At 67.4% G+C, this 114,122-nt stretch carries 96 protein-coding genes and 6 pseudogenes (2 of these 102 cut by a window edge); 51 read left to right on the top strand and 51 right to left on the bottom strand.

Features of this window, described 5'->3' with window-relative positions:
• A protein-coding gene (locus ACX5I6_RS02340) for an SLC13 family permease (RefSeq protein ID WP_461839328.1) crosses the window boundary here: on the bottom strand, positions 1-1,066 show its 5' portion. The gene continues 188 nt to the left of window position 1, outside the view; only the first 1,066 of its 1,254 coding nucleotides appear in the window; its start codon is at positions 1,064-1,066; its stop codon lies beyond the left edge, outside the window.
• Between the two features lie 195 nt (positions 1,067-1,261).
• On the opposite strand from ACX5I6_RS02340, the gene ACX5I6_RS02335 reads away from it, so the two are divergent.
• A complete protein-coding gene (locus ACX5I6_RS02335; RefSeq protein WP_461841655.1) occupies positions 1,262-2,194 on the top strand; it encodes a threonine/serine dehydratase in 933 nt (310 codons plus the stop codon).
• Positions 2,195-2,242: 48 nt separating this feature from the next.
• On the opposite strand, the gene ACX5I6_RS02330 is transcribed toward ACX5I6_RS02335, so the two are convergent.
• Positions 2,243-2,593, bottom strand: coding sequence for a hypothetical protein (locus ACX5I6_RS02330; protein ID WP_018760895.1), 351 nt, complete (start codon positions 2,591-2,593; stop codon positions 2,243-2,245).
• Between ACX5I6_RS02330 and ACX5I6_RS02325 the strand changes: the two genes are divergently transcribed.
• A complete protein-coding gene (locus ACX5I6_RS02325; protein ID WP_461839327.1) occupies positions 2,592-2,780 on the top strand; it encodes a hypothetical protein in 189 nt (62 codons plus the stop codon). The genes ACX5I6_RS02330 and ACX5I6_RS02325 overlap by 2 nt on opposite strands.
• 16 nt (positions 2,781-2,796) lie before the next feature.
• Here the strand turns inward: ACX5I6_RS02325 and ACX5I6_RS02320 are convergent, their stop codons facing one another.
• The 4 genes from ACX5I6_RS02320 to hisC all read right to left on the bottom strand — a co-directional run bounded on the left by ACX5I6_RS02320 (position 2,797) and on the right by hisC (position 6,013).
• Positions 2,797-3,465, bottom strand: coding sequence for an NADPH-dependent F420 reductase (locus tag ACX5I6_RS02320; RefSeq protein ID WP_461841654.1), 669 nt, complete (start codon positions 3,463-3,465; stop codon positions 2,797-2,799).
• Between the two features lie 25 nt (positions 3,466-3,490).
• Positions 3,491-4,108, bottom strand: coding sequence for an ANTAR domain-containing protein (locus ACX5I6_RS02315; RefSeq protein ID WP_461839326.1), 618 nt, complete (start codon positions 4,106-4,108; stop codon positions 3,491-3,493).
• Positions 4,109-4,208: 100 nt separating this feature from the next.
• Positions 4,209-4,859, bottom strand: a complete 651-nt coding sequence (locus tag ACX5I6_RS02310) for a YitT family protein (protein ID WP_461841653.1) — start codon at positions 4,857-4,859, stop codon at positions 4,209-4,211.
• A 35-nt stretch (positions 4,860-4,894) separates the two neighbouring features.
• Positions 4,895-6,013 carry a histidinol-phosphate transaminase gene (gene hisC / locus ACX5I6_RS02305; protein WP_461841652.1) on the bottom strand — a complete coding sequence of 373 codons (1,119 nt, stop codon included), beginning with the start codon at positions 6,011-6,013 and terminating at the stop codon, positions 4,895-4,897.
• A gap of 83 nt (positions 6,014-6,096) precedes the next feature.
• On the opposite strand from hisC, the gene ACX5I6_RS02300 reads away from it, so the two are divergent.
• Positions 6,097-6,576 carry an Lrp/AsnC family transcriptional regulator gene (locus tag ACX5I6_RS02300; protein ID WP_461839325.1) on the top strand — a complete coding sequence of 160 codons (480 nt, stop codon included), beginning with the start codon at positions 6,097-6,099 and terminating at the stop codon, positions 6,574-6,576.
• A gap of 11 nt (positions 6,577-6,587) precedes the next feature.
• Here ACX5I6_RS02300 and ACX5I6_RS02295 read toward each other — a convergent pair whose 3' ends face one another.
• Positions 6,588-7,484, bottom strand: coding sequence for a LysR family transcriptional regulator (locus ACX5I6_RS02295; protein ID WP_461841651.1), 897 nt, complete (start codon positions 7,482-7,484; stop codon positions 6,588-6,590).
• Between the two features lie 131 nt (positions 7,485-7,615).
• Between ACX5I6_RS02295 and ACX5I6_RS02290 the strand changes: the two genes are divergently transcribed.
• The 3 genes from ACX5I6_RS02290 (at position 7,616) to ACX5I6_RS02280 (ending at position 12,726) form a co-directional block, all read left to right on the top strand.
• Entirely contained in the window at positions 7,616-9,046 is a 1,431-nt protein-coding gene (locus ACX5I6_RS02290) for a M20 family metallopeptidase (RefSeq protein WP_461839324.1), read from the top strand.
• A gap of 16 nt (positions 9,047-9,062) precedes the next feature.
• Positions 9,063-10,364 (top strand): MFS transporter, encoded by a 1,302-nt coding sequence (locus ACX5I6_RS02285; protein WP_461839323.1) that lies wholly within the window; start codon positions 9,063-9,065, stop codon positions 10,362-10,364.
• Between the two features lie 331 nt (positions 10,365-10,695).
• Entirely contained in the window at positions 10,696-12,726 is a 2,031-nt protein-coding gene (locus tag ACX5I6_RS02280; protein WP_461841650.1) for a rhamnogalacturonan lyase, read from the top strand.
• Between the two features lie 54 nt (positions 12,727-12,780).
• Here the strand turns inward: ACX5I6_RS02280 and ACX5I6_RS02275 are convergent, their stop codons facing one another.
• A complete protein-coding gene (locus ACX5I6_RS02275) occupies positions 12,781-13,659 on the bottom strand; it encodes a MurR/RpiR family transcriptional regulator (protein WP_461839322.1) in 879 nt (292 codons plus the stop codon).
• 102 nt (positions 13,660-13,761) lie between these two features.
• Here ACX5I6_RS02275 and ACX5I6_RS02270 point away from each other — a divergent pair, with 102 nt between their 5' ends.
• From ACX5I6_RS02270 to ACX5I6_RS02260, 3 genes are read left to right on the top strand one after another with little or no spacing between them, the layout of a single operon-like run.
• The gene (locus ACX5I6_RS02270; RefSeq protein WP_461839321.1) at positions 13,762-15,156 is read left to right on the top strand and encodes an MFS transporter; all 1,395 of its coding nucleotides are present in this window, start codon (positions 13,762-13,764) and stop codon (positions 15,154-15,156) included.
• Entirely contained in the window at positions 15,153-15,641 is a 489-nt protein-coding gene (locus ACX5I6_RS02265; RefSeq protein ID WP_461839320.1) for a GAF domain-containing protein, read from the top strand. Before ACX5I6_RS02270 ends, ACX5I6_RS02265 begins: the two co-directional genes overlap by 4 nt.
• Positions 15,638-16,873, top strand: coding sequence for a metal-dependent hydrolase family protein (locus ACX5I6_RS02260; protein WP_461839319.1), 1,236 nt, complete (start codon positions 15,638-15,640; stop codon positions 16,871-16,873). The genes ACX5I6_RS02265 and ACX5I6_RS02260 overlap by 4 nt, the downstream gene beginning before the upstream one ends.
• A gap of 80 nt (positions 16,874-16,953) precedes the next feature.
• Here ACX5I6_RS02260 and ACX5I6_RS02255 read toward each other — a convergent pair whose 3' ends face one another.
• Both ACX5I6_RS02255 and ACX5I6_RS02250 read right to left on the bottom strand, forming a co-directional pair.
• The gene (locus ACX5I6_RS02255; protein ID WP_461839318.1) at positions 16,954-19,596 is read right to left on the bottom strand and encodes an exo-rhamnogalacturonan lyase family protein; all 2,643 of its coding nucleotides are present in this window, start codon (positions 19,594-19,596) and stop codon (positions 16,954-16,956) included.
• A gap of 316 nt (positions 19,597-19,912) precedes the next feature.
• On the bottom strand, positions 19,913-20,389 hold the full coding sequence (locus ACX5I6_RS02250) for a sensor histidine kinase (RefSeq protein WP_461839317.1): 477 nt from the start codon (positions 20,387-20,389) through the stop codon (positions 19,913-19,915).
• Positions 20,390-20,625: 236 nt separating this feature from the next.
• On the opposite strand from ACX5I6_RS02250, the gene ACX5I6_RS02245 reads away from it, so the two are divergent.
• From ACX5I6_RS02245 to ACX5I6_RS02235, 3 genes are all read left to right on the top strand, one after another.
• Entirely contained in the window at positions 20,626-21,357 is a 732-nt protein-coding gene (locus tag ACX5I6_RS02245; protein ID WP_018760909.1) for a FadR/GntR family transcriptional regulator, read from the top strand.
• Between the two features lie 106 nt (positions 21,358-21,463).
• Positions 21,464-22,231: a glucosamine-6-phosphate deaminase gene (locus tag ACX5I6_RS02240; RefSeq protein ID WP_461839316.1), complete on the top strand. Its 768-nt coding sequence runs from the start codon at positions 21,464-21,466 to the stop codon at positions 22,229-22,231.
• Between the two features lie 206 nt (positions 22,232-22,437).
• Positions 22,438-22,998: a hypothetical protein gene (locus ACX5I6_RS02235; protein WP_461839315.1), complete on the top strand. Its 561-nt coding sequence runs from the start codon at positions 22,438-22,440 to the stop codon at positions 22,996-22,998.
• Positions 22,999-23,004: 6 nt separating this feature from the next.
• On the opposite strand, the gene ACX5I6_RS02230 is transcribed toward ACX5I6_RS02235, so the two are convergent.
• From ACX5I6_RS02230 to ACX5I6_RS02200, 7 genes and pseudogenes are all read right to left on the bottom strand, one after another.
• A complete protein-coding gene (locus ACX5I6_RS02230; RefSeq protein WP_461839314.1) occupies positions 23,005-23,688 on the bottom strand; it encodes an N-acetylmannosamine-6-phosphate 2-epimerase in 684 nt (227 codons plus the stop codon).
• On the bottom strand, positions 23,685-24,650 hold the full coding sequence (locus ACX5I6_RS02225; RefSeq protein ID WP_461839313.1) for an ROK family protein: 966 nt from the start codon (positions 24,648-24,650) through the stop codon (positions 23,685-23,687). Before ACX5I6_RS02225 ends, ACX5I6_RS02230 begins: the two co-directional genes overlap by 4 nt.
• Before the next feature lie 10 nt (positions 24,651-24,660).
• Positions 24,661-25,590 carry a dihydrodipicolinate synthase family protein gene (locus ACX5I6_RS02220; RefSeq protein WP_461839312.1) on the bottom strand — a complete coding sequence of 310 codons (930 nt, stop codon included), beginning with the start codon at positions 25,588-25,590 and terminating at the stop codon, positions 24,661-24,663.
• 43 nt (positions 25,591-25,633) lie between these two features.
• A complete protein-coding gene (locus ACX5I6_RS02215; protein WP_285319683.1) occupies positions 25,634-26,440 on the bottom strand; it encodes an ATP-binding cassette domain-containing protein in 807 nt (268 codons plus the stop codon).
• Positions 26,437-28,555, bottom strand: a pseudogene (locus ACX5I6_RS02210) (dipeptide/oligopeptide/nickel ABC transporter permease/ATP-binding protein). The gene ACX5I6_RS02215 and the pseudogene ACX5I6_RS02210 overlap by 4 nt, the downstream one beginning before the upstream one ends.
• A gap of 3 nt (positions 28,556-28,558) precedes the next feature.
• A complete protein-coding gene (locus tag ACX5I6_RS02205; protein WP_043423759.1) occupies positions 28,559-29,515 on the bottom strand; it encodes an ABC transporter permease in 957 nt (318 codons plus the stop codon).
• Positions 29,516-29,536: 21 nt separating this feature from the next.
• Positions 29,537-31,177 (bottom strand): ABC transporter substrate-binding protein, encoded by a 1,641-nt coding sequence (locus ACX5I6_RS02200; protein ID WP_109045648.1) that lies wholly within the window; start codon positions 31,175-31,177, stop codon positions 29,537-29,539.
• 151 nt (positions 31,178-31,328) lie between these two features.
• On the opposite strand from ACX5I6_RS02200, the gene ACX5I6_RS02195 reads away from it, so the two are divergent.
• Positions 31,329-32,222 carry a DUF4862 family protein gene (locus tag ACX5I6_RS02195; protein WP_018760919.1) on the top strand — a complete coding sequence of 298 codons (894 nt, stop codon included), beginning with the start codon at positions 31,329-31,331 and terminating at the stop codon, positions 32,220-32,222.
• A 4-nt stretch (positions 32,223-32,226) separates the two neighbouring features.
• Here the strand turns inward: ACX5I6_RS02195 and ACX5I6_RS02190 are convergent, their stop codons facing one another.
• On the bottom strand, positions 32,227-33,924 hold the full coding sequence (locus ACX5I6_RS02190; protein WP_461839311.1) for a sialidase family protein: 1,698 nt from the start codon (positions 33,922-33,924) through the stop codon (positions 32,227-32,229).
• 84 nt (positions 33,925-34,008) lie between these two features.
• Here ACX5I6_RS02190 and ACX5I6_RS02185 point away from each other — a divergent pair, with 84 nt between their 5' ends.
• On the top strand, positions 34,009-37,029 hold the full coding sequence (locus tag ACX5I6_RS02185) for an exo-alpha-sialidase (RefSeq protein ID WP_461839310.1): 3,021 nt from the start codon (positions 34,009-34,011) through the stop codon (positions 37,027-37,029).
• An 80-nt stretch (positions 37,030-37,109) separates the two neighbouring features.
• Here ACX5I6_RS02185 and ACX5I6_RS02180 read toward each other — a convergent pair whose 3' ends face one another.
• Positions 37,110-37,814 (bottom strand): ABC transporter ATP-binding protein, encoded by a 705-nt coding sequence (locus ACX5I6_RS02180; RefSeq protein WP_285247780.1) that lies wholly within the window; start codon positions 37,812-37,814, stop codon positions 37,110-37,112.
• 27 nt (positions 37,815-37,841) lie between these two features.
• A complete protein-coding gene (locus ACX5I6_RS02175) occupies positions 37,842-38,945 on the bottom strand; it encodes an ABC transporter permease (protein ID WP_461839309.1) in 1,104 nt (367 codons plus the stop codon).
• A gap of 166 nt (positions 38,946-39,111) precedes the next feature.
• Between ACX5I6_RS02175 and ACX5I6_RS02170 the strand changes: the two genes are divergently transcribed.
• The 3 genes from ACX5I6_RS02170 (at position 39,112) to ACX5I6_RS02160 (ending at position 42,818) form a co-directional block, all read left to right on the top strand.
• Positions 39,112-40,464, top strand: a complete 1,353-nt coding sequence (locus ACX5I6_RS02170) for a sensor histidine kinase (protein ID WP_461839308.1) — start codon at positions 39,112-39,114, stop codon at positions 40,462-40,464.
• A complete protein-coding gene (locus ACX5I6_RS02165) occupies positions 40,457-41,116 on the top strand; it encodes a response regulator transcription factor (protein ID WP_461839307.1) in 660 nt (219 codons plus the stop codon). The genes ACX5I6_RS02170 and ACX5I6_RS02165 overlap by 8 nt, the downstream gene beginning before the upstream one ends.
• A gap of 88 nt (positions 41,117-41,204) precedes the next feature.
• Complete coding sequence (locus ACX5I6_RS02160) at positions 41,205-42,818, top strand: AMP-binding protein (protein ID WP_461839306.1); 1,614 nt, start codon at positions 41,205-41,207, stop codon at positions 42,816-42,818.
• Between the two features lie 317 nt (positions 42,819-43,135).
• On the opposite strand, the gene ACX5I6_RS02155 is transcribed toward ACX5I6_RS02160, so the two are convergent.
• Complete coding sequence (locus ACX5I6_RS02155; RefSeq protein WP_461839305.1) at positions 43,136-43,438, bottom strand: antibiotic biosynthesis monooxygenase family protein; 303 nt, start codon at positions 43,436-43,438, stop codon at positions 43,136-43,138.
• The gene (locus ACX5I6_RS02150) at positions 43,435-43,974 is read right to left on the bottom strand and encodes a GNAT family N-acetyltransferase (RefSeq protein WP_461839304.1); all 540 of its coding nucleotides are present in this window, start codon (positions 43,972-43,974) and stop codon (positions 43,435-43,437) included. The genes ACX5I6_RS02155 and ACX5I6_RS02150 overlap by 4 nt, the downstream gene beginning before the upstream one ends.
• 149 nt (positions 43,975-44,123) lie before the next feature.
• On the opposite strand from ACX5I6_RS02150, the gene ACX5I6_RS02145 reads away from it, so the two are divergent.
• The gene (locus ACX5I6_RS02145; protein ID WP_461839303.1) at positions 44,124-44,516 is read left to right on the top strand and encodes a nuclear transport factor 2 family protein; all 393 of its coding nucleotides are present in this window, start codon (positions 44,124-44,126) and stop codon (positions 44,514-44,516) included.
• Positions 44,517-44,589: 73 nt separating this feature from the next.
• On the opposite strand, the gene katG is transcribed toward ACX5I6_RS02145, so the two are convergent.
• Complete coding sequence (katG, locus tag ACX5I6_RS02140) at positions 44,590-46,884, bottom strand: catalase/peroxidase HPI (RefSeq protein WP_461839302.1); 2,295 nt, start codon at positions 46,882-46,884, stop codon at positions 44,590-44,592.
• A 344-nt stretch (positions 46,885-47,228) separates the two neighbouring features.
• On the opposite strand from katG, the gene ACX5I6_RS02135 reads away from it, so the two are divergent.
• The 4 genes and pseudogenes from ACX5I6_RS02135 (at position 47,229) to ACX5I6_RS02120 (ending at position 52,737) form a co-directional block, all read left to right on the top strand.
• The gene (locus ACX5I6_RS02135; protein WP_018760931.1) at positions 47,229-47,426 is read left to right on the top strand and encodes a hypothetical protein; all 198 of its coding nucleotides are present in this window, start codon (positions 47,229-47,231) and stop codon (positions 47,424-47,426) included.
• A gap of 267 nt (positions 47,427-47,693) precedes the next feature.
• The gene (locus ACX5I6_RS02130) at positions 47,694-48,785 is read left to right on the top strand and encodes an SDR family oxidoreductase (protein WP_461839301.1); all 1,092 of its coding nucleotides are present in this window, start codon (positions 47,694-47,696) and stop codon (positions 48,783-48,785) included.
• A gap of 150 nt (positions 48,786-48,935) precedes the next feature.
• Positions 48,936-50,683 (top strand): annotated as a pseudogene (locus tag ACX5I6_RS02125) (ABC transporter ATP-binding protein).
• Positions 50,680-52,737 carry an ABC transporter ATP-binding protein gene (locus tag ACX5I6_RS02120; RefSeq protein WP_461839300.1) on the top strand — a complete coding sequence of 686 codons (2,058 nt, stop codon included), beginning with the start codon at positions 50,680-50,682 and terminating at the stop codon, positions 52,735-52,737. Before ACX5I6_RS02125 ends, ACX5I6_RS02120 begins: the two are co-directional and overlap by 4 nt.
• Positions 52,738-52,897: 160 nt before the next feature.
• Here ACX5I6_RS02120 and ACX5I6_RS02115 read toward each other — a convergent pair whose 3' ends face one another.
• From ACX5I6_RS02115 to ACX5I6_RS02090, 6 genes are all read right to left on the bottom strand, one after another.
• Complete coding sequence (locus ACX5I6_RS02115) at positions 52,898-54,280, bottom strand: DUF3100 domain-containing protein (protein WP_461839299.1); 1,383 nt, start codon at positions 54,278-54,280, stop codon at positions 52,898-52,900.
• Positions 54,277-55,506, bottom strand: coding sequence for an amidohydrolase (locus ACX5I6_RS02110; RefSeq protein WP_461839298.1), 1,230 nt, complete (start codon positions 55,504-55,506; stop codon positions 54,277-54,279). The genes ACX5I6_RS02115 and ACX5I6_RS02110 overlap by 4 nt, the downstream gene beginning before the upstream one ends.
• A gap of 7 nt (positions 55,507-55,513) precedes the next feature.
• Positions 55,514-57,061, bottom strand: a complete 1,548-nt coding sequence (locus ACX5I6_RS02105) for an aldehyde dehydrogenase family protein (RefSeq protein WP_461839297.1) — start codon at positions 57,059-57,061, stop codon at positions 55,514-55,516.
• Positions 57,062-57,097: 36 nt separating this feature from the next.
• Entirely contained in the window at positions 57,098-58,009 is a 912-nt protein-coding gene (locus tag ACX5I6_RS02100) for an NAD(P)-dependent oxidoreductase (protein ID WP_461839296.1), read from the bottom strand.
• A 61-nt stretch (positions 58,010-58,070) separates the two neighbouring features.
• The gene (locus tag ACX5I6_RS02095) at positions 58,071-58,973 is read right to left on the bottom strand and encodes a MurR/RpiR family transcriptional regulator (protein WP_461841649.1); all 903 of its coding nucleotides are present in this window, start codon (positions 58,971-58,973) and stop codon (positions 58,071-58,073) included.
• A gap of 174 nt (positions 58,974-59,147) precedes the next feature.
• A complete protein-coding gene (locus ACX5I6_RS02090; protein WP_461839295.1) occupies positions 59,148-59,606 on the bottom strand; it encodes a hypothetical protein in 459 nt (152 codons plus the stop codon).
• A 228-nt stretch (positions 59,607-59,834) separates the two neighbouring features.
• Here ACX5I6_RS02090 and ACX5I6_RS02085 point away from each other — a divergent pair, with 228 nt between their 5' ends.
• Positions 59,835-61,496: an HNH endonuclease signature motif containing protein gene (locus ACX5I6_RS02085; RefSeq protein ID WP_461839294.1), complete on the top strand. Its 1,662-nt coding sequence runs from the start codon at positions 59,835-59,837 to the stop codon at positions 61,494-61,496.
• A gap of 273 nt (positions 61,497-61,769) precedes the next feature.
• Complete coding sequence (locus ACX5I6_RS02080) at positions 61,770-62,810, top strand: hypothetical protein (RefSeq protein ID WP_461839293.1); 1,041 nt, start codon at positions 61,770-61,772, stop codon at positions 62,808-62,810.
• Positions 62,811-62,895: 85 nt separating this feature from the next.
• On the opposite strand, the pseudogene ACX5I6_RS02075 reads toward ACX5I6_RS02080, so the two are convergent.
• Positions 62,896-63,360, bottom strand: a pseudogene (locus ACX5I6_RS02075) (GNAT family N-acetyltransferase); the annotation flags it as partial.
• 189 nt (positions 63,361-63,549) lie between these two features.
• Between ACX5I6_RS02075 and ACX5I6_RS02070 the strand changes: the two are divergent.
• Positions 63,550-64,572, top strand: a complete 1,023-nt coding sequence (locus ACX5I6_RS02070) for a patatin-like phospholipase family protein (RefSeq protein WP_461839292.1) — start codon at positions 63,550-63,552, stop codon at positions 64,570-64,572.
• A gap of 72 nt (positions 64,573-64,644) precedes the next feature.
• Here ACX5I6_RS02070 and ACX5I6_RS02065 read toward each other — a convergent pair whose 3' ends face one another.
• Together ACX5I6_RS02065 and ACX5I6_RS02060 are read right to left on the bottom strand one after the other, a co-directional pair.
• A complete protein-coding gene (locus ACX5I6_RS02065) occupies positions 64,645-65,169 on the bottom strand; it encodes a flavodoxin domain-containing protein (RefSeq protein WP_461839291.1) in 525 nt (174 codons plus the stop codon).
• A gap of 494 nt (positions 65,170-65,663) precedes the next feature.
• Positions 65,664-66,023 (bottom strand): VOC family protein, encoded by a 360-nt coding sequence (locus tag ACX5I6_RS02060; RefSeq protein WP_461839290.1) that lies wholly within the window; start codon positions 66,021-66,023, stop codon positions 65,664-65,666.
• A gap of 47 nt (positions 66,024-66,070) precedes the next feature.
• Between ACX5I6_RS02060 and ACX5I6_RS02055 the strand changes: the two genes are divergently transcribed.
• The gene (locus tag ACX5I6_RS02055; RefSeq protein WP_461839289.1) at positions 66,071-66,376 is read left to right on the top strand and encodes a hypothetical protein; all 306 of its coding nucleotides are present in this window, start codon (positions 66,071-66,073) and stop codon (positions 66,374-66,376) included.
• Here the strand turns inward: ACX5I6_RS02055 and ACX5I6_RS02050 are convergent.
• Positions 66,373-67,107, bottom strand: coding sequence for an EAL domain-containing protein (locus ACX5I6_RS02050; protein WP_461839288.1), 735 nt, complete (start codon positions 67,105-67,107; stop codon positions 66,373-66,375). The two genes, ACX5I6_RS02055 and ACX5I6_RS02050, sit on opposite strands and share 4 nt — an antisense overlap.
• A gap of 274 nt (positions 67,108-67,381) precedes the next feature.
• Between ACX5I6_RS02050 and ACX5I6_RS02045 the strand changes: the two genes are divergently transcribed.
• The 3 genes from ACX5I6_RS02045 to ACX5I6_RS02035 all read left to right on the top strand — a co-directional run bounded on the left by ACX5I6_RS02045 (position 67,382) and on the right by ACX5I6_RS02035 (position 70,055).
• Entirely contained in the window at positions 67,382-67,597 is a 216-nt protein-coding gene (locus tag ACX5I6_RS02045) for an ArsR/SmtB family transcription factor (RefSeq protein WP_461841648.1), read from the top strand.
• Complete coding sequence (locus ACX5I6_RS02040; RefSeq protein ID WP_461839287.1) at positions 67,594-68,001, top strand: SRPBCC family protein; 408 nt, start codon at positions 67,594-67,596, stop codon at positions 67,999-68,001. The genes ACX5I6_RS02045 and ACX5I6_RS02040 overlap by 4 nt, the downstream gene beginning before the upstream one ends.
• Before the next feature lie 101 nt (positions 68,002-68,102).
• Complete coding sequence (locus ACX5I6_RS02035) at positions 68,103-70,055, top strand: ATP-binding protein (RefSeq protein WP_461839286.1); 1,953 nt, start codon at positions 68,103-68,105, stop codon at positions 70,053-70,055.
• A 54-nt stretch (positions 70,056-70,109) separates the two neighbouring features.
• Here ACX5I6_RS02035 and ACX5I6_RS02030 read toward each other — a convergent pair whose 3' ends face one another.
• The 10 genes and pseudogenes from ACX5I6_RS02030 to ACX5I6_RS01985 form a co-directional block, all read right to left on the bottom strand.
• Positions 70,110-70,787, bottom strand: a complete 678-nt coding sequence (locus ACX5I6_RS02030; RefSeq protein ID WP_461839285.1) for a response regulator — start codon at positions 70,785-70,787, stop codon at positions 70,110-70,112.
• Complete coding sequence (locus ACX5I6_RS02025; RefSeq protein ID WP_461839284.1) at positions 70,784-73,477, bottom strand: DUF4118 domain-containing protein; 2,694 nt, start codon at positions 73,475-73,477, stop codon at positions 70,784-70,786. Before ACX5I6_RS02025 ends, ACX5I6_RS02030 begins: the two co-directional genes overlap by 4 nt.
• Positions 73,478-73,507: 30 nt before the next feature.
• On the bottom strand, positions 73,508-74,119 hold the full coding sequence (locus tag ACX5I6_RS02020; RefSeq protein ID WP_461839283.1) for a potassium-transporting ATPase subunit C: 612 nt from the start codon (positions 74,117-74,119) through the stop codon (positions 73,508-73,510).
• A gap of 8 nt (positions 74,120-74,127) precedes the next feature.
• Positions 74,128-76,262 (bottom strand): annotated as a pseudogene (gene kdpB / locus ACX5I6_RS02015) (potassium-transporting ATPase subunit KdpB).
• Entirely contained in the window at positions 76,259-77,926 is a 1,668-nt protein-coding gene (gene kdpA / locus ACX5I6_RS02010) for a potassium-transporting ATPase subunit KdpA (protein ID WP_461839282.1), read from the bottom strand. Before kdpA ends, kdpB begins: the two are co-directional and overlap by 4 nt.
• A 7-nt stretch (positions 77,927-77,933) precedes the next feature.
• Complete coding sequence (locus tag ACX5I6_RS02005) at positions 77,934-78,032, bottom strand: potassium-transporting ATPase subunit F (protein ID WP_018760959.1); 99 nt, start codon at positions 78,030-78,032, stop codon at positions 77,934-77,936.
• Positions 78,033-78,309: 277 nt separating this feature from the next.
• On the bottom strand, positions 78,310-78,471 hold the full coding sequence (locus tag ACX5I6_RS02000; protein WP_461839281.1) for a hypothetical protein: 162 nt from the start codon (positions 78,469-78,471) through the stop codon (positions 78,310-78,312).
• Between the two features lie 137 nt (positions 78,472-78,608).
• Entirely contained in the window at positions 78,609-80,039 is a 1,431-nt protein-coding gene (locus tag ACX5I6_RS01995) for a hypothetical protein (protein ID WP_461839280.1), read from the bottom strand.
• Between the two features lie 83 nt (positions 80,040-80,122).
• Complete coding sequence (locus ACX5I6_RS01990; RefSeq protein ID WP_461841647.1) at positions 80,123-81,874, bottom strand: DUF5671 domain-containing protein; 1,752 nt, start codon at positions 81,872-81,874, stop codon at positions 80,123-80,125.
• Positions 81,871-82,350 carry a hypothetical protein gene (locus ACX5I6_RS01985; RefSeq protein WP_285248372.1) on the bottom strand — a complete coding sequence of 160 codons (480 nt, stop codon included), beginning with the start codon at positions 82,348-82,350 and terminating at the stop codon, positions 81,871-81,873. Before ACX5I6_RS01985 ends, ACX5I6_RS01990 begins: the two co-directional genes overlap by 4 nt.
• Before the next feature lie 160 nt (positions 82,351-82,510).
• On the opposite strand from ACX5I6_RS01985, the gene ACX5I6_RS01980 reads away from it, so the two are divergent.
• The 12 genes and pseudogenes from ACX5I6_RS01980 to ACX5I6_RS01925 all read left to right on the top strand — a co-directional run bounded on the left by ACX5I6_RS01980 (position 82,511) and on the right by ACX5I6_RS01925 (position 95,572).
• Positions 82,511-83,116, top strand: coding sequence for a helix-turn-helix domain-containing protein (locus tag ACX5I6_RS01980; protein WP_018760963.1), 606 nt, complete (start codon positions 82,511-82,513; stop codon positions 83,114-83,116).
• A gap of 163 nt (positions 83,117-83,279) precedes the next feature.
• On the top strand, positions 83,280-84,611 hold the full coding sequence (locus ACX5I6_RS01975; RefSeq protein ID WP_285248373.1) for an MFS transporter: 1,332 nt from the start codon (positions 83,280-83,282) through the stop codon (positions 84,609-84,611).
• Between the two features lie 10 nt (positions 84,612-84,621).
• On the top strand, positions 84,622-86,019 hold the full coding sequence (locus tag ACX5I6_RS01970; protein WP_461839279.1) for an FAD-dependent oxidoreductase: 1,398 nt from the start codon (positions 84,622-84,624) through the stop codon (positions 86,017-86,019).
• Complete coding sequence (locus tag ACX5I6_RS01965) at positions 86,016-87,275, top strand: CaiB/BaiF CoA transferase family protein (RefSeq protein ID WP_461839278.1); 1,260 nt, start codon at positions 86,016-86,018, stop codon at positions 87,273-87,275. The genes ACX5I6_RS01970 and ACX5I6_RS01965 overlap by 4 nt, the downstream gene beginning before the upstream one ends.
• Positions 87,272-88,105 carry an enoyl-CoA hydratase-related protein gene (locus ACX5I6_RS01960; protein WP_461839277.1) on the top strand — a complete coding sequence of 278 codons (834 nt, stop codon included), beginning with the start codon at positions 87,272-87,274 and terminating at the stop codon, positions 88,103-88,105. Before ACX5I6_RS01965 ends, ACX5I6_RS01960 begins: the two co-directional genes overlap by 4 nt.
• 13 nt (positions 88,106-88,118) lie before the next feature.
• On the top strand, positions 88,119-89,072 hold the full coding sequence (locus ACX5I6_RS01955) for a dihydrodipicolinate synthase family protein (RefSeq protein WP_285248377.1): 954 nt from the start codon (positions 88,119-88,121) through the stop codon (positions 89,070-89,072).
• Positions 89,072-89,872, top strand: a complete 801-nt coding sequence (locus tag ACX5I6_RS01950) for an SDR family oxidoreductase (protein ID WP_461839276.1) — start codon at positions 89,072-89,074, stop codon at positions 89,870-89,872. The genes ACX5I6_RS01955 and ACX5I6_RS01950 overlap by 1 nt, the downstream gene beginning before the upstream one ends.
• Positions 89,873-89,894: 22 nt before the next feature.
• Positions 89,895-91,366, top strand: a pseudogene (locus ACX5I6_RS01945) (aldehyde dehydrogenase family protein).
• 4 nt (positions 91,367-91,370) lie between these two features.
• The gene (gene fdxA / locus ACX5I6_RS01940) at positions 91,371-91,691 is read left to right on the top strand and encodes a ferredoxin (protein ID WP_285248380.1); all 321 of its coding nucleotides are present in this window, start codon (positions 91,371-91,373) and stop codon (positions 91,689-91,691) included.
• A gap of 270 nt (positions 91,692-91,961) precedes the next feature.
• The gene (locus tag ACX5I6_RS01935; protein WP_461839275.1) at positions 91,962-93,332 is read left to right on the top strand and encodes an MFS transporter; all 1,371 of its coding nucleotides are present in this window, start codon (positions 91,962-91,964) and stop codon (positions 93,330-93,332) included.
• Between the two features lie 79 nt (positions 93,333-93,411).
• Positions 93,412-94,668, top strand: a complete 1,257-nt coding sequence (locus ACX5I6_RS01930; protein WP_461839274.1) for a M24 family metallopeptidase — start codon at positions 93,412-93,414, stop codon at positions 94,666-94,668.
• 61 nt (positions 94,669-94,729) lie between these two features.
• Complete coding sequence (locus tag ACX5I6_RS01925) at positions 94,730-95,572, top strand: IclR family transcriptional regulator (RefSeq protein WP_461839273.1); 843 nt, start codon at positions 94,730-94,732, stop codon at positions 95,570-95,572.
• 52 nt (positions 95,573-95,624) lie between these two features.
• Here ACX5I6_RS01925 and ACX5I6_RS01920 read toward each other — a convergent pair whose 3' ends face one another.
• Entirely contained in the window at positions 95,625-96,374 is a 750-nt protein-coding gene (locus tag ACX5I6_RS01920) for a VOC family protein (protein WP_461839272.1), read from the bottom strand.
• Between the two features lie 136 nt (positions 96,375-96,510).
• Positions 96,511-97,350, bottom strand: coding sequence for a sulfurtransferase (locus tag ACX5I6_RS01915; RefSeq protein WP_461839271.1), 840 nt, complete (start codon positions 97,348-97,350; stop codon positions 96,511-96,513).
• A gap of 160 nt (positions 97,351-97,510) precedes the next feature.
• Here ACX5I6_RS01915 and ACX5I6_RS01910 point away from each other — a divergent pair, with 160 nt between their 5' ends.
• Positions 97,511-98,074: a dihydrofolate reductase family protein gene (locus ACX5I6_RS01910; RefSeq protein ID WP_461839270.1), complete on the top strand. Its 564-nt coding sequence runs from the start codon at positions 97,511-97,513 to the stop codon at positions 98,072-98,074.
• A 71-nt stretch (positions 98,075-98,145) separates the two neighbouring features.
• Here the strand turns inward: ACX5I6_RS01910 and ACX5I6_RS01905 are convergent, their stop codons facing one another.
• Entirely contained in the window at positions 98,146-99,756 is a 1,611-nt protein-coding gene (locus ACX5I6_RS01905) for a PucR family transcriptional regulator (RefSeq protein WP_461839269.1), read from the bottom strand.
• 106 nt (positions 99,757-99,862) lie between these two features.
• Here ACX5I6_RS01905 and ACX5I6_RS01900 point away from each other — a divergent pair, with 106 nt between their 5' ends.
• The 3 genes from ACX5I6_RS01900 to ACX5I6_RS01890 all read left to right on the top strand — a co-directional run bounded on the left by ACX5I6_RS01900 (position 99,863) and on the right by ACX5I6_RS01890 (position 103,704).
• Positions 99,863-101,413: a purine-cytosine permease family protein gene (locus ACX5I6_RS01900; protein WP_461839268.1), complete on the top strand. Its 1,551-nt coding sequence runs from the start codon at positions 99,863-99,865 to the stop codon at positions 101,411-101,413.
• 63 nt (positions 101,414-101,476) lie between these two features.
• Positions 101,477-102,424: a polysaccharide deacetylase family protein gene (locus ACX5I6_RS01895; protein WP_461839267.1), complete on the top strand. Its 948-nt coding sequence runs from the start codon at positions 101,477-101,479 to the stop codon at positions 102,422-102,424.
• Positions 102,425-102,468: 44 nt separating this feature from the next.
• Positions 102,469-103,704, top strand: coding sequence for an amidohydrolase (locus ACX5I6_RS01890; RefSeq protein ID WP_461839266.1), 1,236 nt, complete (start codon positions 102,469-102,471; stop codon positions 103,702-103,704).
• Here the strand turns inward: ACX5I6_RS01890 and ACX5I6_RS01885 are convergent.
• Complete coding sequence (locus tag ACX5I6_RS01885) at positions 103,701-104,537, bottom strand: helix-turn-helix transcriptional regulator (protein WP_461839265.1); 837 nt, start codon at positions 104,535-104,537, stop codon at positions 103,701-103,703. The genes ACX5I6_RS01890 and ACX5I6_RS01885 overlap by 4 nt on opposite strands.
• Positions 104,538-104,622: 85 nt before the next feature.
• Here ACX5I6_RS01885 and ilvD point away from each other — a divergent pair, with 85 nt between their 5' ends.
• The 6 genes and pseudogenes from ilvD (at position 104,623) to ACX5I6_RS01855 (ending at position 110,792) form a co-directional block, all read left to right on the top strand.
• Positions 104,623-106,482: a dihydroxy-acid dehydratase gene (ilvD, locus tag ACX5I6_RS01880; protein ID WP_461839264.1), complete on the top strand. Its 1,860-nt coding sequence runs from the start codon at positions 104,623-104,625 to the stop codon at positions 106,480-106,482.
• Positions 106,483-106,582: 100 nt separating this feature from the next.
• On the top strand, positions 106,583-107,269 hold the full coding sequence (locus ACX5I6_RS01875; protein ID WP_461839263.1) for a hypothetical protein: 687 nt from the start codon (positions 106,583-106,585) through the stop codon (positions 107,267-107,269).
• A gap of 82 nt (positions 107,270-107,351) precedes the next feature.
• Entirely contained in the window at positions 107,352-108,170 is an 819-nt protein-coding gene (locus ACX5I6_RS01870) for an oxygenase MpaB family protein (RefSeq protein WP_461839262.1), read from the top strand.
• Positions 108,163-109,058 (top strand): annotated as a pseudogene (locus ACX5I6_RS01865) (DUF817 domain-containing protein). The gene ACX5I6_RS01870 and the pseudogene ACX5I6_RS01865 overlap by 8 nt, the downstream one beginning before the upstream one ends.
• 164 nt (positions 109,059-109,222) lie before the next feature.
• Entirely contained in the window at positions 109,223-110,356 is a 1,134-nt protein-coding gene (locus tag ACX5I6_RS01860) for an MFS transporter (protein WP_461839261.1), read from the top strand.
• A 40-nt stretch (positions 110,357-110,396) separates the two neighbouring features.
• Positions 110,397-110,792, top strand: a complete 396-nt coding sequence (locus tag ACX5I6_RS01855) for a (R)-mandelonitrile lyase (RefSeq protein WP_285248395.1) — start codon at positions 110,397-110,399, stop codon at positions 110,790-110,792.
• Positions 110,793-110,870: 78 nt separating this feature from the next.
• Here ACX5I6_RS01855 and ACX5I6_RS01850 read toward each other — a convergent pair whose 3' ends face one another.
• The 4 genes from ACX5I6_RS01850 to ACX5I6_RS01835 form a co-directional block, all read right to left on the bottom strand.
• Positions 110,871-111,293 carry a universal stress protein gene (locus tag ACX5I6_RS01850; RefSeq protein WP_285248396.1) on the bottom strand — a complete coding sequence of 141 codons (423 nt, stop codon included), beginning with the start codon at positions 111,291-111,293 and terminating at the stop codon, positions 110,871-110,873.
• Positions 111,294-111,406: 113 nt separating this feature from the next.
• Positions 111,407-112,786: an LLM class flavin-dependent oxidoreductase gene (locus ACX5I6_RS01845; RefSeq protein WP_461839260.1), complete on the bottom strand. Its 1,380-nt coding sequence runs from the start codon at positions 112,784-112,786 to the stop codon at positions 111,407-111,409.
• Positions 112,787-112,810: 24 nt separating this feature from the next.
• Positions 112,811-113,611: an ABC transporter ATP-binding protein gene (locus tag ACX5I6_RS01840; protein ID WP_461839259.1), complete on the bottom strand. Its 801-nt coding sequence runs from the start codon at positions 113,609-113,611 to the stop codon at positions 112,811-112,813.
• Positions 113,587-114,122, bottom strand: the 3' portion of a protein-coding gene (locus tag ACX5I6_RS01835; RefSeq protein WP_461839258.1) for an ABC transporter permease. The gene runs 319 nt beyond the window's last position; only the last 536 of its 855 coding nucleotides appear in the window; the start codon falls outside the window, past its right edge; the stop codon is at positions 113,587-113,589. Before ACX5I6_RS01835 ends, ACX5I6_RS01840 begins: the two co-directional genes overlap by 25 nt.

Genomic DNA, 114,122 nt, shown 5'->3' with positions numbered 1-114,122 from the left:
CGGCGATGGTCCCGGAAGCGCTGAGCGAGCTCGTGGCCAGCAGCGGGCCGGCCAGCGGGATGAAGGCGGTCAACAGGGCGGTGGAGGAGGCGAACGCGGAGCCGACGCCGATCACGTAGCACAGGACGAGGGCGATCAGCAGCGGGGCACCGAGCGCCAGGGCCGCCCCGGCGAGGGTGTCGATCACGCCCACGTGCTGCAGCAGGGACACATAGGTGATCATGCCGGCCACCATCAGGACGGTGGACCAGGAGATTCCGCCGATGAACGTCCGGTGTTCCCTGACATTGATGAAGGCCAGCAGGAGGCCCGCGGAGAGTGCCACGAAGCCGATGGGCATCTGGAAGCCGAGGGTACACACCAGCATGCCGGCAATCAGTGCCAGCGTCAGCACCTGCTGGCCGTGCGGGCGGCCCGAGGCGGTGTCAATCTCCGGACCCCGGCCGCCCGCGCCGTCGCGCAGCCTGCCCAGCAGGGCGAACAGGATGATGGTCAGCACCGAGAGGAGCAGGTTCAGCGCGAAGCTGGCCAGGAACAGGCCCGCCTGGGAGATCGGGAAGCCGTTCCGGAGGGCAATGTCATGGACCAGGACCCCGGCCACGGACAGCGGTGAGAACCCGCCTGCATGGGCGCCGTTAACGATGAATGCGCCCATGACCACCGGGTGGATGCGGGATTCATAGGCGAATCCGATGGCAGCCGGTGCCAGCAGCGCAATCGCGGCGGGGGAGAACGTGCCCAGGGAGGTAAGGGCGGCCGCGATCAGGAAGAACACCCATGGGAGCAGCAGCATCCTGCCGCGGACCAAGCGCACGCAGCCCTTGACGATGAGGTCGATCGTGCCGTTCCGCTGGGCCATGCTGAAGAAATACGTGACGCCAATGATGGTCAGGACGATCGTGGCCGGGAAAGCGTCAAGGATCTGCCTGTCCGACATTCCCAGCATGAAGTACCCGACGCCGAAGGACGCCACGAGTCCCATCACGCCGATGTTCAGCGGCCACTTGGTGGCGGCAACGAACATCACCACGAGGATCACCAGCGGGATGATCTGGACTGCAGTCATGGTCGGCTCCGGGTTCGGGGTTGCCGGCTGGCCATGCCGGCCATCGTCCACAGCAGGATACGACGCCGGGCGGACCCATGCCGGGATGACGTCAAGGATTCAGCGAATACGAAATCCCAGGCCGTAGGCTGGAAGCCGGTCCGGGTGACGCCCCTGGCCGCACTCAGCAGTTCCCAGGTGAAAGGCAGGACCATGATGATCACCAAGGACGATGTCGACCAGGCGGCACGCCGGACGGCGGGGCTGATTCGAAAGACCCCGGTGTTGGCGGCGGACAGGGACGACGCCCCGGGCCAGGTTTGGTTCAAATGCGAATTCATGCAGCACACGGGCACGTTCAAGGCCCGTGGCGCGCTGAACCGGATCCTGGCCAGCAAGGAGCGCGGTGAACTGCGCGCGGACGTCGGGGTGGTGGTGGCCTCCGGCGGGAACGCCGGCCTGGCCAACGCCTACGCCGCCGCCCGGCTCGGGGTGCCTGCCACCGTTTTTGTTCCCGAAGCCGCTCCCGCGGTCAAAGTCCACAAGCTCAAGGCCATCGGAGCCACCGTGGTCCAAGGCGGTTCGGAGTACGCCGCGGCCTACCAGGCAGCGGTGGCGCACGCGGAACAAACCGGTGCGGTCTACTGCCACGCCTACGACCAGCCCGAAATTGCCGCCGGAGCCGGGACCGTGGGCTCCGAACTGCTGGAGCAGTTGCCGGACGTGGACACCATCCTGGTGGCCGTGGGCGGCGGCGGGCTGATGGCCGGCGTGGCCGCCGCCGTCGAAGGCTTCGCCAAAGTAGTGTCCGTGGAACCGGAAAGCGCACCCACGCTGCACGCCGCCCTGGCGGCAGGAAAACCGGTGGACGTCGCGGTGTCGGGTGTCGCCGCGGACTCCTTGGGTGCCCGCCGCATTGGCGAGATCGGCTTCTCCGTCGCGGTCCGCTGCGGCGTCGAAAGCGTCCTGGTCGCCGATGAACAGATCGTCGCCGCCCGCTCCGCGCTGTGGAACGACTACCGGATTGTGGTGGAGCATGGTGCCGCAGCCGCCTACGCCGCGCTGGCCTCCGGGGCTTACGTGCCCGGGAAGGACGAACGTGTTGCCGTGATCCTGTGCGGCGCGAATACAGACCCGGCGACGCTCTGAAAGGTCACCGGCCGCCCTGAGGGGCGGCCGGTTCCTTCGCCCGGCAGCCTAGCCGGCGGCCTGGCCGCAGAACTTGCTGTAGGTGCTGCCGGCTTCCTGGTAGCCGGACTGGAGATCGGCGAGCTTGTCCTTGTCCGGGTTCTCCTTGGCCTGTTCATCCGTGTACGCAAGGATCGAGGCGAGGGCGGGCTTGAGATCGTCCGACGCAACGGCGTGGATGGGCCGGATCTGGTTGGCAAGGTTGTTCATGCCCGTCTTGCCGGCGTTGTTGGCGGGGTTCGACACCACAGCCTGGATCCGCTCACAGGTTTCAGCGGTGGTCAGTTGGTGCGAGGCGGAGCAGGCCGTGGCGGAGGCAACGAGGCCGGCGGCAAACAGGGCTGTGGCGAGTTTCTTCATGGGTCCCTCAGTAGTGGTCAGAGGTTTCGATTGTAAGCAGATCGGGTACCCCCTCGCCTTCGCGGAGGCTTTCATTGCTTCTTCCCTGGGTCCCTTCCGGCCCGGCAGCCGCACCATCGAGGACCCGCCACACGCCACCGAACGCACCACTGGCCGGCAGGAGAACCTGCCGGCCAGTGGTGCTTGACCCCGCTGCTGCAGGATCAGACGGTCCGGGGGGCCTTGGCCAGGTTGGCGGTCAGCTCAGGGGCCGTCTGCCGCTTCACGTAGGCCGGGCGGTCACGCTCCACGCGCCAGCTTTCCGAGAGCGGGCCGACGTTGACCGTGTCGAAACCAAACTCGTCGTACAGGCGCGTGACCAGTTCGGCGGCCTCCGGGTAGTCGCTGGCGGTGGCCAGCGCACGCCGGTTTTCGGTTCCCGCCGGCGTTCCGTCGGAGGTGATGTCCTTGGCCATGATGTGGTTGAATCCCTTGGCCACCTTGGACCCGGGCAGGTGCTGCTGGAGCAGGCCGGAGGTGGTGGCCTCGCCGTTGTCCAGGGCGGGAATCCTGCCGTCCCGCTCCCAGTAGTAGTTGTTCGTGTCGATGACGATCTTGCCGGCCAGCGGCTCGGCCGGAATGTCCTTGTAGTTCTTCAGCGGCACCGTGACCACGGCAAAGTCGCCGGCGGCTGCAGCCTCGGCTGCCGTGGCGGCGCGGGCCTTGGGTCCAAGCTCAGCCACCAGTTCCTGGAGGGTTTCCGGGCCTCGGGAGTTGCTGATGACCACGTCGTAGCCCAGCGCCACGGCCTTCCGTGCAACCTGGCTGCCAATATGTCCTGCACCGATGATTCCGATTGTTGTCATACGGGCGGCAACACCGGGCCGCGCCAGGATATTTCAGGGCCCTGCCGGCGCGTCAGTTCTGTGGGCTGCGGGAATGCTGCGCGGCCCGGTCCACGATTTCGTGCGCAATCGCATGGACCTTCTTGTTCAACGCCTGGCTTCGTTGGCTGATCAGCTCATAGGCTTCGTCCGCGGTGACGCCGGTGCGGCCCATCAGGATGCCTTTTGCCTGCTCGATGACCGCGCGGTTGCGGGCCGACGCGGCGACCGCCTCTGTTGCCAGCTGGTGCCGGTCCGAATGGATCGATTGGGTCAGATCCACCACCACACCCCAGACTCCCACCGGCGCACTGTTTTCGATGATGAAGTCCGCCGAGAAGAGCAGCTTGTGCTGCCGGTCCTTTCGGTCCCGGATGGACACGTAGATCGATGACGGCCCGCCCGACGCCGCCACGCGGTCCCAGAACGCCTGCACGGTGGGCCTGTCGTCCGGTTCGATGTGGGCGAGGGCCATGTCCATTGAGGGTATGACGTCGCCACGCTCGTAGCCGTAGATGCGGTAAAGGTCGTCAGACCAGCGGAAGATGCCGTCGGAGAAGAAGTATTCCACCAGCCCGGTGGGGCAGTTGAGGTACGCGGGACTGAGATCCTCCGCTGATTCCGGAAGTGAAGAGATGCTGTTGGAAGTCACAGTGGGGCCGTTCGACGTGCTGTATCCGTGCTCCCCTGGCCCGGAAATTCAAGTGAACAGAATATAGCAGTTCCCGTCGCCGGGATGGGCCCTTGTCCGCTTACATTCCCAGGTAGCGGCCGGGCCGGTGGTTCAGGGCCAGGACCAGGTTCAACAGGGTGGCGCCCACCGCGGACAGGACCACCATCAGCGGCGCAACGAGGACCAGGGATGCCAGGACGATGGCCACATCCAGCACCATCTGCACGTAGCCTGCGCGCCACGCGAACTTCTCCTGCAGGAGCAGGGCCAGGATGTTGAAGCCGCCCAGGCTGGATTTGTGCCGGAACAGGATGAGCAACCCGACGCCGGCGAGCAGGTTTCCGCCCAGCACGCCGTACAGCGGGTCCAAGTGCACGGAGCCGAATGCGGCAGGGTGCACGCCGGCCAGGACCGAGACCAGTGCGATGGCCGCCCCCGTGCGAAGGGCGAAATCCCAGCCTTTCTTCCAGACTGCAAGGGCGAAGAACGGCAGGTTGACCGCAAAGAAGATGATGCCGAACGGCAAGGGCACGGTGTAGCTGACCAGCAGCGCCAGGCCGGCGGTTCCGCCCGTCACCGCCCCGCTCGACTTGAGCAGGAACAAGCCCAAGGACGCTGCGAAGGTGCCGGTAAGGATGCCCAGGACGTCCTCGACTGCCGAATGGCGGACGGCCGACGACGGCCCTGGACGCGCCGCCGTCGGCCCTTCCTGGTGCCCCGGGCCGTCCATGCTGGGTGCGGCGGCGGTGGTTTCCGCGGGGGCGCTCACTGGGCCGCACCCGCCTGGGGCAGGAACCGTCCGCGATTGGCAAGGACGGCAAGCACCCTGTCGTTCGTGTCCGGGTCCGCAAGCGTAATCCGGACGCCGTCCTTGGCGTAGCCGCGGGCCAGGATGTCGGCCTCACCCAGGGCGGCGAGGACCTGTTCGCGAAGCTCGTCGGACGCGCGGAGCCAATAGAAGTTCGCCTGGCTGTCCGGTACCTCCCAGCCATACCCGCGGAGGGCGTCGATGACCCGGCTGCGTTCCGCCGCCACGCCCTCCGTCCGCTGGAGGATTTCGTCCCCGGCCGCGAGGGAGGCAACCGCGGCGGCCTGCGCCATCCTGTTCACGCCGAACGGCACGGCGGTGCGCCGGAGGCCCTCCGCGATCTGCGGCCGGGCGATAGCGTAGCCGATCCGCAGGCCGGCGAGTCCGTAGGCCTTGGAGAAAGTGCGCAGGATGCAAAGGTTGGGGTACCGGCGGTAGAAATCCAGGGCATCAACGCCGGGTCCGCGCTGGAACTCGATGTAGGCCTCGTCCAGCACCACCAGCACCCTCGGCGGGACGGACTGGAGGAACTCCTCCAGCTGGCCGGCGCTGATGGAGACTCCCGTGGGGTTGTTGGGCGAACACAGGATCACCAGCCGGGTGCGGTCCGTGATGGCGGCCGCCATGGCGGGAAGGTCGTGCTGCTCATTGGCCAGGAGCGGCACGGGCACCGAAACGGCGCCGGCCACCGCCACCAGGATGGGGTAGGCCTCGAAGGAGCGCCACGCGAAGACCACTTCGTCGCCGTGGCCGCACACGGCCGAAATGATCTGCTGGAGCACCCCGGAGCTGCCCGGGCCGGCAGCGATTTCCTCGGCTGCGACCCCGAAATGCCGGGCAATGGCTTCCCGTGCCTCCGGCGCTCCCATGCCGGGGTACCGGTGGATCCGGCCCGCTTCCGCCGAAATCGCCGCCACTACCGACGGCAGGGGAGCGAAGTGGCTCTCGTTGGCGGCCAAGGCGGCCGTCAGGTCAGTCTGCGCGCCCCTGCCTGCCACGTAGGCGGGCAGCTGGGCGACGGCGGCACGGAGTTCCGGCATGGCGGCATCGGGAAGGGTGGTGGTCATGGACAGCATGGTGGGGCAGCGCAGGACGTCTGCGCAACACAGCCGTCCCACACAGGACAGATCAGGCACTCACTTGTCGGGAAAGTGGCAAAATGCTCACTATGCACCACATTGATGCCCTGGACGCCGAGATCCTCCTCACACTCGACCAAGACCCCCAGGCCACAGTCCTCTCACTGTCCCGGACGTTGGGCGTGGCCCGTAACACCGTGCACGCCAGGCTGAGGCGGCTGGTGAACGACGGCAGCCTGGCCCCCTTCAGCCAGCGGGTGCGTACAGCGGCGCTGGGGCTGCCGCTGGTTGCCTTCATCTCGATTTCCATCAGCCAGTCCTCCAGCGACGAGGCCGTGGCGGCACTGCAGACCATCCCGGAAATTATCGAAATGCACGCCACGACCGGGGACGCGGACCTGCTCGCCAAAGTGGCCGCGAAGGACCCGGCCGATCTCCACCGGATCACCAACGCGATGCTGGCCATTGACGGCGTCGTCCGCACCAGCACCGCGATGTCTCTCGTGGAAGTGATGCCCACCCGGACCCTGCCCCTGCTGCGGGCAGCCGCGCGGAAGTAGCGGGACTGCCGTCAGGCGAGCTGGTCCAGGGCGTCGATGAGCGCGTCCACGAATGCGGTCAGGATGGCCGGCTGGGTGCGGCCGGTCATGGTCTGGATCTGGCCCTGGCGTTGCCGCAGCACCGGGTGCTCCAGGGTGACGGTCACCAGGTCCTCCTTGTCCCGCCGGTCCAGCGACAGGCCACCCACCAGCGAAACGCCCACCCCGGCCCGGGCAAACTGGATCACCGGATTGATGTGGTCGCTTTGCAGCGTAATAGTCGGCGTGAGGCTCTCGATCTGCATGGCGAGATCGAACAGTTCCCGCTGGCTGGCGCCCGGGGCAGTCACCGCAAGCTTGTACCGGCACAGGTCCTGCAGGGTAGCTGTGCGCTGGGCCGCCAGCGGATGGTCCGGCGCCACCAGCGCGTATGCAACCGGGGTTGGCATGGAATGTTCCACGGTCACCCTGGACTGCGGCCCCAACGAGAAAACCGCGGCAACATCCGCCTCGCCTTCGGCCACCCGCCGGGTTCCCTCCGAGGAACCCACGACGTCGAGGTGGAATTCGACGTCGTCATGCTGCCGGCTGAAGTTCGCGATCGCGGCCGGGACCCAGACCCGGGCGAAGCCTTCGGCGCAGGCCACCCGCAGCGTGCGGGTCTTCCTTTGCATGGACACCAGCAGTTCTTCGCGCACGGCTGCCCCCTCGGCTTCCGCCCTGCGGACGTAGGCGAGCAGGAGGCGGCCGGCCTCGGTGAGCTCCACACCCCGGGCGTGCCGGTTGAACAGCTGTGTGCCCAGCGATGTTTCCAGCTTGTTGATCTGCCGGCTGATGGCGGATGCCGAGATGTGCAGCCTGTCCGCGGCCTGGGTGAGCGTGCCGTCCTGGGCCACCGCGTCAAAGTACAGCAGCGCTGGGGTAAGCATGTTCACCGCAAAGCCATACCGGTGTCGAGGTTTGCCTTCAAGTCAACGCTCATCGACAAAATGATACTGGTTGTTTGGGATCCGCGGCCCTAATTTGGAACTCACGTTCCAACAGCAAAGGGTGGAGATTGATGCAGCAGCGCGAACAAATCATGGCAGCAGCAGGGGACTATGTGGACTCCGGCAGCTTCCAAGCGGACCTCGGGAGGATCGTCTCCTACCCGTCGGAAAGTTCGACGCCGGAGGGCCGGGTTGCGCTGAAGTCATACCTGGATGAGGTGGTTGAGCCGGCGCTGGCCAGCCTTGGTTGCTCGGTGGCGCGGTTCGACTCCTGGCGGGGCGGGAACAATTCTTTCCTCCTGGCCACCCGGCAGGAGGACCCGGCGCTGCCAACCGTGCTCTGCTACGGGCACGCAGACGTGGTGGACGGGCAGGCGGAAGCCTGGACCAACGGCCGCGGGCCCTGGGTATTGAGCGACGAGGGAGACCGCTGGTACGGCCGGGGCACGGCCGACAACAAAGGCCAGCACTGGATCAACATCGTGGCCTTGCGCCTGCTGCTGGACCAGCGCGGAAGCCTGGGCTTCAACCTGGTGTTCCTGCTGGAGGGAGCCGAGGAAATCGGCTCTCCGGACCTCGCTGATTTCGCACGCGAACACAGAGACGCGCTGCAGGCCGACGTCTTCATCGGATCCGACGGACCGCGCCTCGCTGCCGGCAGCCCCACCGTGTTCCTGGGCGCCCGGGGCGGCGTGACATTCCACCTCACCGCGGACCTTCGCAGCAGCTCCTACCACTCGGGGAACTGGGGCGGCCTCCTGCGCAACCCGGCCACCACCGTGGCCGCCGCGGTGGCTTCCCTGGTGGACGGGCACGGCATTATCAAGCTTCCCGACCTGTTGCCGGCAGGGATCCCGGACTCTGTGGCCGCCGCGCTGGAACTCATCGACGTGGTCTCCAATCCTGGCGATCCGGCGTCGGACCCAACCTGGGGCGACAGCTCCCTGAGTCCGGCCGAACGGCTGTACGCCTGGAATACCCTGGAGGTCCTGGCCCTTGGTGCCGGCAACCCGGCCAAGCCCGTCAACGCCATCCCTGGTTCGGCCCGCGCCACGCTGCAGCTCCGGTTCGTCCCCGGCACCGACACCGCGAACCTGGAATCCGCCGTCAGGCGCCACCTCGATGCCTCGGGATTCGGCATGGTGGAGGTCCAGGTGGGCAGTTCCTTTGCCGCCAGCCGGCTGGACCCGGACAGCCCCTGGGTTGCCTGGGCGCTGGCTTCCCTGGCAAAGACCACCGGGCGCAGTCCTGTCCTGCTGCCGAACATCGGCGGTTCACTGCCCAGCTTTGTGTTCTCGGACGTCCTCGGCTTGCCCACGCTCTGGGTCCCGCATTCCCACCCCGGCTGCCAGCAGCATGCGCCGGACGAGCACCTGCTCAAGTCCGTTGCCCGGGAGGGCCTGCAGGTTGCCGCCGGCCTGTTCTTCGACCTTGCCACCGGCCCCAGCCCGGCGGGCAGTCCGGCGCGCGGCGCCGCCGTTTCCACCAGCTCCGTTTCCTGAAACCCTTGGAGTCTCCATGACTATTCCGCAGCAGAAGAACCAGCCCGGTCCGGCCCAGGACCTTGCGCCGGGCCCGCAGTCCGCCACCCGTGGAATCATCGCCGCCACGATCGGCAACGCGCTCGAATGGTTCGACATCGCCATCTACGCGCTCCTGGCCATCTACATTGGGCGGAACTTTTTCCCAAGCCACGATCCCGCCGTCGAACTCATCCAGGCCTTTGCCGTGTTCGGCGTCTCCTACCTCATCAGGCCGCTGGGCGGACTGGTGCTGGGCTCCTTCGCCGACCGGCACGGGCTGAAGAAGGGGCTGACCGTCACTATCCGGCTGATGGTGCTCGGAACGGCGCTGTTGGCGTTCATGCCCAATTACGGCACGATCGGCATCCTGGCGCCGGTGGGGATTGTCCTGGCGAGGCTTATCCAGGGCTTCTCGGCCGGAGGCGAATTTGGTGCCGCCACCGCCTACCTGATTGCGCAGAACGGCAAGCGCAAGGGGTTCCTGGGGAGCTTCCAGTTCGCCAGCCAGGGACTCGGCAGCCTGATCGCGGCAATCTTCGTGGCCGTCCTGACGACCATCCTTACCGACGCCCAAATGACCGAGTGGGGCTGGCGCATCCCGTTCCTGTTCGGGCTGCTGGTGGGTCCGGCCGGCTTCCTGATCCGGAAGGAGATGAAGGAGGTCCCCGTCCCCAGGGATGCCGGGGATGCGCAGCACTCGCCAATCCGCGAGGTATTTGCCACCCGGAAGACGGGGATGCTGATTGCCGGTGGCGCGCTGGCCGTCTCCACCGCGCTGAACTTCATCCTGCAGTACATGCCGACGTTCGCCATCAAGGAGCTGGGGCTTGAACCCGGTATCGCCTTCACCTCGCTGATCATTACCGGCGTCATCCTGACTTTTGGAACGCCAGTGGTGGGGCACCTCTCGGACCGCTTCGGCCGGCTGGCCATCATGGTGCCCACCGTGATCGTGCTCCTGATCGCCGTCGTCCCACTGTTCCTGTGGGTGATCAGTGCCCGGTCCTTCCTGGTGCTGGCGATGGTGATGACCATCCTGGGCCTGCTCAAGGCGGCCTACTTTGGGGCGCTGCCATCGGTGATGTCCGATTCCTTTGATCCCCGGACCAGGGCAACCGGCCTTTCCTTCAGCTACAACACTGCGGTGGTTGCGTTCGGCGGCTTCACTCCCATGATCGCCGCGTACCTGGTGCAGCAGACGGGCCAGGCCGTGGCGCCAGGCTATTACCTGGCCATCATCGCGCTCATCAGCCTCGCGGCCCTGGCGGCCGGTGTGAAACTGCGCGGCATCAAGTAGCCGCACCAGTCGCCCGCCGGTGGTACGCCGCCGGCGGCGTCAGCCCTGTCCGGCCACCGGCGGCGTCAGCGGGGCGGGCACCAGGGCTTCCAGTCAGCGAACGGAAAGAAACGTAACAGAACAATTTCTCCCATTAGGATCCCGTCAAAGCCTTGACTGAAATTGTCAGGCGCTGATAGACGTTAAGGGCAGAAAGCGTTTCCTCGCAGCAATCCTCCTCAAAATCACTCGTGAGGGGGGCTGTCCCACCGTGAATGAAACGTTCCAAAATGGCTGGGCGGTGCCCTGCTGCCGCCGCATCAAAGGAGATGTTCTTTTGGCAAACCCCTCAATGTATTCCCCGACGCCCCGGACGGGCAGGGCGCCGAAGGCTGCTGCTGCCGCCCTGGCGGCTGCAGCGATTGCCTTCACCGGCCTTCCGGCCGCGGCTGCTGACCCTGCCGCCCCGGCAATTCCCGCAACACCGGCAAGTCCCGGCACCCCGGCAGTCCCTGCTGTCCCGGCAGCGCCGGCAGCGCCGGCAGGGCAGCAGCTGAAGCGGCAGGTGGAGAGCCTTGACCGGGCCCCGGTCGCCGTCCTGACGGACCGGGGCGTCTCGCTGGGCTGGCGGATGCTGGGCCTGGACAAGGACAGCGTGGGCTTCCACGTCATCCGCGACGGCGTCCAGATCACCGATCAACCCGTTCGTGGCACCACCACCTACGTGGACCGCGCAGGCAAGGCGGACTCCACTTACGTCATCAAGACCGTGGGCAACGGCGAGGGGCAGGACAAGCTGAGCGCCGGGTTCAGTCCGCTGGCCCAAAACTACCTGCCCATCAAGCTGGATAAGCCGGCCGACGGCGTCACCCCGGCGGGGCAGGCCTACACCTACAGTGCCAACGACTCGAGCGTGGCAGACTTGGACGGCGACGGCGCCTACGAAATCATCCAGCTGTGGAATCCCTCCAACGCGAAGGACAACTCCCAGTCCGGGTACACCGGGAACGTCTACGTGGACGCCTACAAGATGGACGGCACCAAACTCTGGCGCATCGACCTGGGCCGCAACATCCGCGCCGGTGCCCACTACACCCAGATGCTCGCCTACGACTTCGACGGCGACGGCAAGGCCGAAGTTGCCTTCAAGACCGCGGACGGCACTACGGATGCCGCGGGCACCGTCATTGGCGACCCCGCGGCTGACTACCGCAACAGCGCGGGTTATGTCCTGTCCGGGCCGGAATTCCTCACGGTGTTCAATGGGGCTGCCGGCACCGTCATGGACACCGTTCCCTATGATCCGCCCCGCGGCGCCGTCACCGCCTGGGGAGACGGCTACGGCAACCGCGTGGACCGGTTCCTCAGTGCTGTGGCATACCTCGACGGCGAGCATCCGTCCATGATGTTCAGCCGCGGCTATTACACCCGTACCGTCCTGGTCAGCTATGACCTGGTGAACGGCAAGCTGGCCAAGCGGTGGAAGTTCGATTCCGACGCTGCCGGGGCCGAATACAAGGGCCAGGGCAACCACAACCTCTCCGTGGCGGACGTGGACCAGGACGGCAAGGATGAGTTCGTCTTTGGCTCCATGACCATCGACGACGACGGCAAGCCGCTGTACAACACCAAGCTGGGTCACGGCGACGCCATCCATACCGGCGACCTCGATCCCTCCCGGCCCGGCCTGGAAACGTTCGCGGTGCACGAGGACATGCGGTCGAGTGGAAACCGCGGTGCCACCTTCCGTGACGCCGCCACCGGTGAGGTCCTGTGGAGCATCCCGGCCTTCAAGGACACCGGCCGCGGCGCCACCGGCGACATCGACCCCCGTTTCCCGGGTTCGGAGAGCTGGGCGGTGGGTGGCGACGCCGCGTGGAACTCCACCGTCGGCTACCTGATGTCCACCAAGGGTGAGCGGATTTCCGACAAGATTCCCGCCGCCAACTTCATGGCCTGGTGGGACGGCGACCTGCTGCGGGAGATCGTGGACCACGATTTCGACGCCGTGGCCGGCTATGGCGTGCCCACCATTTCCAAGTGGAATTGGGAAACGGAGTCCAGCGACCGGCTGTTGACCGCCACCGGCGCCCGCACCAACAACTACACCAAGGGCAATCCGTCGCTGCAGGCGGACCTCCTGGGCGATTGGCGCGAAGAGCTGGTGTTCCCGTCGGCTGACAGCACCGAGTTGCGGATTTATACCAGCACCTCACCCACCGACGTCCGGCTCCGCACCCTGATGCACGATCCCATGTACCGGACCGGAGTGGCGCGCGAGACCGTGGGCTACAACCAGCCCCCGCACCCGAGCTTCTTCCTCGGCGAGGGCATGCAGGCCCCGGCCATGCCGGCGGTCTACTACGCGGGCAAGGCCAAGTAGCACGCAGAGGGAAGCGCGGCCGCTCCGCCCCATCCGGGGCGGGGCGGCTGTCTTTTAAGTACTCGGCCGTGGATGCATGATCCGCATTTGGTCCCAGGTCCGCTCCGAGGCCGCAATGCTCCGGGTGGACCGTTCACGGTCCAGGGAGGCCAGTTCGACGGCCACCGCCTGCACTGCGGCAACAGCTCCCGTGAGCGAGGGGAAAAAGCCTGCGCTTTCGGCCGGGACCACGATCTTGTGGATGGCGTGCGCTGCCACGGGCGAACTTGCGGTGTCGGTGATGCTGACGATCCGGGCCCCGAGCTGGTGGGCGATGTCCACGGCGCGGACTGTGCTGTCGTAGACCCGCCAGAGGCTGATGGCAATGACCAGGTCGTCCGGCGTCAGGCGCGCGACGGCATTGGTCAACGCTGCCACATCGGCATCCAGCAGCCGGACGTCATAGCCGGCGATGATGCCGTTGTGCTCCAGCGCCTTGCCCGGAATGGCGTAGCTGCCGGCGGCGATGATGAGGGTCTGCCGCGCACCTGCCATGGCCTCCGCAACGGCGTGGATCACGGCAGGGTCCACGGTCCGCTCCAAGTGGGCCAGATTGGACCGGTCCGTGGTCAGGGATGCCTGCGCGGGGCTGCTTACGTGGCCGTTGTGTTGTGCGGCGATCTCCACGGCGCTCAAAGACGCCAGGAACCGGGAACGGAGTTCGAACTGGAACTCCGCCCAGCCCTTGAACCCGAGCGTCTGGGCGGTCCGGGTCACGGTTGAGGCGTTCGACGACGCCGCGGCGGCTATGTCGCTGACGGAGCCGTAGGAAGCCAGCCGCGGCTGGGAACGGAGGACGCCCAAGACCTGCAGCTGGCGGGCCGCGAGCTTCCGCCCCTGGGCCTGGCTATCGAGCCATTCGGTCAAGGTGGCGCTGTTAACTTCTTGTTTCACCTATTGACCTCCGCAAGTGATGCACGTAACTTCAATCTACATGCACAGATCTGTGCAAATCCTAAAAACTGTACAACTTGGCCCACTTCGGCAGGATTCCCTATGTCTCTCACAGCACGCCTGGACCGGCTCCCACTCAGTCGTCCACACTACAAGCTCCTCCTCATCGGAGGCCTGGGTTACTCCTTTGACGGCATGGACGGCGCCGTGGTGGCCTTCCTGTTGCCGCGCATCCAGGAGATCTGGCGCCTGAGCACCGCAAGCCTGGGCCTGGTGGGCTCGGCAGCGCCGCTGGGCTTCTTCTTCGGTGCCATCCTGTCCGGCTGGCTGGGTGACCGGTTCGGCCGGAAGAAGGTCATGCTGTGGGCGCTTGCCTTCTACTGCGCCATGTCCGTGGTGGCCGCCGTCGCCCCGAACTTCGAAGTCTTCCTTGTTGCCCGGGTCCTGGCGGGACTCGGCGCCGGCGCGGAGAGCGTCATCATCGCCCCGTTCCTTTCGGAGTTCATTCCGCCCAAGCGGCGCGGCTGGTTCATCGGGACCCTGGCCGGGTTCTTTTCGTTCGGCTTCGTGGCCGCGGCGCTCATCGGACGGTTTGTGGTTCCCGTGGGTGACGACGGCTGGCGGTGGGCCCAGGTCATTACCGCCGTCCCCATCCTCCTGCTTCTCTGGTGGCGCCGCAGCCTTCCCGAATCACCCCGCTTCCTCATGAGCCAGGGGCGCGCGGCGGAGGCTGAACAGGTAGTGGAAGGGTTCGAGCAGAAGGTGCTCCGGGCCACCGGCAAGGACCTTCCGGCGGTGGAAGCCGGCGGGGAAGACATCACCAAACACGGGCAGAAGATCAGCATCTGGAACGCCCTGAAGGTCATGTGGTCTCCCGCCCTGCGCCGGAGGACAGCGGTGATCTGGCTGATCTGGTTCGTGATCACCTTCTCCTACTACGGGTTCTTTTCCTGGATCCCCACCCTGCTGGTGGGCCGCGGAATTACCGTCACCAAGAGCTTCGAATACTCCATCATCATCTACCTGGCGCAGATCCCCGGCTACTTCTCCGCGGCCTGGCTGTGCGACCGGATCGACCGCAAGAACACCATCGCCCTGTACCTGGCGGGCTCGGCCCTCAGCGCGTTCTGGCTGAGCCAGTCCAACGATTCAGGGATGATCCTGGTGGCCGCGGCCACGCTGTCCTTCTTCCTCAACGGCACCTACGCCGGGGTTTACGCCTACACACCGGAACTCTTCCCCACCTGGATGCGCGCCACCGGCGTCGGACTGGCAAGCGCGGTAGGGCGCGTGGGCAGCATCCTGGCGCCGTCCATTATCGGTGTGTTCGCCGCAACGCTCGGCTTCGGCGGCGTGTTCACCATGACCACAGTGGTGCTGGCAGTGGGCGTGATCGGAGTCGTCATCTTCGGTACGTCCACGGCGGGCAAATCGCTGGAAGACATCAATGCCCGCACCGAACCCGAGCAGGCAGCCGTGTCGGGAGGCGGCAAGTGACGCAGGACCCGAACCACGCATTCCAGGACATCTTCGACCACCTCCGCCGCGAACCGGGCGTCATCCTGTTCACCGCGCTGCGCTGGCTGCCGGGGCCCTCCGTGCTCCGAAGGGTCTTCACCAGCCACCCGGTGGATTACCCGCTGGGTGCCGAAAAGTCGGTGGAAATCTCCGAAGGCTGGCTTGACGCCGTCATAGCCAAGCGGCATCCTTTCCTCGCTCCCGATACGGCCGCGCTCGGCGAGGTGTTCACGGACGTCGCCCTGATCCAGTCCCTGGGCTGCGGGGCAGTGATCAACATCCCGGTGACAAGCCACGGCGAGGTGGTTGGCGTCCTGGCACTGCTCGACGCCGAGGGACAGTACACCGGCCACAGCCTGGACGCGGCGTCGGCGGCAGTGTCCGCTGCTTCCGAACGGCTCGCCACAGCCTTCATCGATTCAGACCAAACCATCCCGACAGGAAAGGACGCAGTCCTCCCGTGACCCACTCCACCGAACCGCTCGTCATCAGGAACGCCCACGTCCTGGACATCCACGCGGGCACCTTCTCCCTGGCCGACGTCGTCACGTCTGACGGAAAGATCAGTAGCGTTGGGCCTGGCGCGGAAGCGCCGGACAATGCGCGCGTTATCGATGGCACGGGCAAATACGTCATCCCCGGCCTCATCGATGCCCACGTCCACGTGGTGGCTTCCAGCGCGGACTTCCGGTCCTTGACCTGGACGCCCGCCTCCTACGTGTACGCCCAGACCGCCAGGATCATGCAGGGCATGCTGGGCCGGGGCTTCACCACCGTGCGCGACCTCTCGGGCGCCGATTTTGGCCTGGCGAAGGCCCAGGCCGAGGGGCTGCTGGAGGGGCCGAAGCTGCACTTCTGCGGGCGCGCCCTCAGCCAGACCGGTGGCCACGGCGACATGCGCCTTCCCGGCGAGGACCATGAACCCAACGGCCGGGGATGCTGTGGCATCGGGCGGGTGGCGGACGGCGTGGACGCCGTGCGCGCCGCTGCACGCGACGAGCTCCGCAAGGGCGCCCACCACATCAAGATCATGGCGTCCGGAGGGGTGTCCTCCCCGACGGACCGGATCGACTCCACCCAGTACTCACTCGAGGAGATGCGGGCCGCCGTCGAAGAAGCGGAAGCGGCCAACCGCTACGTGGCAGCCCACGCCTACACGGCCCGGGCCATCAACCGCGCCCTCGAATCGGGGGTCAGGTCCATTGAACACGGCAACCTCCTTGACGACGAGAGCCTGCGGCTTTTCCTGGAAAAGGATGCCTTCCTGGTGCCCACCTTGGTGACTTACTGGGCGCTGAAGGAAGAAGGCAAGGAATTTGGCTTGACCGAGGAGATGTGGGCCAAAGTGGATTCAGTCCTCAGCAGTGGCCTGGAAGCCATCGCCCGGGCGCACGAGGCCGGAGTGAAGATGGTGTACGGCTCGGACCTGCTGGGCGGGATGCACCGGCACCAGAACGAGCAGTTCCGGCTGCTGGGCAAGGTCCAGCCGGCCATCGACGCCATCCGGTCCGCGACCACCACCGCCGCCGAACTGCTGGGCCGCCCGGGTGAACTGGGAGTCATCGCCCCCGGAGCGGACGCTGATTTGCTGGTGCTCTCGGCGGACCCGGTGGAGGATATTTCCGTGCTGGCCGATATCGCCGACCACCTGGAATACGTAGTCCAGGATGGGGCCGTCGTCGGCGGACGCGCCTGACGCTCCTGCGAACGGAAACGGGCGACGACGGCACCTGGCCAGGTGCCGTCGTCGCCCGTTATCCGGCGGCGGGGGACTTGTCAGTCCAGGTACCTGCCCACCAGTGCCAGGTTCTGGATCACCGCAAGCCCGAACTGCGCCGTGTCATTGGTGGAGACTGTGGGCGCCTCGTCCACGGGCAGCAGCACGTGGGGTGGTTCGATCCGGCGCAGCGTGAAGGCAGATCCGTGGTTCAGGTGCTCGCCGCCCTCGGTGAAGCTGTCCCAGGCCCGGGCTGCGAGCCCACGATCCTGCAACCGTGCCGCGGCGTACGCCGTCAGCCGGCTGTGCGCCTGCGTCAGATAGACACCCTCGAGGGGCTGTCCGACCGCTTCCACCTGCTCCTCCTTGCTGGCCAGGAACAGGCGGCAGTACTGCAGCCAGGCCCGCTCGAAGTCCGCATCCGGAACCAGGTCCACCAGCTCGCTGCAGATCTCCACCAGCCCGAAGACGGCGCTGAGGTGTGAGACCTGGATCTGTTCCCGGCCAGTGTCGAACCGGCCTTTGTCCAGGTCGTACAGGGCTTCGCCGGTGAGGAAACCGTATTTCAGCGCACCGATGTCCGCCATGGTGCCCAGCAGCCGGTCCCGGGACCACGGGTTTCCGGTGCGCTCCCAGTCGGTGAGCCAGGTGGCGGCCAACGATCCCCAGTCTGTCCCCAGCCCGACGCCCAGGGCGCCCCGGTTGGGCCGGTAGGTGGCAGCATCCGGACGCACCTTGCGGACCGGATCCAGGCCCAGGAAGTTACGGTCGCTGTCCACCAGTTCGCTCAGCAGGTCTCCGGTGCGCTCGTCGGCCGTGAGGTAGTAGTAGAAGCGGCGGTAGGCGGGGGTGCTGATCCGCAGCTGCTTGGCGCTGCAGCCCCAGTGCTGGACGTTGTGCCGGGAACCCAGGCCCTTCCACGGCCCCAGGTGGTACACGTCCACCTCGCCGGTATGCCGGGTCATGGCCTCGGCGAAGCGGAAGATGTCTGCCCGGCCCGACCGCAGGTAGGAATACCACAACCACAGGTCGGGGAGAAGCTCGGAGTTGTCCCACGCGTAGCCGCCCACGTCATAGCGCCACACGTGCCGGTCGAAGTCATACGTGTGCATCACGTCGCCGTAGTTCCAGAACCCGTACCAGCGGCGCTGCTCCCTCTGGCCGGCGTAGAAATCGAAGAGGAAATCCAGCTGGTCCTCCAGCCGGGCACGCGCCGGAGTGCTGCGGTCCACCGGGTCCCAGTCACCGAAGACGCCCACCGAGTGCAGGTATTCCGGCGTGGCCTGCAGCAACGCCGGGGCGGACGCAGCGGCGGCGTCGGCCGCGAGGCTCCCGGTGGAAGGGGTGGCGTCATAGGCGAACAGGGTCAACTCGTGGGTGCGGGCAATCCCGGTGGGATTGCCGAACCCGGGTTCGTAGTCCTCGTAGGTGATCTCGAGCCCCTCGAGCTGCTCCTCGAACGTGTCCTGGCCCAGGCCGTCGTGGTAGAACCGCAGGTCCATGGGCTGGGCTTCCGGGGAGAACAGCCATGCCGTCAGGGTCGCCACACCGGTAGCCGCGCCGCGGATGTCCAGCTGGCCAGGGTGGGACTGCCAGAAATCCTTGATTCCCACGCCCAGGCCGCCGCGGGTGTCGCTCAGCGAGCAGAAGCCTGCCGAGCGGGTGCCGCCTGAGATTCCCACCCAGCCATGGCCGCCGGTGGTCCGCTTGCGCAGTTCGAATCCGTCCGCGTTGAGCTGGGTCAGCGTGTAGTCGCCCCAGGTGGGGATGAGGTGCAACCGGCCCGAGACCTCGGGGTTCCATGCCTCCGTGGGGGGAGTGGCGCGTCCGGCGATCTGCGCCTCCCGTACTTCTGCGCCGGGGTCCCGGCGCAGCCCGGTCAGGCCACGTACGGCCTCGGTGAGGAACCCGCCGTCGGCCCCGGCGATCCGGACGTGCCGGTCATGCAGTTCAGCCTCCAGCGGCACGCTGAACCGGACGCCGAGGCCGGCCAGGAAGTCCTGCTCCGGGTCCCCGTCCCAGATGAAGGAGTGCACCATGCGCACGTTGCGGGCGTTGGCGTGGAAGTAGAGGCGCACCACAAAAGGCAGCCACTCGCGGTGCGCCTTGTCCGGCAGGTCGGGGTTGTGGCGCCCTTCAAGCCGCACTACCGCGCGCACGGGCCCGGCTTGTTCCAGGACGACGGCGGTCACCTCGCCGGTGAAGGCCTTCCGGCCGGCGGTTCCGGCACCTTCGGGAACGCCGTCCTGCAGCAGGCTGACCAGCCGTGCGTCGCGGGCAACGGGCCTGCCGTCCCGGGACAGGCTGCTGAACAGGGTGGATCCGCTGCGGTTGATCACCATCTGCAAGACGCCAGTATCAACTGTCAGCGCGCCGGCATCCTCGGTGACCGTGACGTCCGTACCTTCCGGCGCCTGCCGGCCCGCTGCGGACGGAGTACCGGCGTCGGCCTGCACCCGGTAGGTTCCCGACGGGGTGTCCGTCGCCGGGAGGGCGATTCCCGCCCATTTCAGGGAGCCGTCCGGCCACGTGGCCAACGGCCACGCCTGGCTGGGGAGGGGAGTGCCGGCGGCGTCCGCCACCGAGAGGGCATCAGTGCCGGGCACGGAGCCGCGGGGGAACGGCATGCCCCACGTTGTTCCGCCGCTGATTTCTGCCGGGGCCTGTCCATCGATCCACCTGATGAGGGTGCTGTCCGTCATGTCATCCGATTCCACTGGTGATTGCCGCGCGTAAGGGTCCCGACAGAATGCGGGAAAGCGCTTTCTCAATTAGGACTACAACGTAGTAGACGGCGGAGCCGGATGCAAGGGGTTTCTGCCTGGCGGACCATGCGCCTGGCTGGTGACGGTCATATTTGGTGGGTGTTCGGCTTTCGTGGCCAGGGTCCTGGCGGCCAACGCACCGGCACGTGTCGGCAACCTTGGGTCGGAGAATGCCAAGCTCTCACGCTGATGTCCTGCCGCGGGCGGGAGTGAGGATGGCCGCCGTCCCAGCGGCGGCGGCCATCCGGGCCTGTTAGTCCAGGGGCAGGGTTACCGTCACGCTGGTGCCGCCGCCCGGTGTGGACGCGATCTCCAGTGTCCCGCCGGCTTCCTGGACAGCGACCGCCATGAGCCGCAGCCCGTACCCGTGGTGCCGCCCGCACGTGGCGGCGTCGCGGTCAAAGCCCGTGCCGTCGTCGGCCACCACCAGGCGGATTCCGTGGTCAACGGCCAGCAGTTGGACGGTCACCACGGATGCGCCGGAGAATTTGAACGCGTTGCTGAGGGCTTCCCGTGCCGACTGGTACAGCAGGGAGGCGCAGGCCGCCGGGATCTCGATGCCCCAGTGCGGGGTATCCCAGTGGATCTCGGTTCCATGCTTGCGAAAGGGTGCCGTGAGCCGGTCGATGCAGCCAGCCAGCCCCAGCGTGTGGAAATCCAGCGGCTGAAGGTCGGTCAGCACGCCTCCGACCGTTGTGACTTCGTTGTCCAATGCTGCCTTGGTTCCCATGACTTCCTGCTCCCCAAGCTGGTTTTGTCTGATACCTCCAGCGTGGACCTGAAATGTCTAGGGGGCGCAAGGTTTGCCTCAAGATCGGATCAATTCTGTGCGTGGCACCATGAAGCGAAGGTGGTCTGGGATGGGGGCTTGCAGAACCATGATCGAAATAAGATGAAGGACGTCCCATCTCCTGTACACTGATGGAAGACGAGAGGCCGCCGCCCGGTGCGGTCAAAGGAGATGACGTGACAGTAGCATCCGCAGCGGTACCGCCCGCAAGGTTCAGCGCACAAATCCGCTCCCATGCCCTCCAGACCAGAATCATGGAGCTCATCCTGGAGCGCGGCCTGGATGTTGGCGATGCGCTGCCCACTGAGAGTGAGCTGTCCGCAGAGCTCGGCGTCGGGCGGAACACCGTCCGGGAATCCCTCAAGGTCCTCCAGGCCCTCGGCGTCATCGAAATCCGCCATGGCTTTGGCATGTTCGTGGCACCCAACAACTTCAGTGCCCTGGTTTCCGGGCTGACGTTCCGCGGCCGGCTGTCCCTCCGGCACAAGGGCGAGGAAGCCATGGAGCTCATCGACGTGCGCCAGGCCCTGGAGTCAGGGCTGATTGGGTCAGCCATCGACCTGCTGACGGAGGAACACCTCGCGGACCTGAAGTCCTCGATGGAGGCCATGCAGGCCGCCGCCGCCCAGGGGGAGCCCCTCGCCGAGCACGACGCGGAATTCCACCGGAAGCTCTATGCCCCCCTGAACAACGAGCTCCTGATCAACCTCATGGATGTGTTCTGGCAGGTCTACCGGCAGATCCACGAGGCCCTGGGATCGGGGCCGGTCAACCTGGAGGAACAGGCCCGGATCCACTGGGACATCTACGAGGCCGTTGCCAACAGGGACAAGGCGCTCGCTGCCGAACGCCTGCAGCGCCACTTTGACGGCATCCGCCAAAAACTCAAGGACGTTGCGTCCGCCTAGCGGCGCAAACCCGGATCCCCCACGCTTCCGCGGCAGGCGGCCCTGCGCCGCCCGGCCCGGCTGCCGCGTGCCCTGCTTCAGCCCTTCCTTACGAGAAAGCCCAGCCTTGGAAATCTTTGTCGTCCCTGATGCCGCTGCCACCGGTGTGGTCGCCGCCGGGATTCTTGCCGCCGTCGTCCGCTCCAAGCCTGACGCCGTCCTTGGCGTGGCAACCGGCGGCTCCCCGCTTCCTGCCTATGCAGCCCTCGCGGGCTACCAGCTGGACATGTCCCGGGTCCGCGCGTTCGCCCTGGACGAGTACGTCGGGCTGCCTGCCGGACACCCGCAGAGCTATGGCGAGGTGGTGCGGCGGGAGGTGACCGAACCGCTTGGAATGGACCCGGCGCTCGTTCGGGTACCAGCCGGCAACGCGGCGGATCCCCGGCAGGCAGCCGACGACTACGACGCTGCCATCCGTGCTGCCGGCGGGGTGGACGTGCAGCTCCTGGGCATCGGGCACAACGGGCATCTTGCCTTCAACGAACCCGGATCCGCTTTCTCCTCCCGCACCCGGGTGGAGGTCCTGGCCGAACGCACGCGTGCCGCCAACGCCCGGTACTTCACGTCCGAATCCGATGTGCCGCGCCGGTGCATCACGCAGGGACTCGGGACCATCCTCGAGGCCCGGCACCTGCTCCTGGTGGTGGCCGGAACGGATAAAGCCGCCATCCTCGCCCGCGCCCTGCACGGCGAGGTCTCGGTGGAATGCCCCGCATCCGTGCTGCAAATGCACCAGCACGTGACGGTGGTGGCAGACGAAACCGCGGCGGCACAGCTGGCTCCCGGAAGAGGCCAGGTTCCCGTGCGCCTTCCGGGGGAGGCTGTTGGCGTCTAGGACGGACCAGGTGTGTCCCGGCCGCCACGGCAAGATCCTGCTCGGCCCCCAGCCCACTGCTGCGACACGATGGCAAAGCAAAAGGGCGCCTACCGGCACGGTGTACCGTGCAGGGAGATCAACAGCCTGAGGGGGCAGCGCTTGAATATCACCGGGTCCGTCACAGCCGCGTGTCCGGCGCATGCAGACCTCCGCCGGGGGCGTCCATGAACGCCAAACGGCAGGCGGAGCCCCTGACGTTGTTCTGGAAACTCATCATCACCCTCTCCGCCGTGGTGGGCGTGGGTACTTGCGCGGGACTTTGGCTTATTTACACGCAGTTCCTGATGCCAAACCCCGGGACCATGGCAGTGCTGGAGCGGCAGCTGACCAAGAGCGACGCAATCCCGGCCATCCAGGACGAGGACGGGGAAGCGGTCATCCGCGAAACCCGGAAGCTCGCCTCCTATGAGTCCATGGCCTACTATGCCGCCCCGGCCAAGACGTCCGGCGTCGCATGCCTGGTGGGGAAGTACGACCTGGACCAGGTGTCCTACTGGGAAGCCTGCGACTACATCCCCGACGGCCGGGACATCCTGGCGAAAGTGCAGGACCCCGACGGCAGGGACATTCTCTTCGTTCCCGACCAGTTCGACCACGGTCCGATGGAACGGGACGGCTGGGTGACCCTGCACCGGAACCTGCTGGTCATGCCCCTCACTGAGCCGCGGCAGCACCAAGCTCCCGAACTGCTGACCCGCAACGCAACCCTGCAAAAGACCGGTTAGCCGCGGTCAGGCCAAGGCGTCCACGAACCAGCCGGTGAGGGTGGCGGGGTGCGTTATTGCCGTGCCCACCACCACCGCGAAGGCGCCGGCGTCGAGGGCCTGCCGGGCTTGTGCAGGCGAATGGACACGGCCCTCGGCAATCAGCGGGACACCGAAACCGGCCGCTGCGATGTCCGCCAGCAACTCCAGGTCCGGGCCCTGGGTCTTGGGGCGCTCGCCGGTGTAGCCGGCCAAGGTGGTTCCGATGAGGTCCGCGCCGGCCTCGACGGCGGCGGACGCGTCCTGGAGCGAACCACAGTCCGCCATGACCAGCACGTGGGATTCCTGGTGGATCCCGGCGACAGTCTGCGCCAGGGTGAGGCCGTCCGGCCGGTTACGGCGGGTCCCGTCCACCGCCACCACGTGGGCGCCGGCGTTGGCCACGGCCAAAGCGTGCCTGAGCGTGGGCGTGATGAAGACCCCGTCATGCCCGTCCTTCCAGAGCCCAATGACCGGAACCTCGACGGCGGCACGCGTGTGCTGGATATCGGCCAGGCCCTGAACGCGGACCGCGGCGGCGCCGCCGATCACAGCGGAGGCAGCCACCTGGGCGGTGGTGCGGGGATCCCGCATGGGTTCGCCGGGGTAGGCCTGGCAGGACACGATGAGCCGGCCCCGCAGGGATTGCAGGGCTTCGGGGGACAGGATCATGGAGTGCTTCCTTGGCTGGTGTGGAGGGGCAGGAGGACCAGGCGGGCCGCGCCCACCAGGGCAGCGGCATTGCCCAGGGCCGCGGGTACCACCGGCAGGTCTCCAAGCGCCGGCAGCAGTTCGGCACGGAGCGCCAGCCGCATGGGCTTCCACCACGGCTCCCCGGCATCGGCCAGGCCGCCGGAGATCACGACGATTTCGGGATCGAGGATGTTGGCCAGGCCGCCCACCGCCTGGCCGGCAGCCGCGGCGGAGGCGTGGAGGGCCTTGGCGGCGGTGGTGTCACCCGCGCGGGCCAAGGCGAACACACCGCGGGCGTCGCGGGCAGGGGCGGTGCCACCCAGCCGAAGGTAGGCCTCCAGGAGGGCCGGGCCGGAGGCGATCGCTTCGACGTGCCCTGACCCGCCGCAGACACACGCCAGCGCAACGCCGCCGTGGTACGCATGCGGTGAGGCGAAATGGCCCACATGGCCACCGGCATGCCGGTGTCCAAGGACCGGCCGGCCGTCCACCACAAAACTGCCGCCCACGCCCGTGCCGAAGGCCACCAGCAACGAACTTGCAGTCCCTGCGGCTGCTCCGGTCCAGGCCTCACCCAGGGCGTGGGCGTGGACATCGTTCACCGCCCGGACGGACGACGCCGGCAGGTCCAGCCGGGCGGCCAGGCCTGCGGTCAGTGCCGTCCCGGCCCAGCCCCGGATGGCATCCGTGGCCGAGACCACCACGCCGCGGGCGGAATCGATCACCCCGGCGGAGCCGATACCAACACGTGCCACGGCCAGGCCCTCCTTGTGGGCCCGGCCAACCAACGCGGTCACCAGCGCAGCAGTGGCATCGAGGATGGCGGCCCCGCCGTCACGGTTCAGCGTGGGGATGGTCTCCGAAAACAGGACCTCCCCGGCGGCAGAGACCACTCCCGCTGCAGTCTTGGTACCGCCAAGATCAACCCCAACGGCGTACATCACCAGGGTTCTACACCAGGCCGTTGCGTTCGAGGATGACCTTGATCGCGGTGGTCTCTTCTTCGTTCAACGCCTGCATGGGTGCGCTCATGGTGTTGGATTCGATGACGCCCATGATCTGCAGCGCCGTCTTGAAGGCACCCAACCCGGCCGCCCCTCCGGAGACCCGTCCGTTGGGGGTGTAGACGATCTCGAAGAGGTCGGCCAGGCGGTCTTGTTCGGCGGCGGCTTTCGCCCAGTCGCCGGAAGCTGCAGCGTCCACCAGGTTGCGGTAGCCGCGGGGATCCACGTTGCCCAGGCCCGGAACCACGCCTTGTGCGCCGCCGAGCAGGGCACCGTCCACCACCACTTCGTGTCCGGTGAAGATGTCGAAGTTGTCGATGCCACGGGCGGCGAGCAGGAGCTGGCGGAAGGCGACGTCGTCCCCGGAGGAGTCCTTGACGCCGGCGATGACGCCGTCGCGGCCCAGCCGGACCAGCAGGTCGGTGGGGAGCTTGAAATGGGTGCGCACAGGGACGTCGTAGGCGAAGACCGGGGCGTCAACGGCTGCATGGATGCTCCGGAAATGCGTTTCGGTTTCCTCGGCGTTGCCGATCGCGTAGTACATGGAGGTGACCACGATGGCATCCGCGCCAAGGTCCACCACCCGCTTGGCTTCCTCGATGACGCGGTTGGTGGTCTGTTCGTTGGCGCCCACGATCAGCGGCACGCGGGCTGCGCCAGCAGCAGAATTCGCCTCGGCGATGGTGCTGACCACCTGTGCGCGTTCGGCGTTGGTCATGTAGGGCACCTCCGCTGAGGAGCCCAGGACGAAGAGCCCGGACACGCCGCCGTCGAGCAGGTGCTTGGTGAGGTTCTGCAGCGAGGCGGTGTCGATGCTGCCGTCTGCGTGGCGGGGGGTGACGACAGGGGGAATGACGCCCGAGAACTGGGAAGACACGGAAAACTCCAATGCGTGGTTGTAAGAGGTGGGGTTGAAAATTTCAGGTGTGCAGCAAACTGGGCGCGGCACCGAGGAGTTTGCGGGTGTAGTCGTTCCGGGGGGTGTCGAACACCTGGGCCGCCGGTCCTTCCTCCACGATTTCGCCGAAGTACATGACGCAGATGCGGTCGGAAACGTAGCGGACGGTCTGGATGTCGTGGGAGATGAACACCATGCCCAGGTTCAGTTGGGTCTTCAGGTCCGAGAGCAGGTTCAGCACCTGGGCGCGGACGGACACGTCCAGCGCCGAGGTGGGTTCGTCGGCAACGATGATGTCCGGGTCCAGGGCCAAGGCCCTGGCGATGGCAACACGCTGGCGTTGCCCGCCGGAAACCTGCGACGGCGTTACTTCCGCCGCGGAGGCTGGCAGCCCTACCAGCGCCAGGAGTTCCTTGACTTTGGCGGCCCGGGACGCGGCGTTGCCGATGCCGTGGACCTGGAGCGGGTCGGTCAGGATGTCCTGGATGGTCATGCGCGGGTTCAGTGCCGTGGCGGGGTCCTGGAAGACGACGGAGACGGCGCGGCCAAACTCCTTTCGCATGGCGGCGTTGCGTTTGATGGCCGGTTTGCCGTGGAACAGCACCTCGCCGGATGTGGGCGCCTGCAGCCCCACCAGGACCGAGGCCAGGGTGGACTTGCCGCACCCGGATTCGCCAACGATGCCCACCGTTTCGCCGCGGCTGATGGTGAAGTCAACCCCGTTGACGGCCTTGACGATGTTGGGCCGGAAGAGCCCCCCGGTGCGTGCGCGGTGATGGACCTTTACGTCCTTGAGTTCGATGACCGGTTTGCCGGTGGATACGCTCACTTGGCGTCCTCCTTAAGGTGGCTGGCCCAGTAATGGTCCGAGTCCCCGCCCACGGCGGTGAGGACCAGTGCCTGGTTGGGGTCGGCATCGCTGCGCAGCGACCGGGGTGCGAAGCGGTCGCCGCTGGCGAAATCCTGGGGCGAAGGCACGGTGCCGGGGATCTGGTGGAGGCGGGCAGCGTCCGCTTCGATGGAGAGCACGGCACCCAGCAGACCGCGGGTGTATTCGTGTTTCGGGTTCCGCAGCAGTTCGGAGGCGTGGGCGGATTCAACCACCTGGCCGGCGTACATCACCGTGATCCGGTGGGCCAGCGAGGCCACCAGCGCCAGGTCGTGGCTGACGAACACCATGGCGAAGCCCAGCTGCTCCCGCAGTTCGTTGAGCAGGTCCACCACCTGCTTCTGGACCGTAACGTCCAGTGCGGTGGTTGGTTCGTCTGCCACCACGATCTTGGGCGAGCGGGAGAGCGCCATGGCGATCAGGACGCGCTGGCGCTGGCCGCCCGAGGCTCGTGGGGGTAGCTGGCCAGGGTGCGGACGGGGTCCAGTTTGACCATCTCCAGCAGTTCGGCCGGTGTCTTCCGGCCGCCGCGGCGGGTCAGCTGCGTCATCTGGTCCTTGATCTTCATGGACGGGTTCAGCGAGCTGAGCGCGTCCTGGTAGACCATGGCGATCTGTTCGCCGCGAAGCCCCTGGTAGGCCTTGACGTTGCTGTGCCCGGTTTTTGGATCCAGCAGTTCCTTGCCGTCGAAGGTGATGGAACCGGTGATCTTCGCTGTCTTGGGCAGCAGGCCCATGATGGCCAGCGACGTGATGGACTTGCCGCAGCCGGATTCACCCACCAGGCCCATGGTTTCGCCTTCGCGGACGGTGAAGGAGACGTTGTCCACGATGGCTGTGTCACCGAAGCGGCCGGGGAACCGGATGGACAGGTTCCTGACTTCCAGGACGGTGCGGGTGTTGGCGGGAACCTGGGGCAGCCGGTCGGTGCGGGTGGCCTCGACGGCGGCGAGGAGTTCCAGCTCGCGGTCCAGCAGGGCGTGCGGGGTGGCGGCCGCCGCGCGGCGGCCGGTCAGCAGGGCGGAATGGGCCAGCTCGCGCTCGCCGGCATTCGCAGTTGTTGCCTCGCGGACGCCGTCGAGCCGTGTTCCTCCACGACTGAGGGTTGCGCAACCGAGGTGGCCACCTCGGTGTCCACCGCGGCGCCGGCCGCGCCGGCCACCGATGCCGCGGCGCCGTCGTCGTCCTTCACCGCAGGTGCCTTGCGGAGCCGCGGGTTCACCATGGCATCGGTGAGTCCTTCGGCCAGGATGTTCAGCGCCAGCACGGTCAGCAGGATGGTGAGGCCGGCGAAAGTGGTGGCCCACCACCCGCCGGAGAGGACCAGGTTGCGGCCGTAGGAGATCACATTGCCCCACGACGGGGCCGGATCCTGCACGCCGGCGCCCAGGAAGGACAGCGAGGCTTCGAGGATGATCGCGTCGGCCACCATCACCGTGGCGAACACCAGGACGGGGGCCGCGGTGTTGCGCACGATGTGCTTGGCCAGGATGTAGAAGCGGCCGGCGCCGATGACCCGTTCCGCCCGGACGTAGTCCTCGCCGTACTGGGCGAGCACGTTGGCGCGGACCACCCGGGCCAGCTGCGGGGTGTAGATGATGGCGATGGCCACGATGATGGTGGGCACCGAGTTGCCGAATGCCGCCAGCAGGACCGCCGCCAGGGCGATGCCCGGGAACGCCATGAGGATGTCCATGAGGCGCATGAGCAGTTCGTTCACGGCTTTGCTGGATGTCGCGGCGAGCGAGCCGAGGAACGCGCCGGCGAGGACCGCCAGTGCCACGGCGCCTAGGCCGATCATCAGCGAGGACTGGGAACCGTAGAGCAGGCGGGAGAAGATGTCGCGGCCCAGCCGGTCGGTGCCGAAGAAGTGCTCGGCGCCGGGAGGCGTGGCCGGCAGGAAGGTCTCCAGCGGGTCGTGCGGTGCCAGGACCGGGGCGAAGAGGGCCGCGAGGGCGATCACCACCAGGAAGGAGAGGGCCAGGCGGGAGCCCCAGGGCAGGGCCTTGAAGCGAAGTCCGGGGGCGCTCAGACGTTCAGCGAGTTTGCTGCGCATGGGTCACACGGTCCTGATTCGGGGGTTGATGAGCAGGTAGAGGAGGTCCACGGCAATGTTCACCAGGACGAAAGTCACGGAAATGGTCAGGACCACGCCCTGCACCAGGTTCACGTCCAGGTTGGTGATGCCGTTGAGGATCAGTTGGCCCATGCCGGGCAGCGCAAAGATCATTTCAATGACGACGGCGCCGCCCAGCAGGTAGCCGATCCGCAGTCCCAGCACGGTGACCGGAGTGACCAGGGCGTTGCGGAGCACGTTCCTGGAGACCACTTCCCGGTACGGGACGCCGTTGCCGATGGCGGTGCGGACATAGTCCCGGTCCAGCTCCTCCACCATGGAGGTGCGGACCACCCTGATGAGGGAAGCCGAGACCGGGATGCCCAGTGCCAGGGCGGGCAGCGCCATCGAGTTGAGCCAGCCGCCGAACCCGGATTCCGGGGTGGCAATGCCGCCGGACGGGAACAGCGGTGCCGGACCAAGGGCGAACCACTGGATCAGCAGGATGCCCAGCCAGAACGACGGCGTTGCCACCGCGGCGATGGAGAAGACCCGCACCAGCTGGTCCTGCCATTTGTCCCGGTACAAGGCGCCGATGATGCCGAAGACCAGCGAGACCACGACCGCGATGATGACGCCCAGGAACGTCAGCTGCAGCGTCAGGGGGAAGGCTGAGCCGATCATGCTTGCCACGGATTTCGCCGGCGGAGTGGTGACTCCGAGGTCGAGCTGGAGGAGTTTTCCAAGGAAGCGGAAGTACTGCAGCAGCAGCGGATCGTTCAGGCCGTTGGCCTGCCGGTACTGCTCTTTCGCTTCCTCGCTGGCCCCTTCGCCCAGGGCGCTGCTCGCCTGGTCGCCGGGGGCGGCCTGCAGGACGAGGAACACGAGCAAGGTGATGCCCAGGACCATCAGCGGCAGGGCTGCCAGCCTCCGGCCCAGGAGGCGCAATATCGTGGTCAATGTAGTCTCCGGTTGGTGTGGCTAGGCGGTGCGGCCCACACCAACGAAGGAAACTCCGGTGGTGGGAAGGGGCTGGAAGCCGCTGAGCTTCTTTGCATCCCAGGCGCTGGGAAGCTGGCGGTGGAACAGCGGGTAGAGGGGCACCTCTTCGGAGACCAGGTCCACGATCTGCCCGGTGAGCTTCTTGGCGTCATCCTTGGACGACTGGCCGGCCTTGGTCATGAGGTCCACGAGCTGGGCACGCTCCGGCGTCGAGCCCCAGTAGGCGCGGTTCTTCATCCAGGTGTCACCGGCGTAGAACCAGCTCAGCAAGAGGTCTGCGTCGTTGCCGAAGACGGACGGATCGCCTGGCGCCGCAACCACCTTGTAGTCGCCTTTGCCGACGCGGTCCGTATACAAGGCGCCGGACTGCAGGTTCTTGAGGGTCACCTTGACACCGGGGATCTTGTTCCAGGATTCCAGCATCAGGGGAGCAACGTCCTTGACCCACGCGGTGTCCGTGGTGAGGAGCTCGAACTCCAGGCTGGAGACGCCGGCCTGCTTGAGGAGGTCTGCAGCCTTGTTGGGATCGTAGCTGTAGACGTTCTTGGCCTTGACGTAGTCCGGGTGGCCCTCCTGGAAGTAGGAGCTGGCCGGCTTGGCGTTGCCGAACAGGGCTTTCTTGATGATGGAGTCCTTGTCCAGGCCGTAGTGCAGGGCCTGGCGGACCAGCTTGTTGTCGAACGGCGCGGCGGAGCAGTTGAACATCAGGAACAGCAGGCCGAACGACTGTACGGATTCAACGGTGGCTGCGGACTTGAGCCCCTGCATGTCCAGGTAGGGGACGTCCTCGATGGCCTGGACCCGGCCGGACTGCATTGCGGTCACGCGGGCGGCGGCATCGGAGAGCAGCAGCCAGGTCATGCCCTTGGCCAGTGCCGGCATGGGGCCGTTGTAGGCCTGGTTCGCCTCGAAGATGATCTTGTCGTCCTTGACGGCGGAAACCAGCTTGTACGGGCCGGTTCCAACGGGCTTGGCATCGAAGGATTTCAGCTGGTCCGAGCCGGCCGGGAAGTTGGTGAGCGCCTTGGGCACCACCTTTACCACCGAGATCCGGGGTCCGAAGCCGGGGAAGGCGTACTTCAGCGTGAATTCCACGGTCTTGGCGTCGAGGGCCTTGACGTCCTGGATGAACGGGATGAACTGCGAGAACAGGGACTTGTTGGCGGGATCCATGACCCGGGTAAAGGAGAAGACCACGTCCTCGGCGGTGACCGGGGTGCCGTCGTGGAACGTGGCGCCTTCGCGGATGGCCACCTGGTAGGTGGTGGGGTTGACCATCTTGGGATCAGTTGCAGCCAGGGCGTTGTAGGGCTCCCGGGTTGCCGGGTGGAGCTCAACCAGGCCCTCGAAGACGTGCAGGTTGGCGGCCATGGGGGTGGCGCCGGAGGAGGAAATGGGATCGAAGCCGGTGGAGAGGGCGTAAGAGATGCCGGCCTCGATGGTGAGGTCCTTGTTGATCGGCGAGGTGTTGGTGGTTGAGCTGCTGGTGGTGGCGGCCGGTCCACCGCAGGCGGCCAGGGAGCTGGCAAAGGCTGCGGCCAGGCCCATGGCCCCGCCGAGTTTGAGGAAGTTCCGGCGGCTGGCGTCATTGACCAGCGGCAGGTTCTTGATGTTGTTCATTGGCCTCACCGTTCAGGAGATGTTTATCGGATGTAGGATGTCCTAGCTCGTATGGAAAACTGTAAGTCCCATCACAGCCAGCGTCAAGTGGACTAATGTTTCTTGCATTTACGCTTGGCCTGACGCCATACCCTTCGCGAATGGAGCTTCCTTGTCCTTGATTGTCGGCGCCTACCCCGCCCAGCCCGTCGAACTGCAGGAGCAGTTCTACCGGGGCCTCGCTGCCATTTCCCCGATCCGCGGACTTGAGCTTCCCTATGGTCCGCATGGCGGGACCGGCTGGCCCGCCGGGGCGCCGGAGGCCTGGTCCGCGGTGGTCACCGCCATCCCCGGGACCATGCAGCGGCTGGCCGCCAACGCGGCGTTCGGCCTGGCCTCCGCTGACACGGCGGGCCGGCGGGAAGCCCTCGACTTCGCGGCGGGTGTCCGGGAGTATGCCCGCGGGCTGCAGGATGCCGGGCATGAGGTGGAGGCTGTTGAACTCCATTCCGCGCCTACCGGGGGCGCCTCCGCCCGCTGGTTCGAGGAATCGCTCAAGGAAGTCCTGGAGTGGGACTGGGGATCGGCGCGAGTGCTGATCGAACACTGCGACGCCCCACGCCCAGGGGCAAGTCCGGAGAAGGGGTTCCTGTCCTTTGCCGAAGAGGTGGACATCGCCGTTTCGCTCCGGAACCAAGGTTTGGAGCGCGTGGGTGTGACCGTTAACTGGGCGCGCTCAGTCATCGAATCAGGCAGTCCTGAAACGGCAGTTGAACACCTGTCGCTCGGCCGTGAAGCAGGCGTCCTCGAGGGCCTGGTCTTTTCCGGCTGCTCGCCGGAGGAAACCGGCTTCGGCTATGCGTGGATCGACGCGCACCTCCCCGCAGTGGAGATCCAGGGCGCCCCGCCCAGCTCCATGCTGAACCGCCACGAAATTGACCGGTGCCTTGCCGCAGCGGGTCCGCTCCCCATCCTTGGGTTCAAGGTCGGGCTTGGTCCTGACCAGCTGTCGCCGGAAGAACGCGTGGAGCGGCTCCGGCACATGTCGGTCCTGGTGGGGGAATAGCGGCTCAGCGCCCGGTACTCCCGGCCACGGTGATGGCTCCCGACGCGACGTCGCAGCGGAAGGTCCGGGACAGTTGTCGCCTGCCGGCCCCCACCGCTGCTTCCACTGCAAAGGCAACCTCAAACGCATCCTGTTCCACGTCCTCCGCCGTCACGGTGTAGGTGGGCGTGAAGTAGAGAACCTCCTGGCCCGGCGGGAGGTCGGTTGCCGGAAACTCCCCTGCCCCCGGACCGTGCAGGCGCACGTCCCGGGCGGTGTGGCAGCCGTCATTCCGGGCCCTTCCGGTGAATGCCAGAATGTCCCCGGCCTTGTACCCGGGAATGACCGGGCCGTAGTTCAGGTCCTGCGCCTCCCTGGTGCCCAGGACCTGGGCCTGGTCGGGGGAGTAGGCCTGGCCGATCTCCTTCCACGACTCGGCGCCCCAGCCGTCTTTGCCTGGCGCCATCACGTGGAACTCGCCGGCGTTCTGCCACACGTCGGGAAGTCCCGGGGTGATGGACCGCAACTCCATGTCGAAGACCAGGCCCGGCTCCGATGGCGGCAGGCCGGCGTCGGGCCCTGCTGTATCCGGTGACGAAAGCTGGCCGGTGAGCTGGCCCGACGGCACCGAGGCAAAAACGATCTCGCGGTAGCCCTGGCGTTCGTACAGCACACCAATGTTGCCGTCCGGCAGGCGGGTGGCGGTGGAGTACGCCGAGCTGCCCGGGCACAGCACCAGCTTGGCAGGCCAGGTGGCGCCGTCGTCGGGCGACAGGCTCAGCACGGTGTTGCGGCGCAGATTGGGGTCCTGGTTGTTGGTGGCCAATAGCCAGGAATCCGTGGCCGGCGCGGCGAGGCCGGTGACGGACGGCAATCCGTCGAAGCGGGCCAGTGAACCGTTGTCGCTGGGATCGGGAAGGTCCGCGACCGGAACCGGCGTGCTCCAGCTGTGGCCGCCGTCGTCGGAGACGGCCGCAAGGCGCTGCGGCGTGGCCCGGCTGTGCAGGAGCAGCCTGCCATCGCTGAGCGCGGCCACCTTGTTCTCGTTGGGGGCGCCGCCGTCGGCTGTCCCCTCAATCAGCCGGCCAAGCCGCCAGGTATCGCCATGGTCGTCGCTGTAGGCCGAGGCTGCCATGATCCTGCCCCCGCTCAACACCACATACTGCTGCACCAGCCGCCCCTGGTGCGGGCCGCAGTGGACCTGGATCCCTTGGCCGGCCGCGGCGAAGATGCCCGTGATCTCCCGTCCGCTGCTTGCCTTGAGGTCCGCCGTAATGCGCCGGTGCTGCCAGGTCAGGCCGTCGTCGTCGGACATGCTGAGATCGCAATGCTGGACCTGGTGGTCGTGGTGGTCCATCCCCGCTGTGGCCTCGAAGAAGCCGGCATGCGTCCCGGCGGCGTGGAAGAGGAAGATCCGTCCGGTCTCGGCGTCAACGAGCAGGCTGGGGTCCCCGAATCCTTCCAGCCCGGTTCCGGTCCGCACCACTTCCTGGCCACTCCAGGTGCGCCCGCTGTCCGTACTGCGCCGGATCAGCAGGTCGATGGGACTTGGGAGATCGTCCAGGTTGGGCCGGCCGTCATAGGCCGCGAGCAGTGTCCCCCTGACGGTGACGGCGAGGGCGGGGATCCGGTACTGACGGTAGCCGCCGCGGCCGCGGGCCGCCAGGACGTGCTCGACGGCGGGCCGTGCGGCGGGGATGGCAGGCAGGAGATGGGATGTCACATCTACAGCATAGCCACGTCTGGCTTTGTGACAGCTGGCACATTACATTGGTAGGACGTCGTACGTAGTAGGAACAATATTTTGATGATCCCGAACGGCGGCGCCCTGCCCAGAGCCGCATCGCCGCGGCATCCAGAAAGGTCAGTCCCTTTGCCACATTCCCAAAGACACCGCACACCCCTGACGTTGTGCAGAACTGCCGGGGTGGCCGCCCTGGCCCTGGCACTGCTTGCCGGAGGTGTTGCGGCGCAGGCGGCGCCCATTCCTGCCAACAGTCCCGCCAACCCGCCCGGAAGCTTCCAGGAAACCAACCTGGGGTCCGATCGCACCGCGGACAATTTCTTCTACCGCATCCCGGCCCTGACCTACCTCGGCAACGGTGTGGTCCTGGCAGCCTGGGACGGTCGGCCGGGCAGCTCCGCCGACGCACCCAACCCGAACTCGATCGTCCAGCGGCGGAGCACGGACGGCGGGCGCACGTGGGGGCCGGTGCAGGTGATTGCCGCAGGCCACGTGGCCGATGCCGCCGCGCCGAAATACGGCTACAGCGATCCCTCCTACGTCTACGACGCTGAGGCAGGCAAGGTCTTTGCGTTCTTCGTCTACTCAAAGGACCAAGGGTTCGGCGGCAGCCAGTTCGGCAATGATGACGCGGACCGCAACGTCATCTCCTCCGCCGTAATCGAATCCTCCGACGGCGGCCTCACGTGGAGCCGTCCGCGGCTCATCACCAACGTCACCAAGCCGGGCAGCAGCGCCACCAACCCGGTTGCGGGTGATGTACGGTCCAACTTCGCCTCCTCCGGCGAAGGCATCCAGCTCAAGTACGGCCCCTACAAGGGCCGGCTGATCCAGCAGCACGCCGGTGACGTCCGCCAGGCCGATGGAACGAACAAAATCCAGGCCTACAGCGTCTATTCGGACGACCACGGTGCCACCTGGCACAAGGGCGCCAACGTGGGTGACCGGATGGATGAGAACAAGACCGTTGAGCTTTCCGACGGTAAGGTCCTGCTGAACTCCCGGGACAACGCCAACCAGGGCTACCGGAAGGTTGCGGTTTCCAGCGACGGCGGGGCCACCTACGGTCCCGTCACCCAGGAAACGGAGCTGCCGGATCCGGCCAACAACGGCTCCATCGCCCGCATGTTCCCCAACGCCGCCCCGGGCACGGCGGATGCCAGGAAACTGGTCTTCACCAACGCAAATTCCAAGACCGCGCGCGAAAACGTCTCCGCCCGGGTCTCGTGCGACGACGGCGCCACCTGGCCCGGGGTGCGCACCATCCGTCCCGGGTTCTCCGCCTACTCCACCGTGACCCGGCTGGAGGATGGCCGGTTCGGTGTCCTCTACGAGGGGAACTACACGGACAACATGCAGTTCTCCAGCTTCGACGACGCCTGGCTCAACTACGCCTGCGCACCCCTGTCCGTCCCCGCCGTCACCACGGCGCCCGGTGCCACCCAGCAGGTGGCGGTCACCGTCACCAACCAGGAAGCCGCCACCCTGTCAGGGGCCACCGCCACCGTCTACACCCCCACGGGCTGGTCCGCCACCACGGTACCCGTGCCCGACGTCGCCCCCGGCGCCTCGTTTACCGTCAACGTCGCCCTGACTGCGGCGGCCACGGCCAGCGGGCCCCAGAACCTCAACGCAGCGCTAACGACGACGGACGGCCGGGTCTCGCAGTTCACGTTCACCGCCACCGTGCCGGTGGCGCCGCAGGTGGGCCTCACCATCACGGGGGCTGCATCCGCCCGGGACGTGGCCGCCAACCCCTATAAAGCCGGCGACGTGCTGGGGTACACCTTCACCGTCAAAAGCACGGCGAACGTGACGGCCAACTCGGTGCCGGTCTCCGGGAACTTCGATGCCGGCTTCCTGCCGCCGTCGGCGCCCAACTGCCGGTACAACAACCTGGCCGCCGGCGCCTCCTATAACTGCACCACGGCCAAGCACACGCTCACCGCGCAGGACATCGACCGCGGCTACTTCGTTCCCGAGGCAACCTTCAGCATCACGGCCAGCGCGACGCCGACGCTCACCAAGACCGTTGCCTTCAGCGGGGCCGCGGTGCCGCTGCGGGACGGGCTGGTGTCCGCCGGCATCGCAGGCAGCCGCAACGACGCCGGCCGCGACCTCGCCACCCAGCCGTACACGGCAGGCGAAGCGTTCCCGTACAAGTTTGATGTCACCAACAGCAGTCCGCTGGTGGAAAAGGTGGTCCCCACCGCCGGGAACTTCAGCCCGTTCCTTCCCGAGGGCCCGGGCAACTGCCGTTACAGCGTCCTCCCCGCCGGACAGGGGTACACGTGTGCCACGCCCCGGCACACCGTGACGGCCGCGGAAGCGGACCAGGGATTCTTTGTCCCGGACTCCACCTGGGAGGTCAGTGCGGCCGGCCAGACTACCCGGACCTACACGGTGAACGGCGGCGAAACCGACCTGAAAGTCCGGGACGCCAGGCTTGACGGCACCGTTGCGGCCGAGTGGACGGACCTGGACGGCGACCGCTATGCCTCCGCAGGCGACGCCATCACGTACACCTACACCTTGGGCAACGCCGGAAACGTAGCCCTGGACAACGTCAGCGCCCCGGATGCCGGCATCGCGGCACCGCGCCTGGCAGCGGGCGGCACCCTGACGGCAACCCGGACGTACAGCCTGACCGCCGCGGACGTCGCGGCCGGGAAGCTTGGACCGGTCACGTTCGCTGCCACGGCAAACAACGGTGCCAAAGGCGTGTCCGCCACGGTGACAGGCGGTGCCATCCAGCTGAATGTGCAGCCTGCCCAGCCGGACCTGGTCCCCGCGCTCGCGGTGCAGGACCTGGACGGCCAGGTGGCACCGTTCGACCTCGGCACCGCGGATAAATACCGCAACGGCCAAAAAGTGGTCCTCGCCGGGCTCGACTACGGCCAGTGGTATTACGTGTACCTGAACAAGCGCAGCTACCGGATCGGCTGGATCTTCCCCACCACGGACAACACGGTGGAATTCATCCTGCCCGCCGGCGTGCAAAACGGCCGCGATGACGTGGTGGTGCTGGACAAGGACGGCAAGCAGGTCTCGTTCGACCGGCTCCAGGTGACCCCGAAAGGTTAGCCCAGCTGCCCAACGGGCAGCATCGATGACAATGGCCCCGGCGGTGATCCCGCCGGGGCCATCCGGGTTGAGGCCTGTGTTCAGGCTCCTGCCAACACAGGAGCGGTGAGCCTGCCGTCGCGCATGGTGGCCACCAGGTCTGTCAGCGGCACGAACTCGGTGTCGTGGGTGACCATCACGGTGGCAACCCCAAACTCGGTGGTCACCTGGCGCAGCAGCCCGATGATCGAGGCGCTGCGTTCGTGGTCCAGGGCGGCGGTCGGCTCGTCCACCAGCAGCACTTTGGGATTGCCCATCAGTGCCCGGGCAATGTTCACCCGCTGGCGCTGGCCACCGGAGAGCTGGTGCGGCAGTTTCCCTGCGCTGCCACCGAGGCCGACGACGTCCAGCAGTTCCGCAGCCTTTGTCCGGGCCGCCTTGGCGGACCTGCCCCGCAGGTGCTCGCTGATGATGAGTTGCTCGGCGGCCGTGAGCGATGCCAGCAGGTTGGGCTGTTGGAAGATGATGCCCACCTTGTCCCGGCGCAGGGCGGTGAGGTCCTTGTCCTTGAGGCCGGCCGTGTCCGTGCCGTCAATGCGGACCTGCCCGCGGGTGGGGCGGACCAGGGTGGCGGCGGTGGCCAGGAGGCTGGACTTGCCCGAACCGGACGGGCCAACCAGCGAGACCAGCTGACCGGCCCGGGCCGTGAGGCTGACCCGGTCCAGGGCCGTGGTGGTCCCGCCGCCGTCGGGGTATTCGAGGGTGACGTCGACCAGGCTCAGGGGAGCAGGGGTGGGGGAGGACATGATGGCGTTCCTTTCGTAAGGGTGGATTTAGTTGCCGCCGAGCGCCAGCAGCGCGTCGACCTTGGTGACGCGGCGGACCGCCAGTGCGGCGCCGGCCAGGCCCAACGCCACAATCCCGACGACGGGAAGCACCGTGGTGCCGGCGTTCAGCAGGAACGGGGCAGCCTGGGCCGCCAGCGCACCGGCGGCCACGCCCACTGCTCCACCGATGGCGGCCCCGGCCACGAGGACGATTGCGGCCTGGGTCATGGCGTCCTTAAGGATGTAGGAACCGGGGGCGCCCATGGCTTTCAGCACGGCGATGTCGCGGGTGCGCTGGATGGTCCAGACCGTCAGGAAGGCAACGATCACCAACGACGAAATCCCGTACAGGAAGGCCTGCATCAGGGTCAGGGACCCGTTCTCGCTCTTGAAGGAGCCCAGGGCCTGGAATGAACCGGTCCGGGATTCGCTGACCGTGCCTGCGGCCGCGTTGGCCTCTGCCCCGTCCACGGCGGCCCCGGGTGCGGAGGTGACGGCGATGACCGTGGCCAGCTGGTCGCCGTCGGACACGTGCGCCACCTTTGCCCACGCGGGCAGCGCCGTCCACACCACGCTGGTGTGCGCGTACCACTGGTCCGGCACCACGGCGGCTACGCCCAACTCGACGCCGCCCACAGAGATCTTGTCGCCCTGGCCCGCGGACAGCGCCTCCGCCGTCGAGGCGCCCAGCACCGCGGTTCCGGCGGACACCTCCACCGGTGCCAGCGGGCTGCCCGGCGAGACCCCGAACACGGCGACGTTGGCGGTCCCCGCGCCGCCGGCCGCCTGCGCCCGGGTCTGGGTGATGCCCAGCGGTTCGGCGGACTGGACGCCGGGCTGGTTCTTCCACCGGGCCACCTGCCCGGCCGTCACGGAGCTTTCCGTGTAGGACGCCTTGGGCGTGCCGGACCCGGGGGCGCCGAACGCGATGACGTCTACTGGCCGGGCGGCAGACGCACCGAGCTTGCCGATTGCCGACGTCGACTGCTCGGCGAGTCCCGCCGTGAGGCCGGACAGCATGACCAGCAGGAGGGTAATCAGGGCTACGACGCCGCCCATCATGGCGAACCGGCCTTTGGCGAAGCGGATATCGCGGATTGCCAGGAACACGTTGTTTCTTCTCTCAGCAGGGGTGGATGATCTTGCCCTTCCACTCTCCCGGCGGAAGCCTGCGGCGGCATCGCGGGGACGGTTGATCCGCAGGAATGGAAAGGTTGAGCCCGCCGTCAACATTTTGGTTGATCCCATACCGGCGGGCCCGGCATAAGCTGATGAGATGCCTGCCACGCCCCTGCCGCCGTCACCGCAGAACACCGGCGGCGCCCCGGCCAAGGGGCCGCTGGCCGCCCTGGAAAATGCGTCATCGGCCGCGATCCTCCGGGTCTTGCGCGTTACGCTGCACGCCGGGTTTGCGGTGCTCTTGGCCGTCGCCCTGGTCCGGTTGTTCCTTGATGGCGGTCCGCTGCGCTGGCTGTGGGCGGCAGCCGCCGTCGTCCTGGCCGTCATCTACCTGGCGGGGACCATCCTGGAAAAGCGGCACGCCGAAGCCCGGATCGGCTTCAACCCCCGCCGCTACGGCCTCCTGTGGCTGGGCCTGGTCACGGCGCTGTGGGCGGTGCTCCTGGCCGGAAGTGCGGACTTCGCCTGGCTGGCCTTCCCCATTTTCTTCCTGCATCTGCACCTGCTGCCGCGGCGCGCGGCGCTGCTGACGATCACCCTGATGACCGTGGCGGTGATCGTCTCCCAGTGGGCAGCGAGCGGCGCGCCGGTCCCGCCTGCGGCCGCCGTGGTGGGGCCCGTGCTGGGCGCGGTGTTCTCCGTGATCACGGGCCTTGCCTATGCGGCCCTCTACCGGGAGGCCGAGAACCAGCGGCGTGCGGCGGACGAGCTGCGGCGCACCCGCGAGGAACTGTCCCGGACACAGCACCAGGCCGGGGTGCTGGCGGAGCGGGAGCGCCTGGCCCGGGAGATCCACGACACCCTGGCGCAGGGGCTGTCCAGCATCGTGCTCCTGGGGCGGGCCGCCGAGCAATCGCTGGCCGGCGGTGACGAACCGGCGGCGGCCGCACGGCTGGCGCTGGTGCAGCAGACCGCAGCGGACAACCTCGCCGAGGCCCGCAGCTTTGTGCGCGGGCTGGCCTCGCCGCACCTTGAGGGGGCCACGCTGGTGGAGGCCCTGCGCCGGCTGTGCGGGACCACGGAGACCGGCGCCGCAGCCGCCGGGCTGGCGCTCAGGTGCCGGTTGGAGGTGGACGGTGAGCCGCAGGATCTGCCCCAGCCCGTGCGCGTGGCCCTGCTGCGGGCGGCGCAGGCGAGCCTGGCCAATGTCCGCGACCACGCCCGGGCTGCGAACGCCGTCGTCACGCTTGCCTTCCTTGGCACCGAAGTGACCATGGACATTTACGACGACGGCACGGGCTTTGAGCCGTCACGTGCGGCCGGTGCCCCGGACGCGGCGGACGGCAGCGGGTTCGGGCTGCGGTCGCTGCGGGAGCGCGTTGCCGGCTTGAACGGCTCGCTGGCGGTGGAGTCCGCACCGGGGGAGGGGACGGTGGTGGCCATCCGGCTGCCGGTGGACAACGCCGTTTCGGACGCTGCTGCCCCGTTGGAGGGAGGAAGCGATGAGTGAGGTCCGGGTCCTGCTGGTGGACGACCACCCCGTGGTGCGTGCCGGACTGCGGGCCATGCTGACGGGGTTCGATGGCATTTCCATTGCCGCTGAAGCCTCCGACGGCAGGGCAGCGCTGCACGAACTGGCCCGGCTGGCAGCGCTGGGCGGGATGCCGGATGTGGTGCTCATGGACCTGCAGATGGGGGAGGGGATGGACGGCGTCACCGCCACTGCCGAGATCCGGAAGCTCCACCCGGCCCCGCCGGTGCTCATCCTCACCACCTACGACACCGACGCGGACATCCTTGCCGCTGTCGAGGCCGGGGCGAGCGGGTACATGCTGAAGGACGCGCCCCCGGAACAGCTGCGGCAGGCGGTGCTGCAGGCCGCGGCCGGCGGCACGGCCTTGGCGCCGCGGGCGGCAGCACTGCTGATGGACCGGATCAGCAACCCCGGAACTTCGCTGACACCGCGGGAAGTCCAGCTGCTGGAACTGTTGGCCACCGGCCTGTCCAACCGGGCCATCGCCAAACAGGTCTTCATCTCGGAGGCCACGGTCAAGACCCACCTGGTGCACATCTACGGCAAGCTCGGCGTGGACAACCGCACGGCCGCAATCGCCGCAGCCACCCAGCGGCGCATCATCCGGCCGCCGGGCGCCAGGGGCTGAGCTGCAGTAGGTTTATTCCACTGTGATGGCTGAGGCCACTGCTACCGTGGGCTGCCAGTCCCGTGCCACTCTGTTCAAAGGAGAACGAATGTCCCGTCCGGTTCCCGCCGTTGATGCCCTTCTTGCCACCTATGGCGCGGCCGATGCCTGCGCTGCGGAGCTCCTCTGCGACAGCCACGATCCGGGCGGCGTTGCCTTTACCGTGGTTGCTGCGGACCTCTCAGCGGAGGACATCACCTACGGGGAAGCCCGGGAGCGCTCGGAGCGGGGTGCGGCCGCCCTGGCGGAACTGGGGATCGGGCCCGGGGATGCCGTGGCCACCCTGATGGGAAAGTCGGCAGACCTGGTGGTTATGCTCCTGGCCATCTGGCGGCGCGGCGCAGTCCACGTCCCGCTGTTCACGGCCTTCGCGTGGCCCGCCATCGAACTTCGCCTCACAGCCTCCGGCGCCAAGGCCGTGATCACCGACCCCGACCAGCGGACGAAGATCCAGGAAACCGGGGCCGCCGTGGTGGTGGCCGGTGCGGAGGCCTCCCTTCCCGACGTGGCGCTCGGCCCGCTCCTGGCCAGGCAACAACCGGGCATCGCGGCCGAAGCCGTGGGCGGTGAAGGTGCTTTGGTGCTGATCTTCACGTCCGGAACCACGGGCGCCCCCAAGGGTGTGCCGGTGCCGCTCCGGGCGCTGGCCGCTTTCCGCCAGTACGTCGAACTGGGCCTGGACGTCAGCGAGGAGGATGTGTTCTGGAATGCCGCGGACCCTGGCTGGGCCTACGGCCTGTACTACGGGATCCTGGGCCCGATGGCGGCGGGGCGGCGGAACCTCCTGCTGCGCCCGGGTTTCTCCCCGGAACTCAGCTTCAAGGTGTTGGAGGCGTTTTCCGTCACCAACTTTGCCGCTGCTCCCACGGTGTACCGCACCATGCGCGCGAAAGCCGGCGCAGGAACAGGTCCTTTCCACCTTCGGCGCGCCTCGTCCGCCGGCGAACCGTTGACCCCGGAGGTGATCAGCTGGGCCCGGGAAATGCTTGGGGTTCCGGTGCGGGACCACTATGGACAGACCGAACACGGGATGATGATCATCAACGCCTGGCACGACGACGTCAGGACGGAGCTGCGGCCAGGTTCCATGGGACGGCCCCTGCCGGGGTGGAGCTGCGAGGTCCTCAAGGACAATGCTGACGAACCGGCCGCGCCGGGTGAGCTGGGCCGCGTTGCCGTAGACGTGGCGGGGAGCCCCATGATGTGGTTCCGGGGGTATCAGGACGCGCCGGAGAAGGCGGCCGAGAGGTTCAGCGCGGACGGCAAGTGGTACCTGACCGGTGATGCGGGCATGGTGGACGAGGACGGCTTCTATTTCTTCTCTTCCCGGGATGACGACGTGATCATCATGGCCGGATACCGGATTGGTCCGTTCGAGGTGGAGAGCGTCCTGTCCACGCATCCGGCGGTGGCGGAAAGCGCCGTGGTGGGCGCTCCCGACGAACTGCGCGGAGAAGTCCTGGAAGCCTACGTTGTCCTGGCCGGCGGGACCACCGGAAGTGATGCCCTGGTTGCCGAACTCCAGGCCCTGGTCAAGACGCAATTCGCCGCCCACGCGTATCCACGCCGTATCCACTTTGTCGAGGACCTGCCCAAGACGCCGTCCGGAAAGCTGCAGCGCTACATCCTGCGGCAGCAGCGGGCCGCTTCCCCCGGCAGCTAGCAGGACCGGAACGGACGACGGCGGTGGCACGGCACCCGAGGCTGGGAACCATGGGAGCCGCGCGCCGCCGTCGTGGTTTCCTGGTCCAATCAGCGTTCCCGCTTGCCCCTGCCGGTCAGGCGGGGCCGGGGAGCAGGCCCTGCCTGTCCGCGCTCAAGGTTGGATCAAGATTGGCCAAAGAAGTCCGGGACACGGGTTGGTGCCGCCCGCCGGCCGGTAATTCTTAAGTGCTTCCAGGCCAGTTCCCCGGCAGGAAGTACTGGAAGCCCCCGCGCTGGAGCGAGACTCGCGCGGGGGCTGTCCCAATATTGCTTCACTCAGTGTCCTGCGGAGGACACCGCCTCGAAGTGTTCCACCACCGGAAACGGCTCGTAGAAGTGGTGCAGCAGCTGGCGCCACTGCTGGTACTCGGGGGATCCGCGGAAGCCGATGGTATGGTCCTCCAGGGTCTCCCACTCGACGAGGAGCAGGTAGGTGCCCGGCGACTCCACCGACCTGGAAAGCGACAACGTTCGGAAACCCGGCATTGAAGCGATGATCGCCCGGGCCTGGTTGAAGGCCGCCTCGAAATCCGTTTCCCGGCCCGGCAGCACCGGGAGCAGGGCGTGTTCGGTAATCACCTTGCAGGCCCCGCAGTTTCCCCGACGCCGATCCAGTACCGCCGCTTGCCGTTGCGGGAGTCCTCGTAGCGGCCGCCATTCTTTTCGATCGTTGCCCGTGACCCGGAGTTGTCCTCGTCGCAGGTCAGGAGAACCCGTTCGATTCCGAGCGTTCGGGCCACCGGGAGCGCATCTGCCAACGCCTTCGCAGCGTGCCCGCGGCGCCTTGCCGACGGCCGGACGCTGTAGCCAATGTGGCCGCCCTCGTTGAGGAGGAACTCGTTGAGGTGGTGCCGGATGGCCAGCGAGCCGAGGACGGTGGTGCCCTCCACGATCCACAGGTAGGTGCACGGGACGTACCCGGGTTTACGCACTGTTTCCGGTTTGGCGTCGTTGATGAGGGTGCCGACCAGCTGCGCAAAAACGGTGGGGTCCTTGAAGTCCTCCAGCGCCCAGCCGTCAAGGCCGGCGCCATCCATGCGGGCTCCGTCGAATTCCGTGGCGGCCTCCAGCCACGAGGCGTGCAGGGTTGCGTCGGGGCTGGTGAGATGGGCCATTCAACGATCGTAGCCGAGCCCCAAGGGCGGGCGCGGTGGGCCCGGAGCAACGGGCCGGGCACGCCTGCATTCGCCATGGACAACGGAACACGGCCGTACTTAAAATCGATCGCTGGGACCCCCGAGAAAGATGACGGAAAGGGTTCGAGATGGGAATTGAAGAAGACGCGGCAGTAGTGCGGCGCGGTTACGAAGCCTTCAATACGGGCGACGTGGAAACCCTCAAGGGGCTGTTCGCCCCTGATGCCGTCTACCGGGTTGGCGGCAATGGCGGCCTTGCAGGTGACAAGCATGGCCAGCAGGAAGTCATGGGCTATTTCGGCGAACTGTTTTCCCGGTCCGGCGGAACGGTCAAAGTTCAGCTGCGGGACGTGATCGCCGGTGAACACCACACCATTGGCCTGCAGACCGCTGAAGCGCAACGAAAGGGAAAATCGATGAAGCAGGACGGCGTCCTGGTCTTCACCTTGAAGGACGGGAAAGTCACCGAGGTCAGCGAGTTCCAGGAAGACACCGCCACCGCCTCGGAGTTCTGGTCCTGAATCCGAAGCAGCCAGGAAAACTGCCATCGTTCCGGGCCGGCCGCACAGGTGGCCGGCCCGGAACGCGGGCGAATCAGTTCAGGTCGAAGCGGTCCAGCTCCATGACCTTCGCCCAGGCGGCAACGAAATCATTGACGAACTTCTCCCCGGCGTCCTCGCTCGCATAAACCTCGGCCAGGGCGCGCAGCTGCGAGTTGGAACCGAAAACCAGGTCCACCGCGGTGGCGGTCCATTTCAGCTCACCGGTTGCGGCATCCGTGATCTCGTAGGCGTTTTCCTCCGATTCTGAGGCCTTCCACTTGGTGCCGGGCGAGAGCAGGTTGACGAAGAAGTCGTTGGTGAGCTGCTGTGGCCTGTCGGTCAGCACGCCATGGCTGGAGCCGCCCACGTTGGTACCCAAGGCGCGCATGCCGCCCACCAGGGCCGTCATCTCCGGCGCCGAGAGGTCCAGCATGTACGCCTTGTCCAGCAGGAGCGTCTCCGGCTGGAGCTTTACGCCGGCACGCAGGTAGTTGCGGAAGCCGTCTGCCCTGGGCTGCAGGTATTGGAAGGATTCGACGTCGGTCTGCTCCTGGGTGGCGTCGGTGCGGCCGGGCCGGAACGGCACTTTGACGGGGAACCCGGCGTCGGCGGCTGCTTTTTCCACGGCCGCGGCGCCGCCGAGGACGATCAGGTCCGCGAGCGATACCTTCTTGCCGCCGCTTTGTGCCGCGTTGAACTCCTCCTGCACGCGCTCCAGCACGGGAAGGACGGTGGCCAGCTGCTCCGGTTCGCCGGCTTCCCAACTGCGCTGCGGTTCCAGCCTGATGCGGGCGCCGTTGGCGCCGCCGCGCTTATCGGTCTTCCGGAACGTCGCGGCTGAGGACCATGCCGTCCCGGCCAGCTGCGGAATGGTCAGGCCTGAATCCAGGAGCTTGGCCTTGAGCTGGGCGATGTCCTGTTCGGTGACCAGTTCATGGTCGACGGCGGGAACAGGATCCTGCCACAGCTGCGCCTCCGGAACCCACGGCCCGAGCATGTGCGGACCCACCGGTCCCATGTCCCGGTGCAGCAGCTTGTACCAGGCCTTGGCGAACGCGAGGGCAAACTCGTCCGGGTTCGCCAGGAAGCGCCGGGCGATCTGCTCGTAGGCGGGGTCGAAACGAAGCGACAGGTCCGTGGTCAGCATGGTGGGGCGGTGCTTCTTGTGCGGATCGTGGGCATCCGGGATGATCTCCGGGGCATCTTTGGCAACCCACTGGTGGGCGCCGCCCGGGCTCTTGACCAGCTCCCACTCGTATTCGAACAGGATCTCGAGGAACCGGTTGCTCCACTGCGTGGGCTTGTCCGTCCAGGTGACTTCCAGTCCTGAGGTGATGGTGTCGCCACCGTTGCCGCTGCCGTAGGTGCTGAGCCAGCCCAGGCCCTGTGACTCCAGGTCGGCAGCTTCCGGCTCGGGGCCCACATGGGCGTCTGCGGGACCGGCGCCGTGCGTCTTTCCGAACGTGTGGCCCCCGGCGATCAGCGCGAACGTCTCCTCATCGTTCATCGCCATCCGCTTGAATGTCTCGCGGATGAACGCTGCCGCGGCCACGGGGTCCGGGTTGCCCCTGGGACCTTCGGGGTTGACGTAGATCAACCCCATCTCGGTGGAGCCCACGTCCTCGGCCATCGTCGCGTCACCGGTGTACCGCTCATCGCCCAGCCAGGCGTCCTCGGGGCCCCAGAAGATCTGCTCGGGCTCCCACACGTCCTCCCGGCCGAAGGCGAAGCCGAACGTCGTGAATCCCATGGACTCGAGCGCAACATTGCCGGCCAGGACCAGCAGGTCCGCCCAGGACACTTTCTGGCCGTATTTCTGCTTGACCGGCCACAGCAACCGCCGGGCCTTGTCCAGGTTGGCGTTGTCCGGCCAGCTGTTCAGCGGCGCGAACCGCTGGCCGCCGTCGCCTGCCCCGCCGCGGCCGTCATGGACGCGATAGGTGCCGGCGGCGTGCCAGCTCATCCGGATCATCAGGCCGCCGTAATGGCCGAAGTCCGCCGGCCACCAATCCTGCGAGGTGGTCAGGACCTCCGTGATGTCCCGCTTGAGGGCCTCGACGTCGAGCCTTTCGAATTCCTTGCGGTAGCTGAACGAAGGTCCCAGCGGGTTGCTGGACCGTCCGTGGGCGTGGAGAACGGAAAGGTCCAGCTGGTTGGGCCACCAGTCTTGGTTGGTCCGCGGCCGGTTTCCCTTGGGCTGGGGTGTATCAATGGCCGGGTTTTCACTCTCGCTGCCCTGGGCCGTGGCGCTTCCATGGGCCACCGGGCACCCGTCCCCGGCATTCTGCTCCGGGCTTTGTGCGCTTCCGGGAGCGGGTACCGGGGGATGGTCTGGGCGTTCGGTCATGTGCTTCTTCCTTCCGTTGGGCCGAGGCCGCGGTTGGACTCGGGCAGCCGGTGCAACCCTCCCATTGGAACATAGAGGCACAGGGGAGGCGCCCCCCATTTTGCGGCCCCACGGGTGCGTCCGGAGTATCCGTAACAGTTGGTCAACCGGTTGGGAGATCTCCCGTTGCCCGTTCCATAATCAAAGTGCGGCCTCCTTCGTGCCAGTCCGGCACAAGCCCGCATATCGGAGCGGTGCCACGTATCCCGCGGTCCAAGACCTGCAAGGTGCGCCCGGATCCGAGCCCACACCATCCGGTCCCACCTCTTGCGTGGAGACTTTTCACAATTTCAGGAAACAACTCCATGGACGGTTCAAGCTTTGTAGCCCTCTTCCTTGCGAGGAGCGACGATACTGCCACCAGCGCGTTGCCGCGCGCGCCCAAACGGGTCCGGGTGAAGAAACCCGGCCTGTCGCGCTGGTCCATCCTGCGCGGCCGGCTGGCGAGTGCGCTCCACCGGCTTGCTTGGGCGATCGAGCCTGACACCACGGGCACCTTCTAAGCCCTGCTCCTGGCCTGGCCCGGGGACTCGGACAACCCGGCCCTGGCGCCGGTCATCGCGCTCGGCGAAAGGGTCTGGCCCGCTGCGCCCGGAACGGCTGCCGGCTAGGGACGGAATATCTGCCGGAGGCTGCGGCTTGTCGCAAGAGGGCCGTCATCGGCACAAGCCGGCGGCCCAACCTCCCGGCGCGATGCAGCGCGGGCCTTCCGCCACAGCGGAAGGCCGCGTCGGCGCGCGGAGACTCCCGGCACCTAGAGAAGGAGCACCATGACCATCGGATCAGGAACAACAGCAGGCAACGGACGGACCGCGCTGGTGGTGGGTGCCACCGGCATCGCAGGGTCCGCCCTGGTGGACACCTTGGTGGGCGAAGGCTGGGCAGTCCTTGCCTTGTCCCGCAGGCCCGGAGCCGAGCGCCCCGGCGTCCGGTGGCTCTCCGCAGACCTGACCTCGGCGTCATCGCTGGCCGCTGTGCTTGGTCCGGAGAATCCGTCCCACGTGTACTTCACCGCCTGGTCGCGGCGAGCCACCGAGGAAGAGAACATCGCCGTCAACGCAGGCATGGTGCGTGACCTCCTCGCCGCCCTCCGGGGAAAGGACGTGGCCCACGTCGCCCTGATGACCGGGCTCAAGCACTACCTTGGACCGTTCGAAGCGTACGCCGCAGGGGAAATGCCGGACACGCCCTTCCACGAGGAGGAACCGCGCCTTCCGGTCCGGAACTTCTACTACGCCCAGGAAGATGAGCTCTGGGCGGCAGCGGCCCGGCAGGGATTCACCTGGTCCGTGCACCGTGCGCACACGGTGATCGGGCACGCGGTGGGCAACGCCATGAACATGGGCCTCACCCTTGCGGCGCACGCCACCCTGTGCCGGGACAGCGGGGAGCCGTTTGTCTTCCCGGGCTCCGAGACGCAGTGGAACGGCCTGACCGACATGACGGACTCAGGGCTGCTTGCCGAGCAAATGCTGTGGGCTTCCACCACGCCGGCGGCGGCCAACGAGGCCTTCAACATCGTGAACGGCGATGTCTTCCGCTGGCGCTGGATGTGGCCGAAACTCGCGGCCTACTTCGGCGTGGAGTGGGAGGGCTACCAGGATGCGCCCCGTCCCCTCGAACAGTCCATGGCGGGGCGGGCGGACCAATGGCGGAAAATTGCCGCGGACCACAACCTCAGCGAACCGGAACTGGACCGGGTGGCGTCCTGGTGGCACACGGACGGCGACCTGGGGCGCGGCATCGAAGTGGTCACGGACATGGGCAAGAGCAGGGACGCCGGCTTCACGGGATACCGGCGGACGCTGGATTCCTTCACGGCACTGTTTGACCGTTACCGCGCCGACAATCTGATTCCCTGAGGGCGACGAGAGGGCTCACAAAACGGCCTGCCGTACGCCGTCAGTGAACCCTGAAACTTCCTCCAGCAACGCCCGGCCAAGTCCCAGTTTCCGGACGTACACTGACTGTCGCACCACGTTTGTGGACACACCGTCAGGTTGGAGCCGCCCATGCTCTGGAAGCTACTCGTTGAATACCTCCGGCCGCACCGGCCGCTGCTGGCCGCCGTCGTGGTTTTCCAGCTGGCGCAGTCCATCGCGTCCCTGTACCTGCCCACGCTGAACGCGGACATCATTGACCAGGGCGTAGCCCGGGGCGACACCGGCTACATCCTGTCCACCGGCAGCTTCATGCTGCTGATCACGCTGGCGCAGATCGTGTGTGCCGTTATCGCCGTGTACTTTGGCGCCAAGGCTGCGATGGGCTTGGGCCGGGACCTGCGCGGCGCCATCTTCGAACGGGTGGGTGAGTTCTCCGAGCAGGAAGTCACCAAGTTCGGGGCGCCCAGCCTCATCACCCGCTCCACCAACGACGTCCAGCAGGTCCAGCAGCTGGTGCTGATGTCCGCCACGCTGATGGTTGCCGCGCCCATGCTCAGCATCGGCGGGGTGATCATGGCCATCCGGCAGGACGCCCAACTGTCGTGGCTCATTGCGGTGTGCGTCCCGGTGCTGCTGATCGCCGTCGGGCTCATTGTCACCCGGATGGTGCCGCTGTTTCGCAAGATGCAGGCCCGGATCGACACCGTGAACCGGGTCCTGCGCGAGCAACTCACCGGTATCCGGGTGGTGCGGGCGTTCGTGCGCGAGGACATGGAGACGGAACGGTTCGCCGGTGCCAACACGGACGTCACGGAGGTCGCGTTGCGTGCCGGCCGGCTGATGGCGCTCATGTTCCCCGTGGTGATGCTGGTCCTGAATATTTCCAGCGTGGCGGTGATCTGGTTCGGCTCGTTCCGGATCGAGGACGGGTCCATGCAGGTGGGCACCTTGATCGCGTTCCTGAGCTACCTGATGCAGATCCTGATGTCCGTCATGATGGCCACGTTCATGGCGGTAATGATCCCGCGCGCCTCGGTGTCCGCGGACCGCATTGGCGAGGTGCTGGGCACCAGTTCCAGTGTCCTGCCGCCGGAGAACCCGGTCACCAGCGCGGCGTTCGCCGGCAAGCCGCGGCGGGGCGAGCTGGAAATGCGCGACGTCGGGTTCGCTTACCCGGGTGCCGACCAGCCGGTCCTGTCCGGAATCAGCTTCACCGCCCGCGCGGGGGAGACCACGGCAATTATTGGCAGCACGGGCTCGGGCAAGACCACCCTGGTGAACCTGATGCCGCGGCTGTTCGACGTTACTTCCGGGGCGGTCCTGATGGACGGTGTGAACGTCAGGGACCTGGATCCGGACCTGCTCTGGGGGCACATCGGCCTGGTGCCGCAGCGGCCGTACCTGTTCTCCGGGACTGTGCGCAGCAACCTGCTGTACGGCAACCCGGATGCCACAGAGGACGAGCTCTGGACCGCGCTGGAAATCGCGCAGGCACGCGACTTCGTGGAGCAGATGGAGGAGGGGCTGGACGCGGCCATCTCGCAGGGCGGCACCAACGTCTCCGGCGGGCAGCGGCAGCGGCTGGCCATCGCCCGGGCCCTGGTGAAACGGCCGAGCTCTACATCTTTGATGATTCGTTCTCGTCCCTGGACACCGGCACGGACGCCCGGCTGCGCCAGGCGCTCAAGCGCAACACCGCGGGGGCCACCATGGTGATCATCGCCCAGCGCGTGTCCAGCATCGTGGAGGCGGACCAGATCCTGGTGCTCGACGACGGCAGGATCGTTGCGCACGGCACGCACCACGAGTTGCTGGAGACGTCGGAGACGTACCGCGAGATTGTCTCGTCCCAGCTGGCAGCGGAGGAGACGGTATGAGCACGCACCGCGCAGGAACCCGCCCCGCCGGAGCCGGCCCGGGCGGAGGTGTGCCCACTGGAACCGCAGGTGGCGGGAAAGGCGGCCAGGACGCCGTCGTACGCATTCCGCGCCCGGCCGGCGGACCCGGACGTGGCGGACCGTTTGCCGGGATGAACGTGCCGGCGGAGAAGGCGATGAACTTCAGCGCCTCGGCCAAGCGGCTGCTGGCCACCCTGCGGCCGGAGCGGCTGTGGCTGATGCTGGTGCTGGTCATGGCCGTGGCCGGCGTGGTGCTGCAGGTGATTGGTCCGCGGCTGCTGGGTGAGGGCACCAACCTGATCTTTTCCGGCGTGGTGTCCAAGCAGCTGCCGCCGGGCGTGACGCAGGCGCAGCTGATTGCGCAGCTGCGGGCGGCGGGGGAGAACCAGAAGGCGGACATGCTCAGCGCCATGACGCTGACGCCGGGTGCGGGGATCGATTTCGCGGCGCTGGGCAGCGTGCTGACCTGGGCGCTGGTGCTGTATGTGCTGGCGTCGGCCTTCATGTGGGGGCAGGCGTATGTGCTCAACGGCGTGGTGCAGCGGACGGTGTTCGGGCTGCGCGAGAAGATCGAGGCGAAGATCAACCGGCTGCCGCTGCGTTATTTCGATTCGATCCAGCGCGGTGAGCTGCTGAGCCGGGTCACCAACGATGTGGACAACATCTCGCAGAGCCTGCAGCAGTCCATCAGCCAGGCGGTGACCTCCGTGCTGTCCGTGGTGGGCGTACTGGTGATGATGTTCATCCTCTCGCCCACGCTGGCGCTGATCGCCCTGGTGACCATTCCGCTGACGCTGGGGATCACAGCGCTGATTGCCAAGCGCTCGCAGAAGCTGTTCGTGCAGCAGTGGAAGAACACGGGCGAGCTGAACGGCCAGATCGAGGAGACTTACACCGGGCATGCGCTGGTGAAGGTGTTCGGCCGGCAGCGTGAGGTGGGGGAGCGGTTCCGGCAGAAGAACGCGGAGCTGTATGAGGCGAGCTTCGGTGCGCAGTTTATTTCCGGGCTGATCATGCCGGCCATGACGTTCATCGGGAACCTGGTCTACGTGGGGATCGCGGTGGTGGGCGGCCTGCAGGTGGCCTCCGGTGCCATGCAGCTGGGCGATGTACAGGCGTTCATCCAGTACTCGCGGCAGTTCACGCAGCCGCTGGCACAGCTGGGGTCCATGGCCAACCTTCTCCAGTCGGGTGTGGCCTCTGCCGAGCGGGTGTTCGAGTTGCTGGATACGGAGGAGCAGTCTGCTGATCCTTCTGGTTCTTCGCTGCAGAGTCCGGATGGTGCCGGGCGCGGGCGGCTGGTGTTCGAGGATGTGTCCTTCTCCTACTCGCCGGACAAGCCGCTGATTTCCGGATTGTCCTTGGTGGCGGAGCCGGGGCAGACGGTGGCGATTGTGGGGCCGACCGGGGCGGGCAAGACCACGCTGGTGAACCTGATGATGCGCTTCTACGAGCTGGACGCCGGGCGGATCACGCTCGATGGCGTGGACATCACCACCATGACCCGGGACGATCTGCGCTCGCGGATGGGAATGGTGTTGCAGGACACGTGGCTGTTCGGCGGGACCATCCGGGACAACATCGCGTACGGCCGGCCCACCGCTTCCTCGGACGAGATCCTGGAGGCTGCGCGGGCCACGTACGTGGACCGGTTCGTGCACTCGCTGCCCGAAGGGTACGACACCGTGCTGGACGACGAGGGCGCGAACGTGTCCGCGGGCGAGAAGCAGCTGTTGACGATTGCCCGGGCGTTCCTGGCCCGGCCGTCGGTGCTGATCCTGGATGAGGCGACGTCCTCGGTGGATACCCGGACCGAGGTGCTGGTGCAGAAGGCCATGAGCGCTTTGCGGTCCGACCGGACGTCGTTCGTCATCGCGCACCGCCTGTCCACCATCCGCGACGCCGACCTCATCCTGGTGATGGAGGCCGGGCAGATCGTGGAGCAGGGGAACCATGCGTCACTGCTGGCTGCCGGCGGGGCTTATGCACGGCTGTACGAGGCGCAGTTCGCGGCGCCGGTGGCGGAGGTTTAAGACTCAGCATCGCTAGGGCGCATCGCCCCGCCGGGCAGGTCCACGGTTACTGGCGGGAACTGAACCCGCCCATCCCACGCCAAACCAAAAGCGGACGACGCCGGGTGCCCACCCGCCGTCGTCCGCTCCGCCCAAGCCCCAACAGGGGGGGGTGACTACCTCAGTGCCACAGCCCCAGCGCGAACTCTGCGATCACCGTGGACAGCAGGAACGAGGCCGTGATGGCCAGCAGCCCCACCGGGATGATCTTCCAGCCGATGTTCTTGAGCAGCGGAATGTCCTTGCCCAGGGACAGGCCGGCCAGGGTCAGCATCACGGTGGCGATCGAAAGGAAGTCCACGGTCTTGACCGCTGCGTTCAGTGCCTCGGCCCCGAAGAACCAAGGACTGGAGATGTACGCGCCGATGGTCGTGATGAACACGATCGCCGAGATCTTACGGGTGACCTTGGCCAGCCCAATGCTCACCAGGACCAGCGCCAGCAGGATCACGTACCCCAGCACGATCGAGAGCGACAACCCCTTCGCCGCAACGGAAGCAGTTCCAACACCCAGCACCGTCAGCACGGACAGGGAGAGCCACAGCGGCAGCTTCATCTCGGCCGAGGACTCCGCCACCCGCTCACGGAACAGCCGGTTCTCCTCAGCCTGGGCGGCCTCGCGCTCGGCGTCGGCAGCAGATACAGCGGGAGCACCAGCACCAGCACCAGCACCGGCAGCAACCACCTCACGGCTCGCCTGCTTCCGCGTCAGCACCCGGTAGAACTTGTCCGCCAGCGGCAGCGCAATGTAGATGCCCACGTACACACCCAGCACCGTGGTGATCAGGTTGGACACGGCGGCCATCCCAAGGACAGCGTCCTGGTCGCCCGGGTACGCGGCGGTGATGCTCGCGACGGACGCAGCCATCATGGAACCGGACCCCACGCCGGCACCCATGGCCAGCGCCAGCGGATCGAAGATCTTCCAGTTGGCCACCAGCGAGGTCAGCAGCGTGATGAAAACGGCACCGAACAGCGTCCCGAACACATACATGGCCAGCACGCCGCGGTACTGGTCAGAGTCCGGCCCGTACTTCTCGGACACCATCGCGAAGGACGGCTCACGGTCCAGCGAGAACGTGGCACCCACCGTCGCCTTGCCCATCCGCAGCAGCACAGCCAGCGGCAGCGCCAGCACGATGGTGCCCAGCAGGTGGCCCACCTCCTGCAGCAGCAGCGCCGGGCCCGCCTTCAACAGGGTGGGCAGGCTGGGGCCGATGTTGAACGCCAGCCGCGCCACCAGCAGCAGCACGGCCACGCCCACCAGCGCCGCCGCCACCCGCTGCAGGTCGATGCCCAGCGGCTTGAACTTCTGGATGGACACCAGCAGGCCCAGGATCAGGCCCCACACCATGGGGAAAATGATGATGGCGCCGATGCCCAGGTCGATCTTCGCCTGCCCGATGAACTGGACGGCGAGGGCAATCACGAACGCCAATGCGGCAATGGGGATGGTCAGCCTGGTGCCGGCTTTATCGGTCCGGGCTGTAGTGACAGTGCTCATGATGCGCCTTCCTGGGTGAAAGTACGACGGCGGTACGCCGCTTGGGTGAAGCGTTGACGTTGGGAGGGGGTTGAGGCAGCCGCGGCAACGGTCCAGGCCAGCGCGGTGCCGGCCTCGAACATCACCCCGTACGCCTGCGGAGTGTTCGCCAGGGCGGCGAACGCGTGCGAATGGATGGGAACGTCCGCACCGGGAATGCTCAGCCACGGGTGCAGGGACGGGATGACCTGGGAGATATTGCCCATGTCCGTGGAACCGCCGCTCAGGCCTGCCGCAGGGGAGGTGTCCTTGCCGAACGCGTCCATCGCTGCCGTCCAGTGCGCGGCGAGGTCGTCGTCCTGGATCAGCGGCTCGTACAACGGTTCGGTGTCCTCGAACGCCAGCGTGGTGCCGGTGGCCAGCGCCGCCCCTTCGAAGCAGCGCCGCACCCGCACCAGCAGCGCTTCGAACTCGGGCAGGGTGAAGGCCCGGCACTCGAACTCCACCACGGCTTTCTCCGGAATGATGTTGGTGACGTGGCCGGCCTCCGCCACAAAACAGGCGATCCGGTGGTCGGACGGGATCTGTTGGCGCAGCAGCCCGATCGCCACCTGGCTCAGCACCGCCGCATCGGCGGCGTTCACGCCCAGGTGCGGGGCCGCAGCCGCGTGCGCGGCCTTGCCGGTGAACGTCGCCTTGTAACGGCCCACGGCTTGGGCGCTGGTCCCGGCCGGGTTGTAGGTGACCCCGTCCTGGACCGGGTGGACCATCAAAGCCAGCCCCACGCCGTCGAACGCTCCCTGCTCCAGCATCAGCGCCTTGCCGCCGCCGTGCTCCTCCGCGGGGGTGCCGATGGCCTTGAGCGTGATGCCCAGCTCATCCACGTACGGCTGCAGCGCAAGGGCCGCGGCCACCGACGCGCCGGCGATCAGGTTGTGCCCGCAGGCGTGCCCGATTCCCGGCAGCGCGTCGTATTCCACGCAGAGCGCCACGGTCAGGTCGCCGCTGCCGGCGGTCGCCGCGAAGGCGGTGGGCAGCCCGGCGCTGCCGTGCTCCACCTCGAAGCCGCCCTCAGCCAGCAGCGTGGTGATGGCCTCGGCAGACCTCACTTCCTCGAAGGAGAGTTCCTTGAAGCCGTGGATGTCCTTGGCCAGCGCCTCAACGCGCGGTTTCCAGCGTTCGACGCCGTCCGCCAAGGCAGTGCGCCGCGCACCTGCGGCGGGGGTTGTTGTGTCAGTCGTATGCACGGGTCTCCTAGTAGGACAGTGACGGGAAGGGGGATCCGGCGGCGCGCGTTGGCACCCACACGGCCTTGGTCTGGGTGTACTCGTCCAGCACGCCCGGGCCGGAAGAACGTCCGTGGCCGGAATCGCCGAAACCGCCGAACGGGACTGCCACGTGGATGGTCTTGTAGGAGTTGATCCAGAACGTGCCGGCCTTGACCGCGCGGGCCACGTGGTGGGCGCGGGACACATCCGAGGTCCACACCGCTCCGGCCAGGCCAAAGCTGGTGTTGTTGGCGCGGGCGATTGCCTCGGCTTCGGTATCGAATGCATCCGCGCCCACCACGGGGCCGAACACTTCGGTGGTTTCCAGCCGGTTCTGCGGCGTGACGCCATCCAGCAGCGTGGGCATGACCCAGTGCCCGCCCTTCAGCGCCGAGCCGCTCAACGCCTCCGGCAACGCGGACCCGGTGAGGCGGCGGCCGCCGTCGTCCATTCCCGCCTCAATCAGGCCGGTGACCGTGGCAAACTGCTGCGCGGTGATGATGGGGCCCACCTCGGTGTCAGCGCTGAGCGGATCACCCACGCGCAGCCTTGCGGCCTTGGCGGCGACCATCTCCACGAACTGGGCGCGCACGCTGCGCTCCACCAGGAGCCGGGACCCTGCCACGCAGGACTGGCCGGCACCCGAGAAGATGGCGGAGATGGCGCCGTCCGCGGCGCGGTCCAGGTCGGCGTCGGCGAAGACGATATTGGCGCTCTTGCCGCCGAGCTCCAGCAAGGCCGGGATGCCGGCCTGGGCCGCGGCCACGGCGACCCGTCGGCCGGTGGGGACGGAACCGATGAAGCTGACTTTGCCCACCCGCGGGTCGGTGGTGAGTGCCGCGCCCACGGTCTGGCCCAGGCCCGCGGCAACGTTGAAGACGCCCGCCGGCAAGCCCGCTTCATGGGCGATCTGGGCCAGCCTGACCGAGGAAGCCGGAGTGAATTCGCTGGGCTTGATGATCACCGCGTTGCCAGCGGCCAATGGGGCGGCGGAGTTCCAGCCGGCGGTGAACAGGGGAGCGTTCCATGGAGTGATGGCGACGACGACGCCCCACGGCACGCGCTCGGTGTATGTGTGCCAGTTGCCGGGGACGGGGATGGTCTGCCCGGTGAGCTTGTCCGCCCACCCGGCGTAGTACCCAAACATTTCTGATACCTTGGCGGCCTCTGCCCGGGCGTCCCGGATGGGCTTGCCGGTGGTGGCGGACTCCAGGATGGCCAGTTCCTCGGCGTGCTGCTCCACGGCGCGGCTGACGTTCCGGAGGATGGCGGCCCGCTCGAAGCCGTTCAGCGCGCCCCAAACCCGGGCACCCGCCGTCGAACTTTCCAGTATGGCGTTGGCACCCTCGGCGCCGGGGTCCGCGTAGGTGGCGAACGGCTCGCCGGTGGCCGCGGCGGTGAGGGTGATGCTGTCTCCGCTGCCGGTGGCGACGCGGCCGTCAACGAACGCGCCGAGGCCCGCCGGGAAGGCGGCGTCCAGGACCGACCTGGCGGTGGCCGTGGAAGAGGAGGTGGGTGCTGTGGTGATACTCAAGTTCTTGTTCCTTTGGGGATGTTGACGCTGGTGGCTCTAGGCCGCGGAGTTGGAGGCCGGGGCGCCGGCCGGGGTGATGGCGGGGGCCACGGTGCGGGCGATCTCGGTGAAGTCAGCCCGTGGGCCAAGGACTGCCAGGGCGTCCTGCCACTGGTTGGCGACGGCGGCCAGGAGCGCGGGCTTCTCGCCGATCTGGGCGGCAACGTCCATGGCTAGGGCGGCGTCCCGGGCCATCAGGCCCATGGAGAAGCCGGAATCGTGCGTGCCGGTGAGGACCCAGTTGGGGTACATGGCGGCCGAGACTTTGCTGCCGCCGGAGGCTCCGCTGATGCTGGCCGCTGCCGTGGCGGGGTCGATGCCGTAGGCCTTGGCCACGCCCAGTGCCTCGCCCACGGAGGCGAGGTTCGCGGCGGCCAGGACGTTGTTGAGGAGCTTGACCACGTTGCCGCTGCCGGGGCCGCCGATGTGGCTGTAGTTGCCGCCGGTGAGCGCCAGCAGAACTGGTTCGGCGGCTTTCAGCGCGGCGTCCGTGGCCCCAACGAAGGCGCTGAGCGTTCCCGTTGCGGCGCCGTCGCGGCCACCGGAAACGGGGGCGTCGATGAACGCCGCGCCGGCGGCCTCCGCGAGCTGGGCCATGTGCTTGCTGGTGGCGGGTTCGGAGGTGGTGGTGTCAATGATGGCGACCGTTCCCGTGCCGGCCAGGAGCTGCGGCACGGTGGTTTCGACGATGCCGGCAGCGGGCAGTGAGAGGACTGCGTAGGGTGTTCCGGCCAGGCTGGACAGGGTGTCCGTGGTTCCGATGCCGGTTTCTGCGGCTGCTTGGCGGGCGGCTTCCGAGGGGTCGAAGCCTGTGACGTCCCAGCCCGCCTTGTGCAGGGTGGCGGCCATGGCTCCGCCCATGGCGCCGAGGCCGATAACGGCGACGCGGTTGTTTTGTGGCTCGTTCATAGAGGTACTCCTGGGTGGCTGTTGGTGGTTGTGCGTGCGCGGTTCTGTATTTGCGGCGCAGCTAGTCGAGGTAGATGTCCAGGTCTTTCCAGAGCTGCTGGGTGCGGCGGATGGTGGCCCGGCTGCGCTCCGGATGTGCTGCCTCCATGCCGGCCAGCAGGCCGTAGACCAGGGAATTTGCGGCGGTGACGGACTGGAAGAAGGAGATGCCTTCGGAAGCGACCACCAGGAGGTGGTCCGCGGCGGTGGCCAGGCGGCCGCGGCGCAGGTCGCTGATGGCAATAACCGTGGCGCCCGCCTCTTTCGCGGCTTCGGCGGCGATGATGATCTGCTTGACGGAGCGCCACATGTTGATCACCACCAGGACATCACCCGGCCCAAGGCTGTTGGTGCTGGACGCCAAGTGGGGGCCGGCGCGGTTTTCCAGGCTGATCGGGTAACCCATGGTGGAACCCAAGTGGGCCATGACGCTGGCGGGGCCGGCAAAGGAGCCAATGCCGACGACGGTGATGGACTTCGCTGACGCCAGCGCGGCGATGGCCGCCTCGGCTTCCTCGGGGGTGTTCGAGTCCAGCGTCAGGCGGAGGTTTTCGATGTCGTGGGTTATGGCCTCGTACAGCGGGCTGCGGGTTTCGCCGTGCTCGGTGAGGGTGTCCTCGGTGGAGATCATCACCAGGTAGCGGGACCTGAGTTCCCGCTGCAGGTCAGGCCAGCCGCGGTAGCCCAGGTGTTGTGCCGTGCGGACCACGGAGGAACTGTTCACGTCCGCGCGCTGGGCAATCTCGGCGATGTCCGCGTAGGAGGACAGCTGCGGGTTGCGGCGGATGACCTCCACCACGCGGCTCTGGGCCTTGGTCAGCGCAACGTCCGGCAGGGCATCACCAAGCCATGCGTGGGAGCTGATGCCGGAGCCGTTGCCGTCAGCTTCGGCGGCGTGCCCGGGTGCCGGCTCTGCTGCTGACACTGCTTCCGGCTGGGTTGGCTGCTCTGGTGCCTGCTCTTCTGCCTGCTCTGTGGAAGCGCTGGGGTTCACGGTGGGCCTGTCCTGTAACGCAGATCACTCTGCAAGTGCAATTGCATCAAATGTACTCTGCAATTTCGTTTGCGAACAGTGTTTTGCGTTTCGGGGATGTAAAACCTAGCCGGCTACGGCCCTTTCAACCGACAAGAGCCTTGCGTAGTTCAAGCACATGCTCGCGCCCTCGTTGGCGGGAATCCTGGTTCCGTCCAGGCTTACCTGGTCCCCGCGGGTCAAGGTCGAGCCATCGGGCAACACCGCCACTTCCCCGTCCAAACTGGTGCCCGCCGGAAAGATCAAGGTCCAGTCGGTGCCGTCCTTCCCAAGCAGGATGACGCACCCGGCGCCATCCCTGGAAATTTGTCCCGCCACCGTGGCTTCCACCCGCGGCCCTGACGGTGCACTCTCGACCGTGAGGGCCTTGGTGCCGCCGTCCGAGACGAGCAGCTTGGTGGTGAGCTCCTGCTGGACCGCCGGAGCAGGACTTTCGGCCGGCGGTTGCGCGGGATCTTGAGCTGAACAGGCCGCCACGGCCAAAAGGACTGCAGCGGACGTGCCAAAGGTAATGATGTGCTTCATTTCTGTTCCCCCTACAGAAAGCTGAAATCCCAGCCTACGACCCAGAACCCGGACCCGCAGGCTCCCTTCAGCACCCTGGCGAGGCGTACGACGGCGGGTGGGCACCCGCCGTCGTACGCCTCCTTGCCGCGCGGCTACTTGGATGCCTCGCGGGTTGTCTGTTCCAACCGGGGTGCAGGTTGTTGGCCTCACCCCAAAATGTCAGACCCTGCTGCGAAGATTTTGGTTATGGAAACCGGTGTGGGGGCAGGTGCGCGAGGCAGGGCGGCAATCGCCTCTGCGGTCGCTTCTGTGGCCGGGCTGCTCCATGAATTGGAGCGGGTCGTGGCCGGAGGCAGCCCGGCTGGCGCAGGGCTTGATCCGTTGCGGGAGTTGTCCCAAGACTCCCTTGAGGGACTGGAACTGCTGGCCCGGATCGAGGCGGCAACTGCGGCGGCCAAGGTCCGGATGATCGCCGTCCACGCGGAGGCGGCAACCCTGTTGGAGGCACCCCCGGCCGGCGCTTACAGGGAATCAGCCCAGGAAATGACAATGGTGGCGGAGATCGCCTGCGTACTCACCATCGGCGAACGCGCCGCATCGGCCCTGCTGGGGCAGGCCCACGCGCTGACCACCACGTTGCCGGCGGCTCTGGATGCGTTGCAGGCGGGCACGATTTCATGGCAGCACGCCCGCGCCGTGGTCGACGAAACCACAGGGCTCGATCCCGCACGTGCTGCGGCTTTGGTGGCCCACTTCTTCGACCCCGAGGATCCGAACCCTGCCCGCGGCGCAGCGCCAGGAGACCTCGTGCCGTCGCGCTTCCGGCGGAAGGTCCGGGCGTGGCGGGAGCGCACCTTTCCGGAGTCGCTGGAAGAGCGGCACGCCATTGGCGTGGCGGACCGGCGGATGGAATACCGGCCGGACGTGGACGGCATGGCGTGGCTTTCCCTGTACCTTCCCGGCGACACGGCCTGCGCGGTGTGGAATAAGGCGTCCGCTGTGGCCCGCGGGTTGCAGGGCCCCGGGGAGGACCGGACCCTGACCCAGTTGCGTGCCGATGTCGCGGCCGCACTCCTGGTGGGTGCCAGGGCGGGTGGCGCGGGTGGTGCCGCCTCGAACCCCGGGGCTGCGGGAGATGCCTCGAACCGCGACGCCTCGAACCCCGGTGCCGCCGGCGACGCCTCGAACCGCGACGCCTCGGACCCCGGTGCCGCTGGCGACGTCGGCCACGATGCCGGCCGCTCGTTCGATGCCGGCAACGGCCCCCTTACCGAGGACGGCAACCCTTACGCCGTTGACCTGGGCAGGATTCCCACACCAAGAGCAGACGTCCTGGTCACAGTGCCCGTCTTTTCCCTTCTGGGTCTCACGGATGAACCGGCCGACCTTGACGGGTTTGGTCCCATTCCGGCGTCCATGGCGCGCAGGCTTGTGGCAGACGGGGCTGGTTCGTTCTACCGGGTGCTGGTGGACCCGCGGGACGGGGCGCCGCTGGAAATCGGACGCACCAGCTACCGGCTGCCGGAAAGCATGAAGCGGTGGATCCGGATGCGTGACGGCAGGTGCACCTTCCCCGGCTGCAGCAACCACACCCAGGACAACGAAACAGACCACCTCACCGCCTGGCAACACGGTGGAACCACTGGAATCAGCAACCTGGGGCAGCTGTGCCCCAAGCACCACCGCCTGAAACACGGCTCCACATGGACGCCCACCCCGGCCACCATGAACGAGTCACCCGGATGGACTTCCCCTGCCGGCCGTCACTATCCGGCCGAACAACCTGACTGGCAGAAACCGCAATGGCCGCCCGGATTCCCGGCAGCGGAATGGATCGTTCCGCCGGGCTGCCCGCCGGGTGGGGCCAGCCCCTTCGAGGAAATCATCGTGGCGTACCTCGCCTCGTGACGCCACGGCACAAAGTTAGAACACTGCAGCGGCGAAACTGCCGCGCCGACGCAGCGGCCGATGCAGCGAAGGGGGGCGACGGCGGATGCGTGCCGCCGTCGTCCGTTCCGTGCCCGGCCCATGACCGTGCCCCAGCAATGTCCCGGCCAGTTCATCCCTACGCAACCACCATGTCCACCTCCGTTCTTTCGGGCGGACAAGCCTTGGCAGGCACCCACTGCCCGGCGGCTCGCGATACAAAGGGCGGAAGGCCCACCGTCCAAGGAGTACCCCGTGTTCGTAAGATCCACCCTGGCCACGCTTGCCGTCCTCGCCACCCTCGCCGGAGCAGCCGCAAGCTCCGCCCAGGCAGCCGACAACACAAGCGACAGCAGCCAGGCCTTCACCTTCGGCGTTATCGGCGACATTCCCTATGGTGCGGCCGAGATCGCAAAGTTCCCGTCGCACATCCGGGACCTCAACGCCGATGAGGACCTGAAGTTTGTAGCACACGTGGGCGACATCAAGAACGGCTCCTCCATCTGCTCCAACGAGTACTTCTCCTACATCCGCTCCCAGTTCGACACCTTCACCCACCCGCTGGTCTACACGCCGGGCGACAACGAATGGGTGGACTGCCACCGAACCAACAACGGCGCCTACAACCCGCTGGAGCGCTTGGACAAGATCAGGGAGGTGTTCTTCAACGAACCTGGCAAGACGCTTGGCGCCACCATGCCCGTCAAGAGCCAGGCGAACCTGGGGCTGCCCGAGGACGTCCGCTTCACCAAGAACCGGGTGGCTTTCTCCGTTCTGAACGTCCAAGGCAGCAACAACTCGCTCCTGCCGTGGACGGGGTTGGGCAAGACTGCTCCCACGCCGGAACAGCTCGCCGAGGTGGAACACCGCACGGACGCCGTCCTGGCCCAGATCCACCAGACCTTCGCCGATGCCAAGCGCAGCAACGACCGCGCCGTGGTGCTCATTCAGCAGGCGGACATGTTTGATCCCGCGCTGCTCGCCGACGCCACTGCCGACCCCAAGACCGTGTCCGGCTTCCGGGAGATCGTGCAGGCGATCGTCGACGAAACGAACCACTTCGACGCCCCGGTCTACCTGGTCAACGGCGACAGCCACGTCTTCGCCCAGAACCAGCCCCTCGCCGCCGGATCGCCCTGGCTGGATATCTACGGTGCCCCGGCCGCGGACAACCTGCAGCGCATCACCGTGGACGGCGCCAACAACGCCGTCGACTACCTCCGCGTCACCGTGTCAGGCAACAACGCCAAGGGCGCAGACGTCCTGAGCTGGGAAAAGGTCCCCTACAGCGAGTAGCACCCCACTGAAGCGGACGACGGCGGGTACCCATCCGCCGTCGTCCGCTTTCCTGTGTGCCGGAAACCGGCCGTCCTAGAGCCGGAAGCTCCATGAACACGCTGTTGGGATCGAGCATATAGTCGGCGAACGGTGCGCACTCGGTGAATCCGTGGCGGGCATAGAGGCGTCGGGCCGGGGCGAAGTAGTCCTCGGTCCCGGTTTCCAGGTAGACGCGCTCCAGGTTCCGGGACCGCGCGTCGGCGAGGATGTGAAGAAGCATAAGGGTGGCGACGCCTCGTCCCCGAGCCGACGCGGTGGTGCGCATGGACTTGATCTCGCCCATCCCGGCTGCGCCCGGTGTGGACTCCAGGAGCTTGAGTGCCCCGCACCCCAGCAGTGCACCCTGCTCGCGCGCGGTCCAGAACGTGATGGATGGGGCGGAGAGCGCAGAGTGGTCCAGCGCGTGAACGCTTTCGGCCGGCGACGTGGCGTACATGTCCGCCAGGTGTTCGCTCAGGAGGCGGTGGACGTCGTCGCGCTCGGGGCTGTCCCGCTCTATGGCAATCATTGCTTCAAATTTACCGGTTGCCTGCCGCGCCGCGGTGTGCGACTATTCGGGTGATCGTGATCAGAACGCAGGAGGTGAGACCCATGAATGCAGTATCCGCAATGGGTGCTCCCTCGCAGTCCACGATCGCGCGGCTGAACTAGCCGCCGCCGGGAGCGCCAACCAGGCAATTCGCGAAAGGCGACTCCCATGAACACAACACCTTCCTCCCACCCACGCCCCTCCCAGGGGTCACTTCCCGGCCGCGCACTGGTCCTTGGTGGCGGCGGATCAACAGGCAATGCCTGGCTGATCGGCGTCCTGGCCGGCCTCGCCGATGCCGGTCTGGACGTGACCCGGGCCGACCGGGTCATCGGTACCTCCGCCGGATCCACGGCCGCAGCCCAGATCGCCGGGGCGCCCCCGGCTGAACTGTATGCCGCCATCCTGAACGCGCCGCTGCCGCCACAACGCCGCCCTGCAGTCGGCCATGCCCCTGCCACGCCGGCTTCCGACCATCTGGAGCGGACCGGCAAAATCATTGCCGCCGCCAAGGATCCGGCCGACATGCGCCGCAGGATGGGTGCGGTTGCCCTGGAAATGGCGGCTGCCCGGAACCCGTCAACGCCGACCGCTCCAATGCAGGACAGCGCGTCGCCTGCAGGGTCACACCAAGACGGTCCAGGGCAGGAGAGTTCTGCCCAAGAGAGCTCAGCCCAGGGCGGTTCCCTCCAGGAGCAGTGGCGCGCAACGGTTGCCACGCGTCTCCCCACGCTCGAATGGCCGCAGCACGAGCTGCTGATGACCGCGGTGGACGCCCACAGTGGCGACCCGGTGGTGTTCCACCGGCACAGCGGCGTGGACCTGGTGGACGCCGTGGCAGCCAGCTGTGCCAGCGGCTTCGCGTACGGGATCGGGAACGGCAGCTATATCGACGGCGGCTACCGGCGCAACGAGAACGCCGACTTGGCTGCGGGGTGCGGGCGGGTTCTGGTCCTGTCGCCATTCGGCGGCAGGACACGGATGCCGCTGGAGTGGAAGATGCAGCTCGCAGCGCAGGCCGATGAGCTGCGGGCCAGCGGCAGCGTGGTGGAAACGGTCTTCCCGGACGCCGGCTCGGAACACATGTTCGGTGCCAACGCCATGGACCTGCGGTTGCGCCCCGCCGCCGCCCAGGCAGGCTATAACCAAGGAAAGGCCCTTGCCGGGCGGCTTGCCTCCTTCTGGAGCTGACGCCGGCGGGGACGCGTTCGTCCCCGGGGCACGTTCGACGGCGGGTAGGCGCCCGCCGTCGAACGTGCCCCGCTACAGCGTGGCCAGGAAGTCCTCCGCGAACCTCTTCACGCCGTCCCATTCGGTGTAGACGTAGTCCCGGGACGTATCGGTGTCCAGGGAGCCCTTGTCGCCGGCAATCTTCTTCATGATGAGGCGCTTGATGAACCCGTAGTGCGTGTACAGCAGGGCGCCCCCGAACAGTGCCACATGGGCCGGCCGCCAACCGGTTTGCTCCTCGAACTCCCGGACGTAGCTCTCGGCGTTTTCGGCATCCCCGTGCGCGGCCAGGCTGACGGAGAACAGGGCAGACGGGAGGCGCTCAAGGGTTTCCCGGTTCTTCCGGACAAAATCCTGGACGTACTCCTCGTGCTTGCCCATGTGCACCGATGCCCCCACCAGGACCGCATCACATCCGGGCGGGATCGAGTCACCTGCCTGCTTGATGTCCGCAACACGGGCCTCGTGCCCATGCGCCTGGATAACGTCCCCGATGAACTCGGCGATCCTGGCCGTCTGGCCCTCGGTGGTCCCGTACGGGATGTAGATGCTGCCCATCGTGGGCCTCCTGGTGGTGTCCGGATCGGTCCTGTATTACCTTGCCGAATTCCCGGTCCGTGGCGTAGGGCCCAACGTCCCGGAAGTTTTAGTGCATGAGCCTTTGGCGTTTCTCCGCGGGGATGACAAAAGGAGCGAAGAATATCGGGGACGGTCAAAATTATGAATTCTCCATAACTGGCGAAGTCACGTTGTTGGCCCCTATTTCGCTGCCGGGCCAAGCCCCAGGCCGGGCAGGACGGAGGGACTGGCTAAAAAGGTAAAAGAGCGTATGGTGGCCGTTAACGCGAGAGAAGGGCGTGGTTCCGGTGTCTGGAAAATCAAAAGGCGGAGCGGCCAAAAAGGTCGGCAAGTCGATCCTTGAGAAACGTGCCGAAAAAAAGGCGAAAACCGAAAGCAGTGAGCTTCACGTTATAAAGCAGCGCAAGAACCACCCCTGACCAGGCGGCCGGCCAGGACTCCTAGTCCGTCTGGCTGCCTGTCGGCCGCCCGCGCTACTCCGGACCCTTGTCGATGACGCAGAACCGGTTGCCGTCCGGATCCTCAAGCACCACGAAGTCCGGGTCCTCAGGGTACATATCCCAGTCCACGTGCTTGGCGCCGAGGGAGACCAGCCGCTCCACCTCCGCGGCCTGATCGTCCGCGTAAAGGTCCAGGTGGATCCGCGGGTAGGCCTGGACCCGGGTTTCGCTCAGCATCAGTGACAGATGAGCGCCGGGGCCCGACGCCGGCTCGAGGGTCACCCAGGTTTCGTTGCCAGGTTCCCGGGGGACATAGCCGAGGGCGCCATGCCAGAAGGCGGTGGCGGCGGCGACGTCGTTGACGCCGAGGACGATGGTGCCGATGGTCAACATCCGCCCAGCCTAAACCGGGCGGCCGCGGCCCGGCTAGACTCGCCTGCATGGGGGAAAACAACACACCTGGGGAACACCAACCGTCCAAGCGCGCCAAACTGCCCGCCGCCGTCGTGCCCTGCCTCGGCCTGGCGGCGGTGCTGGTCGGCTGCCTCGTCGCGTACCTGAACCGCGACTTCACCGGCTGGGTTGCCTACGCTCCATTGAGCAACCAGCCTTTCAGCGCCAACGGCGCTGCGTTCATCACGCAAGGCACGCAGGCGGGCCTTGCTGTTGCCGGCGTGGGACTGCTGGTGCTCGCGTTCTGGGCAGGCGTGGTTGCGGGACGTCGGGCCGGCTCCGGCCGCCGCTAGCGGGGGAACACCGCCAGGTCCTGCACGCCGTCAGCGGTGGCAACGGGGACATGGATCTCGGGAAGTTGCTCGAACGCCGGTTTGGCGAACCAATAACCCTGGAGCAGGCGGACACCGGCTGAGTGCAGCACCCGGTATTCCGCCTCCGTTTCGATGCCCTCGGCGAGCACCGAGATGTCGAGCTTCCCGGCGATGGCCACGATGCCGGCGACCACTGCCTGCCGTGCGGGACTGGCGTCGATGCCGCGGATGAGCTTCATGTCGATCTTGATCAGGTCCGGCTGGAAGTCGACCAAGAGTCCCAACCCCGCATGGCCGGCCCCGAAGTCGTCGATCGCCGTGATGAAGCCGTGCTTGCGGTATTCGGTGATGATGTTGGTCAGGTGGGCGGTGTCGGTGACTTCTTCGTTCTCCGTGAACTCGAACATGATCGAGGACAACGGGAAGTCGGCTTTCGCGGCCGCAAGCAGCGTCGCGCGGAGGCAGGCGGCCGGTTCGTAGACCGCGTTGGGCATGAAGTTGATGGAGAGCATCAGGTCCTCGCCGGCCGGGAAGAGCCGCGCCGCCAGTTCGATGGCCTTGACGCGGCAGTCCTGGTCGAAGCGGTACTTCTGCTCCGGGGAAACCCTCCGCAGGACCTCGTACGCGCCTTCGCCCGCCACGCCCCGGACCAGCGCCTCATAGCCCCACACCCTGCCGGCAACAGCGTCATAGATCGGCTGGAAAGCCATGCTGAAGTCGAAATCAAGCCGTGAAGATGTGGTGCAGCCGTCGCATGCCAAAGTTGGGGTCCTCTCGAATGGTTACTCAAGAGTAGGACACAGCCGGGCAGGTGCGCGGGATAATCCTTTCGCTGTTCAGCCAGCATCAGATGATGCGTCGGATAATTCCGACATATACTGTCTTTGTGCTTCCTGATGTTTTTGCCGCCGTGTCCAACCCGGCGCGGCGCGTCATCCTCGACGACTCCGGCAAGGGCCCCGAACGGCGGGAGAACTCACGGGGCTGCTGGACCTCAGCCGCCCCGCCGCCTCCGAGCACTTGGCAGTCCTGCGCGAGGCGGACCTTGTCCGGGAAGAACGCCAGGGCAGGAACAGGGTGTACCACCTGCAGCCTGCCCCCCTCGCCGAGATCGGCGGTTGGGTGAAGCACTTTGAGCACTACTGGAACCAGCGGCTGGATGCGCTGGCCGACCTTCTGGACGAGGAGAAACCGTCATGACAGATAACGCCATCCGGCTCGAACGCCGCTTCCCGCACCCCGCCGCGGCGGTCTGGGCCGCACTGACCACACCCGAACTGCTGGCACGGTGGTGGGCGCCGGGCGACATCGCACCCGCCGTGGGCCACCGCTTCACCATGGACATGGACTCCTGGGGCCGGCAGCAGTGCGAGGTACTCGCCGTGGACCCGGGCACGTCCATCAGCTTCCTTTTCGCCGAAGGCCAGCTGGACACCACCATCACCTGGCGCCTGGAGCCCATTGACGGCGGCACGATCCTCCATTTCGAGCACGCCGGCTTCCGCCTCGATACCCCCATGGGCCGCCATGCGATCGAAGGCATGGGCAACGGCTGGCCGGGCCTGCTGGCAAGGATTGACGGGCTGCTCGCCGAGGTCTCCTGAGATCGGCGCATACCTGCTACGCTCCACGTAGTTGGCCCGTCGATGAGCCTTCAGGCGGCCACCAGCCACCAGCAGATTCACGTGTAAGCGGGGTATCCAGCATGGCCGTCGCGGAAATCCAGGTGGACCAGCGCGTGATCGGAATCGACTCCCGGCGGTTCGCCTCGGTGGAGAAGGCGCTGGTGGAGCTGATCACCAACAGCGACGACAGCTACGCGCGCCTGGAAAAGGCCGGCGGCCAGGTCACCGGCAGGATCGTGGTGGGCTATGAGCGCCACCACGCCGGCGCGGTCCTGACGGTCAGCGACCAGGCGGAAGGAATGTCCTTCGAGCAGGCCGGCCGGATCCTTAGCTACGGCGGCGCACACAGCCCCCTGGCCCGCGGCGAGGGCGCCGGTCGCGGGTACTTCGGGCGCGGACTGAAACAGGCCATCTTCGGACTGGGCCACGGCTGGATCGAAACCATCCAGGGCGGCAGGTTCACCCGCATCGACGTCTTCCGGGGCGAAAACGGCGGCTACCTCTACGACGACGACGGCGCCGACCGCGAGGCCTTCCCTGCGGATTACGCCCGGCTGGGAATAGACGACGGCGGGATCCCTGCCGACGTACGGAACGGCACCAAGGTGACCATCGTCGTCGACAATCCCCGTGCCACGATCACGCAGCAGGCGACCCTGCTGCAGCTGCTCGCGGACAACATCTACCTGCGCGACGTGCTGGGCCGCCGCAACGTGGAACTGGTGCGCGGGACTGCGGGCACCGACGGCTACAGCAGGGACGCCATCCGCTTCGAAGAACCCCCGGCCGCCACGCTCATCGGCCCGGACCGTCCCGGAACCTTCACCGTTGACGGCGTGGATTATGCCTTCACCGTCACGCTCAAGCGGGCCAACGGCGTTGAACTGGCCATGAAGGGCGACGATCGCACCGCCGGCCTGGTGGTGGAATCCGGTATGGCCGTCCTGGACTGCCAGATGTTCGACTACGAAAACCAGGTAGGCACGGAGTACCTTTTCGGCACTGTCAGGTGCCCGGCGCTGACTGAAATGCTGGGCCGGGGCAAAGCAATCATCAGCGACGAACGCGAGGGGCTGAACCCCAAAGATCCGTTCGTTGCCGCCTTCTCCGCCGCCGTGAGCCGGATGATCGCCGGCGCCGTGCAGGCAGAGAAGGAAAAACTCACCCACCTGGAACGCGCCACCACCTCCGGACGCACTGCCGAAATGATCGAACACCTGCTGCAACACATGAGCGCTGCCGCCGTCCTGGACCTGGGCCTGGACACCGGACCAGTCCGCGATGCCGGAACTCCGGGAACCGGGGAGCCGGCGTCCGCGGCGCTGCGGTTCACCACGCCGTTCTACTACCGCCCGCCGGGGCATCCGTTCCATGTGGCCCTGCTGCTGGATCCCGGCCAGCTCCCCGCCGGCGGGACCCTGGAATTCGATGTGGACCTGCCGGCATCGATCCGCCTGGTCCCGGTCCCGGTGTCCATTCCCGTTTCGGGTGTCCAGGACACAACCCGGCTTGAATGGACTGCTACCGGGGACCGGCCCGGAGACCAAGGGGAGATCACCGTGCGTGCCGGGGACTACTGGGCGCTCAGCGAAATCGTCATCGCCGAACACGCCTCACGTCGAAGCGCGGACCAGCCGCCGCACCCTGCCGTCCCCGGTGCCGGTACCCCGCCGGGCGCGCGCCACCAGGCCCACCGTCCCGGCCGGGACCACGGCGTTGACCTCTTCACCGGCTACGACTTCCGCAACCTCCACAACAGCACCGACCGGGCCGTTTACAGCGAGGCGGAGCGCAAAGTCATCATCAACACCGCCGCACCCACCGTGCAGCTGTACGTCGATGGCCGCGGCCGGTTCCGTGACTCCGCCCGGCTGTTGCTGGCCGAGTTGTTCCTCGACGTGATCTCGGAGGAACTGGCGCGGCGCCGGGTGGAACAGAACGGCCACGCCAGCGACCTTGACGCCTTCCGAAAGGCCAAGCGCAGCATCATCGGCCGCTACGGCAGTGAGGTCCACCGGACGTTCCTGGGGTGACACCGCGTTGCTGGGGTGACACCACGTAGGTGGGGTGCCACCGCCAGCACCGCTTCAGGGCTGGAACCGGTAGCCGATGCCCGCCTCGGTCAGCAGGTGGCGGGGGTTTCCGGTGTCCGGCTCGAGTTTTCGGCGCAGCTGTGCCATAAAGACGCGCAGGTAGTTTGAGTCCTTGGCATAAGCCGGACCCCACACATCGGTCAGAGCTTGCCGGTGGGTGATCAACTTTTCCGGGTTCCGCACCAGGATCTCCAGGATCTTCCACTCAATGGGCGTCAGCCGGACATCCGCTCCCTCCCGGCTCACCCGGTGCTTGGCCAGGTCCACCGTGAAGTTCTCCGTGACCACCACCGGCTCCGGTGCCTGCAGGTCCGCGGACCGGCGCAGCAGCGCACGCAGCCGGGCCAGCAGTTCATCCGGTCCGAACGGCTTGGTCAGGTAGTCGTCCGCGCCGGCATCCAGGGCTTCAACCTTGTCCTCCGAGGTATGCCGGGCCGAGAGCACCAGGACCGGGACACGGCTCCATTCCCGCAGTTCCTTGATCACGGTGACGCCGTCGATGTCCGGCAGCCCAAGGTCCAGGATCACCAGGGCCAACGGATTCTGGGTGGCGGCCAGGAGAGCTGACCTCCCGTCAACGGCAGTGGTGACCGCGTAGCCGCTGGTTTCCAGGGCAAGCTTCAGGATCCGCAGCAGGTGCGGGTCATCATCCACTACCAGGACGCCCGTCACTGCTGATCCGCCCTTGTTGCCTGGAACGGGGCCTGGTGGATCTGCCGGGCCAGGAACGACTGGGGCACCACGGGTGCCTGTCCGCGGGTTCCGTCGTCGGGAAAGCCGGTGGACAGCGGTATCCGGATGACCATCGTCAGTCCGCCGCCCGGGGTCTCCTCCGCGGTCAGCGTGCCGCCCATCGCCTCGGTAAATCCCTTGGCTACGGCCAGGCCCAGGCCCACGCCGGTGGTCTGCGGAATATCATCCAGCCTCTGGAACGGACGGAACATCTCCACCACTCTCTCTGCCGGAACGCCTTGGCCGTGGTCGATGATACTGATCTCTCCGGCCGGCTGCCCCTTCAGCGTTGTGTTGCTCAGGCCTCCTGCGCCGCCCACCACGGCAATATCGGAACCCGGCGCGTACTTGACCGCGTTCTCCACCACATTGGCGATCACCCGCTCCAGCATCCCGGGGTCCGCCTCGATCTCAGGCATATTCGGCGGCAGTTCCACCCGAACCCTGCCCGCGGGGACGGACCGGAGGGCGCTGGGGATGACCTCGGACCAGCGCACGGGCCGCAGGAGTGGCTCGGCCCCCGGGGAGCTGAGCCGGGACATATCCAGCAGGTTCCCCACCAGCAGGTCCAGCCGGTCGGAACACTCATCAATGGTCTGCAACAGCTCGTGCTCCTGCTCCGGGGCGTAGTGCCGGTCCTTCTGCAACAGCATGCCCACCGAGAGCTTGATGCCGGCCAGGGGAGTGCGGAGGTCGTGGGAAACCGCGCGGAGGATGGACGTGCGCATCGTGTTGCCCTCGGCCAAGCGCAACACTTCACGGCGGCTGTCGGCCAGCTGCTGCCGCTCCAGTTGGGCGGCAAGGTGGACGCCGAACGCCGCCAGCAGCCTCCGGTCTCCGGCGGGAAGCGCTCGGCCGAACAACACCAGCCGTGTGGCGGGATCGATGTTCTCCGTCGTTTCGGTGCCTGCATCGCCAGGGAAGGGACCGCCGGAACCCGTGCTGGAAAATCCCCTTGGTCCCACCTCTGCCGGCACCTCGCCGGCGCCGGCAACCAGCCGCCAGGCCGCCGTCGTCCGTTCATTGCCCTCCGGGCCGCTGCCGTACAAAGCTGCCCCGCGGACGCTGAAGACGTCGAGGGCCTGCTGCAGCAGGTCCTTCACGCCATCCTCGGACCGGACGGCCCCGCGGGTGAGGTCGGAGAGCGTGGTGGCCTCGGCGCGGGCCCGTGAGGCCTCCTTGGAGCGCCGCGCGGAGAGGTCCACCACCACGGCGACGGCGGCGGAAACCCCTACGAAAACCAGCAGGGAGAAGAAATTGTGGGGATCGCTGATGGTCAGGGTGCCCACGGGAGGCGTCGAGAAGTAGTTGACCAGCAGGCTGCTCCACAGGGCAGCGAGCACCGCCGGCCACAGGCCGCCAACGAGGGCCACCGTGACCGAGCCGGTCAGCTGCACCAGGATGGCGGTGGCCACGCCGGGGTCCGGGTCCAGTGCCAGCAGGAGCTGCAGGACCACCGGCAGCACCGCGGCAAGGATGAAACCCACCGTGACGCGGACGCGGCCCAAGTCGCGCTCGCGCCGTGGACCGGCTCCACGGCCGCCCAAGGGGTGGGACACCATATGGACGTCGATGTCCCCGGAATCGCGGACCACCCGCGTGCCGATGCCCCCGCCCAACAGGCCGCCCACCGTGCCCGCGAACTTGCCGCGCCGTGAAATGCCCACCACGATCTGGGTGGCGTTGACGCTGCGCGCAAAATCGAGCAGGGCCGCTGCCGGGTCCTCCCCGGCCACAATGTGGTAGCTGCCGCCCAAGTCCTGGATCAACCGGCGCTGGGCTTCCAAGGACTGCGGGGACTCATGGACCACCCCGTCCGCCGCGCGGACATGGACCGCCAGCAAGTCCCCGCCGTTGACCCGGTTAAGGATCCTGGCCCCGCGCCGGATCAATATCTCGCCCTCCGGTCCGCCGGTCAGGCCAATGACCACCCGCTCCCGTGCCGGCCACGTCGCCTGGATGTCGTTGTCCGCCCGGTACCGGGCCAGGCCCTCATCAACCCTGTCCGCCAGCCACAGCAGGGCCAGTTCCCGCAACGCGGTCAGGTTTCCCAGCCGGAAATAGTTGGCCAGGGCGGCGTCCACCTTGTCCGGGGCGTAGATCTTTCCCTCGCCCAGGCGCTGGCGCAGCAGTTCGGGGGAGATGTCCACCAGGTGGATCTGGTCTGCGCGGCGCACCACCTCGTCGGGCACCGTCTCGGCCTGCCGGACCTCCGTGATCGTGCCCACCACGTCACCCAGCGAGGCGAGGTGCTGGATGTTGACGGTGGAGAGGACGTTGATGCCCGCGTTGAGCATCTCGTCAACGTCCTCCCAGCGTTTGCCGTGCCGGCTTCCCGGAACATTTGAGTGGGCATATTCGTCCACCACCGCAGTGGCCGGGGCACGGTGCAGGACCCCGTCCAGGTCCATTTCCTCGAATTCGGTGCCGCGGTAGGGCAACCGCCGGGGCGGGATGGTTTCCAGGCCCGCCATAAGGGCGCGGGTTTCGGCCCGGCCGTGGTCAAGGGCGAACGCGATAACCACGTCCTCGCCCCGGTTGGCCAGCCGGTGGGCTTCCTCGAGCATCTCGTAGGTCTTGCCGACCCCGGGCGCCGCCCCGAGGAAAATCCGCAGCGTTCCACGTGCCATGCCGTTATTCTTCCACTCCGGCAACGCCGCTCAGGACCGCGGCGGTCCGGCCGCCGCCACGTCGAGGTTGAGCCCCGTGACGTTGACGGTGGGCTGGCCCAGGAATGCTGCAAGGCCACTGCTGGTGTTCTTGTCCACCAGTTCCTGGACCACCTCGGTGCCCAACTGGTGGGCGGCGGCAACCCGCGGTACCTGGAGCCGGGCGTACTCGGGGGAGATGCCGGGATCCAGCCCCGACCCGCTGGCGGTGACGGCGTCCGCGGGGACGTCGGACGGCTGCACCCCCTCGGCCTCAGCTATGGCGGCACGGTTGGCGTTGACGGCATCGGTCAGCTTGGCATCGTTGGGGCCCAGGTTGGAGGCCGACGACGACGCCGGGTCCCAGCCGACGGCGGAGGGACGGGCGTGGAACCAGGCGGGGTCCTGCGTGCCGTCGTCGTCCTTCACTTGGGCGATCAGCGCCGATGCCGCAGGTGCGCCGGCAACGTCGCGGAGGATGGAGCCATTCGCCTGGTACGGGGCAATCAGCTGCCCGACGCCAAAGACGGCGGCCGGGTAGGCGAGGCCAAGCACCAAGGTGGCGAGGACCAGGAAACGGATGGCCGTTCCCGACTGTCGGAGATAACCGGTGAGCGCGTTCATGGGGATTCCTAGCCGATGCCGGGGATGAGGGAGATGAGGAGGTCGATGATTTTGATGCCGATGAACGGGGCAATGAGGCCGCCGAGCCCGTACACCAGCAGGTTCCGGCCCAGGGCCTGGCTGGCCGAGATGGCGCGGTACTTGACCCCGCGCAACGCGAGCGGCACCAGGGCGATGATGATCAACGCGTTGAAGATCACGGCCGACAGGATGGCGGAGGACGGCGTGGCCAGGCCCATGATGTTCAGCAGCCCAAGCCCGGGGAACGTCGCCGTGAACAGCGCGGGGACGATCGCGAAGTACTTGGCGACGTCGTTGGCCACCGAGAAGGTGGTGAGCGCGCCGCGGGTGATCAGCAGTTGCTTTCCGATCCCCACGATGTTGATCAGCTTGGTGGGGTCCGAATCGAGGTCCACCATGTTCGCGGCTTCCTTGGCCGCGGGCGTGCCGGAGTTCATGGCCACGCCCACGTCCGCCGCCGCCAGCGCAGGGGCGTCGTTGGTGCCGTCCCCGGTCATCGCCACCAGGCGGCCCGCGGCCTGTTCTTTCTTGATCACCGCCAGCTTGTCCTCCGGGGTGGCCTCGGCCAGGTAGTCGTCCACCCCGGCCTCGGCGGCGATCGCCTTGGCGGTGACGGGATTGTCGCCGGTGACCATCACGGTCCGGATCCCCATTTGCGCAGCTCCGCGAACCTTGCCTGCATGCCAGGCTTCACCACGTCCGCCAGGTGGATGGTGCCCAGGACCCGTGCGCCGGCGGCGTCGGCCGTGGCAACCAGGAGGGGAGTGCCGCCCTGCGACGAAATATCCTGCACCTGGCGTTCCACCTCCCCGGGCATGCGGGCGCCCAGATCGGCGGCGAAACTGCCAACGGTGGAGGCCGCACCCTTCCTGATCATCCGGCCGCCAAGATCCAGCCCGCTCATGCGCGTCGTGGCCGAAAACGGGACCACAGCCAATGGCTCCGCGCCCGATTCCAGGGCGGCCAGGTCCGGGCCCAGCACGCCGTGTTCGGCCGCCAGGTCCACAATCGACCGTCCTTCCGGGGTTTCGTCCGCCAGGCTGGAGAGCCGCGCGGCTTCAATCAGCTCGGCCCGGTCAACACCCGCTGCCGGGTGGAAGTGGACGGCACGGCGGTTGCCGAACGTGATGGTTCCGGTCTTGTCCAGCAGCAAGGATGTGATGTCACCCGCCGTCTCCACGGCCCGTCCGGAGGTGGCCAGAACGTTGTGCTGGACCAGCCGATCCATGCCCGCGATCCCGATGGCCGGGACCAGCGCGCCGATGGTGGTGGGGATCAGGCAGACCAGCAGTGCCACCAGGACAATGGGCGACGGCGCCGCGCCGGCAAGGGCGGCGAACGGGGCCAGCGTCATGGTGACGACGAGGAAGACGATGGTCAGCGACACGAGCAGCACGTGCAGCGCGATCTCGTTGGGTGTCTTCTGCCGGACCGCGCCCTCGACGAGCTGGATCATCCTGTCGATGAAGGTCTGGCCGGGTTCGGCCGTGATGCGGACCACGATCCGGTCGGAGAGCACGCGGGTGCCGCCGGTGACCGAGGAACGGTCGCCGCCCGATTCCCGGATCACCGGCGCGGACTCACCGGTGATGGTGGATTCGTCCACGCTGGCCAGGCCTTCGATGATCTCGCCGTCGGAGGGGATCACATCACCGGCCTCGCACACCACCACGTCGTTCAGGCGCAGTTCCGTGCCCGGTACTTCCTTGGTGGTTCCGTCCGGCAGCCTCAGCCGGGCCTGGACTCCCTTGCGGCCGGCGCGGAGGCTGTCAGCCTGCGCCTTGCCGCGGCCCTCGGCGATGGCCTCGGAGAGGGTTCCGAACAGGACCGTGAGCCAGAGCCATGCGGTGACGGTGATGCCGAAGACGGACGGCCGGAAAACGGAGATACCCGTGCAGAGCGCGGCCCCCACCAGGACGGTGAACATGACCGGCGAGTGGATCATCTGGCCCGGTGCCAGCTTGCGGACCGCGAGCGGCAGGGCCGCGCCGACCACGGCCGGCGTGAGTTTGGCGGGTGCCTTGGTGTGGTGCTTGTGCGCGCCGGGGGTGCCGAGCGGATTTCCGTCGGCGAAGGTTTGGGTTTCCGCCCCGGGGGCGGTGTCCATGGTGGACCGGGTCATTTCAGGAGTCCTTCTGCGAGGGGTCCCAGGGCGAGGGCGGGGAAGTAGCTCAGGGCGGTCAGGATGACTGTCACGCCCAGCAGCAGTGTGCCGAACAGCGCGCCGTGGGTGGGGACGGTGCCGGTGGAGGCGGGAATTCGGGCCTGCCGGGCCAGGGAACCTGCCAGGGCAAGAACCAGGACGATGGGCAGGAACCGGCCCAGCAGCATGGCCGCGCCAAGCATCGTCGAAAGATAGGGGCCGGAAGTGGTGATGCCGCCGAATGCTGAACCGTTGTTGTTGGCGCCGGAGGTGAAGGCGTAGAGGACCTCGCTGAACTGGTGCGGTCCCGTGGCCGGAGCGCTGGCCATGGCATCCGGGAGCAGGACGGTGATCCCGGCCAGGGTGAGCACCAGCAGCGGTGTCACCAGGATGTACAGGGCCGCAAGCTTCATCTGGGTGGGGCCGATCTTCTTGCCCAGGTATTCGGGGGTGCGGCCCACCATGAGGCCGCCGATGAACACGGAAATGATGGACAGGATGAGCAACCCGTAGAGCCCCGACCCTGTGCCGCCCGGTGCCACTTCGCCGAGCATCATGTTGACCATTGCCACGCCACCGGCCAGGGGCGGCAAGGAATCGTGGGCAACATTCACCGCGCCCGTGGATGTGAGGGTGGTGGAGGCGGCGAAGATCGCGCTCGACGCCGGGCCGAAGCGGCTCTCAAACCCTTCGCCCAGTCCGCCGGCGGCGGCCGTCGCGGTCCCCTGCGCGGTGGCTACTGCCCAGCCGGTCAGCGCGGTGGATGCCAGCCACAGCGTGGCCATGACGCCGGCTACAGTGTGCCCCTGCTTCTGGTCGCCCACCATCCTGCCGAAGGCATACGGCAGGGCTGAGGGGATCAGCAGGATCAGGAACACCTGGAAGAGGCTGACCAGCGCGTTGGGGTTTTCGAACGGGTGGGCCGAATTGGCGTTGAAGTAGCCGCCGCCGTTGGTGCCGAGGACTTTGATGGCTTCCTGGGATGCCACCGGGCCGCCCGGGATAACCTGTGAAACTCCGGTGGCGCTGTTGGTCACGTCCGTGGGTGCGAAGTTCTGCACCACACCGCCGAGAACCATCACCAGGGCGGCGAGGGTGGCCAGTGGCAGCAGGACCCGGAATGATGTCCCGGCAAGGTCTACCCAGAAGTTCCCCAGCCTGTCCGTCCGGGTTCGGGCTATGCCGCGGATGAGGGCCACGGCCACCACGATGCCCACTGCTGCCGAGAGGAAGTTCTGGACGGCCAGCAGGAGCATCTGGACGGCAACGCCGACCGTGGATTCGGGTGCATAGGTTTGCCAGTTGGTGTTGGTCACGAAGGAGATGGCGGTATTCATGGCCACCCACGGGTCAACTCCGGGCAGCGCCGGGCTGCCGGGAAACAGGCCTTGTGCCCGTTGAAGGCCGAACACCGCCAGGATGGAGACGGCGGAGAACACCAGGACGCTGCGCAGGTATGTTGGCCACGCCTGTTCGGTGTGGGCGTCCACGCCGGCGAGCCGGTAGAACAGCCGTTCCGGGCGGCTCGAACCGGTGCCGTCGAAGACGCGCGCGAGGTAGAGGCCCAGGGGTTTGTGGGCGGCGGCAAGGGCCAGCACCAGGGCCGCCACCTGGATGAGGAAGGAGGGAGTGTTAAAGGCCACCGGCCGTTCACCACTTCCCGGGCTTGATCAGGGCGGCCAGCAGGTAGCCGAACAGGCCCAGCCCTGCCAGCAGCAGGATCAGCCACATGAGTGCGTCCCCGTTCACTGGCCGTCCTCCGCCTTCTCCTGGCGGGCCGCGGCGGTCAGCAGGTGACCGATCCACATGACGAATCCCATGCAGGCCGCGAAGATTCCAATTACAGCCACGTCGGCCATCAGGTTCCTTTCACTGGTGCCCCGGAAGCGGGGCCTGGTTCCAGTGAATAGCCCGTTGTGGCACTGTAAGGCGGGCCTAACGGATCCTTAACGGCCGGGACGTGAATCTGTAACGCGGATTTAATGCGCGCGGACGCCCCGGAAGGAACGGCGGGTTGGCGGGAAGCTCAGGGCCAGTCGGCGCGGGCGAACCGGACCTGGCTGTGCAGCGTAAGGAGGAAGTCGGATGACCATTCGGGGACGTCAGGCTCTGCGTTTACCTCGGGCACGGATACCTGATCCGCGGCCTGGTTTGCAGCGCCTTGAGGATCTTCAACTGAGCTTTTCACGCGTCCCCCTCGACAAGCCTGTATGCACACCTTAGGAGCCCTCGAATGGCGGGGGAAGAGGGTTAATCCACAGGCGGGATAAACTGCGCAAATCTTGAGGATCGAGCGCGAGCCCGGGGGTGGCGGCGTCCAGGAGCTCACCTTCCGGCATGCTCGAAAACAGTGCCGAAGAAGGCGGCCAGGGCGTCCGCTTTGGACTGTGATGCGGACTGCGAGGTGGTTCTGCCGGCCGCCTCGATGGATAGCGTGCCCCTGCGCGCTCCGGCCCGGACGTGCCATTCACCGGTGCCGTCGGCGAGCTGATAGGCAAGCGCGTAGCTCTGATCTGCGGCGATGCCGAGGTTCAGCGGGGAGACAGAAGACCACGTCCGGCTGCTACCCCCTGGCAGGCTCTCCTGGACGCTGGTGCATCCCCGGAGTTGCTCGTTGCGGGTGTCGAACGGCAGCGGGGGTGCCTGTGCCGAAGGCATGCTGATGACGGTGAAGTCCGTGTAGTCCAGCTTGCCCGCCCCCTGGATTTGGCCTTGGCCGTAAACGGAACCCGCCAGCGGCGCTGTGTAGGACTCGTCGTTGATGGTGCAAGGTGAACCGGGTGCCGGCGACGTGGCCCCGGGCGTAAAACCGGGGGACGCGCCCAGGACCGTTGCCTGCGGCAGGCTCACGGGCTCCCCGTTGGGGCCGGTGATGCCTTTGAACAGGTCCACCAGCTGGTCCGGCGTCAGGGAGTTTGCCGGCGGTGCCGCCACCGCCGGCATGGCCTTCGACGCCTGGGCCAGGAGTTCCTCTGCCAGCGCAGCCATGGCCTCAAGGGCGGGCTTGGCGTCAGATTCGGAGTTGAGGGTGGCCACGGCGAGGCTGAGGCTGATGGACAGGGTCCCCTTCAGGACGCGCAATCCCACGGAGCCGAAATCCCCGGGACCCTTGGGCTTGGTGACCTGCATGAAGGCGTGCTGCTTTTCCCCCACCAAGGGAGCGGCGAGCAGTTGGACGGCATAGGTGGAGGTCCGTCCCGACTCGGTATACGCGAGGTCGAACTGGCCGCAACGGGAGGTCAGCTCGTCCTGGTAGCCGAAATCCGCCGTGGCGATGGCGTCCTTTTCCGCACTCCTGAGCACCACCATGATGGTGCTGGTGGGGCCGGACTGGCCAGTCACCGGCGGCATGGCACCGTCGGCAAAATTGACGGCCTTGTCCGCCCACCGGGTGAAGGGATCCTGGGGAACGAATGCGAGGCATTCTCCGGGCGTAGCTGCCATGCTCGTCGGTGGAAACGATCCGCCGGAGGCGCCACTTCGCAGGCGGGTTGAATCCTGGGCCGCGGGAAACGGCAGGTTGCGGGCCTGGCCCACGCCATTGATGATGGCAGCGAGTTCGGCATCCGTGAAGGGCCGGGAGGGCGAGTCCTGCGATTCTGTGCCTGGGACCGTGGACATCGCCGGCGTGGGCTGCGGGCTGTCCGGCTGCCGGCTGCTGCCCGGCGCCACACTTCCCCCTGATGAACAGGCCGCCAAGGTCAGCAGGACCGCCATCATGGAGCCGAGCCAGCGGCGGCTGGTCCTTGCCGGCATCGCGCCACCCTGCCTCATTCAACGAGCAGCCATTGGCGGGCTCCTCTTCAGCAACCAACCTAGGTTCGCTGAGGCGGGTGGGGCTAGGGCCGTAGGACCCGGCCGGGCGCCCCGCCACTGACGACTGCTGCGCCGCCCGGGCCCGCCAGCGGGATGATTTCCATCCTGCCGGCGGGGCCGGCAAGCACCAGGACGTGCCGTGCCGCCACGCTGCCCAGCATTTCCGCCGCCTCCGCCGTGAGCTCCTCCAGGGAGTGCGGAAGGGCGGACGACGGCGTGGGGCCGGGACCGCCGTCGTCCGTCCGCAGCCAGGTGGTCACCTTGGCTCCGCCAACGGCGGCAGCGATGCCGCGGGCCAGGGCCTCGGGGTCTACGGTGCCTGGCGGATAGCCGCTGACCAAGGTGATGTGCTCGATCACCCGCTTGCCCGCCGGGGCCGCGGCGGCGAGCAGTGTCCGGTCATGCCGCCACAATGCAAAGTGGTATCCCGCCACGAGCCCGGCCGCCACCAGGAGGCCCAAGGGGGCGCGGATCCGGTCCAGGACGCTCCCGGCCGTGATGTCACTGAGCAGGAACTCGAAGAGCCGGTAGCCGATCACCAGCAGCGTGACCAGGGCAACGACGGCACTGACTCCGAAGAACGCCACCAGGTAGACGCGCCGCCCGGGCGGGATCTGGTCCGCCGTCCGGGGCTGGTGCCGCGGTTTCCACGCCAGCCACCAGACCGGGCCGCCCACTGCCAGCGAGCTGATGCCGCCAAGGAGCAGGGTGCGGGTGGCGCCGCCCGCCAGCGGCGAGACGGCGGCAGCCAGCAGTGCGTTGACCACCACGCCTACCCCGGAGGCTGCTGCCGCCAGGGCAACGGCGGATGTCACCAGGAGGCTGGCACGCCGGGTCGGGGTGGAACGCCGGACGGAGGCCGTGCGGTGGTAGCGCCAGATCACGGCTCCGATGACGGCAGCCGCGATGGCCGGGGCCAGCGGCTCCAGCAGGATATTCAGTTGATCGGTCCGGTCAAAGGCCAGCCGCAGCACGACGAACAAGGCCACGCCCAGGCCACCCAGGGCGGTGATGCCGGCAACGAAGATGCCGACGGCGATGATGGCAACGTCCACCAGGCCGGTCCGAAAACGCCGGCCGCCCTCGTGGAACCAGTGCCACCACCACACCAGTGCTCCGCCGGCCGCCCACAGCACTGACCGCAGGACATCGAACCACCAGGGTTCAAAGGACGCTGCTGCCGTGAAACCGCGGATGGCAATGTCCAGCAGCGCGCTCAACGCCGCAATCGCCGCGCCGGCGCCCAGCACCAGGCCAAAAACGGAGCCGACGACGGCCCGCACGTCCTCGAGGTGGGACGAGGGCTTGCGGGGGTGCTTCCACATCCACCGGTGCCACACCCAGATGGCGGCCCAGACCAGTCCGTTGGCCAGCGGGGACGGCCACTGGGTGTCCCGCGCACCGATGAAGGAGGAGGCGAGGTCCAGCAGGGAGGTGGTGGCGATGATGAGCGAGACGGCGTACATCCCGGTCAGGTAGAAGCCCCAGCCCGCGGCGGTGCGCTCGGCTTCGTCGTCGAGGCGCCGCCACACGAGCCACCACAGCAGCAGCGCCAGCGGCCCGCCGATCAGGGTGAAGGCGAGGGAGAGGGCCAGCCCGGCCACATCACCGGAAACCAGCGTGGTTGCCGTCCGGAAGAGCCGCTCGAGGAGTCCGCCCAGCCCCGAGGCGGCAATGACCACCAAGGCAAAAAGCAGGCCGTACATGATCAGCCGGCGGAGGGTGGCCAGGCTGCCGGCGGGGGCGGGGGTGGCGGTGCGTTCCGGGGCGCTCATGGCTTCACCGGAACTGCCGTGCAGGCCATCAGGGGATACGGCGCCTGGTCGATCATCCATTGTCCGTTCACCTTCAGGAGCGAGAAGGCGTCCTCCATTTCATACTCGGACGGACCAAACGGGCCACGTTGGGGGGACTGGACGATCGAAACCCGTACGGTGGCCGAATCGGTCCGCTCCGTCGTCGAAATCAACACGATGCGGGACGGGCGGGGTTCGCCGGAATAGGAGCCGTAGCACCTGCTGCGGGCACCTGAGGTGAGGAATTGTTCCGCGGTGGGAATGTCGCCGTCGATCACTGCCCTGCTGTACCGCTGGACCACTCCGGCGGGGCTGGACTGGTCCAGCGGGGCCGGCTCGCCGCGGGTGAACACCACCGCCAGGGCAACCACCACCAGCAAGGCCACCATGCCCAGCAGTGCGAGGAGGATCCGGTCCGGTCTTCGTGGTGCTTCTGTAAGCGCTGCGTCGTCCATGGCACGAGTATGGATCCGGGCAGCCGCTGTCACCTGTGTCTTTAGGCCCGTTCCGGGCAGGGGTCAGAGCCAAAATTCAACATAATTAAGAAAAAGCGTTGACTGGGCAGAAATCTTCACTATAGTTGTGTGAGTTAGCTCACCGAGTGAAAGACAATCGATGACCACCGAGAGTAGCACCACCGCACCTCCAGCCACCAGCGAACTGCTGGCCACGGTTGGAAACAAGGTGCGGGCCATGCGCAAGGAGAAGGGCATGACCCTCGCCAAGCTCTCGGACATCACCGGACTCAGCCAGGCGATCGTCAGCCAGATCGAACGCGGCATGGCCAACCCGTCTTTCACAACCCTTGCCCAGCTGGCCCATGGACTGGACATTCCCGTGGGAAGGTTCTTCATTGGCCAGGAACAATCCAAATCCCCCGTCGTGCGCAGGTCGGCACGGCGCAACCTGAAAAACGTCACCCGCGAATCCGTCGGCGAAGCAGTCCATGAACTGCTCACCCCGGACCGCGACGGCACCATCGAAGCGCAATGGATCAGTACGCCCCCAGGGCACGACACCAGCGCGACACCTTTTACCCACAGCGGGGAAGAGTTCTGCTACATCATTTCGGGCCGCAAGGACGTCTACTTGGACGGCGTCTGCTACAGCCTGGAAGAGGGCGACTCCATCACCTACCCGGCAGAGACCCCGCACTGGTACAAGAACAGCTACGAAGAGGTATGCGTAGCCATCTGGGTGAACGCACCACACAAGTGGTAGGCATCCGGGTCCCCGCCGGCGCCGACGTCCACCCTTAACTGCCCGGACCCCGCACGTGGCCCCGGACAATCCTTGCCACCTTCGCAGCATGCGCATCCTCCAACAGGCGCCGCTGCGTCATACCCTCCTGCGTCGTTCCCGGCGCCAGCGTAAGGACACTTCCATGCTCGACATCCAAGCGACGGACAATGCCGTCCCGTCACCCCGTTCCACCACCTCATCCCCCCGCAACCGCGAAAAGTTCACGCCCGAAGTCCGCAAGGGACTCCTGGGCCTTGGCCTGGGCAACGCCTTGGAATGGTACGACTGGATGGTCTTCGGCCTCCTGTCAGCCTTCATCGGCCCCAACTTCTTTCCCAACGACGAGCCGCTCTCAGCCACCCTGAACGCGCTGGCCGTGTTCGCCGTCGGATTCGCCTTCCGGCCGCTGGGCGGCATCCTGCTCGGCACGCTGGCAGACCGCATCGGCCGCCGCCGCGTGATGCTGCTGTCCATCATGCTGATGGCCGGCACCACCCTGGTCATCGCCATCACCCCCAGCTACGCCACCATCGGCGCCTGGTCAGGCATTATCCTGGTGGCCTGCCGCGTCCTGCAGGGCATCTCCACCGGCATCGAAGCGCCGCTCTCCACCTCCCACGCGGTGGAACTCGCCCCGGAGGGCCGCGAAGGCTACGTGGCCGGCATCATGTCCTTCTACGTCAACATCGGCATCCTCCTCGCATCCCTGGTCAGCTTCGTCTGCAGCCTGGTGATCGGCGGCGCGGCCATGGGGGAGTGGGGCTGGCGTGTCCCGTTCATCATCGGCGCCGTGTTCGGCTTCGTGGTGCTCTACCTCCGCCGTTCCCTGCCTGAAACCCTGAAGGCCGAGGAAATGGCCGCCACCACCGCAAAGTCCGTGTGGTCCGGAGTCGGCAAGCACTGGCTCTCCGTCCTCGCCATCGTGTTCGTGGTGGGCGCCGCCCAGGCCTACAACTACGCCTGGAACGTGGGCCTGCCCAGCGCAGCACGCAGTGGCTTCAAGGAAGATCCCACCGCCGTCTTCGCCCTCACCACCATCCTGGGCGCCATCCTGGTGGTGGGCAGCTGGGTCATCGGCAAGCTCGCCGACGGCCGGTCCATGTCCCGGTGGTTCCTGGTGACCCGTGTCCTGGCCATCCCCTCCGTCTTCCTGATGCTCCTGTACGTCCAGCCCGGCATCGGCGGTTTCGCGGCCGTCCTGCTCGGCGGCTCGATCGTGCTGGTCCTCAACATGACCCTCTACAACGTGGTCAGCTCGTCCCTGATGCCCAAGAACATCCGCGGCACCGGCGTGGCCCTGGGCTATGGCATCGGCGTGGCAATCTTCGGCGGCACCGCCTCCTACCTCCTGGTGTGGCTGCAGTCCCTGAACCTCACCTGGGTCTTCCCGGTCTACGTGGCCGTCCTCTCCGTCCTCAGCATCGTTTTCTACCTCGCCGCCCGCCGCTCCAACGGCATCTTCGTCGGAAAGTAAGGACTACCCCATGAGCAACCCACCTACCTTTGCCGCGCCCAAAACCGGGTCGCTGGAACTGGCCACCACCACCGCGGACGTCACCGCCCCGGTGATCTCCCGCTCCGACGTCCTGGTGGTGGGCGGTGGTCCCGCCGGCGTCGCCGCCGCCGTCACCGCGGCCCGCTCCGGGGCCAAGGTCACCCTCCTGGAGCGCTACTCCTCACTGGGCGGCCTCGCCTCCGGCGGCATGGTGCTGGTGCTGGACGACATGATCAACGGCCAGGACATCACGGTCACCGGGATCGTCTCCGAGTACGTGGAGCGGCTCCAGAAACTGGGCCTGGCCATCGTCCCGCCGGCCGAAGACCGCCGCACCTCAGAGGAACTCTGGAACAAGTGGGGCCGCTACGGCACCTTCGACTTCCACTCCCACACCACCCCCAAGCCCATCTGCTATGCCGCCGCATTCGACCCCGACGGCTGGAAGCGCGTCTCCAACGACCTCGTCCGCGAAGCGGGCGTGGACCTGCGGCTGCACTCCTGGTTCTCCCGCCCCATCGTGGACAACGGCGTGATCAAGGGCGTGGTCTGCGAAACCAAGCTTGGCCCGCAGGCCTTCACGGCGGACGTGGTCATCGACACCACCGGAGACATCGACGTCGCCTCCCGCGCCGGCGCCGCCTACGCCAAGGACAACTACCTCACCACCCTGGTGTTCCGGCTGGGCAACGTGGACACTGCGGCCGCGGAGGCCTTCGAGCAGGCCAACCCCAAGGAAGCCCGCGCCATCAACCGCAAGATCAAGCGCCTCCTCGGCGGCGCCTGGGAACTGTGGTGGCTCAAGACCCCCATCGACGGCGTGGTCTGGTGCAACGCCCCGCACATGACCGGCTACGACGGCGTGGACCCGGCAGACATGACCGCCGCCGAATTCGCCGCCCGCGACAAGATCTCCGAAGCCGTGGACTACGTCCGTGCCAACCTCCCCGGATTCGAAAAGTGCTACATGCTGGACGTCGCCTCCCAGATGGGCGTCCGCCAGACCCGCCTGCTGCAGGGCGAATACGTCATGACCAAGGAGGACGTCACCTCCCGCCGGCATTTCCAGGACAGCGTGGCCCGCGGCCGGGACTACTACTACCCCTACCGCTCGCTGCTGCCCAAGGAAGTGGATCAGCTGCTGGTGGCCGGCCGCCACTACTCCGCCACCCCGGAGGCGCAGAAGATGTCGCGCGAAATTCCGCCGTGCATGGCCATGGGCCAGGCCGTCGGCGTCGCGGCAGCACTCGCCGTCCAGTCCGGCGTGCTGGTCCGCGACGTCGCGGCAGCGGACATCCAGCAGGGCATGCGCCGGCACGGCGCGGACCCCGGCGACGTCCCGTCGTCGAACGCCACCATCGATGCCGACGCGGCGGTGCCGGCATGAGCATGGCAACGGCGGAACGCCCGACGACGGCACCCGCCGCTGCCTCCCCCCTCACCGGGGGCGCGCGGCCGGCCACCCAGCTGCCCCTGGACGGCATCAAGGTCGTGGACTTCACCCAGGTGTTCATGGGCCCCTCCTGCACCCAGCTGCTGGGCGACTACGGCGCCGACATCATCAAGGTGGAACGCCCCGGCGCCGGTGACATCTCCCGCAACTCGTTCCCGGACAAGGACGGCCAGGACAACCCGATCTTCCTGTCCATCAACCGGAACAAGCGGAGCGTCTCCATCGACACCCGCACCGAGGAAGGCCGCAATGTCCTGCACGCCATCATGGCGGACGCGGACGTGGTGGTCAGCAACTTCCGCTCCGGGGTCATGGAACGGATGGGCTTCGGGTACGAGGACCTCAAGGCGGACAACCCCGGAATCATCTGGGCCTCCGGAACCGGGTTCGGCCCCGTAGGGCCGTACTCGCACAAGGGCGGGCAGGACGCGATCGCGCAGGCCTACTCCGGCGTGATGTGGCGGCGCGAATCGGAGGACCAGAAACCGGCCATCTACCCCACCACCCTGTGCGACTACATCACCGGCATGCACCTGATGCAGGGCATCCTGCTGGCGCTGCGCACCCGGGAAACCACCGGAACCGGGCAAAAAGTGGAGGTGACCATGTACGACTCCATGCTGCACCTGCAGATGCAGGAGGCGTGCATGCAGCTCAACCGCGGTTACGAGGTCAACTGGGGCGCCATGCCCCTGAGCGGCGTCTTTGAAACCACCGACGGTGCCGTGTGCATGGTGGGCGGCTTCACCCCGGACCCGCTGGCCCGGATCTCCGATGCCCTTGGCCTGGACGAGGACCTCACCGAACGCCCGGGATTCGCCACGCTGGAACAGCAGTTCAAGAACAAGCCGGCGCTGCAGGCGATCTTCCGCGAACACTTCGCCGCCAACACCACCGAGTACTGGACCGGCAAGCTGGAGGAACAGGGGCTGCTCAACGCCCCCGTCCACACGCTGGAACAGGCGCTCGCCGACGCCCAGACCGAGGCCAACGGCATGATCGTGGAGGTCGAACACCCCGGCGTGGGGACGGTCAAGATGCTGAACGCCCCCATCCGGCTCTCCGCCACACCGCCAAGCGTCCGCCGGGCGGCACCCCGCCTGGGCGAGCACAATGTGGAAGTGCTGCTGGAGAACGGCTTCGACGAGGCCACCATCAAGCGGCTGCAGGAACTCGGGGTGCTCCGGTGACAGCGGTTGCAGCGGACCCCCAGTCACCGGCCGAGGCCTCCGCTCCGGTGGACCAGGTCACCCTGTCCATCGAGAACCAGGTGGCCACCGTGGTGATCGACCGGCAGCACGTCCTCAACGCCGTGGACGGCACGGCCCAGGCCAGGCTCAACGCCATCTGGGACCAGCTTGAGGCTGATCCGGACGTCCGCGCAGTGGTCATCACGGGCGCCGGCCCCAGGGCGTTCTGCGTGGGTGCGGACATGTCCGCGTCCGCCGTGGACAAGACGGGCCTGGAATACTGGGCCGCCCTGGACCCCAACGGCTTCGGCGGCCTGAGCCTGCGGACCACGCTGGACATCCCCGTGATTGCCAAGGTGAACGGCTACGCACTGGGCGGCGGCATGGAAATTGTCCTGGGCGCGGACATCGTGGTGGCAGCGGACAGCGCAAAGTTCGGCTTGACGGAGCCGCGCGTCGGGCGGTTGGCGCTCGACGGCGGCATCCACCAGCTGGTGCGCCGCGTTCCCTACACCCAGGCGATGGGGCTGCTGCTCACCGGCCGGAAGGCTGACGCCGCAGAGATGCAGGCCATGGGCCTGGTCAACGAGGTGGTCCCGGCGGACGAGCTCGACGCCGCTGTGCAGCGCTGGGTGGACCAGGTCCTGGCCTGCGCCCCCACCTCGGTCCGGGCCGTGAAGCAGATGGTCACGCAGACCGGGCACCTCACCGCCACGGAGGCCCGCGGCCTGCGGCTGCCGGCCCTGATGGCAGCCCTGGACAGCGAAGACTCCGCCGAGGGCGTCCGCGCCTTCCAGGATAAGCGGAAACCGGCCTGGCCCGGCAGATAGGGACAGCCGTCAGATGAACAACAAACCAAGGGAGAACCCGATGCGGGAGTCATTGACGCCTGGCGTGTGGGGCGTCGTTGCCACACCATTCCAGGGCAGCACGCTGGACCTGGACCTGGACAGCCTCTCGGACCTCGTGGAACGCTACGAAACCATCGGCGCCACGGGCCTGACCGTCCTGGGCGTCTTCGGGGAGGCCGCCGCGCTCACCCCGGAGGAACGCCGCCAGGTCCTCGAAATCGCCGTCGAATGCACGGAACTGCCCTTGGTGGTGGGCGTAACAGCCCTGGCCACCCGGCCGGCCATCGAGGAAATCCGCGCCGCCCAGGAGGTTGCCGGGCAGCGCCTGGCCGCTGTCATGGTGCAGGCCAACTCGCCGAAGCCCGAGGTAGTCAGCGCCCACCTGGACGCCATCCACCGCGCCACTGGGGCCAAAGTGGTGCTGCAGGACTACCCGCTGGCCAGCGGCGTCGCCATCACAACCGCCGCCCTGGTTGATGTGGTGGCGGCAAGCCCCTGCGTCATCGCCATCAAGGCTGAGGCGCCGCCCACCAGTGTGGCCATCGCCGAGCTCCATGCCGGTACCGGGGTCTCGGTATTCGGCGGACTCGGCGGCCAGGGGCTGCTGGACGAACTCCTGGCAGGCGCTGCCGGCGCCATGACCGGGTTCTCTTACCCCGAGGCGCTGATCGCCTGCGTCCGTGCCTGGCGGGAGCAGGGGTACGCGGCGGCCGCCGGGCAACTGGTGCCCTACCTGCCACTGATCAACTTCGAGCAGCAGGCCAAGGTGGCCCTGGCCATCCGCAAGGAATGCCTGCGCGAGCGGGGCTGGATCAAGGACCCGGGCGTCCGTGCCCCGGCGGCCGGCTTCCCCGAGAACCTGCGGCATGCCATGGAGGTCCATCTCCGCGAAGCGGCCATCGCCCTGGACCTGAACCGGGCGCTCGCCCCTGCGGGGAGGAACTGATGGACCTGGGAATCGCCGGCAAGACGGCGCTGGTGGCCGCCTCCACGGGCGGCCTGGGACTCGCCGTCGCCCGCGCCCTGGCCGCGGAAGGCGCCAGTGTGGCCATCGTGGGCCGCCGCGGCGTCCGTGCCAAGGAGATCGTGGACGAACTGCAGCAGGCGTTCGGCGGCCTGCCGGGCTTTGCAGCCATCGCCGTCGAGGCTGACCTCACCGGTGCCGAGGGCGTTGACACCGCGGTGGCGCAGGCCGAAGCCGGCCTGGGGCCAATCGACATCCTGGTCCTGAACGGCCCCGGCCCCCGGCCCGGCGCCGCCGCAACCCTGGGCAGCGAGGACATCGCCGCGGCGTTCGACCTCCTGGTCAAGCCGCACCATGCCCTGGTTTCCCGCACCCTCCCCGCCATGCGGGAACGGAGGTGGGGACGGATCCTCGCCATCGGCTCCAGCGGCGTCGCAGCACCGCTTCCCAACCTGGCCGTCTCCAATACCGGCCGCGCAGCCCTTGGCGGCTACCTCAAAACTCTTGCCGCCGAAGTTGCCCTGGACGGGGTCACCGTGAACCTGCTCCTGCCCGGCAGGATCGCCACGGACCGCGTCACCGAACTGGACCAGGCAGCCGCAAAGCGCCGCGGCACCACGCTGGAGGACATCCGGCTGGAATCCCGCAAAACCATCCCCGCCCGCCGTTACGGCGAGCCCGCCGAATTCGGTGCGGCCGCCGCCTTCCTCTGCAGCGCCCCGGCGTCGTACATCACCGGCGTGGCGCTGCGGTGCGACGGCGGCCTCATCCGCAGCCTCTAGCCCCAACTTCCAAAGGAATGCCATGACCTCCACCGCCCTGGACCCCGACACCACCGCACTGGATCGCAGCAAAACCGCCCAGCACCTCATTAACGGGCAATGGGTGGGAACCGCAGAAACCCGCCGCACCAACCCCGCGCGCCCGGATGAACTGGCAGCACTCTCGCCCAGCGGCACCGCGGAGGATGTCGACGCCGCCATCTCCGCCGCCGCGGCAGCGCAGCCCGCCTGGGCCGCCCTGCCGGCACCCTCCCGCGGGGCCATCCTGATCACGGCAGGCAACCTGCTGATCGACCGGCAGTCCGCGATCGCCGAGGACCTGGTCCGGGAGGAGGGCAAGACCCTGGCCGAGGCCAAGGGTGAGGTGAAGCGTGCATCGGACGTGCTGCGCTTCTTTGGCTCGCTGGGCTGGGCCGCCACCGGCGAGGTGCTGCCCAGCGGACTGCCGGACACCACCATCACCACCCGGCGTGAACCGCTGGGCGTGGTTGGGTTGATCACCCCCTGGAACTTTCCCATCGCTATTCCGGCCTGGAAGACGGCGCCTGCCCTGGTCAGCGGCAACGCAGTGGTGCTCAAGCCCGCCGAGCTCACCCCGCTGTCCGCCACCCACCTGGCCCGTGCCCTGCAGGACGCAGGACTGCCGGCGGGCGTGTTCAACCTGGTGCACGGCAAAGGCCGGGTGGTGGGTGATGCGCTGGCCCGCGACCCGCGCATCGCCGGGATGTCCTTCACCGGGTCAACCAGCGTGGGCCTGGGACTGCAGGAGATCCTGAACGGCCGGCGTGCCCGCGTCCAGCTGGAGATGGGCGGCAAGAACGGCGTCCTGGTCCTGGATGACGCGGACCCTGCCAAGGCCGCACAGGTCGTGGCGGCGGGCGCGTTCGGCCTCACCGGCCAGGCCTGCACCGCCACGTCGAGGGTGTACGTCACCCCCGGCATCCGGGCGGCATTCCTCGACGCCCTGGTGGCGGAGGCGGCAAAGTACACCCCGGGGACGGCCTGGAATTCGCCATGGGCGCCGTGGTGAGCGCCCAGCAGTTCGAGCAGGACCAGGCGGCGGTACGCGGCGCGGTTGAGCGCGGCGCCACGCTCTTGCACGGAAAGTACGACGGCGATTCCTCCGCTGCGCTGTTCTTCCCTGCCGCCGTGCTCACCGGCCTGGACTTCGACGATCCTGCGGTGACGGAGGAGATCTTCGGCCCGGTGGTTGCGGTCCTCGAGGTCCCCGATTACGAGGCCGGCCTCGCCGCGATCAACGATTCCCGCTATGGCCTCACCGCAGGCATCTGCACCGACTCCCTGGCCCTGGCCACCGACTTCGCCGCCAGGGCCCAGGCCGGGGTCGTCAAGGTCAACCGGCCCACCGCCGGGCTGGACCTGAACGTGCCGTTCGGCGGCGTCAAGGATTCCTCCACCAACACGTTCCGCGAGCAAGGCAGGTCCGCCCTGGAGTTCTTCACCTGGGGCAAAACCGTGTACACGGGCGTGTAGTCCCGTGACCTACGTGATCGCCCAGCCGTGCGTGGATGTGAAGGACAAGGCGTGCATCCAGGAATGCCCCGTGGACTGCATCTACGAGGGTGACCGGTCGCTCTATATCCATCCATCCGAGTGCGTCGACTGTGGTGCGTGCGATCCGGTCTGCCCGGTGGAGGCCATCTACTATTCGGACGATGTGCCGGACGAATGGGCAGACTACGTCCGCGCCAACGTGGAGTTCTTCCATGAACTGGGCTCGCCGCAGGGCGCCTCCGCACTGGGAAACCTGCATCGTGACCATCCCGTCGTTGCTGCGGAGCCCGTCCCGGCACGCTAGGGACCCAACCTTTTCAATGGCCGCCAAGCCTTCGCTTGGCGGCCATTGCTGCGTTAATGCCCATATTTCACGACTGTTACAACCATGTTGCTTTGATTGCAACTCGGGCTGGGCGGGCGGAGCGAGGATGTGATTGCCCGGCCGGACCCGCGGTGCCGGATTTAATCCAAAAGCCAGCTACTGAAAACTCTTGACTGTGTTGCTCGTCACCACCTATGTTGAAACAACCACGTTGCAAGCAATGCAACTCATACTTCTAATGGTGGTTCCATGAGTACCAATTCCAACTCCGCCGGAGCGGGGGCCGTTGCCGCAGACGCCAACGGCCCCGCCGTGGCAGGCCAAGGTGCCGGCAGCACCGTGGCAAGCAAGGACGTTCGACGCCGGGTGGTTACGGCCAGCTTCATCGGCAACTTCGTCGAATGGTTCGACTACGCCGTGTACGGCTACCTCGCTGCCGTCATTTCGTCCGTCTTCTTCCCCGAAGCCGACCGCCAGACTGCGCTGCTGGCCACGTTCGCGGTGTTCGCGATTTCCTTCTTCGTCCGGCCCCTGGGCGGCTTCTTCTGGGGCCACATCGGCGACAAGCTGGGCAGGCGCAAGGCACTGTCCCTCTCGATCGTCATCATGTCCGTCTCCACGTTCTGCATCGCCCTCATTCCCGGCTACGGAACCATCGGCATGCTGGCCCCCGTCCTGCTCCTGCTGGTCCGTGTGGTCCAGGGCTTCTCGGCGGCGGGCGAATACGCCGGGGCGTCGGCCTTCCTGGTGGAATATGCACCGGCCAACCGCCGCGGACTCTACGCCGCCGTCGTGCCCGCCAGCACGGCCGCGGGCCTGCTCCTGGGCTCGCTGATCGCGGCACTCCTCAGCTCGGTACTCAGCACCGGGCAGCTGCACGACTGGGGCTGGCGGCTGCCGTTCCTCCTGGCCGCCCCCATGGGGCTGATCGGCCGCTACATCCGCACCAAGCTCGAGGACACTCCCGCCTTCCGCGCCCTGGCAGAGCAGGAAGAATCCGCCCCCAAGGCGCCGGCGCTGGACATGTTCCGGACCTACCGGAAGCAGCTGCTCATCGCCTGCGGAGCGGTGCTGCTCAACGCCGTCGGCTTCTACGTCATCCTCAGCTACATGCCCACCTACCTGTCCGAGGAACTGGGCTTCGGTCCCACCGAATCGTTCCTGGCCACCACCATCGCCCTGGCCAGCTACATCGGCTTCATCTTCCTCACCGGCATGGCCTCGGACCGGTTCGGCCGCAAGCGGATGCTGATCACCGCCTCGGTGCTGTTCATGCTCCTGACCGTTCCGGCATTCATGCTGCTGGATACCGGCAACTTCCTGGTGATCGTCCTGGTTCAAATCCTGCTGGGCGGCATGCTCACCCTCAACGACGGCACGCTGCCCAGCTTCCTGGCCGAACTGTTCCCCACCAAGGTCCGGTACAGCGGCTTTGCTGTCAGCTTCAACCTCTCCAACGCGATCTTCGGCGGGACCGCGCCGTTCATGGCCACCCTGCTGATCGGCCTGACCCAGAGCAAGCTGGCCCCCGGTTGGTACCTCGTGGCCGCGTCCGCCGTGTCCCTCGCCGCAGTCCTGTTCGCCGCCGAAACCTCGCGCAAGCCGCTCAAGCACCTCTGATCCTGCAGAGGCCCCGGAACTTTCTTCCTACCCACCCATGTGCGGCCAATACCTGCCCGCAATATCGAAAGGCACACCCGTGACCATCACTACCGACACCGCCTCATCCATCGCCGAGCTCGAGCGCCTCAAGGTCCTGCACAACGGCACCAAGGGCAAGCTCACGTTCTCCGACGCAGAGTTCGAGCGCCGGCTCGGCGGCCTGCGCCAGATCATGGCTGCCAAGAGCCTGGACGCGGTCATCCTCACCAGCTACCACGGCATCAAGTACTACTCCGACTTCCTCTACACCACGTTCGGCCGCAACTACGCCCTGGTGGTCACCGCGGACGACTCGGTCACCGTCACCGCAAATATCGACGCCGGCATGCCATGGCGCACGTCCTACGGCGAGAACATCGTCTACACCGACTGGCGGCGGGACAACTTCTACTTCGGCCTCCAGGAGGCACTGCGCCAGCGCGGCGTCAAGGCCACCCGGCTGGGCGTCGAGGACGACTTCCTCCCGGGCCTGACCCGCGAAAAGATCGCCGCCGCCTTCCCCGGCGCCACGCTCCTGGACGTCTCCCAGGACGCCATGCGCCAGCGCATGATCAAATCCGCCGAGGAAATCGAAGTCATCAAGCACGGTGCCCGCATCGGCGACCTCGGCGGCGAGGCCATCCGCAACGCCATCCGCGAAGGCGTCACCGAGTACGAGGTGGCCCTGGTCGGCACCGAAGCCATGGTGCACGAGATCGCCCGGACCTTCCCCGACCGCGAAGTCCGCGACACCTGGGTGTGGTTCCAGTCCGGCATCAACACCGACGGCGCCCACAACTGGGCCACCACCCGGAAGCTGCAGCAGGGCGACATCCTCTCCCTGAACTGCTTCCCCATGACCTCCGGCTACTACACGGCCCTGGAACGCACCCTCTTCCTGGGCCAGCCGGACGAACGGTCCCTGGAGCTGTGGAACATCAACGTGGAGGTGCACCGCCGCGGCCTGGAACTCATCAAGCCCGGCGCCGTGTGCAAGGACATTGCCGCCGAACTCAACGAGATCTACATCAGCCACGGACTGCTGGCCAACCGCACGTTCGGCTACGGCCACTCCTTCGGCGTCCTCAGCCACTACTACGGCCGGGAGGCCGGCCTGGAACTGCGCGAGGACATCGACACCGTCCTGGAGCCCGGCATGGTGGTCTCCATGGAACCCATGATCACCGTTGCGGACGGCCAGCCGGGTGCCGGCGGCTACCGCGAGCACGACATCCTGGTGATCGGCGAGGACAACACGGTGGAGAACATCACCAAGTTCCCCTTCGGCCCGGAACACAACATCGTCCAGGCCTAACCATCACCACAGCGAAGCGGCGCCACGCACGTGGCGCCGCTTCCGCCGTCCATGAGGAAAGATGGTGTCCACCATGACTCCTGCAACGACTTCCGACACCAACGCCACAGGGACCGGCACCGGCAGCAACGGCGGGACGGACGCCAAAGGCGCTTCCGTCGTCGTCAATGCCATCGCTGTCCTGCGCACCTTTACCGCGGACGAACCCTTGCTGGGGGTCACGGAAATCGCCAACCGGGTGGGCATGCACAAGAGCAGTGTCTCCCGGATCCTGGCTACCTTCGAGCAGGAGAACCTGGTGGAACGGGACCCGGAAACCAAGCGGTTCCGGCTGGGCCTGGGGCTGATCGCCGTCGCCGGGCCGCTGCTTGCCGAGATGGAGGAACGCCGCGTTGCGTACCCCGTGCTGCGGCAACTGGCCGAGCAGACTGGCGAAACCAGCGCGCTCATGCTCTGGAACGGGGATGAAGCCATTTGCGTGGAGCAGATCGCCAGCCACCACCAGATCAAGCACACCACGCCGCTGGGCGCCCGGTACCGGGACGCCATGAGCGCCTCGGTCCAGGTGTTCTTGTCCACGCTGCCGGCCGAGCGGGTGCGTGAGCTGCTGCGGAGCGGAGCCATCACCTTTCCCGGAATGGACGACGCCGGCCTGGCGGCTTACGAGGCCCGGCTCCAGGACGTGGCGCAGCGCGGGTGGGCGGGCAACTACGGTGAATCGTCCATGGATGAAGTGGGCGTGGCGGCCCCCGTCCGCGACCACCGCGGGGACGTGGTGGCCGCCGTCCTGATCCCGGCCCCGCGGTTCCGGGTATCCAAAGAGCAGTTCGAGAGGCTGGCCGAAGCCTGCGTTGCCGCCGCCGCCAAGGTGACCACCCGTTTGGGCGGCCGACCGGCAAGCTGACCCCGCATGTTCAGGTGGCCGGATGTTCAGGTGGCCAGGACCAAGACCTGGTTCACGCTGTGACCGTGCTGACTGCGACGACGCCACCCCACGGGTCGCTGATCACCGCGCTCCGGAATCCCGGGGTGTTCGAGGGCGCCATGAGGATCCCGCCGCCTAAGGCGACGGCCCGGTCGGCGGTGGTGTCTGCACTGGCCACCGCGAAGTTCACACTCCAGTGCGGCGGAACGTCCACGCCCTCCGTTGAGGTGGCCACTGCCACCATCCGGTCGTGCAGGAGCCATAGCGAGAAGGCGGCGTCCGGCGATGCCTTCAGCTCCCACGTGAACATTGTCCGGTAGAAATCCCTGGCTTTTCCAAGATCCGGGGTGTGCAGGGAACTCATCGCCCAGCAGTTCGGCTGGTCGGCAAGCTCGACGCCGTCATTTTCGCCTGCCTTCCGCAGGCAGAACAGCACACCGGAGGAGTCGGCAACCAGTGCCGTGGGGGCGTGGGCGTCGAGGAGCATCAGCTGCCGGCCCCCAACCTGTTCAGCGCGGGCCGATGCCTCCGCGACGTCCTCCACCCGGACATGCGTCAGCCAGCCCGCAGGCGACTGTGGCGGGGCCTGTCCCACGCCGGCCACCAGGCGTCCGTCGAGGCGCGCCCGGTAGTAGTCACCGTCAATCCCGGCCGTGGGAATTGCCTCGTCGAAGCTCCAGCCGAAAAGTTGGCCGTAGAACTCTTTGGCGCCCCGGGGGTCCGGTTGCCAAGTGTCCACCCAGCAGGGCGCACCTACCGACGATGTATCCCGCTCAGCCATGCTGCGCCCCCTCGAATCCGGCTGGGCCGCCGGACGCGTGGCGCCGGCCCCCAAGAGCAATGCACGGCAAGCATACGTCCGAAAGCGGACGCGTGGCCGGCGTTGGCTGCGGGGTCCAGCCGGGCTTAGCCGCTTATCAGCGCAGCTCCGCTCGGCGGCCCGGGGCGGCCGCATATTCCGACCACCCGCCGGCGTAGAGGCGGCCATGGCCGAGTCCGGCATGTTCAAGGGCCAGGAGGTTGTGGCACGCCGTGACGCCTGAGCCGCAGTAGGAGATGACCGCGGCGGCATGGTCGATCCCAACCTCCGCGAATGCGGCCCGGACCTCTGTGATCGGGCGCAGGCGTCCATCGGGGGAGAGGTTCGCCCGGCAGGGGACGTTCACGGCGCCCGGAATGTGGCCTGCCTGGGGATCGGTGGGCAACTGGAGCGTTCCGTCGAAGCGGTCGGCATTGCGGGCATCGACCAGGATCCCGGCGGCTCCTGCCGTGATGTCCTGCAGTCGGGCCAGGCGGGACTCGGGCCACGGAACCGGCGTGAACGTCGCGGGGGCCGGCTTCACTGACGTGGTCTCCAACGGTCCCGTCCATGCTGCCATCCAGCCGTCGAGCAGCGCCGCCGGGTGTCCGATCGCGCGCAGCATCCAGACGAGCCGCGCAGCGATCACCCCTCCCGCGTCGTCATAAGCGACGACGGCTGCGCCGTCCCCGATTCCCACGGAGGACATCCCGCGGGCAAACACGTCAGGGGCGGGAAGCGGGTTCAATCCGCGCGGTCCAGGATCGCCGGACAACCAGGCGTCCATGTCCACAAACACTGCACCCGGAAGATGCCCGCCGTCGTACGCCGACCGGCCTGATGCACCGTCGAGGTACCAGCGCGCATCGGCGATGACAACGGTTCCCCGATGCGCCGCGAGCCACGCGGTATCGACGAACGGCGGCAGCTCCGCCCGGGTGGTTGAGGTGTGGTCCATACAGTGCAGGCTAGTTGATATGTCCATAATGCGAGCAAGAATGTCCCATTATGTGGATGCTGGAGCGTGGCTGGCGCAGGCTTCTTCGTGGCCGGGCCACGCGCTCGTCGGGGCGGTGCCGGTCTGTACAACCAGCACCGCCGCACGGGAGACTGGCGCCATGGGCAAACTGACCTTCGCCATGAATGTGAGCCTGGACGGCTACATCGCCGCGCCCGGGGACGACCTTGGCTGGAGCGCGCCGAGCAGCGAACTGTTCCAATGGTGGTCCGACCGCGTCGCGGCGACAGGCCTGGCCCTGTACGGACGCAAATTGTGGGAGACGATGAGCTCCCACTGGCCCACCGCGGACCAGGAGCCTGGTGCCACGCCAGCGGAGATTGAGTTCGCGCAACGCTGGCGGGACATGCCGAAGGTGGTGTTCTCCTCGAAGGCCCGCCCGGTCAACTGGAATACCCGCCTGGTCACCGGCGATGCGGTTCCGGAGATCGCCCGGCTCAAGGCTGAAGACGGCGGCCCCATGGATCTCAGCGGTGCCACGCTCGCCGCGGCGGCCATGCGGGCCGGACTGGTCGATGAGTACGTGATGGTCACTCATCCGGTCCTGGTGGGCGGCGGGACGCCCTTCTTTGCGGCCCTGGACCACTGGGTGCAGCTGAAGCTTGTGGAGACCACGGCCTTTCCCGGTGGCGTGGTCCTGGCCAGGTACGACGTTCGGCGCTGAGCGCACCACGTCTAACGACGGGTGAGCCCCGCACTCCAGATTCGGGACGCCGGTTCACCGGGCCGGGCTTGTCAGGGGAGCCCCGCCATCCGGGCGGCGAGGTGCAATGCCGCCAGCCGGCCTGTCCCGCGGGGATCGCCGCCGCATAGCTCAAAGATCCGCTGCAGCCGGTGGTGCATGGACTGCCGTTCCAGGTGCAGTTCGCGCGCCGATTGCGCGGTGTTGCAGCCCGAGTCCAGCCACACCCGCAAGGTCTCCAGCAGCTGGGACTGCCGCTGCGCATCATGCTCCAGGACCGCCCGCAGCTGCCGGTTCACGAACGCCTCCCGCGCTGAGGCGTCCAGGCAGGTCAGGGACAGGCTTTCGACGGCGGAATCCTCCGCGTCCACCACCACCAGGCCGCGGGCCGGATACTGTCGGCGTGCCGAGGCGTTCCGCCGCCGGATCTGGCGCACCTCCAAGGCGCGCCGCGCCTCGGCCAGCGACCAGGAAGCCTCAGCCACACCGCCGGCCAGGGGCCCCACGGCAATCACCGCGTCGGGGTCCCCCGCCAACCCCTGCAACGATTCCAGCAGCTGCCGCCGCTCACCGGCGGTATCGGTGCAGGGCAGGCCGATCATAACCACCAGTTCGGCGTCGTCCAGGTACGCGGCACAGGGAATCCGTCGCGAACTCAGGAAGGTTTCGACGGCGCCGCGCACCTCCTGCGGTGACGCCGCATGGATGGCAGCCACCACTGCCGGGGAATCCGCGGGAAAGCCGGCCGCGGGAGCCAGCTGCTCGAGCCGCCACTCCGGGGCGGAATTCAGCACGGCCCGCATCAGTTCGGCGCCGGCCAGGGCATGCAGTCCGGGCGGAGTGTGCTGCAGCAGCGCCAGCCCGAGGATGTCCACGGCGCGTTCCCCGGCCACCTGCGCCAGGGCCACGTCCGCGGCCTCCGGCACCCGCACGTCCAGCCGGCCCATCAGGACGCCGCGCACGGGAATGTCAACGCTGACCACCGTTTTGCCGGGCAGCCCGGCCCCGCCGGCAGGGCTGCCGTGAGCACCCGGGCCGGAGCCGTCGTCGTCCGCTGGTCCTTCCCCGGCGTCCGCGTCCACCCCGCTGCTCCACCCCTCGGGGACGGCGCTGCCCATGGTGACTCCCCACGGGGAGGTGAGGTGCACGGGGGACCCTGTGATGCCTGCCAGCACGGCCAGGATCCTGTCCAGCGAGGCCCCATGGGCCAGCTCCGCCGCCATGGCGCGGGTAGCGGCGTCTGCCTGCTGCAAGTGCCCCACCGACTCGCTGACCAGGATGGAATTGATGGCCTGCATGACGCCTACAAAAGGCACCACCTTCCGCAGCTCAACCACCGGAAGGCCGTATTCCTCAGCCGTCCGCAGCATGTCCGCCGGGATTTCCGGCAGGGCGCCCCCCGTCTCGATGGCGAGCGCCGCGATACCCCGCTGGGCCAGTTCACGGACGTAGTCCTCGCGTTTGGCGGGGGTGGCCGTGGCCAGGGTGATCCCGCCGCAGAGCAGCAGCTCGCCGCCGCGGAGCAGGGGAGCGATGTCCAGCACCTCGCTGGAGTGGACCCAGCGCACCGGTTGCGCATCGGCCACCACGCCCAGGGGATGCAGCACGGGATCCGCGGCCGCAAGGGCGGGGTGGGCGAGTATTTCGCCAAGAAACACTGACACGACATTCCGTAACGTAGTAGGGGAATCTGTTCGACAGATTGTATCTTGTTCCTTGTGATGGGGGCCACATAGCCTTTGAGTACTTATCCACCTCACGGAGGCCCCCATGCAAGAAAAGCTTTCACCAGCAACGCACGGGCACGCGGCCCCTGCCGGCCAGGACCACAACGTCGTGGACCACGAAGCCTGGCTGCAGCCCATCCCCGAATCAGCGCGCACACGCAAGGTATCCGGCCAGTTCTGGATCTGGGCGGGCGCCAACCTGGCTCCCATCAACTGGGTGCTGGGGGCACTCGGTATCCAACTGGGACTCGGGCTGGCGGACACCGTCACCGTCCTGGTCCTGGGCAACCTGATCGGCATGCTCCTCTTTGGCTGCTTCGTCCTCCTGGGCCAGAAGACCGGAGCCACCGGCATGGTCCTGGCCCGGGCCGCCTTCGGCCGCCGCGGCAACTACCTGCCGGCCGCCATCCAGGCCCTGCTGGTCATCGGCTGGTGCGCGGTGAACACCTGGATCATCCTCGACCTGGTCATGGCACTCTTCGGAACCCTCGGCTGGGTTGACCCTGAAGCCCCCAACTACGCCTGGAAGATCGGCGTCGCCACCTTCATCATGGCCCTGCAGGTCGCCATCGCCTGGTTCGGCTACAAAGCCATCGCGGCCTTCGAAAAATGGACGGTACCGCCCACCATCCTCATCCTCGCCGTCATGTCCGCCGTCGCCTGGTTCGGCATGGACATCGACTGGGGCTACGCCGGACCGGCCGGGCACATCCTGGAAGGCTCCGAGCGCATCGCAGCCATGAGCGCCGTCATGACGGCCATCGGCATTGGCTGGGGCATCACCTGGTTCACTTACGCCGCCGACTACTCCCGGTTCGTCAGCACCAGCGTCCCCAAGAAGAAGGTCTACCTCGCTTCGGTCCTGGGCCAGTTCATCCCTGTGGTCTGGCTCGGCGTCCTCGGTGCCAGCCTGGCCACCAACTCCGGGGAAATCGATCCCGGCAAGCTGATCGTCCTCAACTTTGGCTCCATGGCGCTGCCCGTGCTGCTGATGGTGCTCCACGGCCCCATCGCCACGAACATCCTGAACATCTACACGTTCTCGGTCGCCACCCAGGCCCTGGACATCTCCATCAGCCGCCGCAAGCTTAACCTGTTCGTCGGCGTCTTCTCGCTCGCCGCCGTCGTCTTCTTCATCTTCCAGGAGGACTTCGCGGCGGTGCTTGACGCCTGGCTGATCGGCCTGGTGGCCTGGGTGGCCGCCTGGGGCGGAATCATGCTGGTGCACTACTTCTGGCTGGACAAGCGCTGGCCCGGTGAGCCCGAGCGCCTGTTCGACGCCGTAGGCACCAAGCGCCTGCCCGGCGTCAACTGGGCCGGTGTTGTCTCCCTCGTGGCCGGCATCGTCGCCACCTGGCTGTTCATGTACGGCCTGATCCCCATCATGCAGGGCCCCATCGCCGTGGCCCTGGGCGGCTGGGACCTTTCCTGGCTGGCCGGCGGACTGACCAGTGCCGGGGTGTACGCCATCCTCGGACCGCGGCAGCACATCCGGTACCTCGCAGTGAAGCCCCGGACGGCCAACGCCGTGAACCCCGCTCCCGGAGCAGACGGCAAGGAAACGGACACCGCGCCTGCGCTTCCCGCCCGCTAGGCCGCACAGCTTCCCTTCCCACAAAACCTGGCGGGCGCCCCGCGCCCGCCGAAAGGATTTCCCGTGAACCAGCCCGCCATCGCGGACGCCCTGCATCCGGTCACCTGGCCCGACGGCGCCAAAGCCGCAGCCTCCTTCACCTTCGACGTGGACGCAGAGTCCTGCACGATCGCCCACGACCCCAGCTCCACCCGGCGCATGTCGCTGATGACCCACCAGTCGTACGGTCCCAAAGTCGCCGTGCCGCGGCTCCTGAAAATCCTCGAGCGCCAGGACGTCAAGGCCACCTTCTTCATCCCCGGCTTCACCGCCGAGTCCTACCCGGACGTGGTCCGGCAGATCGTCGACGGCGGTCATGAGGTGGGCCACCACGGCTACCTGCACGAACCGATGCAGGGCATCGACGCCGCCACCGAGGGCGGCTACCTTGACCGCGGCCTCGAAGCCCTGGCGAAGGTGGCCGGGGTCCGGCCGGTGGGGTACCGGGCACCGTGGTGGGAACTGAACTGGCACTCCCCGGGCCTCCTCGCGGACCGCGGCTTCCTCTACGATTCCAGCCTGCTCGACGGCGATGCCCCTTACCGGTTCGCTGTCGCCGCCGATGATCCCCGGGACATCGTGGAGATTCCCGTGGACTGGACCCTTGATGACTGGGAGCAGTACGCCTTCTACCCCGGCGTGACCGGCAGCGGCGTCATCGAAAGCCCGGCCAAGGTCCTGGAAATGTGGACCCTCGAGGCCGAGGCGCACCACTCCCAGGGCAGCTGCTTCGTCCTGACCAACCATCCGTTCATCTCCGGCCGGCCCTCCAAGGCCGTGGCCCTTGAGCAGCTGATTGAGCGGGTGAAGGCGATGGACGGCATGTGGGTCGCCACCATGGAACAGATTGCCCGGCACACCAAGGCCACGGTCACGGAGGTCCACACCCACGCGCGGATTGACGTGCCGGTATTCCCGGGCGCGGGTGCACAATTCCAGCCGGCCGTGGTGCGGCAGGGGGTGCTGGCCTAGAGTGGCCGAAAGGGCCGGGGCCGCCGGCCGGGAGGAGTGCCCGCATGGACCTCATGGCCAACCTTACGGACAGCATCGGGCAGGAACTCGCCTGGCAGATTCCCCTGTACGAGCAATTCCACCGGAACCCCGAGCTTGGCCTTGCCGAACACGCAACGTCCGCCGCGGCAGCGGACCTGCTGGCCGGCTGGGGCTTTGACGTCCGGCACTTTGGCCGCACCGGCGTCGTGGGCGTTCTCGCCAACGGCGCCGGTTCCTGCGTCCTGGCCCGGGCGGACATGGACGCCCTACCCGTCGCCGAGGCCACCGGTGCGACGTACGCCTCCGCCGTTCCAGGGGTGATGCACGCCTGCGCGCACGACATGCACGTGGTGGCACTGCTCGGCGCGGCAAAGTATCTGGCTGGCCACCGGGACACTTGGCAGGGCACCTACGTTGCCTTGTTCCAGCCGGCGGAGGAGACGGCGGCGGGGTCCCGGGCAATGCTCGACGACGGCCTGGCCGCCGGAATCCCGCGGCCGGACATTGCGCTGGCCCAGCACGTCATGCCCACCGAGGCGGGAACCATCGGCACCACGCCGGGTCCCGTGCTGTCGGCCGGCGATTCGGTGCGCATCACCGTGCACGGCCGGGGTGCGCACGGATCCATGCCGCACAAGTCGGTCGATCCGGTGGTGCTGGCTGCCTCGATCATCCTCCGCCTGCAGACCGTGGTGTCCCGTGAAACGCGCCCGGGGGAGTTTGCGGTGCTGACCATCGGCTCGGTGACCGCCGGTGCCACGGCCAACATCATCCCGGACCGGGCGGAACTGCTGCTCAACCTCCGTACCTACAGCATGGCCGTCCGGAGCCAGATGCTCGCCGCCATCGAGCGGATTGTGCGCGGAGAGTGCGTCGCGGCCGGCTCGCCTCAGGAACCGGAGTTCGAGTACTACGACCAATACCCGCTGACCAGCAACGATCCCGAGGCCAACGCCAGGGTCACAGCGGCCTTCACCACGACGTTCGGTGCCGACGCCGTCTACCGCACCGCCCCGCAGACTGCGTCGGAGGATTTCAGCCGCATTCCCGACGCTTTCGGGGCCCCGTACGTGTACTGGGTTGTCGGGTCGGTGCCTCGGGAAACCTACCGGCAGGCGGTGGCAACGGGCGCCGTGGACACCGATATTCCAGCCAACCACTCACCGTTCTTCCTGCCCGCCGTGGATCCCACCCTGCGGGTGGCTACGCAGGCGCAGGCTGCCGCGGCCCTCGCGTACCTGGGCGACGCGGCTTCCTAGCCGCTTCGAGCCAGCAGGGACCGCATCTGCATGGCCGCGTCGCTGCCCGGTGCGGGGGTGTACACCACGATGTGGAGGTCCGGCCGGTCGGACGGGGACACCTGGTGGTGTTCCAGCTGGAGCACGCCGACAGCCGGGTGGTGGAAAAGGCGCTCGCGGGATTCGAAACCCAGGATGTCGTACAGGTCCCAGCCCTGCCGGAATTCCGGGCTGGCTTCCTTCAGCCGTTCCACCTGGTACTGGATGTCCGGATCACCGAGCCGCTGCCCGGCTTCGGCGCGGAATTCGGCAAGGAACCGCTTGCTGGTGGTTTCCCAGTCCGGCAGGAGGTTGCGGACATAGGGATCGGTGAACACCAGCCAGAGGAGGTTGCGGTCCGCCGGAGCCACGGTGGCGATGTTCGGAAACAGGGCGGCGTAGGCCGTGTTCCAGCCGGCCACGCCCCAGTCCGGGAACAGCGCGAAGCTCGGGTTGGGGTCCAGCGCATCGAGCAGGCGCTGGATGTGGGGCGGCGCGGAATCCGCTGCGGGGCCGGCTGGGGCCGCCGACGCGTACCCGCCCAAGGACAGGACGTAGCCCACGCCGGTTGCCGAGAGATGCAGTGCCCGGCTGACCGCCTCCAGGACCTGCCGGGACGGGCTGATGTCCCTGCCCTGCTCCAGCCAGGTGTACCAGGTGACGCTGACGCCCGAAAGGAACGCCACCTCTTCGCGGCGCAGTCCCCGGTCGCGCGCCCGGCCGATCGGCGGCAGCCCATAATCCGCCCGGAGGGCCTGGTCCCGGCGGGCGCGGAGGAAGAGGCCCAGCTCTTTGCGGCGCCCTGGTTCAGTCACCAGAAAATACTATTACTCTGGTACTCCTACTACTAGTAGTAAGAGCGTCTTCCGCATGGGAGGCCATGCCCGCAGGATGGTAAGCATGCCTGCACTTCGCTCTAAAACTGTCACTCACGGCCGCAACATGGCCGGAGCCCGCGCACTGCTGCGCGCGTCCGGCGTCGCCAACTCGGATATCGGCAAGCCGATCATCGCCGTGGCGAACTCCTTCACCGAATTCGTCCCCGGCCACACCCACCTCGCGCCCGTGGGCAGGATCGTCTCCGACGCGATCCTCGCCGCCGGCGCCGTGCCCCGCGAGTTCAACACCATTGCCGTGGATGACGGCATCGCCATGGGCCACAGCGGCATGCTGTACTCGCTGCCGTCCCGCGACCTGATCGCCGACTCCGTGGAGTACATGGTCAACGCCCACTGCGCCGACGCCCTGGTCTGCATCTCCAACTGCGACAAGATCACCCCGGGCATGCTCATGGCGGCACTGCGCCTGAACATCCCCGTGGTCTTCGTCTCCGGTGGCCCCATGGAAGCCGGACGCGTCACCCTCACCGACGGCTCCGTCCGTTCCCTGGACCTGGTGAACGCGATTGCCGACGCCGTGGACGAGTCCATCTCCGATGCCGACATCAACCTCATCGAAGAGAACGCCTGCCCCACCTGCGGTTCCTGCTCCGGCATGTTCACCGCCAACTCCATGAACTGCCTCACCGAGGCCATCGGCCTGTCCCTGCCGGGCAACGGCTCCGTGCTGGCCACCCACACCGCCCGCAAGGCGCTCTACGAGAAGGCCGGGACCACCGTCGTCGAGCTGGTGAAGCGTTACTACGACGGCGACGACGAGTCCGTGCTGCCGCGCTCCATCGCCACCGCAAAGGCCTTCGACAACGCCATGGCGCTGGACATCTCCATGGGCGGCTCCACCAACACCATCCTGCACCTGCTGGCCGCCGCCCAGGAGGCCGGCGTGGACTACGGCCTGGCCGAGATGGACGCCAAATCCCGCCAGGTGCCCTGCCTGGCCAAGGTGGCACCCAACGTCGCCAAGGACAAGACCTACTACATGGAGGACGTGCACCGTGCCGGCGGCATCCCGGCCCTGCTGGGCGAGCTGAACCGCGGCGGACTCCTGCACAAGGACGTCCACTCCGTCCACTCCAATGACCTGGACGGCTGGCTGGATGACTGGGACATCCGCGGCGGCAAGGCCACCGAAGAAGCGAAGGCCCTCTGGCACGCGGCCCCCGGCGGCGTCCGCTCCTCCACCGCGTTCTCGCAGTCGAACGAGTGGACTTCCCTGGACACGGACGCGGCGGAAGGCTGCATCCGCTCCGTCGAGCACGCATACTCCAAGGACGGCGGCCTGGCCGTGCTCCGCGGCAATGTGGCCGTCGACGGCGCCGTGGTGAAGACCGCCGGCGTGGACGAGTCCATTTGGGTCTTCTCCGGCCCGGCCGTGGTGTGCGAATCCCAGGATGAAGCCGTGGAGAAGATCCTGAACAAGACCGTCAAGGAAGGCGACGTGGTGGTGATCCGCTACGAAGGCCCCCGCGGTGGTCCCGGCATGCAGGAAATGCTCTACCCGACCTCGTTCCTCAAGGGCCGCGGCCTGGGCAAGAAGTGCGCCCTCATCACTGACGGCCGTTTCTCCGGTGGCACCTCCGGCCTGTCCATCGGCCACATCTCCCCGGAGGCTGCCTCCGGCGGCGCCATCGCCCTGGTGGAGGACGGCGACATCATCAGCATCGACATCACACAGCGCTCCATGCGGCTGGAGGTCTCTGACGAGGTCCTGGCCGAGCGCCGCGAGAAGCTGGAGGTCAACGGCGGTTACAAGCCCAAGGACCGGGACCGCCAGGTTTCCGCTGCCCTGCGCGCCTACGCCGCCATGGCCCTCTCGGCGGACAAGGGTGCAGTCCGGGACGTGTCGCTGCTGGAGCGGTAACGCTGGTTCCTGGTGGGGGAAGGGCAGGTCCATTGGCCCTTCTCCGCCAGGGAACAAGGCGCCACACTTGAGGGGTCATCGTCGAGCCCGGGGAGGTGTGGTGCGCAGGTTTGAACCGTCCCTCGCGGCAGCCGCCCTCGCCGGAGCGCCCGCCCCGCCGACGCGGTCGGAAGTTCCGTCCTCACCGCCCGCAGAAACAGCGCCCGGCGCTCCCGCGGTCAGTTCCGCTGCGGCGGCCTGGACCACGTTTACGACGGCGGATGGCACCATGGCGTTCGACCTTCCCGCCGGCTGGCGCGTCAAGGACCCTGCGGGGGAACTGGCCGAGGGCGGCGGGGCATTCTCCGAGGTCCGGAACCAGTCCGGAAAGATAATGGCCACGCTGAGGACCAACATGGCCACCGGGTCGACCTGCACCGAAAGATACCCCTACGAAATCCTGGACACGGTGGACGTCCCGGCACTGGTCCAGGGTGGAGCGGTGCCGCAGTTCGTGTTCGAATCCCGTGCGAATGCCCAGACCCCCGGCCTGTACAGCACCCCGGCTGCCGGTTACGGCATCACCTCGGGCCCCGCAGCAAGCGGCCCGGACGCGTGCCCCATCTTCCAGTTCTTCAGCTGGCCCCCAAACGCTGCCATGTTCGGGGCGTCCTACGACCCCAACAACAACGCGACACCCGGCGACCCGTCGCTCCCGTACCTGGAACTCGCCCGGAAGTACCGGGGCACGGCCGAGTATTCGGACATCCGGAAGATGATCACGTCGCTGCGGCCGGTGCAGCACTAGCCGGACAACGCTGGCAGGGGGCCGCCCAATGGGGGGACCAACGCCCCGCCCTGCCGTCCTGCCCCTCCGGTACCCTTTTCACATGGTGCAGGAAGCAGCCGATTACCGGGCGGAAGGCATCCTGCTCGCCGGGGCGGGACGGGCCATCCTGCTGCAGCTTGCCAATCCTGCCATCGGCCGCGGGGTGGCGGCACACAGCACCTTCACCGAACGTCCCGTGAACCGGCTCAAGGGCACGCTCACCTATGTCTATGCCGTCGTGTACGGAACCGATGAGCAGGTGCATGAGGTGCGCCGCAGGGTGAACCGGGCCCACGCCCCCGTGCGGCGCGTTCCCGACGAATCGTCCGCAGGCTACAGCGCCTACGATCCCGCGCTGCAGCTCTGGGTGGCGGCCACGCTCTACGACACAGCGCTCACCGTCATCGAGAAGATCTACGGCCCGCTCGATGACGCCGCAGCGGACGCCATGTACCGGGACTATGCACGGCTCGGTACGGCGCTTCAGGTTCCGGCGGCCATGTGGCCTGCGGACCGGGACGCGTTCGGCCGCTACTGGCAGGAGCAGGTCGCCGCACTGCGGGTGGAAGCCGAAGGCGCCCAGGTTGGCCGTGGCCTGCTGTACCCGGAAAACACCGCCCTCTGGTACCGGGCCATCATGCCCTCCGCCCGGTTCCTGACCGCCGGGCTGCTGCCGGGCCAGCTGCGGAAGGACTTCGGCCTCACCTGGAGCGACCGTCACGAGCGGCGCTTCAACCTGACCATGCGCATCCTGGCGGTGGCCTACCCCAAACTTCCACGGCGAACCCGGCACTGGTTCAAGGACTACTGCCTGGGCGAACTCGACAAGGACCTGCGCGGGACCGGCCGGCTGCAGCAGCGCCAGGGGAGCCGTGCGTAGTTCCACCCCCGTCGAACAGAGGATCGACGACTACGCCCGCCGCTTCCTGGCCACGGCCCCGGCCCGCGGCGCCAGGGCACGGCTCACCGAGTTCACCGTTTTCGGCCTCAAACAGGGCTGGGCCTGTATCTTCGGAGCAGCGCTCCTGGCCGTGCTCATGGGCGCCCGGCTGTGGTACCCGGACACAGCGGTACTGGCGCGGAACGATTTCCTGACGCTCGCCGCCGTCGTCATCCAGGTCCTCATGGTCGCGTTCAAACTGGAAACCCTGAAGGAACTGCGCGTCATCGTCATGTTCCACCTTGTGGGGACAGTGATGGAACTGTTCAAAACAGACGTCGGCTCCTGGTCCTACGAGGCCGAGGGCGTCCTCCGGATCGGGGCTGTACCGCTCTTCAGCGGCTTCATGTATGCCGCCGTGGGCTCGTACATGGTGCGCGTCTACCGGCTCTTCGACCTCAGGTTCGATGCCTACCCGAGGCGCTGGATCACCGCCATCCTCGCCGGCGCCATCTACGCCAACTTCTTCACCCACCACTACATCTGGGACCTGCGCTGGGTGCTGCTGGCCGCCGTCGTGATTGTGTATGGCCGCTGCGTGATGCACTTCCGTGTCTTCCGCAGGGAGTTCCGCATGCCGCTGGTGGCCTCCTTCCTGCTGGTGGCCCTGTTCATCTGGATCGCCGAGAACATCGCCACCTGGTCCGGGGCCTGGCTCTACCCCAGCCAGGCCGCCGGCTGGCATCCGGTGGGCCTGGAGAACTCGTGGCCTGGTTCCTGCTGATGCTCATCTCCGTGGTGCTGGTGGCCTGGGTCTACAAGCCCCGGCCGCCGGAGCCAAGAGACGGACGACGCATGGGCATTCCGTCGGCTGCATTGCCGCGCTAAAAGGGGGTCTGCCAAGACCCGTTTCAGCAGGGCCCTCGCTACGGCTTCGGGACCACGCTTTGATGGACTGTATGCCTCCCGAAACCACAACCAGCAGAACCAGCACGCCGCAAAAAAACCACGGCAGCGGGCATCGCCAGGCCCACTGGGGAGGCGTCTTTGCGATGTCGCTGTGCGTCTTCGCCCTGATCGCCTCCGAGTTCATGCCGGTCAGCCTGCTCACGCCAATGGCAGCGGAGCTCCAGGTCTCCGAGGGGATGGTGGGGCAGGGCATCGCGGTCTCCGGCCTGTTCGCGGTCCTCACCAGCCTGTCGGTCTCCCGCCTGGCCGGCAACCTGAACCGCAAGGCCCTGCTGCTGGGACTCACGGCATTGATGGCAGTCTCCGGAGCACTGGTGGCCCTGGCGCCGGGATACCTGATCTTCATGACCGGCCGCGCCCTCATCGGCGTGGTGATCGGGGGATTCTGGTCCCTCTCCGCGGCCACCGCCATGCGGCTGGTCCCGCCCCACCAGGTGCCGCGCGCCCTGGCGATCTTCAATGGCGGCAATGCCCTCGCCACCGTCCTGGCCGCCCCGCTGGGCAGCTGGCTGGGCGCCGTCATGGGCTGGCGGGCGGCCTTCTTCTGCTTGGTTCCACTGGCCGCCGTTGCTTTGGCCTGGCAGTGGTTCAGCCTTCCGTCCATGACGGTGGACAAGCCGCGGGAAGCGGGCAGCGTCCTGGCGATCTTCGCCGCGTTCAAGAACCGCCCGGTGGCCTGGGGCATGGCCGCATGCGGGTCCTTCTTCATGGGACAGTTCGTCCTGTTCACCTACATCCGCCCGTTCCTGGAACGGGTGACGCGGGTTGATGCCGCCACGGTGTCCCTGGTCCTGCTGGTGCTGGGCGTGGCAGGCTTTGCCGGCACCATGCTGATCGGCCGGTTCCTGGGGAAAGCCCTGTACCGCACGCTCGCCACCATTCCCGCGCTCATGGCCGTCATTGCGGCGCTGCTCGTGCCGGCCGGCGGCTGGTTCGCCGCCGTGGTGGTTCTGTTGGGTTTGTGGGGCTTGCTGTCAACGGCCGCGCCGGTGGGCTGGTGGAGCTGGATCGCCGAGGCCATGCCGCACGACGCCGAGGCAGGCGGCGGCCTGATGGTGGCCGTAGTCCAGACCTCGATCGCCATCGGCTCAACCCTGGGCGGCGTCCTGTTCGACTCCGCCGGTTACGGCGGCACCTTCATCGCCAGCGCAACCGTCCTGTCCGCCGCCGGCGTGCTGGCGTTCGTGACCGCCAAAGCCACGCACCGGTCGGCGTGACCAACAGATTTCCAGTTAACCGAATCAACAGGAGGAGACCATGAAGTTCACCAAGAGCGGCGGCCAGACCGGCGCCGGGCCAAAGGAATGGTTCACGGGAACGGTGCAGATCGACGGGATCCGCAACCCTGATGAACAGTCGGCTATCGGCTGCGCCCATGTCCGGTTCGCCCCGGGCGCCCGCACCGCGTGGCACCACCATCCGAAGGGCCAGACCCTCTACGTCACCGACGGCATTGGGCTGGTTGCCCGCCGCGGCGGCGAGGTCCAGGAAATCCGTCCGGGCGACGTCGTCTACATCGAACCCGGCGAGGAACACTGGCACGGGGCCACCCCCGAGCGGTTCATGGCGCACGTGGCCATGCAGGAAGCTGATGCGGACGGCCAGGTGGTCACCTGGCTCGGCCACGTCACTGACGAGGAGTACGGGGCGTAGCTTCCGCCCCGGGCAGGAAAAGAGCGCACGACGCCGGAGGAATCCGGCGCCGTCCGCTCTCCTCGTCGTGGGGGATCGTCAGTCGTCGTAGGTGTTGGCGATGTAGACATCGCACGGGGCGTTGTGCGCGACGCTGTTAGCGACACTGCCGAGGAGCCGGCCGATGCCGCGCATCCTGCGGTTGCCCACCACGATCAACCGGGCGTCCAGGCGGATCGCTTCCTTGATCAGGGAATCGGCGGGCTTGCCCCGGGCAGCGAAGTGGGTGACCTCCACCCCGGGCCGGGAGTTGGCCAGGTCCCTCGCCACGATCTCCGAGCTGTCCGCATTGGAAATCCTGACCTTGTCCGAACCCACGCCGAAAGTTTCGGCGGTTTCGCTTTCAAACCCGGTCACCACATGCAGTGACGCGCCCAGCGATTCCGCCAGGCCCAAGGCCACTTCCGCAGCTTTCCGTGCCGACGGGCTCGCGTCCACGCCTACAACTACTACTCCACTCATCCTGCACTCCTTCGTTAGTCCTGGCGCAATGTCCACCTGCCAGTCTAGGGAGTACCCCCGTCATGCTCCGGTATCACACAGTAGCTGCCGTCAACGTGGCCGCTGCCTGCCCATTAGAACGCCGGCCCGATCGAGGCCAGTTCAGGAGCGGCAGCTCCGGCATACCGGTTCTCCGGACGCGCCAACCCATAGTGCTCCCGCAGGGTCCGTCCGGTGTATTCGGTGCGGAACAGTCCGCGCTCCTGCAGGATGGGCACCACCTGGTCCACGAAGGTTTCCAGCCCGGAGGGGAGCACCGGCGGCATGATGTTGAAGCCGTCAGCCGCGCCGCCGTCGAACCATTCCTGGATGGCGTCCGCCACCTGTACGGGCGTGCCGGTGAAGGTCCGGTGCCCGCGGCCGCCGCCCAGCCGGCCGATCAGCTCCCGTACCGTGAGCTGCTCGCGGCGGGCCAGTTGCACGATCAAGGTGTAGCGGCTCTTGGCCCCCTCGATCTCATCCTCGCTGGGCAGGTTGGCCGGCAGTTGGCGGTCCAGGGGCAGGTCCTCCGGGTCCACGCGGAGGGTCTTGGCCAGCTGGATCCGGGCGTACTCCGGCTTGATCAGCCGATCCAGTTCGCGCTCCAGCTCCAGGGCCTCCTCCTCGGTGGCACCGATGACCGGGACAATGCCCGGCAGGATCTTGATGGTCTCCGGGTCCCGGCCGGCGGCGGCGGTGCGGGCTTTGAGGTCCCGGTAGAACTCCTGCGCGTCGGCCAGGGTCTGGTGCGCGGTGAAGACGGCGTCCGCGTAGCGGGCGGCGAGGTCCTTGCCGTCCTCGGACGATCCGGCCTGGACAATCAGGGGATGGCCCTGCGGTGAGCGGGGGACATTGAGGGGGCCGCGGACTTTGAAGTGCTTGCTCTGGTGGTCGATGGTGCGGATCTTGTCCCCGTCACCCCATACGCCGGCGGCTTTGTCTGCGAGCACGGCGTCGTCCCGCCAGCTGTCCCAGAGCTTCTGCGCCACCTCGATGAATTCGGCGGCACGCTCGTACCGGACGGCGTGGGCGGGCTGATCGTCCACGCCGAAGTTACGGGCGGCGTCGGGTCCGGCGGTGGTCACCACGTTCCAGCCGGCGCGGCCGCCGCTGGCCCAGTCCACCGAGGCGAAGCGGCGGGCCAGGTTGAACGGTTCGTTGTAGGTGGTGGAGGCCGTGGCGATCAGCCCGATGCGTTCGGTGGCGCCCGCGATGGCCGTGAGCAGCACCGTGGGCTCCAGCTTGCCGGCCGGGCGGCGGCCCACCTCGCCGAACAGGACGGGGGAGTCGGCAAAGAAGATCGAATCGAGCTTGCCGCGCTCGGCTGTGCGCGCCAGCTGTTGGTAGTGCGCCACATTGGTGCCCGCGTGCGGATCGCTTTCCGGCAACCGCCAGGAGGCTTCGTGGTGGCCTGTGCTCATCAGGAAGGCGTTGAGGTGGAGGTGGCGCTGCGGTTCAGTGGGCGTGCTGCTCATGGGAGGCTCCTTGGAGAGTTTGGGTTAGCGGCCGACGACGGCGGGCAGGGCGGGACGGACGGGTTCCGGGGCTTCGACGCCGAGTGCGGCCAGGAGATCGCGGCGGAGGGCCTCGTGCCCGGAGGTGTCAGCGGAGGTGCGGATGGGTTGCGGTACGGGCCGGACCGTGGCGATCCGGCCCTGGTCCAGGACCACGATCCGGTCAGCCAGGGCGATGGCCTCATCCACGTCGTGGGTGACCAGCAGGACGGCGGGACGATGGACTGCCACCAGGTCCTGGAGGAGGCCATGCATCCTGATCCGGGTCAGCGCGTCCAGGGCACCGAACGGCTCGTCCGCCAGCAGCAGCTGCGGTTCGCGGACCAGGGAGCGGGCCAGCGCCACGCGCTGCTGTTCGCCGCCGGAGAGTTGGTGCGGCCAGGCCTTTTCGCGCCCGGCGAGCCCCACCTCCGCGAGGGCCTTGCGGGCCCGGGCCTCGGCGTCGTGCTCCGGGACGCCCAGGGTGACATTGCCCAGCACGCTGTCCCACGGCAGCAGCCGGGAGTCCTGGAAGACCACGGAGACGCGGTCCGGGACGCTGATCACGCCGCTGCCGCGGACCTCGTGGTCCAGGCCGGCCAGGGCACGCAGCAGGGTGCTCTTCCCGCAGCCGCTGGGTCCCAGCAGGGCCACGAATTCGCCGGGCGCGATGTCCAGGTCCACACCGTCCAGGACACTCTTGGTACCGAAGCTGCGGTTGAGCCCGCGGACTGAAACAGCGGCGCCGGACTTGGTGCCGGCGGGGGAGGGGGCGACGGCGGTCAGCCCGCCAGGGTGCGCTGCCATGAGAGGGCCTTTCGTTCGATGAAACGGACAATTCCGTCGGAGAGGAGGCCAAGGATGCCGTAGACGGCCAGGCCCAGGATGATGATGTTGGTCTGGCCGTAGGTGCGGGCGAGCTCCATCATGTAGCCGATCCCGCTGGTGGCGTTGATCTGTTCCACCACCACCAGGGACACCCAGGCGCCGGTCACCGCGAAGCGCAGGCCCAGGAAGAAGCCCGGCAGGGCGCCGGGGAGGACCACCTTGCGGATGAAGCCGGCCCGGCCCAGGCCCACCGTCCGGGCAAGTTCGACGAACCGCAGGTCGATGCCGCGCAGCCCGGCATGGGTCTGCAGGTAGACGGGGACAAAGACGCCCAGGGTGATGGTGAGGACCTTCATGGTCTCGTCGATGCCGAACCACAGGATGAGCAGTGGGATCAGGGCCAGGCCGGGAATGGCGCGCTTGATCTGCACCGGCCCGTCGATGAGCGCTTCACCGATCCGGCTCAGCCCGGACAGCAGGGCCAGCACCG

The sequence above is a fragment of the Arthrobacter sp. MMS24-T111 genome (assembly GCF_054888995.1).
This window is presented reverse-complemented; position numbering and strand designations above follow the sequence as displayed.

What these genes read in the sequence shown, in the direction of transcription:
- ACX5I6_RS02145 (WP_461839303.1), top strand. Translation starts at nt 44,124, where the DNA reads ATGGGAATTGAAGAAGACGCGGCAGTAGTGCGGCGCGGTTACGAAGCC.
- ACX5I6_RS02285 (WP_461839323.1), top strand. Translation starts at nt 9,063, where the DNA reads ATGACTATTCCGCAGCAGAAGAACCAGCCCGGTCCGGCCCAGGACCTT.
- ACX5I6_RS01900 (WP_461839268.1), top strand. Translation starts at nt 99,863, where the DNA reads ATGCAAGAAAAGCTTTCACCAGCAACGCACGGGCACGCGGCCCCTGCC.
- ACX5I6_RS02250 (WP_461839317.1), bottom strand. Translation starts at nt 20,389, where the DNA reads ATGGGAACCAAGGCAGCATTGGACAACGAAGTCACAACGGTCGGAGGC.
- ACX5I6_RS01990 (WP_461841647.1), bottom strand. Translation starts at nt 81,874, where the DNA reads ATGAGCGCCCCGGAACGCACCGCCACCCCCGCCCCCGCCGGCAGCCTG.
- ACX5I6_RS02295 (WP_461841651.1), bottom strand. Translation starts at nt 7,484, where the DNA reads ATGCTTACCCCAGCGCTGCTGTACTTTGACGCGGTGGCCCAGGACGGC.
- ACX5I6_RS02290 (WP_461839324.1), top strand. Translation starts at nt 7,616, where the DNA reads ATGCAGCAGCGCGAACAAATCATGGCAGCAGCAGGGGACTATGTGGAC.
- ACX5I6_RS02225 (WP_461839313.1), bottom strand. Translation starts at nt 24,650, where the DNA reads ATGTACGCCGTTGGGGTTGATCTTGGCGGTACCAAGACTGCAGCGGGA.
- ACX5I6_RS02035 (WP_461839286.1), top strand. Translation starts at nt 68,103, where the DNA reads ATGGCCGTCGCGGAAATCCAGGTGGACCAGCGCGTGATCGGAATCGAC.
- ACX5I6_RS02325 (WP_461839327.1), top strand. Translation starts at nt 2,592, where the DNA reads ATGGGTCCCTCAGTAGTGGTCAGAGGTTTCGATTGTAAGCAGATCGGG.
- ilvD (WP_461839264.1), top strand. Translation starts at nt 104,623, where the DNA reads ATGCCTGCACTTCGCTCTAAAACTGTCACTCACGGCCGCAACATGGCC.
- ACX5I6_RS01975 (WP_285248373.1), top strand. Translation starts at nt 83,280, where the DNA reads ATGCTCGACATCCAAGCGACGGACAATGCCGTCCCGTCACCCCGTTCC.
- ACX5I6_RS02270 (WP_461839321.1), top strand. Translation starts at nt 13,762, where the DNA reads ATGTCTCTCACAGCACGCCTGGACCGGCTCCCACTCAGTCGTCCACAC.
- ACX5I6_RS01970 (WP_461839279.1), top strand. Translation starts at nt 84,622, where the DNA reads ATGAGCAACCCACCTACCTTTGCCGCGCCCAAAACCGGGTCGCTGGAA.
- ACX5I6_RS02020 (WP_461839283.1), bottom strand. Translation starts at nt 74,119, where the DNA reads ATGAACGCGCTCACCGGTTATCTCCGACAGTCGGGAACGGCCATCCGT.
- ACX5I6_RS02150 (WP_461839304.1), bottom strand. Translation starts at nt 43,974, where the DNA reads ATGGCCCATCTCACCAGCCCCGACGCAACCCTGCACGCCTCGTGGCTG.
- ACX5I6_RS01915 (WP_461839271.1), bottom strand. Translation starts at nt 97,350, where the DNA reads ATGGACCACACCTCAACCACCCGGGCGGAGCTGCCGCCGTTCGTCGAT.
- ACX5I6_RS02280 (WP_461841650.1), top strand. Translation starts at nt 10,696, where the DNA reads ATGTATTCCCCGACGCCCCGGACGGGCAGGGCGCCGAAGGCTGCTGCT.
- ACX5I6_RS01845 (WP_461839260.1), bottom strand. Translation starts at nt 112,786, where the DNA reads ATGAGCAGCACGCCCACTGAACCGCAGCGCCACCTCCACCTCAACGCC.
- ACX5I6_RS02300 (WP_461839325.1), top strand. Translation starts at nt 6,097, where the DNA reads ATGCTCACTATGCACCACATTGATGCCCTGGACGCCGAGATCCTCCTC.
- ACX5I6_RS02185 (WP_461839310.1), top strand. Translation starts at nt 34,009, where the DNA reads ATGATCCCGAACGGCGGCGCCCTGCCCAGAGCCGCATCGCCGCGGCAT.
- ACX5I6_RS02165 (WP_461839307.1), top strand. Translation starts at nt 40,457, where the DNA reads ATGAGTGAGGTCCGGGTCCTGCTGGTGGACGACCACCCCGTGGTGCGT.
- ACX5I6_RS02180 (WP_285247780.1), bottom strand. Translation starts at nt 37,814, where the DNA reads ATGTCCTCCCCCACCCCTGCTCCCCTGAGCCTGGTCGACGTCACCCTC.
- ACX5I6_RS02060 (WP_461839290.1), bottom strand. Translation starts at nt 66,023, where the DNA reads ATGTTGACCATCGGCACCATCGTCCTCGGCGTCAACGACGTCGCCGCC.
- ACX5I6_RS01890 (WP_461839266.1), top strand. Translation starts at nt 102,469, where the DNA reads ATGGACCTCATGGCCAACCTTACGGACAGCATCGGGCAGGAACTCGCC.
- ACX5I6_RS02115 (WP_461839299.1), bottom strand. Translation starts at nt 54,280, where the DNA reads ATGAGCACTGTCACTACAGCCCGGACCGATAAAGCCGGCACCAGGCTG.
- ACX5I6_RS01910 (WP_461839270.1), top strand. Translation starts at nt 97,511, where the DNA reads ATGGGCAAACTGACCTTCGCCATGAATGTGAGCCTGGACGGCTACATC.
- ACX5I6_RS02040 (WP_461839287.1), top strand. Translation starts at nt 67,594, where the DNA reads ATGACAGATAACGCCATCCGGCTCGAACGCCGCTTCCCGCACCCCGCC.
- ACX5I6_RS02100 (WP_461839296.1), bottom strand. Translation starts at nt 58,009, where the DNA reads ATGAACGAGCCACAAAACAACCGCGTCGCCGTTATCGGCCTCGGCGCC.
- ACX5I6_RS01935 (WP_461839275.1), top strand. Translation starts at nt 91,962, where the DNA reads ATGAGTACCAATTCCAACTCCGCCGGAGCGGGGGCCGTTGCCGCAGAC.
- ACX5I6_RS02200 (WP_109045648.1), bottom strand. Translation starts at nt 31,177, where the DNA reads ATGAACAACATCAAGAACCTGCCGCTGGTCAATGACGCCAGCCGCCGG.
- ACX5I6_RS02230 (WP_461839314.1), bottom strand. Translation starts at nt 23,688, where the DNA reads ATGATCCTGTCCCCCGAAGCCCTGCAATCCCTGCGGGGCCGGCTCATC.
- ACX5I6_RS02065 (WP_461839291.1), bottom strand. Translation starts at nt 65,169, where the DNA reads ATGGGCAGCATCTACATCCCGTACGGGACCACCGAGGGCCAGACGGCC.
- ACX5I6_RS01950 (WP_461839276.1), top strand. Translation starts at nt 89,072, where the DNA reads ATGGACCTGGGAATCGCCGGCAAGACGGCGCTGGTGGCCGCCTCCACG.
- katG (WP_461839302.1), bottom strand. Translation starts at nt 46,884, where the DNA reads ATGACCGAACGCCCAGACCATCCCCCGGTACCCGCTCCCGGAAGCGCA.
- ACX5I6_RS01995 (WP_461839280.1), bottom strand. Translation starts at nt 80,039, where the DNA reads ATGCCGGCAAGGACCAGCCGCCGCTGGCTCGGCTCCATGATGGCGGTC.
- ACX5I6_RS02085 (WP_461839294.1), top strand. Translation starts at nt 59,835, where the DNA reads ATGGAAACCGGTGTGGGGGCAGGTGCGCGAGGCAGGGCGGCAATCGCC.
- ACX5I6_RS02055 (WP_461839289.1), top strand. Translation starts at nt 66,071, where the DNA reads ATGGGGGAAAACAACACACCTGGGGAACACCAACCGTCCAAGCGCGCC.
- ACX5I6_RS02070 (WP_461839292.1), top strand. Translation starts at nt 63,550, where the DNA reads ATGAACACAACACCTTCCTCCCACCCACGCCCCTCCCAGGGGTCACTT.
- ACX5I6_RS02235 (WP_461839315.1), top strand. Translation starts at nt 22,438, where the DNA reads ATGAACGCCAAACGGCAGGCGGAGCCCCTGACGTTGTTCTGGAAACTC.
- ACX5I6_RS02330 (WP_018760895.1), bottom strand. Translation starts at nt 2,593, where the DNA reads ATGAAGAAACTCGCCACAGCCCTGTTTGCCGCCGGCCTCGTTGCCTCC.
- ACX5I6_RS02050 (WP_461839288.1), bottom strand. Translation starts at nt 67,107, where the DNA reads ATGGCTTTCCAGCCGATCTATGACGCTGTTGCCGGCAGGGTGTGGGGC.
- ACX5I6_RS01870 (WP_461839262.1), top strand. Translation starts at nt 107,352, where the DNA reads ATGGTGCAGGAAGCAGCCGATTACCGGGCGGAAGGCATCCTGCTCGCC.
- ACX5I6_RS02130 (WP_461839301.1), top strand. Translation starts at nt 47,694, where the DNA reads ATGACCATCGGATCAGGAACAACAGCAGGCAACGGACGGACCGCGCTG.
- ACX5I6_RS02135 (WP_018760931.1), top strand. Translation starts at nt 47,229, where the DNA reads ATGGACGGTTCAAGCTTTGTAGCCCTCTTCCTTGCGAGGAGCGACGAT.
- ACX5I6_RS02025 (WP_461839284.1), bottom strand. Translation starts at nt 73,477, where the DNA reads ATGGCACGTGGAACGCTGCGGATTTTCCTCGGGGCGGCGCCCGGGGTC.
- ACX5I6_RS01955 (WP_285248377.1), top strand. Translation starts at nt 88,119, where the DNA reads ATGAACAACAAACCAAGGGAGAACCCGATGCGGGAGTCATTGACGCCT.
- ACX5I6_RS02335 (WP_461841655.1), top strand. Translation starts at nt 1,262, where the DNA reads ATGATCACCAAGGACGATGTCGACCAGGCGGCACGCCGGACGGCGGGG.
- ACX5I6_RS01840 (WP_461839259.1), bottom strand. Translation starts at nt 113,611, where the DNA reads ATGGCAGCGCACCCTGGCGGGCTGACCGCCGTCGCCCCCTCCCCCGCC.
- ACX5I6_RS02170 (WP_461839308.1), top strand. Translation starts at nt 39,112, where the DNA reads ATGCCTGCCACGCCCCTGCCGCCGTCACCGCAGAACACCGGCGGCGCC.
- hisC (WP_461841652.1), bottom strand. Translation starts at nt 6,013, where the DNA reads ATGCTGTCCATGACCACCACCCTTCCCGATGCCGCCATGCCGGAACTC.
- ACX5I6_RS01925 (WP_461839273.1), top strand. Translation starts at nt 94,730, where the DNA reads ATGGTGTCCACCATGACTCCTGCAACGACTTCCGACACCAACGCCACA.
- ACX5I6_RS02255 (WP_461839318.1), bottom strand. Translation starts at nt 19,596, where the DNA reads ATGACGGACAGCACCCTCATCAGGTGGATCGATGGACAGGCCCCGGCA.
- ACX5I6_RS02160 (WP_461839306.1), top strand. Translation starts at nt 41,205, where the DNA reads ATGTCCCGTCCGGTTCCCGCCGTTGATGCCCTTCTTGCCACCTATGGC.
- ACX5I6_RS01920 (WP_461839272.1), bottom strand. Translation starts at nt 96,374, where the DNA reads ATGGCTGAGCGGGATACATCGTCGGTAGGTGCGCCCTGCTGGGTGGAC.
- ACX5I6_RS02310 (WP_461841653.1), bottom strand. Translation starts at nt 4,859, where the DNA reads ATGGACGGCCCGGGGCACCAGGAAGGGCCGACGGCGGCGCGTCCAGGG.
- ACX5I6_RS01985 (WP_285248372.1), bottom strand. Translation starts at nt 82,350, where the DNA reads ATGGACGACGCAGCGCTTACAGAAGCACCACGAAGACCGGACCGGATC.
- ACX5I6_RS01860 (WP_461839261.1), top strand. Translation starts at nt 109,223, where the DNA reads ATGTCGCTGTGCGTCTTCGCCCTGATCGCCTCCGAGTTCATGCCGGTC.
- ACX5I6_RS01965 (WP_461839278.1), top strand. Translation starts at nt 86,016, where the DNA reads ATGAGCATGGCAACGGCGGAACGCCCGACGACGGCACCCGCCGCTGCC.
- ACX5I6_RS01980 (WP_018760963.1), top strand. Translation starts at nt 82,511, where the DNA reads ATGACCACCGAGAGTAGCACCACCGCACCTCCAGCCACCAGCGAACTG.
- ACX5I6_RS02090 (WP_461839295.1), bottom strand. Translation starts at nt 59,606, where the DNA reads ATGAAGCACATCATTACCTTTGGCACGTCCGCTGCAGTCCTTTTGGCC.
- ACX5I6_RS01850 (WP_285248396.1), bottom strand. Translation starts at nt 111,293, where the DNA reads ATGAGTGGAGTAGTAGTTGTAGGCGTGGACGCGAGCCCGTCGGCACGG.
- ACX5I6_RS02120 (WP_461839300.1), top strand. Translation starts at nt 50,680, where the DNA reads ATGAGCACGCACCGCGCAGGAACCCGCCCCGCCGGAGCCGGCCCGGGC.
- ACX5I6_RS01855 (WP_285248395.1), top strand. Translation starts at nt 110,397, where the DNA reads ATGAAGTTCACCAAGAGCGGCGGCCAGACCGGCGCCGGGCCAAAGGAA.